Genomic DNA, 115,343 nt, shown 5'->3' on the forward strand with positions numbered 1-115,343 from the left:
CCTGAAACCTTATTTTTAAACTGATAATAATTACCATCTGAATCTGTGACATCAAAAACTAAATAACTAATGTCAATACCAAAATATTTAATATCTTTATTCATAACAAATTATTTTTTTGAAAGGACATACTACGCGAGTTTCAACGACTTAAAATCGAGGTCTAAAAGCCTCACAGAACTGTTCGAAATCTGTGTAGAAAAGAGAGGGGATTTACAATGTTGACGAGATCTGTAGTCTCTCCGTATAAATTAACCTTATTCCTCTCTTTTGTGCTTTCTATTTTATATGTTTAAATTAGTCTTTTTTATTTAAATGCTAACTTAAGCCGTATAAAATTAATTGCTGGTTTTAGACTACTTACGAAAGTCCTCGCGGACTTTCTATCTGTGATTTACTTGCTAACTTTAGTTCTTAAACCACGCAACTAATCTTATACAACAACGTTAGGCACAAGGCAGAAAAAACTACAGAACTAAAAACAAAGTGAAGGAAAAAATTCAAAAATATGATTTCAAAGAAGGACTTCCACAGGAGTTTGAAATTATAGATTTCGACTTTCTTTTTAACGAATTCTCTGAAGAAATCAAAAAACCGCATAGGTCAGAATTCTATCAAATTTTATGGTTTCAAAAAGGCAAGCCAACACATTTGGTCGATTTCAATCCAATAAAAATTAAACAGAACTCATTACTGTTTATTAACAAAAATAGTGTCCAACTTTTCGATTACAAAACAAGATTCAAAGGAAAAGCAATTTTATTTACAGATAATTTTTTTTGCAAGACCACTGCTGATACACAATTTATAAGAAACAGTATTTTGTTTAATGATTTACTTTCTATTTCTCAAATCAATATATCAAATTCAATTATCGAAACAACATTTCAGCAATTAAAAATTGAATCGCAAAACCTGAAAGATAACTACCAATCAGATATTTTACGAAATGACCTAAGAAACCTTTTATTGCATTCCGAAAGAGAAAGAAAAAAACAAGGTTTTATAGAATTAAAAAAAGATAATAATCTTGAACTAGCATTGTTATTTAAAACCTTATTAGATGACAATTTCGTAAACCATAAAAAGGTTAGCTTTTATTGTCAACAAATGCATTTGACACCAAAAAGACTTAATCAAGCTACGTCTAAAGTTTTTGGAAAAACACCTAAAAATATCATTGACAGTAGAGTTCTGTTAGAATCAAAAAGATTATTGGCTCATACAAACGAAAGTATAAAGGAAATTGGGTTTTTATTAGGCTTTGAAGAACCAACTAACTTCATTAAACACTTCAAAAAACAAACTAACAAAACACCTGTTGAATTTAGAGCAGAATTCAATTTGGCGTAAAAGTATCATTCAAAGGACTTTTTTTATCGTTTCTTTTCTTCTACTTGATTGCAACTTTGTAGTATCAATTTAAAACAACTAATAATGAAAAAGATACTATTAAGTGCAACGGTAATTTTGGCAATAGGTTTTACAGCCTGTAATAGTCAAAAAACAATTTCAAACAATAAAAAAGAAGAAAAAATGGAAATTTCAAACAAAGAAAAAGTAATTGCTCTTTTAAAAAGCATTGAGACTGGTGCTCAAGAACCAGCAGGATACATTAACCCAAACAATTACATTCAACATAATCTTGGAGTTGCAGACGGACTTGCAGGATTTGGTGCATTATTGCAACAACTTCCTCCAAACTCAGCTAAAGCAAACACAATTAGAGCTTTCGAAGATGGCGATTTTGTTTTTACTCAAACCGATTATAACTTTTTTGGACCAAAAATCGGTTTCGATATTTTTAGGTTCGAAAATGGACAAATAGTTGAACATTGGGATAATTTGCAAGAAAAGCCTTTAAATCCAAATCCAAGTGGACATACTATGATTGACGGGACAACTGAAATTGAAGGCATTAACAAAACTGAAGAAAATAAAGCATTGGTCAATAATTTCGTGAATGACATCTTAGTAAACGGTAAAATGGAAAAGTTGACTGGTTATTTTGATGGCGACAATTATATCCAACACAATCCTCAAATTGCAGATGGACTTTCAGGACTTGGAAAGGCATTGGAGTACATGGCTTCTCAAGGTATTATAATGAAATATAACAAAGTGCATAGAGTTTTAGGAGAAGGTAATTTTATATTGACTATTAGCGAAGGTACGTTTGGAGATAAACACACCTCGTTTTATGACTTGTTTAGAGTTGAGAATGGAAAAATAGCTGAACATTGGGATGTAATGGAAACTATTCTGCCAAAAGGTGAATGGAAAAATAGTAACGGTAAATTTTAATACAAGAAACTATGGACATTATAAAAACATTAAATTGGAGATATTCTACAAAATCTTTTGATGCTAACAAAAAAATATCATCCTCTGATTTTGCTAAGATAAAAGAGATTTTAAGGATGAGTCCTTCGAGTACCAATCTTCAACCTTGGCATTTTGTAATTGCTGAGACCGAAGAAGGAAAAAAACGAATGGCCAAAGGGACACAGGGCTTTTTTATCTTTAATGAAGCAAAAGTTTTAAATGCCTCTCACGTAGTTTTATTTTGTTCAAGAATAACTGCTGATGAAGAGTATATGCAAAAGCTCCTAGAATCTGAAGACAAAGACGGAAGATATCCAAATGATGAAATAAAACAAAATGTAAATGGAGGTAGAAATGTTTTTGCCGACATCCATAAATACGATTTGAAAGATTTACAACATTGGATGGAAAAACAAGTGTATTTAAATATTGGTAATTTCTTACTAGGTGTTGCTACTCTTGGCATTGATGCTTGCCCTATGGAAGGAATTGACATAAAAGTATTAGATGAAGAATTTGGTTTAAGAGAAAAGGGATTTACAGCTATAACAGCGATTTCAATAGGTTACAGAACTGAAAGTGATTTTAATACAACCGATAAAACTCCAAAATCTAGATTACCCGAAGATGAAATAATTACAGTTTTATAGTTGGAAAGCCCAGTGCCTAACAATGTATAAAAGCAATAGCGGTTCAGGTGCAAACTTGAACCGTTTTTGTGTTTAAATAAGTATCTTGTCATCCCAAGAAGTGCATTTAATCCGCTACTGCTCTTATACTAACCGTTGTGTAACATTTGAAAAATGAACAAAATTTTAACTTTTATATTAATATTTTTGACTTTTAATTGCATTGACAATAAAAAAGAAAAAGAAATTCAACCAGAAGAAGTTGTAAAATCCAAACCAATAAAAACGGAAAAAAATATTTTCGATTTTGTTTTTAGAGATATTAAAGAAATTGAATATTTCAGCAACTTTGAAGTTGGAACTAGTTCTGTAATAAATTTTGAAAAAAGTAAATGGGAATATGCCATTTCTGAAATGCAGAATAAACAAAAACGAATAATTATTTTGGAGAAAATTGTTGAGACTGGAAAACCAGAAAAGAAATTTCAAATTTTAGACACCATTCATATTAATAATTTTAAAACGAATGAATTTATGTCTTTCGGAGTTTGCCAAAATAATGAAAAAGCAGATTCTCGAATTTTTACAGTTATTGAGAGTAGTGAAAATGATTTCGATTTAGAGATTTATACCAACATTAAAAAAGCGTGGAAAGCTAATCTTGAAACAAAAAAGATTGAGGAAATATCAGATATTAGTGGAGTTAACTGTATGAATGAGAGTTACGGAATATAAAAAACGTTACACAACACCATATATAAAAAATTGCTATTTTAGGCTTAATCAAAGTTTGTTGCTTTGTTTGCTAGCTTCTGATTTTCCTTCGGAAAATCCTCGCACACAAACACGCAACGTTCCTTACATATAAACGTTAGCAAACATTAAAAACCAATCTATGAAAGGAGTTTACATAACAATTATATTTTCTATTTTCTTAAGTTGTTCTTCTTCACAAAAAGTTGTTAAGGAAACAAAATGTCCTATAATTTACAAGAATAAGTTTACGGAAATTTTGAATGAAAAATATGTTACTATAAATGGTAAAGACACTACAGAAATTAATGAAATTAGATATGAATGTGTTTTTTCTGCATTTTATACGCACAAAGTGATGTTTGATAAATATGGGGAATGGGATAAGGAAATTTTTCCGAGTAACAGAAATCACCCAATACTAATGTGGAATAATATTGACCTCTTATCAAACGGAAAAAAATATACTGTTCTAACAAACGGTCTTGAGGAATGGAAGCATATTTACGCATCTGTTATGATATTAGATGAAAAAGAGAAAGACGTACTAACGGAACAAAATGAAGAAAAAATTGCGTTGACAAACTTTTTTGGAGAACTGATAAAAAATCATAATCCCGAAAAAAAAGACTTCTACGAGGTTTATTGGAAAATGGTTGACCCGAAACGTTGGGAAGAAATTAAACAATACCAAAAGAATAAATAACGTTTGCTAACTTTAGTGCTTAAACCACGTAGCTTTTCTTACAGAACAACGTTAGCAACAATATTAAAAAAAATGTATAAAACGACAATCATACTTCTTGTGTTGTTTGGAATTAATTCAATATTTGCTCAAGTAGAAAAAAATATATACGAATTAAATTCAATAGAAAACCTTTTAACCGACGATGTTAAGAAAATTATGGATGACAATTTAGTGGATAAAAAAGTTGTGTTTCTTGGAGAATCAAATCATTATTTCGGAGCTGACTTATTGGCTAAAACAGAATTTGTAAAGTATTTAGTTTTAGAACAAGGCTATAAAAATATAGTCTTTGAGAGTGATTTTTTTGGACTTTATTTTGACCATAATAAAAATATCGAAAATAATCTTTATCCCTTTTGGTCTCGTTCAGTTCAAGGTAAAGAATTATTCGAATTTATAGAGAAACATAACGTGACCATTTGGGGTTTAGATAATCAAATGACCTCTTATTATTCGTTAAAAAACTTTACCGAAAAATTGACTGAATTTTTACATGACAATTCCATAGAAGTTAACGCGGATTTTTTAGAATTAACGGAAACTTTTATCAGAAACAGAAATAATGCAGGCAAAGTTGTCGGTAAATCAAATTTAGAAATCTTAAACAAGGAACTTGAAAAACTTTTAGAGAACCAAGATGTAATTCGAAATAAACTTTGGTTTAAATTTATAGAAAGCTACAGAAGTAATATTATTATGAATTCAGCTCTTAATAGCAGCGAACAAGCAATAGTTATAAGAGATAACCAAATGGCAAAAAACTTAGATTTCATTGTTAATAAAATGCCAGAAAAAAAGTTCATTATTTGGTTACATAATGCGCATATGATAAAAGATAATTACGGGACTCGAAGTGGACAAACAATGGGATTTCAATTCGCAGAAAAAAAACTTAATAATTCATATCATATAGCAATTTCTTCTGTAAATATGCCCTTTAGAAAATCTAGATGGATTGAAAAATACAGTAAAGACGAAGAGAACTTATTGCATTTTTTACCTTCAACAGAAAAAAATTACTTGATTGACGCACGTCAAGTTATTAATGAAAATAAGCAATATCAACAAAACGAATATGAAGGAATGTTTGTCGTTGATGAGAAGAAGATAAAAACAAATTGGTTTAATCATTATGATGTCTTAGTCTTCATCTCAAAAGGGGAAGACATAAAGATTGCGGAATAAATACTGTTGCTAACAATGTGTGAAAAGAATCACTCAATTTTAGGTTTAATCAAAAGTCGTTGCAAGTTTACTACGTCTGATTTTCCTTCGGAAAATCCACGAACACAAACATCGCACTATTCTTATACGTAACTTTGGTATTCATGGCTCACTCAGCTCTTTGCATTGTAACATATTAATATTTTGCTCTACTAATACCTTGGATAATAACTTGCAAGAAATGAAAAAGAATAATGGAACGACTTTTATGGTAATAGGATTGATGTTTACAACTCTTGGATTAACAATTTTGAACGAATACAAAATTTTACAATACAGCGCCCTAACTCTTGGAGTTACATTAACAATATATAGTGTGTTTGTATCTGGAAAATGGAAGAAAAACCAAAAAAATATAAAAAATAAAAATTCTTTAAAATATTAAAATAAATACATTAAACGATTCATAATAACTAAAATGAATTTCCTTTAACGATGAGAAAAACCCCAGAGTCACCGCATACCGTTAAGAATGTAAGCGAAACGAAAAGCCTTTGCCTGATTAGAGGAGAAATGAAACAATAATTTCCGCAAAGCGATCTAATTATGCACTCAATCATAAAATAAAAGTAGTAGTAACCCAAGTTATCCAACCCAACCAAGCTCAACTTTAGTATCTTGCCTTAATAAAATATTATTATGAAAATAAACTTATTGTCTTGTGATGCTCAAAGACCAGATAAAAGAGCGATAGCTAAATGTATTGTCGAAATTTCAACAGGCATAGATGGCGGTTTGGCAAATGAACTTACAGATATCCTTTTAGAAGGTGATCCTGTAGATATTGAGTTGGACGATAAAAACACAGGTTCTGCTTTACGTGCTTTGCGAAAGCTTGATATTGACTACGAAATTGTAGAATAATTTTAATAGGTTTTCTAGAGCTGAAAATCTAATGTTTTGTGTTTAATTTGGGTATTAATTGTTTGTTAATCAGGGTTTTGTTAAATTTGGTTAAAAAGGTTAAAACTATTTTAAATAGCATTTCAATCATGAAAAAAAGGTTTGCTTTGTTTCAAATAACAAATAAATTTTTAATTATGAAAAAAGTATTACTAGTTGCTGCGATGGCAGTTTTTGGGTTAACACAAGTGACTGCTCAAGATGTTCGATTTGGTGCTAAATTAGGGTTGAACTTTGCTTCAATCACTGGAGATAACACCGATGGGTTTGATTCGGTAACGTCTTTTAATTACGGACTTGTGGCTGAGGTGCCACTTTCGGAAAAATTCTCCTTTCAACCTGAGGTTTTATATTCTGGTCAGGGTTTTTCTTTGGGATCCGATGAGTCTGATACGGTTCAGTTAGATTATCTAACCGTGCCGTTAATGGGGAAGTATTACTTAACTAAAGGCTTAAGTTTAGAAGCCGGACCGCAAGTAGGTTTTTTAGTTTCTGCTAAGCAAGACGATGTTAATCTAAAAGATAGTTACAAAGGTTTAGATTTAGGTGTCAACTTTGGATTGGGCTATAAATTAGACAACGGGCTTAATTTTTCAGCACGCTATAATGTAGGTTTATCAGATGTTAATGATGTCGATAGCTTTAATGACAAATATAAAAACGGAGTTATGCAAGTGTCTATTGGTTATTTCTTTTTCTAAAACAAACAGCATAAATTAAGATATTTAAAACCGAGGCCTAGTGTTTCGGTTTTTTTTGAGTTTTAGCCGTGTAGTAAATAGCCCCATTTTAAATGCTTGCGCTTGTCTAATCGGGAAAGGATTTTTAAAAATATCATAGCCGTTATTAAGGCATCGCCACTAGCAGTATGTCTATCTACTTTAGGTACGTTAAGTTCTTTGCATAAATCGTCTAGCGAATAATGTTTTTGTAAGGTATCTTGATATATTTTATGTTTAGATTTTTTGAAGAGCACACCAGTGTCGATAAACTTGTTTTTTAGTTTTCCTAAACCATTGCGTAGCATCATTTCATTCATCATGTTTTTATCAAAACCAGCATGGTGAGCAACAAGTACACTGTTTTGAATGTATTCTAAAAAAGCTTTAATAGCTTCTAGTTCGGTTACTTTTTCATAATCTCCGTTTTTCATGAGACCATGTATTTTTACAGTTTCAGATTTAAAAATATCCTGATGTATATAAAGCTCAAAACTGTTACTTACAGGTATGGTTTTATGAACGATAGATACCGCGCCAATAGATAGCACACGATCTTCCTTTTTATCAAAACCTGTAGTTTCCGTATCAAAAGCTACAAAACGCGTATCCTCAATTAGACCTTTAGCTTTCTTTTTAAAACGCTCTAAATAGGCCAAATAAAATTCGGGATAATTGTCTTGTTTCTTTTTAAACCAATTAAATTCCATTTTAGATAAAGTTTTTTAAATCGAAACGTAATTTTAAAGTCTCTTGTATATCGTGTATCGGTTTAAAACAGCGCTTTAATTTTAGTTTTTCTTCCTTAGTTAAAGTTTCTAGTTTTATAAACTTCCCGGAGTTGTTGTGCAGTAAACCTTGTTTGGTTTTAAATTTAGACAAAGCCTTAAAAGCATAAGCGCAAGACTCGTAAAGTTCTTTGTTGTTCGGGTCTATTTCTGCCATTTTTTCGTAGCGCTCGTAAGTGTTGTTTACGTTTTTAATTTGATTGCTTAGCACCAGTAAACGTGCAGCATCAATTAAAGGCATTAAACCACGACTTTTAATATTAAACAAATCTTTTTGTTCACCATTTTGTTCAACTAAAAACTGTTTGAAAATACCAAGAGGCGTAGGGCTTTTAATAGCCTCGCTACCCAGGAATTTGTAGAAAAGGCTCGATCCGCCTAAGGCTTCAAAAATACTTTCCGATAAGGTGTCTACTAATTTTTCATTACCATAAACACCAGAGTAATCAAAGAAAATAGAGGATAGTAAAATAGCCTTATCATCTGGACTTAAAATCCAATTCTGAAATTGTGTTTTCCATTTAGAAATCGATTTACACCATTCCGGGTTAACCGCCATCATATCAGCTTCACAATATTCAAAACCAATTTTATTAAGCGATTTTGTTACATATTTAGCCAGTTGTAAAAAGTAAGCCTGAGTTTCTTCATACTTATCTTCAGGAACATCTTCAAACACCAAAGCATTGTCTTGGTCTGTAAACAATAGTTGTTCTCTTCTGCCTTGGCTACCTAAGGCAAGCCAAGAAAAAGCAACTGGTGGCTCGGTTGGCATTTTCTTTAAAGCAATTTCAATGGCACGAATGGTTACGGCATCATTAATTTCCGAAATAACATTAATAATATGTGTTAACGGAATATTTTGTTCTAAATAACTTTTAAGTAATGTGTTCGCTTTTAAGCGTGCTATACGAAGTTTTTTGGTACGGTTGGCACGTTTTATTTCTTTTAAAATTACCGAAGGTGTGTTTCCTAAAGTCACTAAAACATCATGGTGGGTAAGTACACCAATTAGGCGCGAGTTTACCGTACCATCTTTGGTAATGCATAAATGCCCAATACTGTTTTTTATCATTTTTAGTTGGCCATCGGCAACCGTTAAATCTTTTTTAGCTGTAATTACCGGCGAACTCATAATATTGGTAACTGCTGTGGTAATCGGGAATTTACCCGTTGCAATTTTATTTTTTATATCACTATTGGTAATAATACCAACAGGTTTTTTATTGTCCACAACAATAATACAACCAATTTTATGGGTACACATTAGGCTAGCAGCCTCTTGCAATGTAGATGTTTTAGCACAGGTAATTGGTGTTTTTGTATAGTTTGCCGTTTGGAAATTTACAATGTCTTGCGATGTGTTAGGCAAGTAATCTTTAAAAATGGCATTATTTTCCTCGGTAGTGTAAGAGTCGTACGCATTTGTCGCAAAAGCCGTAATAAGGTATTTGTAAACCTTAGCATTATTCTCTGTAGCACTTTGGAAATTTTTAATAGGCAAGGCGTAAATAATAGTTTCCTCGTTTGCCGTAGCCGTTAATTTGTAATTTTCGCGCGCAATAAGTGGGCGCACGCCAAAAATATCGCCAGTATCATTAATAGTAACCAGCTCTTGCGTGTCGTTTTCTGTATGAAACAAGCTAATAGCACCCGCGCGCACAATATAGAAATACTCGTTTGCTGGTTGGTCTGCCTTAAACAAAGTGTCGCCTTTTTCCAGATACACAATAACAACCTCCTCTGCAATTTCTAAAAGCTTTTTAAACTTTATTAAATCGAAGGGCGGATAAATTTTTAAGAAATCGCAAACACGTTCAGCAATCGAGTTTTTCATAAGTTGTTTTCGGTGTAAAAATTATATTAATTTAAAATCTAAAAGTAGTTCACCTTCAATCGATGCTTGTAAATGGTCACCTTTTACATTTAGTCCAACACCAGCTGCAGGTGTACCTGTAAAAATAATATCACCTTCTTTTAAGGTCATAAAACTCGATACATACGCTATAATTTCAGCAAAATTATAAATCATAAAATCGGTGTTTCCAACTTGTTTTTGTTCACCATTAATAACCAAATCGAAATTAATATTGTTTAAATCTGGGAAGTTAGCAACAGGCTTAAAATCCGAAATAGGTGAGGCACCATCAAAACCTTTAGCTAAAGCCCAAGGACCTTTGTTTTCGCGGCTTGCAGCAAGTACATCTTTGGCAGTGTAATCAATACCAACAGCAATTTCCGAAATGTAACCGTTAGCATCTTCCAAGCTAATGTCTTTACCCGTTTTTCCAATTTTTATTACCAACTCTAGCTCGTAAGCCAATTGGTTTGTAATTGCCGGGAAAACAACATCCGTATTACCCGTTACAACGCTACTATCTGGCTTTGTGAAAATAACCTGTTTACCCGTTTTAATAGCGCTAATTTCAGATTTATCATTCACATAATTTTTTCCAATTCCAATAACTTTCATTTACTTAGTTTTTTAGTTTATCATCAAATTTTAAGAGAAAATAAAAGTAGTAAATAAGCCATTTAAAAAAGTGCTTTTCCTCGAAAATAATTTGGGCGTTACCACAAGGGTCGGGCTTTTCGCAGTCGCTTTTTTGTGTTGCATAGGTGCAACCACACAAAAAGAGCTCCAACAAATGCTTCAATCCCTAACGCGGACTAGTCTGTTAAATTAAAACTTACAGCGAGTTGTAGTGTAAATATGTTAGGTTGTTGTTAAAAAAAGCAAATGAAAATATGTCATAATCTCTACATGTGGTATCTTTATTGACTTGTATTCTCAATATACTAAAATTTCACATGCAACACCTTAAAGAATCCGCATCGCCTAAAGATAAAACAAAACAAAAAGTCACGATGGCTCAAGCCTTTAAAACTATTATTTGGCCACGCCGGAAATTGGTTTTATTAGGTTTGTTGTTAATAGTAATTCGCAGTTTGGCGGGTTTAGTATTGCCATGGCAAAGTAAAGTATTGCTAGACGATGTTGTACCAAGCAAAGATATCTCGATGTTGTACAATTTAATAGGTATCGTTATTGCGGCCATTACAGTACAGGCGGTAACCTCGTTTTTACTAACACAAATTTTAAGCGTACAAGCTCAATATTTAATAAGCGAATTACGAGCTCAGGTACAGAAAAAAGTGCTTTCTCTGCCTATTAGCTTTTTCGATAATACTAAATCTGGTGCTTTAGTATCTCGAATTATGAGCGATGTAGAAGGTGTGCGTAACTTAATCGGTACTGGTTTAGTACAGCTTGTTGGCGGATCGTTTACGGCTATTGTTTCTTTAGTGATTTTAATAGATTTAAACCCATGGATGACACTTTTTGTATTCATCCCTTTGTCTATTTTTGGATATATCGCGCTTAGAGCCTTTAAATATATTCGTCCAATTTTTAGAAAACGCGGAAAAATTAACGCTGAGGTAAAAGGTAGACTTACCGAAACACTTGCTGGCGTACGTGTGATAAAAGCCTTTAATGCTGAGGAACAAGAAAATATTGTTTTTGAAAAAGGCGTTGATAAATTATTTCAGAATGTAAAAAAGAGTTTAACCGCAACGGCTTTAATGACGAGTTCTTCGACCTTTTTAATAGGTGTTGCCACCACTGGTATTATGGGTATTGGTGGTTATTATATGATTTTAGGAGAAATGACCACTGGTGAGTTTCTTTTCTTCACCTTAGTACTTGGTTTTATGATTGCGCCTATTGTGCAAATGAGTAATATTGGTAGCCAACTTACCGAAGCTTTGGCTGGTTTAGATCGTACCGAAGAGCTTATGAATATGACGGCCGAAGAGGATAACGCGGCTCGAACCATAGAACTTAATACGTTAAAAGGTGATATAGAATTTGAGGATGTAACGTTCTCTTACGAGGAAGGAAAAGATGTCTTGCATAATATTAACTTTAAAGCGCCGGCAGGTTCGGTAACAGCTTTAGTTGGGAGTTCAGGATCTGGTAAATCCACTATAGCAGGACTTTCAGCAACGTTTTTAACGCCTCAAAAAGGTAAAGTTACTATTGATAATCAAGATTTATCTAAAGTAAGATTAAGTAGTTATCGCCAGCATTTAGGTGTGGTTCTGCAAGATGAATTTTTGTTCGAAGGCAGCATAAGGCAAAATATTATGTTCCCGAGACCAAATGCTACAGAAGCCGAATTACAAAATGCTGTAAAAGCAGCTTATGTTAATGAGTTTACGGATAGATTTGACGACGGATTGGAAACATTAATAGGGGAGCGTGGCGTGAAACTTTCTGGCGGACAACGTCAACGTTTGGCTATTGCGCGTGCTATTCTTGCAAATCCGAAAGTTATTATTTTAGATGAAGCCACATCGAGTTTAGATACCGAAAGTGAAGCTTTAATTCAGAAGAGTTTATCTGAATTAATAAAAGATAGAACCACTATAGTTATTGCACACCGTTTAAGTACAATTCGTAAAGCCGATCAGATTTTGGTTATTGAAGCTGGCCATGTTGTAGAACGCGGCACGCACGATGAACTTATCGCTTTAGGTGCACGTTATTATGATTTATATACATACCAAGCAAAAATTTAATACATGAAAGTAACCGATTTAAGAACGACCGAGTATCACGAGTATTACGCAGGCTACATAGGTAAGGTGCCAAAAACCTGGACTTTAAAAAAAGGTTTTGATTTAGGGAAAGCCGAAGTCGTTGAGTTTTTTAAGACTGTCCCAAGTGATAAGTTAGAGTATCGTTATGCCGAAAATAAATGGACTGTAAAAGAAGTGTTTCAGCATATTATAGATACCGAGCGTGTTATGGGGTATCGTTGTTTTAGAATGGCTCGTCACGATGCTACGGCTATGGCAGGTTTTGAGCAGGACGATTATATTAAGCCTTCTAAAGCTAATCAAAAATCTATGGATATCTTGGTTGATGAGTATTTAAGCGTTCGCCAAAGTACAAATGCTTTAATACAGAGTTTAAGCGACGAAGATCTAGAATTTGTAGGGAATGCTAACGGAGCGGCGATGTCGTCAAGAGCAGTCGCCTTTATGATCTTAGGACACGAAATCTGGCATATTGATATCATAAAAGCGTTGTATTTGTAATTCAAAATATCAATTTTAAGACACTTTCTTCTTTTTAGTGTTTTGGAGTGTGCATTGTGGAGGTTTAAGTTTGATTTAAAGCCTTTTTTAAGCGATTTAAGACACTTTTTGGAAATTAACAAATGTTAATAATTATTACGTGAAGTCGATAAACTGTATTTAAAATGCCATTTTAATTTGTATATTTGTTTGTATTCAAAAGGATGCTCGATGGCATCTTTTTTTATGCTAATGAAATACTGATTCTTTTTACATGGCGTAAACTAGAATATTAGATTTTCATTAATCCTGTATAAAAAGCAGGGTCTCATATTACTAATAAAATAATATCAATTCATAATTTATGAGCGAAGAAAAAGAAGAGTTTAACAAGCACAATTATTCTGCCGATAGCATTCAAGCTTTAGAAGGTATGGAGCACGTGCGTATGCGTCCGTCGATGTATATTGGCGACGTTGGTGTACGTGGTTTACACCATTTAGTTTACGAGGTTGTCGATAACTCGATTGATGAGGCTTTAGCCGGACATTGTAACAATATTACAGTAATTATCAACGAAGATAACTCGATTACTACTGAAGATGATGGTCGTGGTATTCCTGTAGATTTACACAAAAAAGAAGGCGTTTCGGCTCTAGAAGTTGTAATGACTAAAATTGGTGCTGGTGGTAAATTCGATAAAGATTCTTATAAAGTTTCTGGTGGATTGCACGGTGTTGGTGTAAGTTGTGTAAATGCTCTATCTGCACACTTAAAAGCTACGGTTTATAGAAATGGAGAAGTTTGGGAGCAAGAGTATGAGCGCGGTAAAGCCTTATATCCTGTTAAGAAAATAGGAGAAACTGATAAACGTGGTACTATTGTTACGTTTAGACCAGATGAAACTATTTTTCAACAAACTTTAGAGTATAGTTATGATACTTTAGCAAGTCGTTTACGTGAGTTAGCTTACCTTAATAAAGGTATTACAATTCATTTAGTTGATAGAAGAACTAAAAAAGAAGACGGTGAGTTTGAAGGTGAAACATTTCATTCTGAAGAAGGTTTAAAAGAATTTATCAAGTATTTAGATGCCACTCGTGAGCCTTTAATGAAAGATGTTATTGCTTTTGAAGGAGAAAAAAATGGTGTCCCTGTTGAGGTTGCTATGATTTATAATACATCTTACGCAGAGAATTTACATTCTTACGTAAATAATATTAACACACATGAAGGTGGAACACACCTTTCTGGTTTCCGTCGTGGTTTAACTCATACCCTTAAAAAGTATGCAGATGAATCTGGATTATTAAAAAACTTGAAGTTTGATATTGCTGGTGATGATTTCCGTGAAGGACTTACCGCTATTATTTCTGTAAAAGTACAGGAGCCTCAGTTTGAAGGACAAACTAAAACAAAATTAGGTAACCGTGAGGTTTCTGCATCTGTAAGTCAAGCAGTATCTGAAATGCTTACTGATTACTTAGAAGAGCATCCAGATGATGCTAAAACCATTGTTCAAAAAGTGATTTTAGCAGCACAAGCGCGTCATGCAGCTCAAAAAGCTCGTGATATGGTGCAACGTAAAACGGTAATGAGTATTGGAGGTTTACCTGGTAAACTATCCGATTGTTCAGAGCAAGATCCTGCAAAATGCGAGGTATTCCTTGTAGAGGGAGATTCGGCAGGCGGTACGGCTAAACAAGGTCGTGATAGAGCATTTCAAGCTATTCTTCCACTTCGTGGTAAAATCTTAAATGTTGAGAAAGCCATGACTCACAAGGTTTTTGAAAACGAAGAGATTAAAAATATCTTTACAGCACTTGGTGTAACTATTGGTACTGAAGAAGATAGTAAAGCTTTAAACCTTTCAAAATTACGTTACCATAAAGTAGTGATTATGTGTGATGCCGATATCGATGGTAGTCACATTGCGACTTTAATTTTAACCTTCTTCTTTAGGTACATGAAGGAGCTTATTGAAAACGGACATATTTACATTGCAACACCGCCATTATACTTAGTAAAACGTGGTGCTAAAAAACAATATGCATGGTCTGATGCTGAGCGTGATGCTATTGTTTCTGAGTTTGGAGATGGATCTAAGATACAACGTTATAAAGGTCTTGGAGAGATGAACGCAGAACAACTTTGGGATACAACTATGAATCCTGAATTTAGAACTATGCGTTTAGTTCAAATTGAAAACGGAACAGAAGCCGATAGAGTTTTCTCTATGTTAATGGGGGATGAAGTACCACCTCGTAGAGAGTTTATTGAGAAAAATGCTATTTACGCAAATATTGACGCGTAAAACATATTTATTTTATATACAAAAGCGCCTGTCTAAATTTAGACAGGCGCTTTTTATTTGGCTATTAATGTAGGACTAATTTGGGGCAAAATTTTTATAATATGTTTTTTTAGAATAATCCTAAGCCAACTCTTACGCTTGGCGTACTTACTCTAACTCTCGTGTTGACTGTACTTCTGTTATTATATCTATTATTGTAATAGTTGTTGCTATAACCATAGTAGTAAAAAGAAGCATGATGGTAGTAATAGTCGCTGTGGTGGCAATGGTTGTCACAACGCTCGTAGTGGTTTGCATAAGCATCTTTTTTGCCTTTCATGTATGCGCGGTAAGCTTTTTTATCGTTTTTCTTCAAGTTCTTTTCGTAAGTTTTTTGATCTTCCCAAAAGGTTTCGTCGTCAGCTTTTGTTTCTGCTGAAAATTGTTGTTCGTATTTAGCATCTTCTAATGCTCGTTTTTGGTAATACGATGTTTTGTCAATTTGTTTTTCTTGAGAAACTTCTGCTTCTTGGCTGTATGTTACAAAAGAACTTCCTATGATTACTGCGAATACTAATGTTTTAAATAATGTCATCTCTTTAAAATTTTAATGATTAATTAAGCTTTTAATAAGCCTTCATTAATAAGACACCTTTAAATTAATTTACCCTACGGGATATTTGTTTTTTTATTCGGAATTAGCTTTTTATTACAAATTGAAACCTAAAGAAAACTGCCAAACTCTATTTTGAGGAGATCCTTCATCATAAATATCTCCTAAGCCAAGATGATATCTCACGCCTAAACTTACGCCAGAGTTTGTTTTAAATCCGCCACCAAAATTCATGCCCCAATCAAAGTTGTTAGGTTCAAATTCTTGAGTAGTATCAAATACCCCAAAGCTACTATCAAATTCTTCCTTATGCGAAATAGCTAAGCCTGCTTGCGGTCCTGCTTCTAAATAGAAATTGTTGCTAGGATATATTTTTAATAATAGAGGTACATTGATGTAATCTAGCTTTTGTGTGAATGTGCCGCTATTATCTTGTAATTCATAGCCTTGTTGTGAGTATAAAAATTCAATTTGTAATGCGGCATTATCACTCAAAAAAGATTCACCATATATGCCAGCATGAAAAGCATGCCTTTGTCCTGTTTCGGTTTCGCCATCAAAACTAACAGCTGCTAAATTATAACCGAATTTTATACCTGCGTTTGATGTTTTGTTTTGTGCGTTTATAGTGAGTAAGCTGCTTAAAGTTAATAAGCATGTTATTAGTAATGTTTTCATTTTAGTTGTTTTTTTAATTGAGGTTTATTTACCACCGTTAGCTTGTAAATCGGTAATACACTGTGCATCTAGTTGAGGAGCAGTGCTCATACCTGCCATGTCGCTTAGGTTTGCTGCAGATTCTGATGCCCAATACATTAAGCAGTTTTCTATATCGCAATGTTTTGGGTGTTCTTCATCTTCATGTTCACTTTGTAGTGGTGTGCCTAAATTTGTGAGTCCTAATATATGTCCGAATTCATGGTTAATTACTGTCGTTTCTAGCAATGTTCTGTCCGGTTCAAATGGACTGTTACTAAAGCTTTCTACTGTTTCTTGATAAATAACAAACGAGGTATTCCAGTAAGCTGTTCCTAACACAACGGTGTTGTTTTCTTCGGAATCATTATCAGATTTTCCATCAGAAAAATAAGCCCAAACCGCAATTTGGTTACTTGTGTTGTAGTGTGTTCTGTGTTCTATTTCTATGTCGGCAATATCTTCTAAACTATAAGTGGTTTTTCCTGGAGATGGGATAGCTCTTTTTTCAACAGTAATACCATTTGGTTTATAGGTTCTGTTTTCTAAAAAAGTAGTGAAATTGTTTAAGGCACTTTCGGTAGGTTCAAAACCTTCTACATAAACGACTTCAATAATCATGCTTGTAAAGGTGTTGTCTGATAGTAAATCGCGAGCCGAACTACCTGTGGTTTGTCGGTTTAATACTTTTGATACAGTATTATCTGTATCATTGTCTTCTCCCGATTCGTCTTTAGAACATGCGCTTATTATTAAAAGGAATAGAAAGGAAATTAATATTTTAAACTTCATTGTATTGTATTTTAATTTTGTAAAGCAGCTGCCTATAAATAGACAGTTGCTTTTACCATAACTTACGGAACAAATGCTAAACTAGTTTTTAAATTTGAGTTAAAACTAATGTAATAGCTGAATTTGTTGAGCTTTGCAGAGAGATAGAGCTTTGAGAAAAACTTGTAACTTCCCAAGTATTATTTAATAATTCGAAAGAAGCGTTTCCTGTAAAAGTTAAATTTAAAAATACTTCAAGCTCAGATGCTACGGTATAAGTACCTTCAATATCGCTTATTGTTGTGTTTACTGTGTTTTCTGCAGTACAATTTAAATCGTTAGCAAAATCGATAGTGTAATCGGCATAGTCATTTGCAGTGTTAACGCTAGCAGATATAAAAGATTCTACTTTAAAAACACCATCAACTAAAATGGTTTCTAAGGTGTCAGCGTTTTCCTCTGCGTCTTCCATAGCTTCGTCGTTTTCTAAACAATTTGTAATTGCAGTTTGTAAATCTGCATCACTACTAAGTTCTATTGCGGTATTGCTTTCTCCTGTTAATGTTGCTGTAATGGGGTAGTTAATTGAGAATAAAGCATCGTTATCAAAATTATTCATATAAGTGTACAATTGTTGTTCAGATTCTATAACAACACTTCCGGTTTGTTCTGCGCTTAAATCGTAAGTTAAAATTGTAATTGGGAAATCGATATTAATACAGTTTATAGCATCTTCAGCTTCATTTTCGGCCGCTTCACAAGCATCAATAAGTGCATCGTATTCCGCCTGATTTGCTACTTGTACTTCGATATAGTTACTTAGCTTAACTGTTAATGGGAATTGAAATTCAATGCTGTCATCATCATTTGTAAACTGTCCTAAAATATTTAAAACAAGTTGGTAATCTGCTTGACTAATTAAAGTAATTTCTGTGTCATTAACTGTAGCGGTTAATGGAAATAAAATAGAAGAGCAAGATACACCATCTAAAAAATCATCAAAACTACCATCGTACATAGACGAGCGTTCTAAGTTGTTTGCTGTTGGTGATGTTGCAGAATTTGTATTTGGGTTTTGTCCGTTTTCGTTATCAATTTCATCTTGACAAGATGTGAAACTCAAAATTGATGTTAATAGGATTGCTGTTAATAATTTTAAATTTTTCATGTTTTTAATTTTTAGGGTTTTTATAATTTTCTTTTTCACAGCCGTTTTTTTCGCCGTTCTGTAATTAAGACCCTTAGATATAAGTTTACCCTATGATTTTTTTAAAAATATTTGAAATTAAATATAAGTCACTGTTTATCAGTGTGTATTGCTGTTGATTTTTTTTGTTATATTTTTACCGCATATCAATTTGTATAAACTTTATGAATAGCCCCAAGCATAAACTTTGCGAAGAATCTCATTTTAACACCTTTTACACAGAACATATTCAAGCCGCAAGTAATTTTGCCTTTTATAAGTGTGGAAATAGTGATGCATCTTTAGATTATGTACAAGATGCGTTTGCTAAAATTTGGGAAAATTGTTCTAAAATAGATTTCTCTAAAGCCAAAACATATCTGTTTACCACGGTTAATAATTTATTTTTAAATACTATTCGACACCAAAAGGTGGTGCTAAATTATGCAAAAGAATCGCCATATTTAGATGAAACTAATTTGAATCCAGAATATATAATGGAGGAAGATGAGTTTAAGCAAAAACTTATGTTGGTTATTGAGAACTTAAGCCCAGAACAACGGGAGGTTTTTTTATTGAATAGAATAGAAGATAAAAAATATAGAGAGATAGCCGAATTGTTAGATATATCTCAAAAAACAGTTGAAAAACGAATGTCGGCAGCCTTAAAAATATTAAGAAGTAAAATTGAAGACTTAAAAATTTAATTTTTTAGTAGGGTAAATAAATAATAAGGTGTCTTATAGTTGTATAGCATAAAATATGAATAAAGAAAACGACATATTAAAATGGTTTGAAGGAGAAATGTCTTTGGAGGATATTAAAAACAAATATCCTTTGGAAGATTTTTCGAATCTAGAAAAAATGGGCTTCTATTCTAAGCAGATTGAAGTGCCAAAAATAGATGCAGAACAAGCTCTGGCCGATTTTAAGAAAAGATCATTTAAAAAAGAAGAAACCAAGGTTGTTCCATTAAACTTTAAAACGTTTATGAAGGTTGCAGCTGTATTGGTTGTGTTATTAACATCATCTTACTTTTTGTTTTTTAATCATACCACATCTTATTCAACTGAAATTGCTCAAACCGAAACTCTAAAATTACCCGATAATTCTGAAGTGATACTGAATGCACAGTCGGAGTTAGCCTTCAATAAAAAAGAATGGAACCAAAATAGAAGTTTAACCTTGAAAGGTGAAGCTTTTTTTAAAGTAACAAAAGGTAAAAAGTTTACTGTAGATACCGATGCTGGGAGTATTCAGGTTTTAGGAACGCAATTTAATGTTAAGGAACGCGATAATTATTTTGAGGTACAATGCTACGAAGGCTCGGTTAGTGTTACACATAAAAATAATAAAACCATTTTAACACCAGGAAAATCTGTAAGAGTTGTTAATGGAGAACTTGTAGAGGTTAAGCCTTTTAATGCTGAAAACCCATCATGGTTGGCTAAAGAATCTAGTTTTAGTGAGGTGCCGTTGTGGCAAGTAATAAACGAGCTAGAAGTTCAGTATGATATTGTTATCGATGCGGGTAAAATTGATGCCGAGCAGATGTTTTCTGGAACTTTTACACATAACGATAAAAACATAGCTCTGCAATCTGTAACTATTCCGCTTAAATTGAGTTACGCTATAACGGGGAAAAACGTTGAGTTTTATAACTATGAATCTAACTAAAATTTATTTTGTTTTAATTTTATTCAGTGGTTTCTTTTCTTTCGGATTTCAATCTCAAGATAAGAAGCCGTTAATTGATGTTATTGCAGAAATTGAAACCAAATTTGATGTTAAGTTTTCGTATTCGGTAACAGATGTGGATCAGGTTTTTGTTGAAGCTTTTAAGGATTCAGAATCTCTTCAATTTATAATAGACAAGTTAAATGCAGGCACAAATTTAAATTTTAAATTACTTAACGAGCGGTATATTACCATTTCTACCATCGAAAAAACTATTTCGCTGTGCGGTGTTTTAATAGATAACTTAGAGCAGTTGCCTTTGCTTGGAGCTTCCGTGGTAATTAATAATAGATCTAAAGGTGTTATTACAGATATAGAAGGTCGATTTCAGTTAAGTAATATTCCCATTAATGAAACTATAGAAATTCGTTTTTTAGGGTTTAAATCTCTAACATTTAAAGCTAGTGAGCTGAGGTCTTTAGATGGTTTTTGTAAAACCATAATAATGGAAGAAGAAAGTCAGGCGCTGAATAAAATATTAATATCTAAGTTTTTAACAACAGGCTTGCAGAAACGTATTGATGGAAGTACGGTTTTAAATACGGCTAAATTTGGAGTGTTACCAGGGTTAACAGATCCCGATGTTTTGCAGTCTATACAAGCTTTACCTGGTGTAGAAAGCGTAAATGAAAGTATTGCTAATATTAATGTACGCGGTGGTACAAACGACCAGAACTTAATACTTTGGGACGGTATTAAAATGTATCATTCAGGACACTTTTTTGGTTTAATATCTGCTTACAATCCATATTTAACAAACCAAGTAGTGGTTACTAAAAATGGAACGCCAAGTGAATTTAGTGATGGTGTTTCTAGTACCATTAATATGTCTACTAAAAATGAAGTAAATAATACATTTTCTGGAGGTTTTGGCGCTAATTTAATGCATGCCGATGTGTTTTTAGAAATACCTATTAGTAAAAAAATGGCTTTGCATGTTTCTGGTAGACGCTCGTTTACCGATGTTTTTAATTCACCAACTTATGATAATTATTTTGAACGTAGTTTTCAGGATAGTGAGTTAACAACTAATAGTGATAACATAAGTGAAGGTAACCGAAGTTCAGATTTTTTCTTTTACGATTATACAGCGAAATTATTGTTCGATTTAAATGAAAATCATCAGTTTCGTGCAAACGTAATTGGTATTAATAATAATTTAGATTATACCGAAACATATACAGATAATGACGATAATGTAAATTCTAAAACCAGTAATTTACAGCAAGATAATATTGGTTTTGGTGGAAGCTGGAATGCAACGTGGAATGAGAGATTCACAACAGAAGCCTCTGTTTTTTATTCAAACTACAATGTAGATGCTACAGATAATAGAATTGAAACCAACCAGCAACTAACCCAAGCAAATGAAGTCTTAGAAACCGGTTTTAAGCTTAATACTAAGTTTAAGATAAATGCATATTTACATTTTTTAAACGGTTATCAATTTAGTGAAATTGGTATTTTGAATGAAACTACGGTAAGTGCACCATCTTATGAGAAAACGAAAAAGGATGTTCTTCTAAATCATGCCTTGTTCAGTGAAATTGAATTTAATAAAAACAATACATATTTACGAGTAGGTGTAAGAGGAAATTATTTTCAGAAATTTAATAAACTTGTTATTGAGCCGCGATTAAATTTTAGGCAAAAACTTTCAGAACAAATAGCGTTTAAACTACAAGGCGAATTTAAAAATCAATCGGCAAATCAAATTATTGATTTTCAGGACGATTTTTTAGGTGTTGAAAATAGAAGATGGATTCTAGCAAACGAAAATGATATTCCAATATCTGAAAGTAAACAAGTGTCTTTAGGTTTCGAGTTTAATAAAAATAATTGGTTAATGGATGTTGAAGGCTTCTATAAACAAGTTGATGGAATTACGGCTTCAAACCAAGGGTTTTATAATAATTTTCAGTTTGTTAATGCCACCGGAAATTATACGGCAAAAGGTGCTGAGTTTTTAATTAATAAAACAGCCAATAAGTATAGTACATGGCTTAGTTATACTTACAGTCAAAATAATTACAAATTTCAAAGTTTTAGCCCTTCTGTATTTCCTAATAATGTAGATATACGGCATTCGGTATCATTAGCTGTAAATTATAATGTTTTAAAGCAGTTAGAACTATCCATTGGTGGTATGTGGCGTTCAGGCCAGCCTTACACTAAACCTGTTGAAGGTAATGAGACGGTTAGGGATGGGAATGATGTTTTGGTGAATTATAGTGATCCAAATAGTTCTAACCTTGATGATTTTATAAGATTAGATGCTTCAATAAATTATGCCTTTCAAGTTACCGAAACTGTACATGGGGCTTTAAGAGCAGGGGTATTTAATGTTTTAGGGAAGCAGAACGTTATAAATAGGTATTATGAAGTTAACCCAGAAGACTCTAATACTGCCATTCAAATAGATAATAAATCCCTTGATTTAACTCCAAATTTAAGTCTTAGATTCAATTTTTAATCCGTTTAAAAGTTTTAATTACTCGATTAAATACATTTTTTACCGCTAAAATGTTGTGTAACGTAAAAATAAGTGTATCTTTGCTTTAGCTAAGACGTTGGTTTTTAAAAAATTAGAATGAAAATGTGTTATTCTTGAAAAAAGAAAGAAATTTTGAGTTTAATTGAATTTCAACAGATATAATTTAAGGAATATTTATTTTATCAATTTTAGCCGTAAAGAGTAAATTTTAATTGCGTCAGTTTTGATTTAATTTAAAAAATAATATCACTCATTTATAGATCTTTTTAAAAGGTTTTAAATTGAGTTTAGTGAAAGAAAAGTTTAGTTTTATTTAGTTTAGTTTAGTTAGTTGTTAAAAAAGTGCAGAAATCATTCTGCACTTTTTTTATTTCAAAAAGTGGGGTATTTATATGCGTTCTTGTTAAAGAAATAGAAGATAAATTCGTAAATTTGCTTGACCGGAATTCTGTGTTTTAAGGGTTTTGTCGACTAAATATTATAATAATTTTATTAAAATTAAACTTATGAAAGTAACTGTAGTAGGAGCAGGAGCAGTAGGCGCAAGTTGCGCAGAATATATTGCAATTAAAAATTTCGCATCAGAAGTCGTTTTGTTAGACATCAAAGAAGGCTATGCTGAAGGAAAAGCCATGGATTTAATGCAAACCGCATCATTAAACGGTTTTGATACTAAAATCACTGGAGTAACTAACGATTATAGTAAAACAGCAGATAGTAATATTTGTGTAATTACTTCTGGTATTCCTCGTAAGCCAGGAATGACTCGTGAAGAGTTAATTGGGATTAATGCAGGAATTGTAAAAACAGTATCTTCTAGTTTAATTGAGCACTCTCCAAATACAATTATTATTGTTGTGAGTAACCCAATGGATACTATGACATATTTAGTGCACAAAACAACTAGCTTACCAAAGAATAGAATTATTGGTATGGGTGGTGCTTTAGATTCAGCTCGTTTTAAATACAGATTAGCAGAAGCTTTAGAAGCTCCTATTAGTGATGTTGACGGTATGGTAATTGGTGGCCATAGTGATAAAGGTATGGTGCCATTAACATCTCATGCTACAAGAAATTCTATTAAAGTTTCTGAGTTTTTAAGTGAAGAGCGTTTAGAACAAGTTGTTGCAGATACTAAAGTTGGTGGAGCAACACTTACAGGTTTATTAGGAACGTCTGCTTGGTATGCGCCAGGTGCAGCAGTAAGTGGTTTAGTTCAAGCTATTGCTTGCGATCAAAAGAAAATGTTCCCATGTTCAACTTATTTGGAAGGTGAATACGGATTAAACGATATTTGTATTGGTGTACCTGTAATTTTAGGTAAAAACGGTATCGAGCAAATTATCGATATTCCTTTAAGTGATGCTGAAAAAGCACACATGCAAGCAAGTGCAGAAGGTGTAACAAAAACTAATGGTTTATTAGAATTATAGTCTTATAACCATTAATTTACATAAATATATAGAGGCTGTAGCAATACAGCCTTTATTTTTTTATATTTGTCGCATGCAATTAAAAAGGTACATAGGTGCTATAATTTTTATTTTGAGTTTCTTGGCTGTTATATCTCAGCAGGAATTCAATGTACCTAATCAGGAAATTGTATTAGAGTTTAATCATGTTGAGGTTACTTCAAATGAAGCTCAAACAGCGGTAGCACACGTAAAGCAACAACTACAAGCGCTTGGTGCAAATCAAATAAAAGTACAGCAAACGGCTCAAGGAAAATTAAAAATCACCTACTACAGTGATGCCGATGTTGCTAGTATTAAAAAGACTTTTTCTAAAGATTTAGACAATAAAACTTTTAGTAAAAATAATAGAAAAACAGAATTACCTACCCAAACACCAAATATCGCCTATAATCTCGATGTTTTCGAAATTCAGAATGCAAATACATCTGGTTGGGATCTCGATGGTAAGTGCGTATTAACTACCGATACTAAAAGCGATCGTTTTTCAGATCCAAATATTTTCTTCTTTATAGAAGTTATAAATGTTTCGTTAGAAAATAACACTATTAAAACGGCTTATAAAGTGCGTAGAAATGTTTCAATTTCTACCGAAAATAATCTTCATAAAATACCCGAAGGTAGGGCAGGACCAACTTGCTAAACCAATGGGTTTGTTAGGTTTTAGATGCCTTAGTGCATGTAAAAAGCCTCTCATGTTTCATTAAAAATTTCAAACACAATCAATTTCAACCTAAAAAGTGTCAAATATTGGCCGTAAATAATATATTTGCGCGTCGAAAAAGTTTTGACACACACTAAAATTACAACAATGCAAAATAAAGGATTAGTAAAATTATTTGCGCTTTTGTTTGGTTTGGTAAGTATCTACCAATTATCATTCACGTTTAAAGCGAAACAAATTGAAAACGCAGCCGAAGAGATTGCGATCAGTAAAATTGCCGATACCGAAGAAGGTTACCGTGCAAAACGTAGCGCCGAAGAGACTGCTTATTTAGAGTCTATTGCTACAGATACCGTATTTAACATGGGTATCGCAAAATTCACTTACAATGAAGTGAAACAAAAAGCCATGAATTTAGGTTTAGACTTAAAAGGTGGTATTAGTGCTACACTTCAAATATCTATTAGAGATATCTTGAAAGGATTAGCTAACCATACTAAAGATCCTGTATTTAACAAAGCTTTAGATGATGCTGCTGAAATTCAAAAAAACAGTCAGAATACATATTTAGAAGATTTCTTCATCGCTTTCGATAAAATTAAAGGAGATACTAAATTAGCTTCACCAGATATTTTTTATACAAAAGCATTAGATGGTGAAATTAGTGGAAACATGACAGATGATGAGGTTAAAGCCATCATCTCAACTAAAATTGATGAGTCTGTAGTTTCTGCATTCGAGGTTTTACGTAAACGTATCGATGAGTTTGGTGTAACACAACCAACTATCCAGCGTATCGGAACTTCTGGTCGTATTTTAGTAGAGTTACCAGGTGTAAAAGATAAAGAGCGTGCTATTAAATTATTACAAAGTACAGCACAATTAGAATTTTGGGATGCTTATAAAGGTGAGCAGTTTTTCCCATTTTTAGCGCAAGCTAACGAAGTATTAAAAGATATCGTTTCTCCAAAAACAGAAATAGCAGAGCAAGAGCCACAAGATACTGAAGATGCAGATTCTGCAATCGACGATCTTTTAGGTGAAGCAGAAACAGACTCAACTGCAGTATCTACGGTTAACCCAATATTCGATTTAATTAGAGGTCAAGGTTACCAAGGAGGACCAATTATTGCTCAATTTGAAGCAAAAGATAAAGAAACAATCCAGAATTATTTAAGCATGTCTCAAGTACGTGCTTTACTTCCAGCAGAGCAACGTTACGCAAAATTTGTATTCGGAAAACCTAAAAAAGGAAGTGAGTTATTAGACTTATATGCTTTAAAAGGAAACAGAGAAAACGAACCAGAATTAAGTGGAGCTGTAGTTACAGATGCTAGAAACCAATTTGGAGCAACAGGGAAATCTGAGGTTTCAATGCAAATGAATGCAAAAGGTGCTAAAATTTGGGAAGAAATGACTGGTAATGCATACGCACAAGGTAGTCAAATTGCTATTGTTTTAGATAACGTTGTATATTCTGCTCCTGGTGTAACAACCGGACCAATTGCAGGTGGTAGCTCTTCAATCTCTGGAGATTTTAGCTTAAACGAAGCAATCGATTTAGCAAACGTATTACGTGCTGGTAAATTACCTGCTTCTGCAGATATTATTCAAAGTGAAGTTGTTGGACCATCTTTAGGTCAAGAAGCTATCGATAGCGGTAAAATGTCGTTCATGATTGCTTTAGCATTAGTATTAGTATGGATGGTATTTTACTACGGTAAAGCTGGTGCATTTGCAGATGTTGCGATGGCATTAAACATTCTTTTAATCTTCGGTATCCTTTCAGGATTAGGCGCTGTATTAACATTACCTGGTATTGCCGGTATTGTATTAACAATTGGTATGTCGGTCGATGCAAACGTACTGGTCTTTGAGCGTATTCGAGAAGAACTTTCCAAAGGTAAAGGTCAAAAAGAAGCGATTCAAGATGGATTTAGCAATGCTTTATCTTCAATTCTAGATGCCAACATTACTACAGGTTTAACAGCATTAATCTTATTTATATTTGGTACAGGACCAATTAAAGGTTTCGCAACTACTTTAATCATTGGTATTGGTACATCATTATTTACTGCAATTTTCATCACACGTTTACTAATAGACTGGTATTCTAACCGTGGCGGAAACTTAGCATTCTCTACACCAATCACTAAAAACTTATTCCGTGATATCCGTATCGATTTCTTATCGAAACGTAAAATTGCTTATATCATTTCAGGTGTTTTCATTGTAGTAAGTTTAGGATCTTTATTTACAAACAGTTTAGATCAAGGTGTTGATTTTGTTGGAGGTAGAACGTATCAAGTTCGTTTTAATCACGATGTTAGTGCTTCAGAAATTACAGGTGTACTTTCTAGCCCAGATGTATTTGGTAGTGCAAACGCTAAAATATTTGGAGATGCTAACCAAGTTAAAATTACTACAAAATATTTAGTAGAAGAAACAGGCTCTGAAGTAGATGAGCAAATCCGTAAAACTCTTTATACAGCGTTACAACCGTATTTTGAAGGTCTTACTTACGAGGAGTTCATTAGCGATGCCGATACAAAAACAGTAGGTTTATTAAAAACCGATAAAGTAAGTCCAACTATTGCCGATGATATCAAACAAGAATCATTCTGGGCAGTTTTAGGATCATTAATTGTAGTATTCCTTTATATCTTAATCAGATTTAAAAAATGGCAATACTCTCTTGGTGCAGTAGCAGCCGTATTCCACGATGTATTAATCGTATTAGGTGTATTCTCTTTAACGTACAAATTCATGCCATTCTCAATGGAAATCGATCAAGCGTTTATAGCAGCAATATTAACCGTAATTGGATATTCATTAAATGATACCGTGGTAGTATTCGATAGAGTTCGTGAGTTCTTTAACGAGCACACAGGATGGAAATTCGATCGCGTTGTAAATGCATCATTAAGCAGTACATTAAGCCGTACATTAAATACCTCTTTAACAACATTAGTAGTGTTATTAGCAATCTTTATCTTCGGTGGAGATTCTATTAGAGGTTTCATGTTCGCCTTAATAGTAGGTGTAATAGTAGGTACATACTCGTCGCTTTTTATAGCAACACCAGTAATGTATGATACTGTAAATAAACTAGAAGGAAAAAAGAAAGAAGAAGACTAACTCAAACTCTTTTTTTTAGAAAAGCCCGTCAGCGTAAGTTGGCGGGCTTTTTATATTTTAAAGGTTTTTGGGCGTTACCCGAAAAGGGTCGGGCTTTCACTACTCGCTTTTTTGTGTTGCATAGGTGCAACCACACAAAAAGAGCTCAAACAGGCCGTTCAATCCCTAACGCACCTGTTTGCTAGGGTCATTGGCTTTTATAAACAATATTAACATCTGCCAATTAGCAATACTAGATATGGCACAACGTAAAACGTTTTTTTATTTATATTTGCATTTCAAATTTGGCAATGAGGTTTGCTTGTAACGGTTCTGCTTAGAGCTAATGATATCTACTTTAAAAGGCTTATGTCTCTTTAGAATCATATATTTAAAGCACTATGAAAAAAAACGAAATTAAAGATTTTTTATTCTCATTTGAACAAATTCCATCTTTGCTATATCTCCTAAAATGGGTTTTAATCTGTTTAACACTTGGTGTTTTAGCAGGTAGTGTTTCTGCTTTTTTTCTATTAAGTTTAGAGTGGGCCACAAATTGGCGAGAATCTCACTTATGGGTTATATCCTTATTACCTGTTGGTGGCTTGGTTATTGGTTTATCTTATCATTATTACGGAAGTAGTGTGGTGAAGGGAAATAATTTACTGTTAGAAGAATTTCATTCACCTAAAAAAATAATTCCATTTAGAATGGTGCCTCTCGTATTATTTGGCACTATTATTACGCACTTTTTTGGTGGTTCTGCCGGACGAGAGGGGACAGCTGTACAAATAGGTGGTGCCATTGCCGATAGGTTTACCAAGGTTTTAAAGTTATCTAAACGCGATCGGAAAATTGTTTTAATTGCCGGTATTAGTGCAGGTTTTGCTTCTGTTTTTGGAACACCATTGGCAGGTGGTATTTTTGCATTGGAAGTTTTGGTATTGGGTAGATTGCGATTAGATGCTATTATACCGAGTTTTATGGCAGCTGTTTTTGCAAATTATTTTTGTGAAATTTGGAATGTATCGCACACCCATTATCATATTAATACCGTGGCAGAAATGACGCCTATAAATTTATTATGGTGCTTATTGGCTGGTATTATTTTCGGACTTGTAGCAATGTTGTTTTCTAAATCAACTCATTTTTGGAGTAACCTTTTTGGTAAGTACATAAAGTATCCTCCACTAAGGCCAGTAATGGGCGGTACTATATTGGCTATTGCTATTTATTTTATGGGCACAACAAAATATATAGGTCTTGGTATTCCTACCATTGTAGAGGCTTTTGATGTTAACCTGAATTCTTACGATTTTCTGTTAAAACTTTTATTTACGTCTTTCACACTTGGAGCAGGTTTTAAAGGAGGCGAAGTCACCCCTTTGTTTTTTATAGGTGCAGCCTTAGGAAATGTGCTTATTTGGTTTATTCCGTTACCTATGGCTTTACTTGCCGGTATGGGATTTGTCGCTGTTTTTGCAGGAGCAACCAACACACCAATTGCTTGTACTATTATGGGGATTGAACTTTTTGGAATAGAATCGGGTGTTTTTATAGCCTTGGCTTGTTCTACCGCATATTTGTTTTCGGGGCATTCAGGAGTGTATGCTTCTCAAATTATTGGTAGTCCGAAACACAAATTGTTTAAAGGTGAAAAAGGACTTTCTTTATCTGAAATAAATAAAAAACGAACTAAGAAATGACAGATTTAATTACGATACGTATCTATTTTGAGTATGGTCAGAAAATAAATAATCAGTCGTTTTGGAAAAAAATGTATGCCTCCGATTTTTCAACCGAACTTATAAAACGAGCGAAAACCTTCGGACTGGAACAAGTATTGCACCTTAATGTAAGTAAGGGCTATTTAAATAACCAAAAAGTGAATTGGGGAATAAGTGAAATTCGCCATAGTAAACATCCACACCTTATTGAAATAGTAGATTCTGAAAGTAGAATAAACCAATTTCTAGATGAGCAAAAAGCATTTCTTCAAGACACTAAAGTTTTTGTGGTTAAGAATGAAGTATTAATTAAATAATTCCCTTCATAGTAAAACTTCAAATATTATTTAGCTTTTCAACTTACGTTCATTAGCTAAAATCATACTAACAGCTTGTTTGTATTTAAAAGGATTGGTAGCCTTTTTTATAGCTTTATATGTTTTCTGTTGATTTGAAAAAGATTGCGAAAAGAATTCCCAGAAGCCTAACATTTTCATTTTAATAGGTGTTGGTCCTGAAAGATATTCATCGTACTGGCTATAAATGGTATTGTGGAATTCTTCAAAAATATCCCAACGGTCTTTAGGATATTCCGTAGTATCGTCTTTTATCATTTGAGGTAAAAACGGATCGGCAATTAAGCCACGACCAATCATAAAATGATCTAAACTAGGGAAACGCGTTTGTATACTTTTAAAGGCTTCAACACTAGTAATATCACCATTGTAATAGAGTTTATGTTTAGTGCTTGTAATACAGCGTTCAAAGGCCTTTAAATCTACAGGACCTTTATAGAGTTGCTTTCCAATACGTGCATGAATAGCTATGTTTTTAAGCGGATATTGATCTAAAATAGGAAATACGTCTAGAATTTCTTCAGCATGATCGTAACCCATACGCATTTTCATAGATACCAAAATATCAGTTTCTTTATGTGCGCGTTCTAAAATATTATCAATTTTCTCAGGATTGCAAATTAAACCAGAACCCATTCCAGATTTAGCAACCATAGGGTATGGGCAACCTAAATTCCAATTCAATTCTTTGTAACCTAAGCTTTGTACATATTTGGCAACAAATAGAAACTCTTCGGCATCGTTGGTTATAATTTGCGGAATTACTTCTAAGGTGTTATTGTTCTCTAGAAGCAAATCGTTTTGATAAGAGCTTTTAATTTTAAACTTACCATTTAACCTAATGTATGGTGAATAAAAGGTATCGATACCTCCAAAATAATGATGGAAAGCATTACGAAATCTAAAGTCTGTAAACCCCTGTAATGGAGAGGAAAGTAAAGTAAAAGCCATTTGTATTTTATGAAGCGCAAAGATAGTTATATCTTTTATGGCTTGGTAGAAAGATTTTTAATGATTTTGTTTCAACATATCACAAATAAAAAACGCGTTTGTAAACCATGGTCTATGTGATGCCATAGCGTACAAACGCGTTAGAATTTAATGTTTTATTTTGAAAGCTAAAAAAAGAGCCTATTCGGAAATAGGTGCGTTTTGAGCTTGTAATAATTCGGTTAATACTTGTTTAAAAGTATCTACAGGTTGTGCACCAGTTACGGCACTTTTTCTGTTGAAAACAACAGTAGGAACAGAGTTTACACCCAATTGTTGCCAATAACCTTCTTTGGTTTTTACTTCAGAACGAATATCTTCATTATCTAATTTTGATAAACCTTCTTCAGCATCTAAACCAACATCTAATAAAGCTTGTTTTAAAACATCGCGTTTAGAAACATCTTTATGGTCTGTAAAAAAGGCTTTAGTAAGCGTCATTTTTAATTCGGTTTGTTTACCGAAATATTTTGCATATTCTAATAAAATATGAGCTTCAAAGGTATTAGACATACGCATACCATCGAAATAATCGAAAGTAAAACCAAGCTCTTCGCCAGCTTCTACCATACGTTGTTTCGATTCGTTTTGTTGCTCATCTGTAGAACCATATTTTTCAGCAATATGCTCGTGTAAATCCTGGCCTTCAGCTGGCATGTTCGGGTTTAATTCAAAAGGTTGCCACTCAATCTCTACTTGATCTTCAACCCCTAATTCTTTTATCGCTTTTTCTAAACGTTTGTATCCAATGGTGCACCATGGGCATACAACATCTGATACGATATCTATTTTAAGTTTTTCTTTCATTTTACTATCTAATTTTGTGGTTTATTATTACCAATGTTTAGTTGGGGTTTTTAAACCTATTTATAAGTAACAAGAATATCTGCTACTTGTTTTAAATCGGGTAATTCAATTTCAGATTTTGGAGCAAGCGGAAACGTTTGTTGACCTGGTCTGCTCACAAAAGCAGCGCGCCATCCGGCCCAAAGTGCACCAGCAACATCCCAACCATGTGCTGCAATTAGCATGCAGTCTTCAGGTTTTACGTTTAGTTGGTTTGCTGCCCAAGTATAAGTATCTGTAAAGGGTTTAAATTTACCAGCACCTTCAATACTTAATTGTGCGTCGAAATAACTTGTTAATCCGGCGCTTTCAAATTGCTTAGCCAGGCCTTCTTCCGAAGAATTTGTTAAAGCAACTAAAGTATAGCCGGCTTGTTTTAATGCTAATAAAGCATCTTTTACTTCTGGATGAGCAGGTAAATCGCGTAAACCAGATATAATGGTTTTACGAGCTTCACCTTCAGAAATTTTAATATCATGATTAGCTGCTACCATCTGTAAAGCGGCAGCACCAATGTGTCCAAAAGGTTTGTATTGACCGCTAGCCGAAACAACTAGCGAATATTGTAACATGGTGGTAAACCATAAAGGTAATAAGTCTTCGTTTCCGCCTAAAGCATCTCCAACTAACCGTTTCATTTTAGTAAGATCTAAAAGTGTTTCGTTAACGTCAAAAAATAATACTTTAGGTTTTTGCTTGGTTTCCATTATGATATGTTTTTGTTGAAAAATAAAACTAATAGTTTTTAGCGAGGTTTTACATTAACTTGTTTAATGCAGATACTATTTCTTTCGATTCAGCTCTTTCTTTATAATCGGCATCTAAAAAGGCATACTGAATTACGCCCTTTTTATCAATAACATAAGTCGCAGCTAGAGGTAATTCATTACTATCATCTCCGTTTTTTTGGTTTAAACCAAATCCTTCTTGGTAGATAGAGGCAACTTCTTTAGTAAGTTCGAATACAACCCCATATGTTTTTCCAACGGTGTTACCAATATCACTTAAAACGGTAAATTCTAAATTGTTTTTTTCTGAAGTGTTTAAGGAGTTATCAGGCAATTCGGGAGTTAAAGCTAAAAGCGTTGCGCCGGCTTTTTTAAACTCGGGTAAGTGTTCTTGTAAATGATGTAAAGTGATATTACAGTAAGGACACCAACCACCGCGGTACCAAGTTAAAACTACAGGACCATTTTCTAATGTATTGTATAGGGAAACAGGTTGATTTAAAGCGTTGTTTAATGTAAAATTTGGTGCTTTATCTCCAACATTTAATGCCTTGTCTAGTATTCCAGAGTTTACTACGCTGGTAATATCATCGGCATAAATTTGATTTTTTTCTTTAGTGAATTTTGCGATTCCTGCTTTACGTTGCACGTTTAATAAGGCATCTAATTCTCCTTTGTTTTTATTTGTTTCCATTTCTATACGTATTAACTCTGTTAGTGTAACTTCTTGTTTATTAAGAACAATTAAACCACTTCACTAATTTGAACTTGTGGTTTTACATTTGTAAAATTAGGAAGATCTGCCAAAATCGCTTCTGCATTAGCGCCGAAAGATTGTTGGAACGTTTCCATTGATTTAAATACTAAATTAGCAATAACCACATAAGGAGCGGGTTCATCTGGAGTTGCTCCGGCTAGTCCGAAATTAACATCGGAAGCTATAATGGCATCGCCTAATAAATCAATTAATAATTGACCGTGTTGCTTAATGTAATATGGTTTGTCGAATTTTAAATCGACAGTATTAGGGTACATTACTGTTATTTTAATCATGTCTTGTTTTTTTATTAATAAACCTTCCTCTTTATGGGAGAAAGGCTTACAGCTATTAAATTGTAGTTTTAGGGGACTACATTTTTATTTTTTCCAAGTAAAACTTTTAAAAGCATCATCAACAGGTGTGTTTGCGATGTGATTTGTATAGTTGCTAATTACTTTTTGAGACAGTCCTAAAATGATGTCTAAAACTTGTTGTTCACCATATCCAGCAGCGTAAAAAGCTTCTAGATTTGCTTGAGATACATTACCACGGTTACGAACTATAGATAATGTCATAGTACGAAGTGCTTCTAATTTAGAATCTGCAAGTGGTGTTTCGTTACGTAACGCTTCAGTAATAGAATCGTCAACTTTCATCATTTTTGCAATTCCTGTGTGTGCAGGTACACAGTAGTGACATGCATGCTCTACATTAATGGTTTGCCATACTACAGTTAATTCATTCTCGTTGAAAGACGAGCTAACAAATAACTCATGTAATTGTTGGTATGCTTTAAGAATTTGTGGAGATGCAGCTAATACACCGTGTAAACCAGGAATCATTCCGTAAGCTTTTTGAGAGTTTTCTAATAGTGGTTTGCTTTCTGCAGGTGCACTTTCGATGTTGTGAATTTTTAATGTTGTCATAATGTTTGTTTTCTTTTTAATTTAATAATTGTTTAAAATAACTAAACATTCGTTTAGTTATGGTGTAAAAAAAATGATTAGAGGTTTTTAAACGTCAATTCAATATAATCTTCAATTTCTTTCTTGCTATTTACTCTTGCCGCGGCTGCTAAACCGTGCTTTGCGAGTACTAAATAATTAGCTTGTTTTAATACGGTTTCTTCATCTTTAGAAGGATCCGTTTTAAGCTTTTCTATGAATAATGTTTTTAAATTATCCATAAAAGAAGTCATTTCTTCTTTTATAACTAAGTCTTCGGTTTCCGAAAACTCATTGTATGTATTGGTAACCAAACAACCTTTTTGTTCGTCGGTTTTAAAACTCGAACTAACAGAATCGTAGAAAAATTGTTTTATATCTTCAATACCATTAGAGGCGTTTTTGAAGTTTTCAAACATTTCACGGATTTTGCTTTTGTAGCATTTTATGCTTTCAATAAAAAGTCCATGTTTATTTCCAAAACTAGAATATATCGAGAATTTGTTGATGCCCATTTCTTTCTCAAGCATTTGCATAGATGTAGACTCGTAGCCATTTCGCCAAAATAGACGCATAGCTTTCTCAACCACTTCTTCTTCGTTATATTCTTTTTTTCTTGCCATTATTTCTAAGTACGGCACAAAACTAAACAATTGGTTAGAAATAAAAAAGTGTTTAACAAATTTTTATTAATTCATTAAAACCACATGTTTTATCTCAATATGATAAAAGGCTTCAGGTAATCGCTTTTAAAAAACAAAAATTAATAAAAAAAGTATTATCTTACAAAAGCAATTAACCCTAACAGTTAGGCTTACTTTTATAGGAGTTCGTTTAACACTTGCATTGTAATAAAGAATGAAAGTTTACAAACTATCTTTTGGGAGTGTAATTATACTCGCCCCAAACTTGGCAGAGGTCATTATTAACGAAGGTGTAATAATAGATGAACTAAATGTTGACGAGTATCACGATTTTTTACTTACAAATCTCGATGCACCGTTTTCTTTACTAGTAAATAAAAAGCACTCTTACACTTACACTTTTGAAGCTCAAAAAATTATAGGAAAACTAAAGGGAATAAAGAACACGGCAGTTGTAACTTCTACAACGGGAGCTTTAATGTCTACCGAAATGCTTATGCATATTAATAGCGATGTTCGAGACTCTGTTAAAATTTTTAATAATCGTGAAGAAGCTTTAGCCTATTTGAAAAAGGAGTAGTTTTTTTATTTCCTCAAACGTTTTAGTTGTGAGTGGCTTAAATTATAAGCCTTCTACTTGTCTGTCCGTATATAAAACGTAAATTTGCACCTCCAAAAAATAAACCATGACAGAATTTATAAGGAAAATCATTCCTAATGCTAAAGATGATGTTTTAGCAGGTATAACAACATCACTAGCAATGATTCCCGAAGTTGTAGCTTTCGCTTTTGTGGCGCAAATTAGCCCAATAGTAGCACTATTTGGGGCGTTTGTAATAGGTATTGTTTCTGCCATATTTGGTGGTAGACCTGGGCTTATTTCTGGAGCAGCCGGAGCTGTAGCTGTAATTTTTGTACACATGATTCAGGAAGGGCATGCTAAAGGTCTTTTATTCGATCAGCCCGTAGAAAATATGGGGTACTTTTATTTATTAGCCGCCGTAGTTTTAATGGGCGTTATCCAAATTTTAGCAGGTGTTTTTAAGCTTGGTAAGTTTGTGAGGTTAATTCCGCACCCTGTAATGCTGGGGTTTGTAAACGGTTTAGCTATTGTTATTTTTATGGCCCAACTGGGTATGTTTACTGAAAATACAAAAGATATTTTTGGACAAAACATGCGTAAAACCGAATCTAAAGAATTGGTCTATAATATAAAAGATGTTGCTGTTACAGATTTGGTTTCTAACATCGAGTTGTTTTCCATAAAGGATAAATCGGTTGTAAACGTTAACACAGGAGAAGAGGTATATATCATGTCCGATAATCAGGTTTTCGATTCGAAAACTAAGAAGGTGGTATTTAATATCCAAGATAATGGCTTTTATTCAGTAAAAGATAGTGGTGTTGTAAAATCAAGATTGGAAGGTAATACACTTTACATAATGATTGGTCTTGTGTTGTTAACCATGCTAATTGTTTGGGGGTTACCAAAGTTAACCACTAAAATTCCTGCAGCTTTAACGGCTATTTTAATAGTGACTTTAATCGCTGTTTTTGGTGGTATAGAATCTATAAACGTAGGTGAATTTATTAGAGATGGAGGTGGAGCCGGATTGAATGGTTTTGATGAATTATCTAAAAACCTAAATCTAGTTGAGCTATGGAGTAACTTACCTTTTAATTTAGATACCTTAAAGTTTATTGCGCCTTATGCCTTTTTAGCAGCTTCTGTAGGATTGATTGAAACGTTAATGACGATGAATTTAGTTGATGAATTAACCGAATCTAGAGGTGATGGAAATAAAGAATGTGTAGCACAAGGAACTGGAAACATTCTTAGTGGATTGTTTGGAGGAACTGGTGGTTGCGGTATGATTGGTCAAACCGTTATAAACGTTAATGCAGGTGGTAGAGGACGTTTGTCTGGTATCATGATGGCGTTAACCTTATTAACTTTTATTCTATTTGCAGATAAATATATAGAGCAAGTGCCAATTGCAGCCTTAGTTGGTGTAATGTTCATGATGGTTATTGAAACCTTTGCATGGTCTAGTTTTAGAATCATGAAAAAGATACCAAAGTCTGATGCTTTTGTATTAGTCATTGTTTCTGCGGTAACGGTATTCTTTGATTTAGCAATTGCTGTTTTTGTTGGAGTTATCATTTCTGCATTAGTTTTTGCTTGGGAAAATGCTAAGAAAATTAGAGCTAGAAAACGTGTTTCTGAAGATGGAAAGGTGAAAACCTACGAAATTTGGGGACCATTATTTTTTGGTTCTATACAAGCGTTTAATGATAAGTTTGATGTTAAAACAGACCCAGAACAAGTTGAGATTGATTTTATCGAATCTCGTGTTAGTGATCATTCTGCAATAGAAGCTATTTTTAATTTAGTTGAAAAATATAAAGCTGAAGGAAAATCTATTAAACTGAAACACTTAAGTGATGATTGTAAACTTCTTTTATACAAATCGAATCCTAAGTTTAGAGAGGTTGTAGTTGAAGATATAGACGATCCGCGTTATCATTTAGCGGCAAATCCTGAAGCTTTTCCAAAAGGATTAGGAGAATATAAATTTTAGATTAAGTATTATAAATTAAGCAGCTTTTAGTTTTTTATATTCTAACCGTTTTGGTCTGTCTCTAGAAAATTAAAAGCTGTTTTTTTGTGCCAAATTTTCTGAGATTAATACTTATAAAATAGCCTTCGGAAGAATTTTACGAGTCCAAGTTTTTAAGCGTTTGTAGTTGCTAACTTCAGAATCTGGATTGAAATCTAAAGTTGTTTCCCAAGAGTTTTCGGGTTTAAATTCGATTTCCATACCTTTTAAAACACCTTTAGATATTTTTTCAGAATCAACAATTACAATACATTCTGTATTTAAATTAGCGCTTCTTGGGTCTAGGTTAAACGTACCAATTACAGTAGTTTTATTATCAATAACCATCGATTTAGCGTGCAGACCAAAGGTTGGTTTGTAGTCTAGTTTTTCTTGTAATTCCCCAGTCATTATATTCAATCGTTCTTCTGCATCTGGCCGAAACTCAAAAATACGAACGCCTGTTTCAAGTAATTTTTTTCGATCAGTTTGGTAACTACTAAATGCTTCAACATTATCGGTAGAAGCGAGGCTGTTAGTTAAAATACGAACGCTAACACCACGGTCTACGGCTTTTTTAAACAAACTTCGACTAAGATCGGAAGTGATTAAATACGGCGTTTGTATATCTATAGAGGTTTCTGCTTTTTTTACTAAATCTATTAAAGAATCGGTAGAAAGTCCACCTGCAGATAAGTTATAAGCTTCATCGTTTTTTCCGGGTAAATCGGAAATAAAATGAACATCGTCTAGCCAAACAAAGTCTTTGGAGTTTTTGATGTCGTTAAATGTTTCCGGAAGGTTTTCAATACGTTCGCGCACTTGCGGCCAGAAATTTTCTGGGTTGCAAGCGTATTCGTGTAGTTTATCAAAAGTGGTTTCCGAATATAGTTTTTCAGTATCGCTTTTAATTATTGTAGTTACATCTTGGCTTAGTTCACTATTCCAAAACATTTCAAAAGACGATTTTACATTTTTCGCTTCTTTCCCTAATAAAAGAATATCACGATCTCTAAAATTGTATTCGTGGTCGTAATCAAAATATTCATTGGCTATATTTCTACCGCCAGTAATAACCACTTTATTATCTACAATAAAGGTTTTATTATGCATACGCTGGTTGGCACCTTTAAAATCGATTGATAGTTTTCCTATCTTCTGAAAAATGTTTTTACCTAAATTAATACCTGGATTATAGATTTTAACCGAAATATTCTCATGTGAGTTAAAGGTTAAAATATCTTCAATTTCAGCATCAACCATAATGTCATCTACTAAAATTCGGACTTTAACACCACGATCTGCTGCGCGTACTAAGTAATCGCAGGCAATTAGGCCGATGTTATCGGTAGAGAATATAAAGTATTGTATATCTATTGTTTTTTCGGCATACTCGGTTAACCATGCTCGAGCTACCATAGAACCACTACCATCTTCTAAAACATAAACACCAGTTTTATCCTCCATTAAAGGTGCTACATCTTCAAGAGCAGTAGATAGTGTAAAACTATCGTCACGATGGATATTTGAACAAAAATCTGTGATAATAGTTGCGGTGTTATGGTCTTTACAAGACGCTAAAGTGAAACATATTAAGATACAATAAATTTGGAATTTCAAAGAAAATAGATTTTGTAAAGCGTTATTTAATACGCACTGTGTCGGGAACTAATTTGGTGTAATCACCATTGTTTCTAATAACATCTCGAACAATAGATGAGGCAATGTATGATGTTTTTGCAGCAGTTAATAGGAAAACAGTTTCAATAGGAGCAAGGTCTCTATTGGTATGCGCAATGGCTTTTTCGAATTCGAAATCTGCTGGATTTCTCAGCCCACGTAAAATAAATTCAACACCAATTTCTTGGCAAAAATGTACCGTTAAACCTTCGTAAGTCACCACTTTTACTTTAGGTTCGTCTGCAAAGGTATTTTCAATAAATGCTTTTCTTTCTTCTAGAGTAAACATATATTTTTTGTCGGCATTAACGCCAATAGCCACAATAATTTCATCAAAAAGTGTAACGCCACGTTTAATAATATCGTAGTGTCCTAAAGTTATCGGGTCGAATGATCCTGGAAAAATAGCTCGTTTCATTAAGTTGGTTTTCTTCCTAAGAAATTATAGGAAATGTTTAATTGATTAGTAAAGATACAAATCTAAAATTCAAGTTTTAATTGGGCTTTTATTTCATAGATTTATAAAAGCCCAAATATGTTACGGAGTTTGTTATTTTAGAGCTTCTTCAATAGCGCTATCAAACAAATCACTTAAACTAATTCCGGCTGCAGCTGCTTGCTGTGGCAAAATGCTTTCTCGTGTTAAGCCCGGAATGGTATTCATTTCTAATAAATGGGGTTCACCATCTTTAAAAATATACTCGCTACGGCTAAAACCTTTCATTTTTAAAACCTGATAAACCTTTTTTGCAAGCGCATTTACTTGGTCTTCTTGCTCTTTTGTTAGTCGGGCGGGGGTTATTTCTTGCGATTTACCTAAATATTTAGCTTCATAATCAAAAAAATCATTTTCACTTACAATTTCGGTGATAGGCAATACTTTTACTTCACCTCTATAGGTAATTACTCCAACCGATACTTCTGTGCCATCTAAAAAAGACTCTATAATAATTTCATCATCTTCCTTAAAAGCAACATCTATAGATGGTTGTAAATCGGCTTTGGTATGCGCTTTAGAAACTCCAAAACTACTACCAGCCTTATTGGCTTTTACAAAGCAAGGTAAGCCTACTTTAGCAATAATATCATCTTCATTTATAATATCGCCTTTGTTTACAAAATAAGATTCTGCAGTCTTAATTCCGTACGGTTTCAGTACGCTTAAACAATCTCGTTTATTAAATGTAACACCTGCTTGATACATGTTACAACTGGTCTGTGGCATGTTTAGCAACTCAAAATAACCTTGCATTAAACCATCTTCTCCGGGAGAACCATGTATGGCATTAAACACACAATCGAAAGTAGTTTTACTTCCGTTTACGGTAACCGAAAAATCGTTTTTATCTACAGGGTATTCGTCATTATTAGTATCGACATAAACCCACTTATCTTTGAAAATATGAATTCTAAAAGCGTTGTATTTTGTTTTATCAAGCGATTCAAAAACCACATTTCCGCTGGTTAAAGAAATTTTGTATTCGCTAGAATAGCCTCCCATTATTATGGCAATATTTTTTTTCATTTGTATGTGTTTATGCTTTCCGCGAAAGCGAAAAAATCTTTATTCCGTCTAAAACCAATAATAAAACGTAATTATTGATAGTTATTATTAGTAAAGCTAAAATATCATATAAAATGCAAAAGAAAAAACAGTTCTGTTTTTATATCTTTGCCTAATCATAAAAATTATACATGAGCATTATTAAATTTCTTGTTAGCAAAACATTTTTCAAGCAATTAGCATTGGCTATCGTTGCAATTGTAGTACTTTGTTTCATTATGTTGAAATGGTTAAACGTATCTACAAACCATGGTGAATTTGAAACTGTACCAGATTTAAAAGGAAAGTCTATCAATGTGGCCGAAATTGAGTTGGGAGAGAATAACTTAGTGATGCAAATTCAAGATTCGGCAAACTTTAACCCGAATTATCCAAAGTTTTCGGTAATAGAGCAAGAGCCGCAATCGGGAACACAAGTAAAAGAAAACAGAAAAATATATTTAACATTAAACCCATCGGGATACCGTAAAATAGAGGTTCCAGATTTAAAAGAGCGCACGTACCGCCAAGCCAAACCAACTTTAGAAGCCTTAGGTTTTAAAGTGGGTAAACTAACTTACGAAAACAATATTGCAGAAGATATGGTTTTACGTATGACGTATAAAGGCAAAACCATCGAACCTAGCGATAAGTTAGAGAAAACTTCGGTTATCGATTTGGTTTTAGGTAACGGCAACAGACCTTAATTATGGACGCATACACACCCCAATTACCCGACGAAGATAATCTTTACGAGCACCATGCATTTACTGTAGATAAAGGGCAAACACCACTTAGAATCGATAAGTATTTAATGAACTTTGTTGAGAATGCCACCCGAAATAAAATTCAGGCAGCAGCAAAAAATGGTAGCATTTTTGTTAACGATGTACCTGTTAAATCGAATTATAAAGTAAAACCTTTTGATGCCATTCGTGTACTTTTCACGCACCCACCATTCGAGAATTTATTGGTAGGTGAAGATATTGATATTGATGTGGTTTATGAAGACGACGATTTACTAGTTGTTAATAAAGCACCTGGTATGGTTGTACATCCAGGGCACGGTAATTATTCTGGCACTTTAATAAATGCCTTAATACATCGTTTTGATAATTTACCAAACAACTCTAGTGAACGCCCAGGTTTGGTGCACCGTATAGATAAAGATACAAGCGGACTTTTAGTGGTTGCCAAAACCGAAGAAGCGATGGCACATTTATCACTTCAGTTTGCTAATAAAACCAGCGAGCGCGAGTATGTTGCTATTGTTTGGGGTAATGTAAAAGAAGATAGCGGAACCGTAGAAGGTAATATTGGTAGACACCCTAAAAACCGTTTGCAAAACACGGTGTTCTTTGGTGACGATGAAGATAAAGGTAAACCAGCCGTAACCCATTACAGCGTTTTAGAGCGCCTAGGTTACGTTACTTTACTGTCTTGTAAATTAGAAACTGGACGTACGCATCAAATTCGTGTACACATGAAACATATTGGGCATACCTTGTTTAACGACGAGCGTTATGGCGGCGAAAAAGTACTAAAAGGAACCACTTTTACAAAATATAAGCAGTTTGTAGATAACTGCTTTAAAGTATTACCAAGACAAGCTCTACACGCTAAAACATTAGGATTTGTACACCCAACAACTGGTGAATTTATGAGATTTGATTCTGAGATTCCAGAAGATATGCAACAATGTATCGAAAAATGGAAAGTATATTCTAAACACCAAGAATTATAAAAGTTTTTGCGTTACCCACAAGGGTCGGGCTTTCCGCTATATCTTTTTACAAAGTATAGATAAACTTTTGGAGTAACTACATAATAAAAAAAGCCTAGACCAACCATAGTCTAGGCTTTTTTGTTTTTGTAAAAAGGATGCCGCATCAATCCCTAACGCATTATCCGGTAGGGTTTAGCTTTAACTCTAAGTGTTTACACATTAGCAGAGTTAAGTAATCCCGTTCTATACATCATTATTTGTTCTTTAATTCGAGTTTCTTGAGCCGTGGTTAACTCATTCATCCAATCATCATCTACATAATTCATGTAGTTGTGAATAGGAGCAAAGTCATTAATATTACAAGCATTATGAGGTTTGCCTTCTTCTGGTTTTCCGTAGTTAGCACTGCTATGGGCAGGTGTATCTTGTACGTGGTCGCCAACACCATCGCATCCACCCTGGAAAGTATGGTATAAACCTAACCAATGGCCAACTTCATGCACAGCCGTCATTCCTAAATTGTACGGTTCAGCCGATCCACCAGGTAACGATTCGTCTAGCATAACCACGCCATCGATATCAGGATCTCCCGCCAAATCGTAAGGAAATGTAGCCCAACCCAATAAACCAGCAACTAAACCACCGGTATAAAAATTAAGGTATTTGTGCGGGTCTGCACCAAGTGTAGTTTTCGCCTGGCGTTCACTTGCCGATCCGTGGCCCATGTTGTACCAGTTTACGTTGTCTATAAACTTCACTTCCTGTTCAGAGTAAGTAAACGTTAAGCCCACATTGGAGTATGCTGTGTTTAAAAGCTCAACTTGTCGTTCTCTTTGCGTTCTTGTAATCAGGCCGCGTGCACCATAAGTAATATGATGAAAACGTATTTCTATTGTTAAGTCTAAAAATAACTGACGCCTAGTTTGGTTGGCTTTAATCTCCTCATCAACACGCAGAATATCGATTGGTGTCGGAATTTTTGTAGCACAGCCTCTGCCGTATCTTATAAATTCTTCTTGATCTTTAAATTCTTTATTATTAATAAAAAAAGCCATAGTAATTGCGTGTTATATGTTTGTTATTTTCTAAAAGAAAAGAGCCTAAAAAAGGCTCTAATATGCTGACACTAAGTTAGCCGAAATTTATTACAAAGTCAAGCTTTTATTTTACCATATTTTCAGTTTAAAAAACTTCAATAATGGGGTCTTTCGCTAAAAGTGGCGTTATATTCTTTACGAAATCTAAAAAATGCTCCGATGCATTATGGATTTCAATAGCTTCTGCATTCACGTATTTTTCATGAAATAGGAATTCTGTTTCCTTATCCACTTCATTTAGTAAGCGGTATTGTAAACAACCAGCTTCAGCATTACTTTGGGCTACCATTGTTTTTGCTAGTTTTAAAAAGGCTTCTGTTTTTGATGCTTGAACACTTATTTGTGCTATAATTACTTTTTCCATAGTATAAGTTTTAAGATTTGATGTAAAAAAAAAGCGGAACTTTCAATTGAAAATTCCGCTATAGATTTGTTTTTGTTCTATGGATTTGTAGACCATAAAGCAGCACCTTTAAGCATAGCACGTCTTGGTAATTTTAAACCAGCAACAATTAATTCTGCAAAATCTTCTGGTTGTAGAACGCTGTCTTCCGAGTCTTTAGTAGCGATGCCTAAATCTATAGACATATCAGAAGCTATGGTGCTTGGTGTTAATGTGCAAACACGAATATTGTTTTTACGAACTTCTTTCATTAAAGATTCCGACATACCAATTACAGCAAATTTTGATGCTGAATATGCCGATGTACTTGCATTTCCGCTTAAACCAGCTGTAGACGATACATTAATAATATCACCTTCATTTTTATCAATTAAATATGGTAAAACCTCTTTAGTTACATAATACATACCCATTACATTGGTTTGGATTATTTGACTCCATTGGCTTACTTCCATATCATTAAATGTTCCAAAAGCTGCAATGCCAGCATTGTTTACTAAAATATCAACAGTACCAAGAGTATCAATAATACTTTTGATACCTGTTTTTACTTCTTCGTAATTACCAACATCAAAAACGGCATAAGTTGCTTTAACTCCAATAGTTTCTAATTCTGAAACTGTTTCTTTTAAAGCTTTTTCATTTCTACCTGTGATAGCAACGTCTATACCTTCTTTAGCAAAGGCAATTGCTGTTGCTTTTCCTAATCCACGACTACCGCCTGTTATTATTGCTTTTTTATTTTTCATGTTTTTTTTGAATATTTTATGACTCTATTTTTAGTTGAAATTTGGTACATTAAAATTAAATGATTTTTTTTTTAAAAGCTGTGAAACTTATATTAAAATATGATCATTTTTTTTGAGCTTATAACAAGCCAAAGCATATCATTAAATCAAGAGCTTTCAGTTTTAAAATAAATCTTTTATTGTGTTACATTTCCGTAGTATTTCTTCTTCAACCAAAAAGAAACTTTTACTAATAAAATTAATGCAGGAACTTCTACCAAAGGACCAATAACACCCGCAAATGCTTGTCCAGAATTTAATCCGAAAACAGCAATAGCAACGGCAATGGCTAGTTCAAAATTATTACCAGCCGCTGTAAATGCTACCGAGGCCGTTTTATCGTAAGTAGCGCCTGTTGCCTTCGTCACGAAAAAACCAATAATAAACATAATAGTAAAGTAGATAAGTAATGGTACTGCAATAATTAAAACATCCATTGGTATTTCTACAATAAGCTCGCCTTTTAGAGAAAACATAACCACTATAGTAAATAAAAGCGCGATTAAGGTTAACGGAGAAATAGTTGGTATAAAGGTTTCTGTATACCAAGTTTCACCTTTTAATTTTACTAAAAAGTAACGACTTAAAATGCCTAAAAGAAAAGGTACCCCTAAGTAAATAGCAACACTCTCGGCAATAGTTGCTATAGAAATATCGACAATAGCGCCTTCAAAACCAAAATAGGGAGGCAGTACCGTTATAAATAACCAAGCATAAAAACTATAAGCAAATACCTGAAAAACACTGTTTAGTGCTACTAAACCAGCCCCGTATTCGCTGCTGCCATCGGCTAAATCGTTCCAGACTAAAACCATAGCAATACAGCGTGCCAATCCAATTAAAATAAGGCCTACCATGTATTCGGGGTAGTCGTGTAAAAAAGTTATAGCCAAAACAAACATTAAAACAGGACCAATAATCCAATTTAAAAGCAGAGAAATAGACAACAGTTTTGTATTCTTAAAAACCATTGGTAATAATTTGTAATCTACTTTGGCGAGTGGAGGATACATCATTAAAATTAAACCAATAGCGATAGGAATGTTTGTTGAGCCACTACTCATATTTTCAATTAAGCTCGGGAAGGTTGGTATAAAGTAACCTATACTTACGCCTATAGCCATGGCGACAAAAATCCAAAGTGTTAGATTTTTATCTAGAAAACTTAATTTTTTAGTAGACTTCATCGTTTATTTCGCTATTTGTGAAAACACATAAAATAATTCGGTTGCAATTTGTAAACTGCGTTCCTCGTATTTTTCTATTTGTTGTGGTGTGTTATCGAAAGCTTTTGGATCTTCGAATGTTACAGGAATTCGCTTTTCGGCTCCTGCTATAAACGGACATCCATTATCGGCTTGCGAGCAGGTCATTACTGCTGCAAACAAAGCTTTGGGATTAAAATCGCTATCTAGTTTTTTAGAAAACCCAATAACCGGATGTGAGTTATCAGAATATTTTATGCTATAAATTGGATTATCTGTTTCAGCTATTTTATTAATTTTAAAACCAGAATTTTCTAAAGTTTGTGCTACTACTGGAAAAAGTGCTGTGGCCTCTGTGCCTCCAGAATAACAAAACACATTTTTAATATTGAAATAGTGCGCCATAGTTTGCGCCCATATTTGCGATAAATGGCTTCGCCTTGAGTTGTGCGTACAAATAAAATTAATACGGATATCTTGTTTTGTATTTACTTTTAGTTGAATAAAATCGACTAATGGCTTTAATATTTCTTTTCTGGCATCTGATATATTTTCAACACTTAAGGTTGAAATAATTCTATCAATATCGTTATATACTGTCATAATATGTTTTGAATTTTAAGTTTAGCAACATCCACTTCCTGGTGTACAAGAATTACCTGTTTGAATGTCCGAAAATTGTAATTTTGGTTTTTCAGCTGGCACTCCACATTGATCTGGTGCTAAGCAATCGGTTTGTTTTGTGGTTAATAAAAAGTTGGTGCCATCAAATTCTAACCCGAATTTACCAATGGTTTCTGCTTGATATTCTACTTCTATTTCTAAATCTTCAATACCTAAAGTTTTTTCAGAAAGTTCAATAATATTTAATAGTTTTTCTGGATGTAACCTATGGTCGTAGTCGTTTGCATTCCAAAGTTGGAAGTTTACAACGGTTTCATTTCTAACCGTGCCACCGCAATCGATAAAATGTTTTGTTATTTTTCCAACTTCGGTAACATGAAAATGGTTTGGTACTAATTCGCCGTTTGGCAATTTAAATGCGATTTGATTTAATCGTCTTAACTCGTTTTTTATTTCTGATAGTTTCATAATTCAAATGATTTATTGTGATATTAATATTTTAACAACAATCTGTTTTAGGTAAATCTTGATTCAAAAAAGTATTCATTACAGCTTTCATTTTTGTCCAATTTTCTGGGTGTATGCAGTAACAAACACTTGTACCTTCAACATTACCTTTTATTAAACCCAAAAGTTTTAGTTCTTTTAAATGTTGAGAAATTGTAGGCTGCGCAAGGCCTATTTCATTTACTAAATCTCCGCAAACACAGGTGTTTGTTTTAAATAAATGTTCTAAAATAGCCACACGTGCAGGATGCCCAAATACTTTTGCAAATAATGCTATCTCGTTTTGTGAGTCGGTAAATATTTCTGTTTTAGCTAATCCCATTCTTATTAATTGTTTCATTGCAATATTACGATTAATAAGCGAAACAACAAATTAGTAAGCGTTAATTTTTTAGCTATGATGCTTCTAGATAATAAAAAGAGTAGTAATGAGGTGTATCAACTAGCCTAAATTTACAGGCCTTGTTTCTGCTGTAAACAGTGTTCCATCATCAAGTGTAATAGTGAACTTAAGCGTCATGCCTTCAACTTCAATTCTTTCGTTTTTATCAGCAAATTCAATGTAAGACTTGCTAAAAGGTTTAAGGTGCCTTTTGTCTTCACTACCTGTGTTTAGTAGATTTATCCAATTTTTAATGGAGTATCTAGTATTCATCATATCATCTCTTTCTGTATAATTTTCAGAGAGTAATAAGTTACATTGATATATATTGAAGTTTTTTACGTCTATAGGTTCACCTGGAGCTGTGTTAAATAATTTTACATTTGAAGTTATTGAAAAATCGGAAACAGGAGTGTGTAGTTTATCAAAAGATAAAACACATGCATTTAGTTTTCCATTTGGATTTGGTTTCGTGTCAGGTTCTGGAAACTCTAGTATAGCTCTGTATTCAAAACTCTCCACCGTGGCTTGGGGGGTGTCTAGAGGTTCCAAATAAGCTGCATTTGTTAATTTTAAACTTGTAATGCCTAAGAGGCAGATACCCGAATCGTCTTTACATCCAACAAATGATAATTGTAGTAAGGTTATAGTTAAAAGGATAGCGTATTTTTTCATCGATTTCGTTTCAGTTAATTAACAGAAATAGGTTTTCTATATGTTTAGAAAACCTATTAAACGAAGTTATCAATTTTTTTTAAAACACAGCGACTTCTTCTTTTGTGCTTTTTTCTAAAACGATATCCTTAACAAACTCATCAATTTGGCTTTTGGTAACATTAGGCATACAGATAATATGTGTAATATCGTCATCTGTGGCCAATTGCCATTTTCCTTTAATAGCATCTGATACTTTTGGAAATACTACAGTAATTGAACCCGGATTGGTCCAGGCTTTTATGCCTTGTTTTATAAGTTCATTTTTGCAATATTCAGCAGTTTCTAAACTATGTTGAAAGCGTTTTGCTAAACCTTCTATACCCATTTTTTTAATGGCGTACCATAAAAATAGTGGACTATGGCCGTTTCGTGAGCCGGTGATTGTGGTGTCTAGCGAACCAATGTACGATATGCCTCGAGCAATTCTATCGCGTAACGAACGCTTAGTAATAATTACTCCCGAAGGAAATGGAGAACCTATAAATTTATGTCCGCTTATAGAAATGCTGTCAGCACCATCTTTAAAATCGAAAGGGATTCGTGGTTCTATAAAAGCGCCATAAGATCCAGATAATGCTGCATCGCAATGTATGTAGTGATCTTGAATGGCTAATTTTTTTAAAATCTTTTTTACTTTAGAAACATCATCTTTTGCCTCCATCATGGTTGTGCCAAAAGTGGTTAGTATAATGGCTGGTTTATGGCGATTAAACTGCAAGGTGTTTTCAAGATCTTCATAATCTATTTCTCCATTTTCTTGAGATCTAATCGTGATGCTTGGTATGTTTAGTAAATGAATGTTTTTCTTTACGCTGTAATGTGTAGATTCCGAAAAGTACACCATTGCTTTTGGGTACAATTCTCTGGCAAGGTATAATCCGTAAAGATTACTTTCCGATCCGCCATTGGTAACATAGCCCCAATGATTTTTTGGGTCAGCCCGAAACAGCTCAGCAAAAAACTCAACCACTTCGCATTCCATTTCGTGCGTTTGTACTTTATATGTGTTTTCTTCAAACGGATCTCCAACGTTATTAATTGGGTATTTTAGAAATTCGTTTAAACGCGAATAATCAAAATCTTGAGCAACAGGATAACCTAAAACTTTTTCTTTGTCTTTTACTAGTTGAGTTAAAAGTGAATCGATTATAAGGTCTGGATTTGTATTCATTTTTGTAAATAATTATCTAAAATGTTGGTTTCGTTTGTTCTGTAAAATTATAGTTTATAATTCATTTTTGTTATGAATGTTAAAATATTAGATAATTAAACTTAAATACTTGAAATGACAGTTTAAAATAACTATTTTGAGCTTTGATGGTTTAATAGGAAGAAAAAAAATCTAGTATGGATGATATTGATAGACGAATTTTGATGCAACTTCAAGAAAATTCGAAGCAAAATACTAAGGAAATAGCGAGTAAAGTAGGGTTGAGTGTAACACCAACTTACGAGCGAATTAAAAAGTTAGAACAGCAAGAGGTTGTGAAATCTTATGTGGCTTTGTTGGATAGAACTAAAATTGGGAAAACGCTTATTGCATTCTGCCAAGTTACCTTATTGAAGCATCAAAAAGCATTGGCTGATAATTTTAATAATTCAATGCTTTTACTGCCTGAAATTATGGAATGCCATCGGGTTTCTGGAAATTACGATTACTTGTTAAAAGTTGTAGTAGGCGATATTACCGAGTTTCATGAGTTTATTAATGAAAAATTATCTACAGTAGAAGGGATCTCTACAATACATAGTTCGTTTTTATTGAATTCGGTAAAAGACAATACGGCTTATAACTTGCAGTTATAGTTTTTGGTTATGAGTGTTTGTAGTGTTGATAATATTTGTTTATTTTAAGATAAGTTTTATCATTCTAAACCGGTAGTAAATATCAGTTTACTCAATTATCTTTGAGGTATGAAAATTGAAGAAATCACTTTATTCACTAACCAAATTGAAAAACAAAAGTTGTTTTACCATGAGGTTGTGGACTTCGATTTAGTTTTTGATTCCGAAGAAAAGATAACCTTTAAAACCGGTAAAAGTCTTTTGAGTTTTGAATATAAAGAGACGGTGAATTCGGCACATTTTGCTTTCAATATTCCATCGAACAAAATTGATGAGGCTTTATTATGGTTGCAAAAGCGTGTTGCTATTTTACCAGATGGTGAAAACTTGATTTCTAATTTTGAAAGTTGGAATGCAAAAGCTATTTATTTCTATGATGCCGATAAGAATATTGTAGAGTTTATAGCGAGAAAGGATTTAAATCAAAATTCTGTCGAGCAATTTACAGCAAAAGAAATTATTTCAATAAGTGAAATTGCTATGGTTACTACAAATCTTTCTCCCTTGTATGAAGCGATTTCTAGAATAAAGCCTATTTCTATTTTCGATGGAAATATTAATCGGTTTTGTGCTATAGGTAATCATGATGGCTTGTTTATTTTAATTGATAAAACCGTTAAAACTTGGCATCCAACAGGTGAGTCTGTGCATACGGCAGATTTTATGATTAAAGGCGATTACAACTTTAAGTATATAGCCGGAGAAGTCTTATCAACTTAAAGAAATATTGTAAATTAGAGGTTTAAAAAAATATAATAATTAATAAAAATATCCTCGTGTATTGAGGTTAAATATAAAGACATGAAATTAGTAATATCACCAGCAAAATCGTTGGATCTGGAAACAGAATTACCAACAAAAACATATACAGAAGGGGCGTTTTTAAAGCAAGCAGATCGCTTAAATAAAGTGCTTAAAAAGAAATCTGCAAAAAACTTATCTGAGCTTATGAGTATTTCTGCAACGCTTGGGGAGCTAAACTACGAGCGCAATCAAGATTGGGAATTACCCTTTACCGCAGAAAATGCACGACCAGCCGTATACGCTTTTAATGGTGATGTCTATCGTGGTTTAGATGCTTATAATTTACCAGAAGAAAAAGTAACAACTATGCAAAACACGGTGCGTATACTTTCTGGATTATATGGTGTTTTAAAACCGCTAGACTTAATACAACCTTATCGTTTAGAAATGGGAACTAAATTGCCTGTTGCAAGTCATAAAAATCTTTACGAATTTTGGAAAAAAGATATTGTAAAAGCTTTAAATGAAGAGCTGGAAGATGATGAATTATTTTTAAATTTAGCAAGTAATGAGTATTTTAAGGCTATCGATAAAAAGGCTTTAAAAGTACCTGTGGTTACGGCTAACTTTAAAGAATTTAAAAATGGAGCTTATAAAATTATTTCTTTTTACGCTAAGGAAGCTCGTGGTCTAATGGCGCGCTATGTTATAGATACCAATGCACAAACCGTAGACGATTTAAAAGGGTTTAATTATGGTGGTTACGGTTTTAGTGAAGAGCTATCTAAAGACAACGATTTAATTTTTACTAGGTAAAAGGTAGGTGCGTTAAGCTTTACAAAATTTAGAAACACTAAATTTGAAGACTAAACTTTATGATAAAAATATAAATGTATTACTATCTTATTGTCGCATTTCAGGTGTATTGTATATATCACATGTACAAAAAAGGAAACTCGTTTTATTGGGTGTTTCTTATCTTTTTTGTGCCTTTAATTGGTTGTGTTATCTATTTAATTACACAAGTTTATAATAAGCGCGATGCGGAGAAAATAACAAGTGAAATAACACATATTATAAATCCAACTAAGAAAATTAAAGATTTAGAAAAGCAGTTGGCGTTTTTAGAATCTTATCAAAATCGAGTAAATCTGGCCGATGCTTATTTGGCTAATAAAGATTTTAACAATGCGATGCCTCATTATCTAAAGGCTTTGCAAGATGGTTTTGAAAATGATTTTTATGTGAATAGTAAATTGGTTGAAACTTGTTTTTTAGCTGAAGATTATAATAAAGCTATTTTTTATGCAGATAAAATTAAAGATAAGTTAGAGTACAAGAAATCTAAAACACAGTTTATTTGTGGTTTAGCACATGAAAAGCTAGGCGACTTTGAAGTTGCTGAGCATAATTTACGAGAAATAGATATTCGTTATTCTTTTTATAATGAACGCTTAATTCTAGCCGAATTTTTAATAAGTCGAAATAAAAAGGAAGACGCTAAAAGTATTTTAGAAGATATTAAAAACGAATCGCAACACATGACGCGAACCAACCAAAAGTTGTATCGCGGTACAGTTACTCAAGTTGATAAAATACTAGCACAACTTGATTAAAAGTTATTTAACTTTTGCTTTTTTTGAGATGTCTATTTGAGTTTCAATAGATGGTTTCTTTTTTATACGCGGTCTGCGTGCTCCAAAAGTCCCTCTGTTTATTTTACCTCGTTTTGTTTTTTTATCTCCTCTACCCATGTAATTTTATATTTTTTGTTATTGAAAGAATATACTGAATTTTAGCTTAAAAATCAAGTAAAACGTGTTTAAACATCAGCATCCATACCAACCTTTTATTAATAAAGATACTACAAAGCTGATAGTGGGCACATTACCACCACCACGATTCTCAACGGGTGATCTTTTGGAGAAAGATGTAGACTTCTGTTATGGTAGTTATTACAATTCGCTTTGGTTGTACATTAATAAAATACATAATTTAGGCTTGCGTTTCGATAACTCGGAAGCGGCTATTGAAGAACGAAAGCAATTTTTGATTGCTCATAAAATAGGTGTTTGTGATATTGTAGATTGTTGCGAACGCGACAAGATTGATGCATCGGATTTGGGTATGAAAAACATAGTTTTGCGCGATGTTGTTGGTTATTTAAAAAAGTTTCCGAATATTGATACACTTTTGTTTACTGGTGGAAATAGTAAAAATGGACCCGAATATTTTTTCAGGAAACACATAAGAGATTATGGTTTGAAATTAGAATTGATTTCTAATGAAGTTCCTAGAATTCATAAATTTGAAATGCCTAGTGATCATATTAAATGTAAGCGTGTAGTTAAAACAGTATCGTTAACGTCGTCTTCTGGTTCTGCTAATCGTGCTATTGGGAGTATGGCGTTATACAAACAATTAAAGCAGAGTGATTCGAATTTTAATACTTTTGATTTTCGAGTGATGCAGTATCGCGAGTTTTTTTAATTTGAATGAAATTTTTAAAAGAAGTTTATTTTATAAATGACTGAAAATAGTACAGAACATAAACATTTTGCCATTTACAAACCTTACGGGTTTTTGAGTCAGTTTTACAGTAATTCTACTCAACAAAAACGAAAACGGTTTTTAGGAGAGTTGGATGATTTTCCTGAAGGCATTATGGCTATTGGTCGTTTGGATGAAAAATCGGAAGGTTTATTGTTGCTAACTACCGATGGTAAAATGAGCGATTTTGTGAATAGTCAAAAAGTTGAAAAGGAATATTATGCGCAAGTTGATGGCGATATTACAGAGGAAGCTGTTGCTAAATTACGTGCTGGTGTAGAAATTGGTTTTGATGGTAAAAAGTACCAAACCAAGCCTTGTAAGGCTTTTAAATTAGATACTATTCCAGATGTGCCGGTTGCGCAACAGAAGATAAGGGATGATAGACATGGCCCAACCACTTGGGTATCTATTACTTTAAACGAGGGAAAGTTTAGACAGGTTAGAAAAATGACTTCGGCTGTTGGATTTCCTACGTTACGATTGGTTCGTGTTCGGGTAGGAAACCTTGGTATAAATGCTATGAAAGCTGGCGATGTTATAGAGCATAGTACATTTGCCCTGCGTTAGGGATTGATGCGGCATCCTTTTTTGTGCTAGCCTTAAGCTACATTAAATAAACAATTGTTCTGTTTTGCCAATATATTGTTTAGAAGTTCTACACTTTTTAGCACAAATAAAGATATAGCGGAAAGCCCGACCCTTGGGTAACGCCCAAATATAATTACAGTTCTAACTTTTTTAATTCGGTGTAGTTTCTATTTAAACGTTTTAATAATAGGCCATAAATGAGCTTGTAAAATAACCATATTCCGAAAATAAATAGACTTGTAAATAATATTAAAAAGGCTATTATTGGTAGCATTTTTGAGCTTCCGGATGCAGCGAGTTTATTGGATATGTCTGGGTCGTTATGTATGGCGTAATAGAATCCAACCATGATGGATGTGCCAGCCATAATGAGGTTGTATAGCACGTAGTACTTTATTACTTTTCGCGTTCTGATAATGCTTTCCATTAGTTTTTTTGCACTATCGGTTACCGAAATAGATTTATACGATTTGTAGAGCAAATAGATAAACAGAGCAATAATGGCATAACCAAAAATGGTTATTGCAACTATTACGGCATCGTTTTGATATATGGCTTCTAACTTGGCGTTGTATTCGGCAGAGCAAAAATAGGGAATGGTGTTTATGATAATCCAAAACACGAGTTCGGCTATACTTATGTAAAAAAGAGTCTTTACAATAGAAGACGATTTTTTATGTAACATCGGGTAAATATCATTTACCGTTAGTTTTTTATGGTCAGGTTTGGTGGTGTTCCAATCCTTTTTTAAGATATCTAATTCATCCATAGGGTTACGGATTTAATATAGTTTTAAGTTTTGTTTTTATTCTGTTCATTTTCACTCTGGCATTCACTTCACTTATTCCTAATGTGGTACTTATTTCTCTATAGTCTTTGTCTTCTAAATACAAGAAAACTAACGCTTTTTCAATGTCGTTAAGCTGGTGTACAGCTTTGTAAAGCACTTTTAATTGTTGTTCTTCGGTATCGTCGTAATCTTCGGCTTTTATTTTAAATGCTACACCTTCAAAATCTTGTGTGTTGATGGTGCGTTTAGATTTTCGGTATAAGGTGATAGCCGTGTTTAAAGCCACGCGGTACATCCATGTACTAAATTTTGCATCGCCTCGAAATTTGGGATACGCCCGCCATAACTGGATGGTTATTTCCTGAAATAAATCGTTATGGGCATCATAGTTATTGGTGTACAAACGACAAATTTTGTGCGCAATATTCTGATGCTTTTCTAGCAATTCTACAAAACTATGTTCTAGTTCTTTATTCAAAGTTGTGGGTTAGTTATTTTATAAGTAGTTTGAAATTTAAATTTGTTACAGAAAATTTAAAATATTTTTATCAGTTTATATTTTGTGATTGTAATGTGTTAATTTTTAGTGTTGTGCTTTGGTTGTTTATTGCCCGAAATATAATGTTTTAAAATAAAAACGGCTGTCTAAAATATGTTTTAGACAGCCGTTAAGGTATGTTTTATGTGTTTTACTTAGTTTACCGCAATAAGGGTAACATCAAAAATTAATACAGAACCTGCAGGGATACCGTTGTAATTAAAACTTCCGTAACCTAGGTGAGAAGGTATTAATAGTATACCGCTGCCACCTTCGTTAAAATAGGTGATGCCTTCTGTCCAACCAGGGATTACTTGGCTTAGATTGAAAGAAATCCCGTCTTCATCACTAGCATCGAAAACTGTTCCGTTGGTAAAATAACCTTTGTAGGCTACGGTTACATTATCTGATGATGTTGGTTGAACTCCTGTGCCTTGATTGTCTATAACGTAGTAAAGACCAGAATCGGTTTTTTGTGCTGATAGTTCGTTTGCTTCAATGTAAGCTAAAATTTCGGCATCGTTTTCTTCAGTGTAATCTTTGAAGGTGTTATTGCTAGTGTCATCGTTTCCACAAGATGTAAAAAGGATTAATGCAAATGCAATTAGAAATGTGTTTTTCATTTTTCTGATTTTTTTTAGTAGCAAATATAACGAGAATTATATTGTGTTTTAAAACGAAATTATAAGCGGTTTTAGTACTGTATGTTAAAAATAAAAAGCCACTTTGTTTTCACAAAGTGGCTTTTAGTATTGTTATTTTTCCGCGAAAGCGAAAAGTAATATAGCTTACTTAATCATTTCGTAGCTACGTTTAATAAAGTTTGTTAATTCTTCACCTTTTAATAAACCTTGAGAAAGGCGTGCTAAATCTAAACTTTGCGTAATTAAACGCTCTTGAGTTTCTTTAACTTCGGTTGCTAAAATATCGCTTACTAAATCTGAGTTTGTGTTAACAATAAGGTTGTACATTTCTGGCATATTACCAAACATTTGCATACCTCCGCCACCTGTAGCTTGCATTTCTTTCATTCTACGCATAAATTCTGGTTGCGTAATGGTGAATGGAGATTCGCTACTATCCATAGATTCTAACTGAACGGTGAATTTTTCTGCAGGAATCACTTCTTTTAATAAAGCATCTAGAGTTTTAGTTTGCTCTTCATCTAATTTAGAAATTGTTGTTTCGTCTTTCTTAATTAAATTATTAATATGGTCCCCATCAACACGGGCAAAAGTGATGTTCTCTTTGCTGCTTTCTAGTTTTTGTATTAAGTGAGATACAATTGGAGAATCTAACAATAAAACCTCGTAACCTTTAGCTTTAGCAGATTCGATATAGCTGTGTTGTGCATCTTTATTAGAAGCATAAAGTATAACTAGCTTACCATCTTTATCGGTTTGGTTTGCTTTAATTTTATTGAATAACTCCTCGTAAGTATAGTGTGCGCCATCTACGGTTGGGTATAATGCAAAGGCATCTGCTTTTTCGAAGAATTTATCTTCAGAAAGCATTCCGTATTCAATAACAATTTTAATATCACTCCATTTAGCTTCAAAATCTTCACGGTTTGAATTGAATAAAGATTTTAATTTATCGGCTACTTTTCTAGTAATGTAAGACGAAATCTTTTTTACAGCACCATCGGCTTGTAAGTAAGAACGCGATACGTTTAATGGAATATCTGGAGAATCGATAACACCTCGCAACATGGTTAAAAATTCTGGTACAATACCTTCTACGTTATCGGTAACGTAAACTTGGTTTTGATACAGTTGAATTTTATCTTTTTGCATTTGCATATCGTTCGACATTTTCGGGAAGTATAAAATTCCTGTTAAGTTGAACGGGTAATCTACATTTAGGTGAATGTTGAATAAAGGATCTTCAAATTGAGATGGGTATAACTCACTGTAGAAACTCTTGTAATCGTCTTCTTCTAAATCGGCTGGTTGTTTTGTCCAGGCTGGAGTAGGGTTGTTTATAATGTTATCAACCGTAATTTTTTTGTGAGGTTCGGTAGTTTCTTTACCGTCTTCATCTTTAGTGGTTGCAGGGGTAAACTCTGGGTCGTTTATTTCTTTAGTTCCAAATTTAATTGGCACAGGCATAAACTTGTTGTACTTAGAAAGTAATTCAGAAATTCTGTTTTCTTCTAAAAATTCTGTAGAATCTTCTGCAATATGAAGAATAATTTCTGTTCCACGGTCTGTTTTATCAGCCGTTTCTAGAGTAAATTCTGGAGAACCATCGCAAGTCCAATGTGCTGCAGGATCTTTTTCTCTGTGAGATTTTGTGATAATTTCAACTTTTTCGGCTACCATAAAAGCAGAGTAAAACCCTAAACCAAAATGACCAATAATTCCAGAATCTTTAGCAGAATCTTTATATTTATCTAAAAATTCTTCAGCTCCAGAAAAAGCAACTTGGTTAATGTATTTTTCAACCTCGTCTGCACTCATTCCTAAACCTTGATCGATAATATGAAGTTTTTTCCCTTCTTTATCAATTTTTACTTCAATTTTAGGGCTACCGTACTCAGCTTTAGATTCGCCAATACTCGTTAAGTGTTTTAATTTTAAAGTGGCATCGGTACCGTTACTAATAAGTTCACGTAGAAAAATTTCGTGATCGCTATATAAGAATTTTTTAATAAGCGGAAAGATATTCTCTACCGATACATTAATACTTCCTTTTGTCATGATATATAATTTATTTTTTTCCCTTGAAGAAGAGAAACAGATTAATTTAAATTTTTAACTTCTGTTCTCTAATAGTCAACAAAAATGCCAATTGAAAAAATATGACAAAGTGACACGCTTTTGAGGGTGTTTCATAATTCGTAATTTCTAAGTGTCAAAATAGACTCCTTTTAAATTATTACAAAAAAATAAATTTGAAATTTGAGGAATTAACAGACTTATTGTATTTTGCCTTTCTAATCTGCCAATAACATGTACAACTCAAAAATAATAGGTTTAGGAAAATACCTTCCTGAAAACGTGGTGACAAACGACGATTTGTCAAAAATAATGGAGACCAATGATGCTTGGATTCAGGAACGAACCGGTATAAAAGAACGCCGTTGGATAAAAGATGGCACCGAAGATACCTCGGCCGTTATGGGAGCAAAAGCTGCAAAAATTGCCATAGAACGTTCTGGTCTTACCAAAGACGATATCGATTTTATAGTGTTTGCAACCCTAAGTCCAGATTATTACTTTCCTGGTTGTGGCGTGCAAATACAAGATATGCTAGATATGCCAACCATTGGCGCGCTAGATGTGCGTAACCAATGTTCTGGTTTTGTTTATGCTATTTCTGTAGCCGACCAATTTATAAAAACCGGTATGTACAAAAATATACTAGTTATAGGAGCCGAATATCACAGTAACGGACTCGATAAAACAACACGAGGCCGTAGCGTAAGTGTTATTTTTGGAGATGGAGCTGGAGCCTGTGTATTATCTCGCGAAGAAGATAACAACAAAGGAATTTTATCTACACACCTGCATAGTCAAGGTAAATATGCCGATAAACTTATTGTAGAATCACCAAGTATTGGGCATTGGGTTCCGGAGTTAAAAGAAGCCGGAGACGATGATACCTCGTATTTTCCATACATGGATGGTCAATTTGTTTTTAAAAATGCCGTAGTGCGTTTCAGTGAGGTAATCATGGAAGGTTTGGCAAAAAACAATATGCAAAAAGAAGATATCGATATGTTAATTCCGCATCAAGCCAATTTGCGTATCGCGCAGTTTATTCAGAAAAAATTTGGATTAAACGACGATCAAGTCTTTAATAATATTGAAAAATACGGAAACACAACAGCCGCATCTGTAATTATTGCCCTAACCGAAGCATGGGAAGAAGGTAAAATAAAAGAAGGCGATAATGTTGTTTTAGCTGCTTTCGGTAGTGGCTTTACATGGGCAAGTGCCATCATAAAATGGTAAAAGCCAGTAGAATTTAAATATTTGGGCGTTTCCCTTCGGGTCAGGCTTTACATTACAAGTCCTCGCATCCCGATTTCATCAGAGATGCTGTGGGCTTTTCATTGCAATCCTTAACGCAATATCCGCTAGGGTGGGGGTATGTTAGGTTGGTGTGGTTCTATGTGTTTGGTGTCCAGTCATTTGTTGGTGGGTGGCACTGGTCAGTACATTTAAATACTAGTAAATTTTCCAGAATCAGAAATAAAAAATAAATTTGCGATATGGAAGAAAAACTTCATTTACTAAGACAACATTTTGAAGAGTTATTTGCATTGACAGATGATGAATGGAATTTTGTTCAATCTCATTTTCAGTATAAAAGCCTTAAAAAACACCAATTTTTAATCCAAACAGGGCAACCAGTAGACTTTGAATATTGGATTATCAAAGGTTTGGTAAAAGGGTATTCCATAGATGATAAAGGCAAAGAACACATTCTTCAATTTGCTATGGAAAACTATTGGGTGAGCGACCATTGTGCTTTTCAGCATCAAGAACCTGGGACTATTTTTGTGGATTGTCTTGAAGATTCCGAGTTTTTCTGTTTATCCCTAGAGAACAGAGAAAAAATTTGCTTTGAAGTACCTGCCGTAGCCAACTTCTTCAGAATTAAATCGAACCACGGTTATATAAATTTACAGCAAAGAATCTTGTCTTTGCTTACAATGACCGCAGAAAGCAGATATGAGTATCTTTTAAATAAACTTCCAAAATTAATACAACGCGTTCCTAAAAAATTAATCGCTTCTTATTTAGGCGTATCCAGAGAGACTTTAAGTCGTTTTAATAGCTAATAGTGACCTAAATCACTTTTCAAGATTGATATACATCACAAAAAATCCGTGATGTATGTCCTCGCACACATTTTGGTTTTCATAGAATTTTGTATCGAACAATTAAATACAATGTACTATGAAAACTACAAGAACACTTTTTCTATTATTTACGGTAATTACCATAGGTTTTAGTTCCTATGCGCAAGAAAGCAAAAGACCGTTAATGGGTAATGCTTACGGTATTATTAATATTGATGAATACGTAACGCTACTTCCTAAAAGTCATAATGGTATCATCAAAGACATTAGATTAATAGACCGCGAACACGCAGGTGTAAGAATCTTTAGATTGTATGATGAAGTGCCTATGCATTACCACGCAAAATCTGATGCCTACCTCTACATTTTAAATGGCAAAGCAGAATTTTATGTTGCCGATAAAGGTCCTGTGGTTGCAGGAAAAGGCGACTTATTGTTTTGGGGAAAAGGCACAGCGCACGGAAACGGAAAAATTTTAGAAGGTCCGTTAGACGTGCTCGTTTTTGATGTCATTGCAAGAGACCCAAGCGATGTTATCTGGGTAGACCCTTCAACCCAAAAGAAATTTTTAAGCAACTAATCAAATCATATTCACTTTTTAAAAACAATAACGATGAAAACAGTAACAACTATAAAAACAGTCTTGTTCGCACTTGTAATGAATTTTACACTATTAGCACAAGCACAATTAGAAACGATAGCAACATTTCCAGAATCAAGACCAGGAAATATAACAGTGTCTAACGACGGAAGGATTTTTGTAACAATGAGTGCCTTAAGTGCTTCAAAATATATGGTGAAAGAAATTTTGCCAAATGGAGAAGCTATTCCCTTTGGAGATAAAGAATGGATAGTAAAACCAGAAAGCGGAAGCATAAAAGGGATTAATTCAACTATCGGAATTCAAGCTGATGCTAACGGAATTCTTTGGGTGTTGGATATGGGTAACGTAAAGCAAAATCAGGCTCCAAAATTAGTTGGTTTTGATTTGGTTACCGGTAACGTAACAAAGGTTTTTCCTATTCCAAATACGGTATTGTCAACAAAACCTTTTTTACAGGATTTTGTAATTGATGTAAAAAACAACACTGCTGTAATTGCAGATATGACCGATGCTTTAAATCCGGCAATAGCACCTGCTTTTGTTGTGATTAACTTAGAAACGGGTTACATAAGACGTGTTTTAGAAGGAAATCCTTCATTTTTACCTGCTGATGAACCAGTAAAAATTCACGGAAGATTGGTCTCTCACCAAAGAAAAGACGGTACTACCATTCAACCAAGATATCCTTTAAACCCAATTTCTATAGGTGAGGAAAACAATTTCATCTACTATGGTGCAATGGGAAATACCAAGATTTACCGCATACCGTCTGCTTTATTAGCTAATGAAAGTAAGCAAGATAGCGACCTGAATAAGTACATCGAGTTTTATGCCAACAAGCCAAAATCTGACGGATTTAAAGTAGGTGCAAACGGAAAAGTTTATGTAACCGATGTTGAAAATTCAGCCATTGTAGAAAGTACGCCTGCTGGAATGAAAACCATTGCTCAATCCAAAAAAGACCTGTCTTGGCCTGATGGTGTTGCCATACACGGTAACTACTTATATATAGTAGCTAATCAACTTCACAACCTTCCTTTATTAAATGAAGGAAAAGATGCCAGTAAACCGCCTTACTTGGTGTTAAAGATGAAGATTGAAGAGTAAGTATCTCTAAAAAAACCAAGTGATGTATGAGCATTATTAAATGTGACATACATCACTTTAAAATGGTGATGTACATCCTCGCACACCTCTTGCTTTAATCGGAAATTTGTATAAGAAATTTAAAAACATATTAAAATGAAAACAATAGTAAATACATTAAAAACAATTGCCTTAGCAGCTACACTTTTCACTGCTTTAACTACAAACGCACAACAAGTACCAACGTCACCTTATGGTGCTGACGATGAAATTGGCGCACTAAATCTTTTGAATGAAGAAACAGTTTTGGATGCGGTAAAATTGGTTAAAAAAGGAAGAGTATATCGCTTAGGAATGGTGGTAAATGCACAAACTGCAGCTTTCCGTCACAGATACTTTCACATTGAAACTTTACAACCAGAAACTGCCGCTGCAGGTTCTAATAAATTCACCTACGTAGATGATCAATTGATTGGTTGGACAGGTGTTGGATCTCAAATAAACGGATTGGCACATTACGGTAGAGACAATGTGCATTATAACGGACATAAAGTTGAAGATTTTTTAACCGTTTCTGGTGTAAAAAAATTAGGGCTAGAAAAATTACCTCCAATTGTTACTAGAGGTGTTGTGCTAGATATGCGCTCATACTACAATCAAGATATTGTAAAAGAAGGTACTGTTTTTACAGTTGAAGACATTGAAAAAGTAGCCAAAAAACAAGGCATTGAAATCCGTAAAGGAGATGTGGTTCTGTTTTATACAGGATGGACCAAATTAATGGGTAAAGATGACAAACGTTACCTAGCTGGCGGACCTGGAATTGGTACTGAAGCTGCACATTATTTAGGTAAAAAAGGAATTGTTGCAGCAGGTGCAGACAACTGGTCTTTTGAAGCAGTACCACACGAAAATAGCGCACTGTCTTTCCCTGTAAATCAAATGATGGCAACTGAATACGGTGTACAAGTATTGGAAAATATTCTTGTAGATGAGTTGGTTGAGGATAAAGCTTGGGAATTCCTTTTTGTACTAGGTCATCCTTTATATGAAGGCTCTACGCAAGTACAAATAAATCCTGTTGCCATTAAATAACAATTACAAAAAAACAATTAGAAATTATGGAAACATCAACAATACATAAAGATACTACGGTAGCCAAAAAGAAGAGTCTACCAGCCGCATTATGGGCATTGACCATAAGTGCATTTGCCATAGGAACAACGGAATTTGTAATTGTAGGTTTATTATCTACCGTTGCAAGTGACCTAGGCACCTCATTAACATCAGCAGGACTATTAGTTAGTTTGTATGCCATTGGTGTTGCCATTGGAGCACCCATTTTAACTGCCTTAACAGGTAAAATTCCTAGAAAACAATTATTAATGGGTATTATGTTGCTTTTCATCATTGGTAACGGATTAGCAGCGATCTCACCAAGTTTTGAGTTGTTGCTATTATCAAGAGTGGTAACAGGTTTTGCACACGGTGTATTTTTCTCTATCGGGTCTACCATTGCAGCTAGTTTGGTGCCTAAAGATAAAAGAGCAACTGCAATTTCTATAATGTTTGCAGGTCTAACGGTAGCTATTGTAACTGGTGTGCCTTTAGGAACATATATCGGTCAGAATTTTGGATGGAGAGCAACCTTTATTGGTGTTGCCCTATTAGGATTAGTAGGTGCAATAGCTAGTTTGGCTTTGGTTCCTAAAAACATTAAACAATCAGCGCCATTACGTCTTATAGACCAATTAAAAGTGATTAAGAATCCGTCTATTTTATTGGTGTTAGCCATTACTGCATTTGGTTATGGTGGTACGTTTGTAACCTTTACCTATTTAACTCCTTTGTTGGAGGAAGTAACGGGTTTCTCTTCAAATATGACCAGTATATTCCTTTTAATTTATGGTATTGCCATCGCAATTGGAAATATCATAGGTGGTAAAGTCTCTAACAACAAACCAGGAAAAGCCTTATTGGTAATGTTTGCTTTACAAGCTATAGTGTTGTTTGTATTATACTTCACCGCTTCTAGTCAGATTTTTGCCATTGTAACCCTATTTTTTATGGGAATTCTAGCGTTTTCAAACGTACCGGCATTACAATTATATGTCGTAAAAATGGCTGAAAAATACTTACCAGGAACCGAAGATGTAGCATCTGCCTTAAATATTGCGGCTTTTAACGTCGGTATTGCTATTGGTGCCTATGTAGGCGGAATGGTTGTAGAATCGAGCTTAGGTATTGAAGCGACTCCTTGGGTAGGTGGTATTCTAGTAATTGTGGGATTCTTGTTAACCTTAGTTTTATTCAAAAAAGAAAAAATATAAATAATGACTGCATTAAAATTTAGAAATAACGACGAAATGCCAATTTTAGGTTTAGGAACGTTTCGTTCTGAACCAAATGAAGTGTACAATGCTGTACTTTCGGCTATTAAAATAGGATACAGACATATAGATTGTGCTGCGGCATACGGTAACGAAAAAGAAGTTGGTAATGCCATTGCCGATGCGATAAAACAAGGCTTAGTTACACGTGAAGATTTATGGGTGACTTCCAAATTATGGAATGCTTCTCACGGTGAGGAGAATGTGATTCCTGCACTGAACCAAACTTTAGAAGATTTACAACTAGATTATCTAGACCTGTATCTTATCCATTGGCCTGTCGCTCTTAAAAAAGGAACCGAAATGCCAGAAAAAGCATCCGATTTTGTTCCACTTTCAGAAGTGCCATTAACCAGTACTTGGAAAGGGATGGAAGCTGCTCTGGAACAAGGACTTGCAAAGCATATTGGCGTGAGTAATTTCAATGAAAATCAGTTGAAAGAAATAATGGCGACTGCAGTGCATCAACCAGAGATGAATCAAGTAGAAATGCATCCGTTTTTACAACAGAAAGAATTAAAAGCATTATGCTCTCATTTTGATATGCATATAACAGCATATGCACCATTGGGTTCGCTTGTAGATGAAAATTCCAAACTACGTTTGTTGGAAAATGACACAATAAAAACCATTGCCGAAGCAAGACATATGTCGCCTGCACAAGTAGCATTGGCATATACAATGCAACGAGGCATTGCGGTAATTCCTAAATCTATTAATGAAGCACGATTACTTCAGAATTTAGAGACCTTAAACCATACGCTTACTGAAGAAGATATGGCTTTGCTGAAGGATTTAGATAAAGGACACCGTTTTATAGATGGTAAATTTTGGGAAGTTGACAACGGACCCTACACTGCAGATAGTATCTGGAATGCTTAATCACAATATTCATCAGGTGTCTTAGCGGATACCTGATGAATTTAAAACACACACTATGAATCCATTTGATAAACTATACAAACCAGGTAAAATGACACTGGGTATAGAGTTTCCTTTAGACAATGATTGGTCAACCGAAGGAAATCGCAAACGTTTGGAAGACAACCGACTTTTTGGCGTTCCCGATATTTCTAACCATTTAGCATTGGCACAACAAGTTGATAATGCAGGCTTCGCGGCTTTATGGATGCGAGATGTTCCGGTGTACGACCCTAACTTTGGCGATGGCGCACAATTGTTTGACACCCTACCTTACTTGGGCTATTTAGCTGCAGCTACCAAAAACGTTTTGTTGGGTACGGCTGCCATAGTATTGCCATTACAACAGCCTATAAAATTGGCAAAAGCCGCTGCTACCATAGAAAATTTAAGTGATGGTAGACTTTTGTTAGGTTTGGGATTGGGAGACCGACCTGTGGAGTTCCCAATGTACAATATCGACTATAAAAAGAGACCTGAAATCTTTAGACAAAATCTAGATATCATTAAAGAAGCTTGGAAAACAAACAGTAATTTAAAATCTAAATACGATTTTTTAATTAACGGTATAGAAGTGTATCCTAAACCGAAAAAAAACATTCCGCTTGTAGTCGCTGGTCATTCCGGACAAAGTATTAATTGGATTGCCAAAAATGCACAAGCTTGGTTTAATTATCCAAGACCGGTAGCGGAAACTTTAGAAAACAGAAAATACTGGTGTAATGCTTTGTATGATGAAGACCAAGCAGCCAAACCTTATATTTCTGCCATACATTTAAACTTAGATTCAAATGATAATGCTACTTTTAAACCACAGCGTTTTGGTGGTACGGTAGGTATCAATCATCTTACCGAATATTTAAAAGCATATGAAAACGTCGGTGTCAATCATATGGCAATAAACCTGAGAAAGTCTGAAACTCCCGTAAGTGAGGTTATTGCTAAAATTGAGGAGGTGGTATTACCGGAGTTTGCTACTAATCCTTAAATAATTCATAAAGTAAATAATAATACCTAAATTAAATACGTATTATAATTAATTGCTAGTGTTGGTTAAGTCGATGTGTCTTTCCTACTTTTTATTATATTGTATCGCAAACAATTGTAGCGTACTTGTACGCAACAAACCACAAACAAAAAAACGTTGCAAGGTAAAAAAATGGAAAAATTAAAAAACTGTATTTTAAGTCAAGTAATTGTTGAGAAAAACTCAATGGATAATATTCTTGCAGTTTTTGAACCATTACAAATAACTAAAGGAGAGTTCTTTCTCAAATCAGGAAAAATCTGTCGACAAATGGCATTTATTGAATCTGGATATATGAGAATGTATGACATTGTAGATGGTAAAGAAATAACCTTATGGATTGGTAGTGAAGGTAAATTTATAACTTCACTTTCAAGCTTTGTTTTTGAGACTAGTAATAATTGGAATATTCAAGCAATTACAGACTGTAAAGTTTATATCATCAATCGAGAAAATCATTTTAGACTTAATAAAACAGAACCTAAATGGTTGGAATTTGACAACATATTATTAGCAAACTCTTTTGCTCTATTAGAAAAAAGTATGTTCTCTCAATTGCATACAACAGCAAAACAACGTTATGATAAATTAATTAGTGAAGAGCCCGAGCTTTTTAAAAATATTCCTCTACAATATATAGCTTCCATGTTAGGAATTACACCAGAGTCATTAAGTAGATTAAGAAAAATGAATTAACTATCATTTGTCAAGAGGAATTAAAGCTTGTTTACAGAAATTTGCTTAAATAAAACTTTAGACAAATGAACAAATTACAAAAAGCTTTAAAAATCAATGCTTTATTCTCAAGCATATCAGGTATAATAATGATTTTATTAAATCAACCAATTGCAAAATTATTTGGAACTAGTAATAGTACTGTTTTTTGGATAGTTGGATTGATACTGGTTTACTTTGCAATTACTATCTGGTATGAAATAAATAAACAGAGAAAACTAGCTGTAATTTGGATTATTATTCAAGACTATACTTGGGTTGTAGGAAGTTTAATTTTGGTGATATTTAATCCTTTTAAAATTACATTAACAGGAAATTTAATAATTGGAATAATAGCTTTAATTGTTTTGTATATGGGAATAAATCAAACGATTGGATTGAAAAAACGATAGCCGAAAGGTTGCAGAGTTAGTAGTTCTAGATCTCCTGCTCATAATCGCTATAAAAACGAAAAACCCAAAACATTAAAGTTTTGGGTTTTTCTAGCTATTAATCAACTTCCACTAACACATAAGTGAAGAATCTTAATAACTAAGACGTAGAAAAGTCATTTATATTTCATGAGCGTCTAAAATTTAACAAATTTTAACGTATTGACTATAAGTAACTAAAGCTCGAGTGTAAACCCGAGCTTTTTATTAAATAACAACCAAATTGTTACGGTTTTTGTAATGTGAAGACGACTAACTCTAAATAATTATATTCGTATTTGGTTGTATATCTGTAATATAACGAATTCTATTTAGTTTTATTTTACAAAATTGTATTTTTTTTCGAATAAAATAATGAGGCTTTAAGTTAGTTAAACATATTTTTATCTTTTCATATGAGTAAACTTAATCAGACTGTAAGAATAGCGCGTGTTTTATTAAACGAAAGGAAGTTTTGATAACAACGTCTAAATACATATAACAAACAAATAGAAATGAGTAAGAAAACATTAGTAATAGGTGCATCATTAAAGTCATCTCGATATTCCAATATGGCTATCAATAAACTGGTGACACATAAACACGAAGTAGTAGCTATTGGTTTAAGGGAAGGAACAGTGGCAGGTGTTAATATCGATACGGAATTAGTACCATATGCATTTATAGATACCGTAACGCTATATTTAAACCCTAGCCGACAAGAGTCATATTTTAATTATATACTTAGATTAAATCCAAAGCGTGTTATTTTTAATCCAGGTACAGAGAATCCTGAATTTTATAAACTTTTAGAGCAAAATAACATTGACGTTGAGGTTGCTTGTACTTTGGTGCTTTTGTCTATTAAGCAATATTAAGCTTCGCTTTTTTTAGAGATAAGGAATAATCCAATAAAAGTTAATAAGCCATTTATTATTAAAAGCTCGTAGCCAATAATATAACCGCCAATATTTTCGGCAGGAATGTTTCCTATAATAAAAGATAGTGCTAGGGCTGTTAGTGCAACAACCCAAACCAGTTTATCTTTAATAATTCGTTTGGTGAAAATTCCGAAAGCGAATAAACCTAAAAGTGGCCCATAAGTATAGCCAGCAACTTTTAGCAAGTTGTCTATAACGTTGCTGTCTAGTACGTATTTAAAAATCACGATAACTATTACAAGCAAAACGCTCATTAATATATGTATGCGTTTTCTTAAGCTTTTTTGCGTGTTTACTTCTCGTTTTTCAATACCTAAAAAATCTACACAAAACGATGTGGTTAGTGAGGTTAATGCCGAATCGGCACTACTATAAGCAGCAGCAATTAAACCTAGTAAAAAGAAAATAGCTAAGCTTATACTCAATCCGCCATTAAGTGCTATTTCAGGAAAAAGTAAATCTGTTTTTACTTTACCATCTAGCATAGGTGTGGCAATGTTATGTTTTTCAGCATAAATAAATAATAGTGCACCAAGTAAAAGGAAAACAAAATTTACTACAATTAATACTGAAGCAAAAGACAGCATGTTCTTTTGGGCGTCTTTAAGAGTTTTACAACTCAGGTTTTTTTGCATCATATCTTGGTCTAAACCAGTCATGCAAATAGCGATAAACATACCTCCTAAAAACGATTTTATAAAGTGGTTTTTAGCCAAAATAGAATCGGTAAACATAATTTTGTTGTACTTCGTTAATTCTTCCGAAGCTAAAAAATCTGCAAAACTCCAATTCAACTCATCTGTAATGAGGTACACAGCTACTACTAGCGCAGTAAGCATAAAAAGCGTTTGTAAGGTATCTGTCCATATAATGGTTTTTATACCGCCTTTAAAAGTGTAGAGCCAAATAAGTAATATGGAAATACTTACTGTTACAACAAACGGAATTCCGTAAGCATCAAAAACAAATTTTTGTAAAACAATAGCAATTAAGTATAATCGGAAAGCAGCTCCTAAAACACGAGAAATAAAGAAGAAAAAGGCGCCTGTTTTATAACTCACGGTTCCAAATCTACTTTCTAAATATTGATAAATGGAAATAACATTGAGTCTATAGTAAATGGGCATTAGTACAAATGCGATTACTAAGTAACCAACGAGATAGCCAAAAACGACTTGCATGTAACTAAATTGCGAACCAGCAACCCAGCCAGGAACAGAAATAAAAGTAACTCCGGAGAGCGATGCGCCAATCATTCCAAAGGCTACTAAGTACCAAGGAGCCGATTTGTTAGCTTTAAAAAAGGCATCGTTGCTGTCTTCTTTTCCTGTAAAATAAGAGATTAAAATTAATACGCCAAAGTAAGCAGCGATTAGTAAAAGTATTTGTGTAGCCGTCATTTAAAATTAAATTTCAAGTTTCAAAATACGAATATTAAACATCAAAAAACAAGTGCAAAAGATGTTATTTAAAAGTGTGCGTGAAAATTAGCGAAATTCCGTGCTAAATAGTAAATTCGCAGCCATGGAATTTTCTTCGAAATTATTAGAACGTGCTGTAAATGAGATGTCTCAATTGCCAGGTATTGGTAAGCGTACTGCATTGCGTTTAGTTTTGCATATGTTGAGGCAACCTAAGGAACAAACTATTGGTTTGGCCGAAGCATTAAAGACGATGCGTAATGATATAAAATTTTGTAAGTCTTGCAATAATATTAGCGACGTAGCGTTGTGTGAAATATGTTCTAATCCTGGGCGTAATGAAGCTATGATTTGTGTGGTTGAAGATGTGAGAGATGTAATGGCTATTGAAAATACGAGTTCGTATAAAGGTTTATATCATGTATTAGGTGGGAAAATTTCTCCAATGGATGGTATTGGACCTCATGATTTAAATATAGAGTCTTTGGTTAATAAGGTGAAAGAAGGTAAGGCTAAAGAGCTTATTTTTGCATTAAGCTCTACGATGGAAGGTGATACTACAAACTTTTATATTTATAAGCAAATTCAGGATTACGATGTGTTTACATCTACTATTGCAAGAGGTATTTCGGTTGGCGACGAATTAGAGTATGCCGATGAAATTACACTTGGGCGTAGTATTGTAAATAGAATACCATTTGAATCATCCTTAAAACTATAAACCTTAGTACTTGAAGCTCTCAATAGTTATTTTAAATTATAATGTGCGTTACTTTTTAGAGCTAGCTTTAAAAAGTGTAGAAGCAGCAATTTCTGGTATTGATGCCGAAATAATTGTGGTTGACAATGACTCTAGTGATACGAGTTGTCAAATGGTGAAAACCATATTCCCTAAGGTTAAACTTGTTGAGAATAAAGAGAATTTTGGTTTTTCAAAAGGAAATAATATTGGTGTCGCCACGGCTAAAGGCGAATATATTTGTATTCTAAACCCAGATACTGTTGTAGCAGAAGATACTTTTGTAAAACTTCTAAAGTTTGCAGAAGCTAAATCTAAATTAGGTATTGTTGGGTGTAGGTTAATGAATGGAAGTGGTACTTTTTTACCAGAAAGCAAACGAAATATTCCAACGGTAAAAGTTTCATTAAAAAAGATATTAGGTAACTCTCAAGATTATTATGCTAATCATTTATCTCAAGAAGATCAAGGTGAGGTTAATATATTGGTAGGCGCTTTTATGCTGATTAAAAAAAGTGTTTATAAGGCTGTTGGTGGTTTTGATGAAGATTACTTTATGTACGGTGAAGATATAGATTTGTCATACAAAGTATTAACGGCTGGGTATAAGAATTACTATTATGGCGAGACTACAGTGATTCATTTTAAAGGTGAAAGCACTTTAAAAGATCGTAATTATGCACGCCGATTCTTTGGTGCTATGCAAATTTTTTACGAAAAACACTTTAAGCAAAACCTTGTGTTCGATATGGTTGTTTGGGTTGGCATTAAATTAGCTTTTATTTTTAGAAAAAGAAATAGAAAAACATATAAAGCTATTACAGGATATGTGTTTGTTTCAAATACTGTAAATAAAGCCTTGGAGGCTAAGTTACCTGTGAAATTGAGTTTGCCTAACCAATTATCTTCAATTGAACATAATGCTGAGGTGATTTTCGATGCGAATACAATGGCATATAAAGACATTATTGAATTTATTAAAACCTCTGATAAAGAGTTAACTTATAAAATATTACCAAACCAATCTAATTTTATTTTGGGTAGTAATGATGGATTTAGTCAGGGAGAAGTGATAATTTTATAATAGTATTATGAGATTTATTTAAGGAATTTGTTGATTTTTCATTAATTTTGCAGTCTAAATTTAAAAAACAAGTATTTTATTATTAATATGGCAAAGTTTGAACTAAAGTTACCTAAAATGGGAGAAAGCGTTGCTGAGGCAACAATTACCTCTTGGTTAAAAGAAGTTGGAGATACTATCGAATTAGACGAGGCAGTTCTTGAAATTGCTACCGATAAGGTGGATAGCGAAGTCCCGAGTGAATTTGAAGGTGTTTTAGTAGAAAAGTTTTTCAATGTTGATGATGTTGTTCAAGTAGGAGAGGTTTTAGCTATTATTGAAACTGATGGTGATGTTGAAAGCACTACTAATACCGCAACTGTTGTTACAGAAGTAGACGAAACAGAGGAGCAGGCCGCCGAACAAATAGAACAAACTATAAGTATAGCTAAAGAAACTGTAGCTCCAATAGTTTCTAACGAAACGCGTTTTTATTCGCCGCTAGTTAAAAACATTGCAAAAGCAGAAGGAATCTCTCAGGAAGATTTGGATGCTATTGTGGGTACAGGTAAAGATAACCGAGTTACAAAAGCAGATATACTAAATTATATTGATAATAGAGGCGCAACTCCGGTTGTGAATAATGTTAAAACAGAAACTCCTGTTGCAGCAAAGTCGGAGACTGCTAAGTCAAAAGAAGCAGTTAAGCCTGTTATTTCTAGTGGTGAAGACGAGATTATTGAAATGACTAGAATGGGCAAATTAGTTGCGCACCATATGCAAGCGTCAATTCAAACTTCTGCACATGTACAAAGTTTTATAGAAGCCGATGTTACTAATGTTTGGAATTGGAGAAAGAAAGTTAAAGATGGCTTTATGAAACGTGAGGGTGAAAACTTAACGTTTACACCTATTTTTATGGAAGCTATTGCAAAAGCACTTCGTGATTACCCAATGATGAATATTTCATTACAAGGTGATACTATAATAAAGAAGAAAAATATAAATCTTGGTATGGCAGCTGCTTTACCAGATGGAAATCTAATTGTACCTGTTATTAAAAATGCCGATCAGCTTAATTTAGTTGGCATGACAAAACAGGTAAACGATTTAGCAAACAGAGCTCGATTAAACCAGCTTAAACCAGACGATGTGCAGGGCGGAACTTATACTGTTACTAATGTGGGTACTTTTGGTAGTATTATGGGAACACCTATAATCAACCAACCACAAGTTGGTATATTAGCCTTAGGAGCTATTAGAAAAGTGCCTGCAGTTATCGAAACTCCGGAAGGTGATTTTATTGGTATTCGTTATAAAATGTTTTTATCTCACTCTTACGATCATCGTGTTGTTAATGGCGCTTTGGGAGGTATGTTTGTAAAAGCTGTTAGCGATTACTTAGAAGCTTGGGATATAAATAGAGAAATATAAGTGTCTACTTGTTGTAGTTGTTTATAGTATCTATAAGCGCGGTTTTTGTAGTAATATTGGTGTAGATAGACTCCTTTATTTTAAGTAGAAAAACCGCGTTTTTAATATTGTAATCTGCTTGGCCAGCTTTCTTTAAGAGTTTTTCTAATTTTTGCTGATCTTCTGTAATGTTTTTGGTTTTAAACGCTATTTGGTAAGCGTTAAATAAACTTTTGGCTTCGTTACATAACTCGCAATTTTCAGATTCAAAAATGGTGATGTCTTCGGTTTTTAAAGCCTCGTCTATATTTATTTGGATATCATCAAAATCTTTACGGAAATTTAAGCTTTGGCTAATTTTATTTACAATAAACTGCTCTTTATAGTCACCAGGCTTATCACTAAGTTTTATAAGTGTAATTAAGTGAGTTTCGCTGTTGGCAGAAATAACTTGTAGTACGGGCCTATTGCTGCTTCTTCTGTAATCTTCGGTTTCTATGCGTAAAAAAACGGAATAGCTTACAGAGTCGTTGTTTTTAGCAAAAAACTCTAAACGCTTACCGTTTTGTTTTTTAACAAGTTCTACGTTTTCATTCTTTGTTTGCTGAGCAAAACTGAGGCAAGAAATAAAAAGTAATACAATAAAAGAATATGCTATTTTGTGATTTCTATTCATAGTATGAACAAATTTAAACAAATTTTAAAAGTATATTTGTAAAAATATTTAATTAAAAATGAAGTTAAACCTTACAAAACCCATTTGTTTTTTCGATTTAGAAACTACAGGGATTAATATATCTAAAGACCGCGTAGTCGAAATTTCTATTCTAAAAGTTTACCCTAATGGGAATAAGGAAAGTAGAACTTGGCTAGTGAATCCGGAAATGACCATACCACAAGAGGTTGTTGAAATTCATGGTATTAGTAATGAAAAGGTTGCAAACGAGCCTACTTTTAAAGAGTTGGCTAAGGATATTTATAGTATGATTAAAGATTCTGATTTAGGAGGATTTAATTCTAATAGATTTGATATTCCTTTATTAGCTGAAGAATTGTTACGTGCCGATATCGATTTTGATATGAAAAGCAGCTTGGCTGTAGATGTACAAACTATTTTTCATAAAATGGAACAACGTACTTTAAGCGCTGCTTACAAGTTTTATTGTAATGAAGATTTGGAAGGTGCACATAGTGCCGAAGCAGATACTAATGCGACTTACGAAATTTTAAAAGCACAATTAGATCGATATGACGAGTTAGAAAACAGTACTAAGTTTTTAGCTGAATTTAGCTCTAGAAATAAATTTGCCGATTTTGCAGGTTTTATAAACTATAATAAAGATGGTGTAGAGTGTTTTTCTTTCGGAAAGCATAAAGGAAAATTAGTAACCGATGTTTTAGAGCAGGAGCCAGGTTATTTTGGTTGGTTGTTAAATGCCGATTTTCCGTTGTACACTAAAAAAGTGCTTACCGGAATTAAGTTACGTAGTTTGAATACGAAGCTTTAAAAAAGGAAGGTACTAGAAGTTGGAGTTTAGAAGAGAGACTGAAGTTTATATTGTGAAAAGGTAGAATTGGAAATAATATTTAGGTAATCGAAGGGGGTACCTTTGAGTACTTTATTAAGAATCTTGCTCACGGAAAACTGTGACTTAAAATTGAATTACTGAATACCGCGTTAGGGATTGCAGAGAAAAGCCCACAGCCCTACAAAGGAGGTGTGAGGACTTGTAACGTAAAGCCCGACCCGCTAGGGTAACGCCCAAATTAAAATTTATTAAGCATGAAACTTATTTGCATAGGCCGTAATTACACTGAACATATAGAGGAGTTGAATAATGAAAAGCCAACAGATCCGGTGGTGTTTTTAAAACCAGACACGGCAATTTTATTAAAAAAACAGCCATTTTTTATTCCTGATTTTTCTGATGATGTACATTATGAGGTTGAGGTTTTGGTTAAAATAAACCGTGTAGGGAAGCATATTGATAGAAAATTTGCACACAAGTATTACCAAGAAATTGGATTGGGTATAGATTTTACAGCACGCGATTTACAAGCAAAATTAAAAGCGAAAGGCTTGCCTTGGGAGAAAGCAAAAAGTTTTGATGGTGCGGCTGTTATTGGTGATTGGATTCCGGTTGAAGAGGTTGAAAACGTAGATGACATAAATTTTTCTTTAAAAAAGAACGATTTTATTGTACAAAATGGAAATACGAGCCTTATGTTGTGGAAAATTGATGAATTAATAGAATATGTGTCTAAATATTTTACTTTAAAGATAGGAGATATTATATTTACGGGAACGCCTGCTGGTGTAGGAAAAGTGAATGCAAACGACAAACTAAAAGGATTTATAGAAAATAAAGAATTATTTTCAATAACAGTTAAATAAATGGAACAACACTACAAGTTATTTAGAGTAAGAGAGCTGGCAGACAACGACGAAAGTTTTATTGCGGCGCTTGCCGAAGCATTTTTGGAAGAAGTACCAGAAGATGCAGAACGCTTAAAAAAAGCGGTTGCCGATAAAAATTATCAAGAAGCTTATCAGGCAGCACATAAAATGAAACCAACAATTGATTTATTTGAATTAGGTGTACTAGATACCTTAATTGAAGTGCAAGATTGGGGGAAATTCACTAAAAAAGAACTGGATGTTACCGGACAGCTTAATACCGTGATTACTGCTGTAGATAGTGCCGTAGCTGAAATTAAGGCAGATTTTAATTTATAGCTTATGTTAGCAGAAATTATTACCATTGGAGATGAGCTACTTATTGGGCAAGTAATAGATACTAATTCTGCTTATATTGGCAAGCAACTTAATAAAATTGGAGTTTCGGTGTACCAAATTACATCTATTCAAGATGATAAGACCCATATTCTTCAGGCCTTTAAAGATGCTGAAAGCCGCGTAGATGTTATAATAATTACCGGTGGTTTAGGGCCAACAAAAGACGATATTACCAAAAAAACAATTGCCGAGTATTTTAATGATACTTTAATTAGAGATGATTCGGTAGAGAAAAACATACAAGACCTTTGGCATAAATACGTGCGCCAAACATTATTACAAGTTAATTTAGATCAGGCGTTAGTGCCATCTAAAGCTACAGTTTTAATGAATACTTTGGGTACAGCGCCTGGTATGTGGATGGAGAGAAATAACAAAGTTTTTGTTTCGTTACCTGGTGTACCTTTTGAAATGGAAGGCTTAATAGACCGCGAAGTGTTACCACGCGTTAGAGATAAATTTGATTGTCCTTATATTTTACATCGTACCCTTTTAATTTTTGGTTTAGGTGAAAGCACTTTAGCTGCCAGAATTGAAGATTGGGAAGATGCACTACCTCCTGAAATTAAATTAGCATACTTACCAAGTTTAGGGAATATGCGCTTACGATTATCATCTAAAGGTTTTGATAAGAGTAAAGTAATAAGTGAGGTACAGAAACAAATTGATACCCTTATTCCTTTAATTAAAGAGGAATTTGTAGGTTTTGAGGAAGATGATGCTTCGATTGAAGCTATAATTGGAAAACAACTTACCAAAATAGGTAAAACTGTAGCTACAGCAGAAAGTTGTACAGGAGGTAAGATTGCCGAACGTTTTACGGCAAATTCTGGTGCTTCGGCATATTTTAAAGGAAGTGTAGTGAGCTATGCAACCGAATCTAAAATTAATATTTTAGGCGTTTCTAAAGAGGCTATAGACACCGATTCTGTGGTGAGTGCAAAAGTAGCAGAATCTATGGCGAAACAAGTTTTAGAATTGTTTGACACGGATTTTGCAATTGCTACAACGGGTAATGCAGGACCAACAAAAGGAGATTCTGATGTTGAGGTTGGAACAGTTTTTATTGCAATCGCGACAAAAACCGGAGTTTATTCAGAAAAATTTATGTTAGGTGATTTGAGATTAAAAGTAATAAATAAAGGGGCTAACAAGGCTTTTGAAATGTTATTGAAAGAAATTTTTAAAAATTGATAAAAAATTGATTGTCATACCGTAAAGATTTTATATATTTGCACCTCGATTTTAAGCAACAAAATTAAAGTTATATAGAATGTCAAGAGTTTGTGAACTTACAGGAAAGAAGGCGATGGTTGGAAACAACGTGTCTCATGCATTAAACAGAACTAAACGCAAATTCAATGCGAATTTAGTAAAGAAACGTTTTTACCTTCCAGAAGAAGACAGCTGGATAACTTTAAAGGTTTCAACATCTGCTTTAAAAACAATTAATAAAATAGGTATTTCTGCAGCAATTAAAGATGCAAAATCTAAAGGATTTTTAACGAAGTAATTCGCTGTATTAAAAATATAAAGAAATGGCAAAAAGAGGCAATAGAATACAGGTAATTTTAGAATGTACAGAGCATAAAGAATCTGGTCAAGCGGGAACTTCTCGTTACATTACTACTAAGAATAAAAAGAACACGCCAGATAGAATGGAGATTAAGAAATTTAATCCAATTCTTAAGCGTATGACAGTTCATAAAGAAATTAAATAATTAGGAATTTTATTTATAAAATTTCAAATACCTTAAAAATATATAGGTCATGGCAAAGAAATCCGTAGCATCATTACAAACAGGATCTAAAAGATTAACAAAAGCAATAAAAATGGTAAAGTCTCCTAAAACTGGAGCTTACATGTTTGTTGAATCTATTATGAATCCAGAACAAGTAAGTGACTTTTTAGCTAAAAAGTAATTTACAGTGTTATACAATATTAAAAGCTGCTTTCGTTTTCGAAAGCAGCTTTTTTATTTTTATATTTGAATATGTTAATTTAACTGACACATTAGCAGTAAAAAAATGTGGTAAGGATTTTGACAAGAGTAATTAGGAACGTTCTACAAAAAAGACATTTATGTAAAAGTAACTTTGTTTAATTTATGATAACGAACCTAACAATTAAAGTAGAAATATAAAGAGCATAACCACTCTATAACTAACAACTAACAAGAAAATGAGCTTTTTTAAAAAAATATTTTCGTCGGATAAAAAGGAAACCCTTGATAAAGGATTAGAAAAAACTAAATCTAGTTTTTTTGGAAAACTAAGTAAAGCGGTAGCCGGAAAATCTAAAGTAGACGACGAGGTTTTAGATAACCTTGAAGAAGTTCTTGTGTCTAGTGATGTTGGTGTAAATACCACGCTTAAAGTTATAGAGCGTATTGAAGAACGCGTTGCAAAGGACAAATACCTTGGTACTGATGAGCTTAATAAAATACTTCGAGAAGAAATTGCTGCCTTATTAAGCGAAACAAATTCTGGAGAAGATACAGATTATACCATACCTACTTTACCAAAACAAGAGAATGGTAAAAAAACACCTTATGTGCTAATGGTCGTTGGTGTTAATGGTGTTGGTAAAACAACCACTATTGGTAAGTTGGCTTATCAATTTAAAAAACAAGGTCTAAATGTGGTTTTAGGTGCAGCAGATACTTTCCGTGCGGCAGCTATAGATCAATTACAAGTTTGGGCAGATCGTGTAGATGTACCAATGATTCGTCAGGAAATGGGTAGTGATCCTGCTTCTGTAGCGTTCGACGCATTAAAGTCTGGTGTTAATCAAGATGCTGATGTTATTATTATTGATACAGCGGGACGTCTACACAACAAGATAAACTTAATGAACGAGCTTACCAAAGTAAAGCGTGTTATGCAAAAAGTTGTTGCAGATGCGCCTCACGATGTTCTTTTGGTTTTAGATGGCTCTACAGGGCAAAATGCTTTTGAGCAAGCTAAGCAGTTTACTGCGGCTACAGAGGTTACATCTTTAGCAGTTACCAAACTAGATGGTACGGCAAAAGGAGGAGTTGTTATTGGTATTTCCGATCAATTTAAAATTCCTGTAAAATATATTGGTGTTGGTGAAGGTATCGAAGATTTACAAGTGTTCAATAAATATGAATTTGTAGATTCATTTTTCAAATAGAAATTATCTTTTTAGTGTAAAGTGTCCGGTGTAATTCTTGCCATCGGCACGTGTTACTACAAACCAATAATCTGAAGTAGGCATGTTTCTTCCATTATAACTGCCATTCCATGATGTGTTTTTATCTAAGGTTTTAAGTAGTTTTCCAAATCTATCGTATATTTTTATATCTAAAGTTTCTTCCGTTTCGGAATACTTAATATACCATGTGTCATGAAATCCATCTCCATTAGGCGTAAAGTATTTAGGTGCATTTAATATGTAAACATTTTCTGTAATAGTACCACAACCATTTTTGTCTCTTACGTAAATAGTGTATTCTCCTATTGGTAATCTTGTAAATACATTATTATCTTGGTAGTTGGTGTCATCTAGAGAGAATTCATAATCTCCAAGACTTAAGTCAGATAAATGAACGGTTATTGAATTGTTAGTGTCGGTCCAATCTTCAATTTCAATATTTTGAATAATGGCTTCGTTAGATAATATGACTTCAAAATCTTTAGTTGTAGAGCAGGTGTAGGTGGCATAATCTTTAGTTACTGTTATGGAGTAACTGCCAATATTTGAAGTTAGAATATTTATAGTTTGTGTTGTTTCTCCGGTAGACCATAGGTAACTATCAAAACCATTTCCTGCATCTACCGTTATTTCATTATCGTCTTCACACATACCTATGAAGTCCGGAATATCAATTATTGGTGTCGCTTGTAGCGAAACAGCTATTTCTGCTATTTGATAACAATGATCGGCCGAATCAATTCGAGCGTAAATTGTAGGGGTCTCTATAGACCAATTATAACTAGTCGGTTCAGTCATATGTTGGTCTTCATAATAGTTTTCTGCTCCCGATAGAGATGTGAAGAAATTGAAATTACAATCACTACAGTTGGTTAATAGAGATTCGTAAATTGTAAAATCAATAACTTCATCATCATCATTTAAATTATCACAGATTACAATTGAGATGTTATTTATGTCGAGTGTGGGCGATACTATGTTTGCCAAAACAGCGAATCTATCACCACTTTCACAGCCATTAATAGTTTTTTTTGCTGCGTAATAAGTAACTCCGTTGGTTAAACTTGTTTCATCTGGTAAAATATTTCCTCCTATTTGGGCATCGTACCAAATGGCAGTTGCGCTAACTTCAATATTCGCTATAGTTGGGTTTTGTGTGGTGCAAAATAACTGTTCGGCTTCACCAGTTAGGGCTTGTGGGGTTGCAATAATTTCTACTTCAAAATTATCTGAAGTAATTCTACAAAAAGCAGAGTTTATATTACTGCCGTTGGCAACAGTTAATCTATATAGAAATGATCCAGAGGAGCTTGTGTCCGAAAATTGATAGTTTGGGGTGGTCTCCCCAACAATATCCGTCCAGGTATTACCAGTATCATTAGAAAACTGCCATTGATATTGTGGGGCGGTATATCCGGATGAAACATCAGCTTGAAAAGTATAATTTACACTTTCGTTTTGGCAAATAGATAAAGCTGTTGCAGCGCCGTTATCAATAGAATTGATTATAGTTGGACCACAAGGTCTAAAACTAATATCATCTAATGCAATATCGTTACCCGGATGAGCGCTAGGGGCAGAATTTAAAATACTAATAACAACTTCCGCGTCTGCACCAGATGTAAAAAATAAACCATATTGTAACCATGTTGGTAACGATGTTTGATTGATGTTCCCTGTACTATAAGACCCTAAAATGGTGCCGGAAGTATCACTAATTCTAAACGTTACATTTGGACTATATTGATCCGTAAGTCCTGCGTTGGGGTTTAGTAAATTTATTAACCATGCAGAAAATTCATAAGTAGTATTCGGGCAAAGCCCTGAAATTGTTTTAGTATAAAACACACCTTCACTAGCTATTACGGCGCTATTAATTACCATCATATAACCGTTTGAATTACCGGTATGATCGGTAGTTGCGTGCCAAGCATTCCCTTTTAGGCCACTTGAATAGTTTACTATGCTGTATTCACCTTCGTCTAACTCACCACTAGCTCTATAAGTGAAAGCTGTAATGGCAGAACCTAATGCGCTTCCTCTATTTGAGCCCGATCCGAAGTCGATTTCTACAATAGGGTCGCCTAAGCTGCCTTCACATAATTGCGCGTGAGATTGGATGTAAATACAGAATATTGTAAGTAGAGAGAATAAATGTTTCTTTTGCAAAGTCTTTTCTTTAAACGAGTTTTTCAGCAGGAAATATTAATAACAAAGTTTTACTAATACTTTACTTTTTAATACGCTGATTTAGTAATAACGTTTAGATGTGTTTTAGAAGAAAAACTTGCGTTTAAAGTTTCAATAGAGGCTCATTGATGTTGCTAGTAAGTATTTGTCAATTGTATTAATCAGACTGTTTAGATAAATGACAGTGTTCGTTTTATTTTTAATATGAAGAAGATAGGTAAAGCTTACTCAATTAAAGCATTGATTTTAGCCCATAAATCGTTATCAAAACTAGATAAGGCGAAATTTTCGCTATCGGCAGCGTTACCCATTCTTATAATTACTAGTTTTTTACTTGGTACAATATAAATTTTCTGATCGTTTTTGCCTAAAGCGGCATACATATCATCAGGGGCATTCGGAATTAGTGTTCCATTAAACTCTAATTGACTTTGCGGTAAATGGTAGCTCGATTTTCCGTTAAGCCACCATAAATAGCCGTAAGCCTCATTAATGTTTTGCGAGGTATTAGTCGCTTCATTTAAAAAAGCTTCAGATATAATTTGTGTTTCATCCCATGTTCCGTTGGCATACATTAAAAGTCCAAAGCGTGCCATACTTCGTGTGTTGCTCCAATAAACACTTAAATTATTGAGAGAAATCCATTGACCACTCATACCTATTTTATCCTTAAGGTTTTCACTGAAATAAGTGTCCCAATTTTGGCCAGTTGCTGCGGCGACTACATCTTGTGTTTTTACATAAACATTGTGGTAGGCCCAACGCGAGTTTGCATCCGCTATATATTGTAGGTTTTTTGGAGTTACTTCGTCTCCTAAACTATCGTCCAAACCAGAACTCATAGATAGTAAGTTTTTAGTTGAAATTAGGTTCTCTTTTTCTATTGTAGCACTAGTCCATCCGGTTCCTAAATAGTCGGATACTTTAGCGTTTATATCTAAAAAACTTTGGTCTTGTGCTATTCCTGCGGTTGCTGTGGTCAATGTTTTTCCTGCACTTGCCCAATACCAAGATTTTATACTGTTATGGTCGTTCATGTAGTGCTCAACTACAAGCTTACCATCATGTAAAATGATAAAGCTTTTACTATTTTTTTCTTCTAAGTAATCGAGTAGTGGTTGTAGTTCGTTAGCGTTCCAGTTTAAATCGCTTATGGATTTTGTTTCCCAAACATCAGAGTTTATGGAGGGGAAATAAGTCGATTCGGTATTGTGTTCTTCTTCTGTAATTGGTTTGTTTTCAGAAGAACAACTTAAAAGGAATAGCGCAAAAAACAGGTGTATATAGTATAAAGACTTCATTGTAGTAAATTTAATAATTTAGACTGTAAAACGGACTATTGGTTTAATCTAAATTTCTAATGGTGTTATTCTTCAATCATTCCTAGTAAATCAATCCGCATTGCGTATCTTTGCACACTTAATTTTTGGTATGAGAACAAAGACACTTAAAAAGAACAAAATCAACGTAGTAACACTAGGCTGTAGTAAAAATGTTTACGATAGCGAAGTGCTTATGGGGCAACTTAAGGCCAGCGGAAAAGATGTTGTACATGAAGAAGAAGGTAATATTGTGGTTATAAACACCTGCGGTTTTATCAATAATGCGAAGGAAGAAAGTGTAAATACTATTCTTGAATACGTACAGAAAAAAAACGATGGCGATGTAGATAAAGTCTTTGTTACCGGTTGTTTAAGTGAACGTTATAAGCCGGATTTAATAAAAGAAATCCCTAATGTGGATGAGTATTTTGGAACTACTGAGTTGCCAGGATTACTAAAAGCTTTGGGTGCCGATTATAGACACGAGTTAATTGGTGAGCGTTTAACAACAACACCTAAAAACTATGCTTATTTAAAAATTGCAGAAGGTTGTGATAGGCCATGTTCTTTTTGTGCCATTCCTTTAATGCGCGGGAAACATAAAAGTACACCGATTGAAGATTTAGTTACCGAATCGGAAAAGTTAGCAGCCAAAGGTGTTAAAGAATTGATTTTAATTGCTCAAGATTTAACGTATTATGGTCTTGATATTTATAAAAAACGAAACTTAGCAGAGCTTTTAGAGGCTTTAGTGAAAGTAGAAGGTATCGAATGGATTCGTTTACATTACGCATTTCCAACAGGTTTCCCGTTAGATGTACTTGATGTTATGAAACGCGAACCTAAAGTTTGTAATTATTTAGATATTCCATTGCAGCATATTTCAGATGCTGTTTTAAAAAGTATGCGCCGTGGTACTAATAAAGCCAAAACAACAAAATTAATTAGTCAGTTTAGAGAAGCTGTGCCAGAGATGACTATTAGAACAACTTTAATTGTTGGATATCCTGGAGAGACAGAAGAGAATTTCCAAGAATTGAAACAATGGGTTAGCGATATGCGTTTTGAGCGTTTAGGTTGTTTTACTTATTCTCATGAAGAAAACACACATGCTTACACTCTAGAGGACGATGTGCCAGAAGAGGTTAAAGTTGATAGAGCAAACCAAATCATGGAAATTCAATCTCAAATTTCTTGGGAACTGAATCAGCATAAAATAGGAGAGACGTTTAAAGTGGTTATCGATAGAAAAGAAGGTAATTATTTTGTTGGTCGTACTGAGTTTGATTCTCCAGATGTAGATAACGAAGTATTAATCGATGCCTCTAAATGTTATTTAAAAACAGGCGAATTTGCAACTGTAAAAGTAACAGAAGCAGAAGATTTTGATTTATATGCAGAAGTAGTTCTTTAGTTTCTAAGTATTGGTATGATGAAGGATATCAATTTTTTGAAATTTCTAAGAGATTTATGTGCTGAAAGTATGTCTGTTTTGGATGCTAATATTCCGAAATCTAAATATATACCAATAAGTTTATCTGAATCTAACGACGTCCTAAATGTCATAGATGTATCATCATCTGATGTGTTAGCTGATTTTGTAAACACCCATATTAAAAATCATAATGCTGAAGTAGCTTATGGTGGTTATTTAGAGGTAAGAAACATTTATAAGCGTAGTACGCATTTTAGCAGTCAAGCTGAAGAGGAACGAAATATCCACTTAGGCGTCGATTTGTGGTGTTCTGCTGGAACGTCTATTTTCGCACCGTTTGATTCCGTGGTGCATAGCTTTAATAATAATGAGAACTTTGGTGATTATGGACCAACGATTATTTTAAAGCATCATATTTCGGGTGTAGATTTCTACACGCTCTATGGTCATTTAAGTTTAGCTTCCATAGACAATCTTGAAGTTGGACAGCGTTTCAAGCAAGCTGATAAAATAGCCGAATTGGGTGATGCTTCTATAAATGGTGATTATCCACCGCACTTACATTTTCAAATTATTAAAGATATTCAAGGTTTTAAAGGTGATTACCCGGGAGTTTGTTCTAAAACGGATTTGACGTTTTATGAGCGTAATTGTCCGGATCCAAAGTTGATACTAAACCTATAACCTTCCAAAACATAACTTATTGATTCATAAAGTTCTCACGTAAAAGTGTTGCAACTTCAGGTAGATGTTTAATTAATTCTTCAATCACTTCAGGGTCGGTTAAGTCGGTTCTAAAACCTGGTAGCATACTTAATTCGGCATCATCAAAGTCAACACAGCCCATGGCCCAATTTGTAAAAAGGCGATCTTGTACTGTACTATCGTGAATAATTTTTAAATCTTTATGGCGAGTATCTTTGCGTAAACGAACCAAAAGGTCGTCTATAACCTCAGGATCACCTTCTATTATCTGCAGGAAATAACCGTGTTTATGCATTAAAACACCGCTAATATTATCAATGGCATTAAAACCTCGAGAGTCATGCAGTAGGTCTAGTAACTGGCGTTTTGTAAATTGTTTAACAGCTTGACTAGAGTAGATTAGGCGGCGTAGTGTCATATTTAAATATATATGAAGTTATTAATCTCTAAAGTGCATACGGAATTTCGTTGAGGGCACGTAAACCACAGGTATACAAACGTATGCTTTTTTTCTTACAATGTCAAGGTTCAAATTCATTTTTATATGAGAGGTTTTAAACGGCTAATTTTTTAGTTTTCTTTTAGTTGTATGATTAAATTATATGTTTAAAACAAAAAAAATCCCAACAGTTTTCTGTTGGGATTTTTAATATTATAAGATTCCTTTTTTAAAAGGGTTGAGATTATTCTTCAACAATAACCCATTCACCTTTGGCTAATAAAGGTTCAGCTTGTTTAAATTTTACTGTTTTATTTTCACCGTTCATTACGTTTTTAATAGTAACACGATCGTTTCTACCAATTTTTGGTTGATCACGCACTATCGTTTCTGTAACTTGTTGCTGTTGCGATTGTGTATTTCCGGCAGCTCTGCTTTGTGCAGAACGTTCATCTAAATTAGGAATTTCCTCTTTTTGAGTATTTAAGTTTTCCTGTTTTCTATCGCGAGCTTCTTGAATAGTGTTTTGTGTTTCCTGAGGTAATTCACCTTTAAATAAGAAGGAAATTACATCTTTATTCACTTCATCAATCATAGCTTTAAATAATTCGAAAGCTTCAAATTTGTAAATAAGTAACGGATCTTTTTGCTCGTGTACCGCTAATTGTACCGATTGCTTAAGCTCATCCATTTTGCGTAAATGTGTTTTCCAAGCATCATCAATAATGGCTAAAGTAATGTTCTTTTCAAAATCGGTAATTAATTGTTTACCTTGAGTTTCGTATGCTTTTTCTAGATCGGTAACAACATTTAATGTTTTAATACCATCTGTAAAAGGCACAACAATACGTTTAAATTTATCGCCTTGTGTTTCAAATACATTCTTAATAACAGGGAATGCACTTTCAGCGTTGCGTGTCATTTTTTGTTTGTAATTCTCGAAAGCAGCTTTGTAAATTTTAGCAGTAATATCTTGAGCAGCAAGTTTTCCAAATTCAGCTTCGGTTACTGGAGAGCTCATTGAGAAATAACGAATTAATTCAAATTCAAAATTCTTATAGTCGTTAGCAGCTTTGTTCGTTTCAACAATACCTTCCGATGTATCGAAAATCATATTTGCTAAATCTACACGTAGACGTTCTCCAAATAATGCATGGTGACGACGCTTGTAAACCACCTCACGTTGCGCGTTCATAACATCATCATATTCTAATAAACGCTTACGAACTCCAAATTGATTTTCTTCAACTTTTTTCTGTGCACGCTCAATAGACTTAGAAATCATAGAATGCTGAATGACTTCACCTTCCTGTAATCCCATTTTATCCATCATTTTGGCAATACGTTCACTACCAAACAATCTCATTAAATTATCTTCTAGAGATACGTAAAATTGAGAACTTCCTGGATCTCCTTGACGACCAGCACGACCACGTAACTGTCTATCCACACGACGTGAATCGTGACGTTCTGTACCAACAATAGCTAAACCTCCAGCAGCTTTAACCTCGGCAGATAATTTAATATCGGTACCACGACCAGCCATATTGGTTGCAATAGTTACTTGTCCAGATTTACCAGCCTGATCTACAATATCTGCCTCTTTTTTATGTTGTTTCGCGTTTAATACATTGTGTGGTATTTTACGAATACTAAGCATTTTACCAAGCAATTCACTAATTTCTACCGATGTTGTACCAATTAAAACTGGGCGTCCAGCTTCTGCTAATTTGGTAACATCATCAATAACCGCATTGTATTTTTCACGCTTAGTTTTATAAACTAAATCTTCTTTATCATCACGAGCAATAGGGCGGTTGGTTGGTATTTCTACAACATCCAATTCGTAAATTTCCCAGAACTCACCAGCTTCTGTAACTGCTGTACCCGTCATACCACTTAGTTTGCGGTACATTCTAAAGTAATTTTGTAGTGTTACCGTTGCAAAAGTTTGGGTAGCATCTTCAATTTTTACATTTTCTTTAGCTTCAATGGCTTGGTGTAGTCCATCAGAGTAACGACGGCCATCCATAATACGACCGGTTTGCTCATCTACAATCATTACTTTATTTTCCATCACCACATATTGGGTGTCTTTTTCAAATAAAGCGTAAGCTTTTAAAAGTTGATTAAGAGTGTGTATACGTTCAGATTTTACACCAAAATCTTTATACAATTCTTCTTTTTGTTCAGCCTCGTCTTCTTTAGATAGACCTTGACTTTCAATTTTAGCAATTTCAAGTCCAATTTCTGGTAAGATGAAGAAATCTGGATTATCCTTTCCAGAAATATACTCAACACCTTTATCTGTTAATTCAACTTGGTTATTTTTTTCTTCAATTACATAGTACAATTCCTCATCAACCTTTGGCATTTCACGGTTGTTATCCGCCATAAAATAGTTTTCGGTTTTTTGTAATAATTGTTTAACACCTTCTTCAGATAAAAACTTAATAAGGGCTTTGTTTTTTGGAATACCACGATAAACACGTAGTAATTTTAAGCCACCTTCTTTAGTATCACCATCTTTAATAAGTTTTTTAGCTTCTGCTAAAACACCTGTTAAATACTTACGTTGTACTGTTACAATATCGTCAACTTTTGGCTTAAGCTCTGTAAATTCGTGACGCTCACCTTGTGGTATTGGACCAGAAATAATTAATGGCGTACGCGCATCATCAACTAAAACTGAATCCACCTCATCTACAATGGCATAATGATGTGGGCGCTGTACTAAGTCGTCTGGCGAATGTGCCATGTTATCACGTAAGTAATCGAAACCAAATTCGTTATTAGTCCCATAAGTAATATCTGCATTGTAAGCCGCTTTACGTTCTGGCGAGTTTGGTTTAAAATAATCTATACAAGCAACGCTTAAACCATGGAACTCAAAAATAGGAGCCATCCACGCGCTATCACGTTTTGCTAAGTAATCGTTAACGGTTACTAAATGCACACCTTTACCAGCAAGTGCGTTTAAGTAAACAGGTAAGGTTGCAACTAACGTTTTACCTTCACCCGTTTGCATTTCTGCGATTTTACCTTGGTGCATAGCAATACCACCAATAAGTTGCACATCATAATGCACCATATCCCAAGTAATAGCTTTTCCTGCAGCATCCCAAGAGTTTGCCCAAGTAGCTTGGTCGCCTTCTAGACTAACATAAGCTTTATTGGCAGAAATAGATCTATCAAACTCGTTAGCGGTAACGGTAATTTGTGTGTTTTTCGTAAAACGTTTTGCTGTTTCTTTTACCACAGCAAAAGCTTCTGGTAAAATAGTATTTAAAACATCTTCGGTAATTTTATAAGCTTCGTCTTTCAATTTATCAATTTCTTGATAAATATCTTCACGACGGTCAATATCTTCAGTAGATTCTGCTTCGTTAACTAAGCTCGCAATATTGTCGTTGGTAGCTTGAGTGGCTTCGGCAATTTTAGCTTTAAATTCTGCTGTTTTTGCTCTTAATTGATCGTGCGATAATGCTTCTAAAGCCGCCTCGTATGTAGTAATTTGTTTAACTATAGGTGTAATGGCTTTTACATCTTGTTTCGATTTATCGCCAACAAATACCTTTAGTATAGAATCTAAAAATGTCATGTTATTAATTTTATATAAATATGTTTTCTAGGACAATCCTAGGTGTTTTTTAGTTAAAATATAGTATTAAAATAAGCCATTTTATAGGCTCTTAAAGGCATAGGGTAAGCCATGCTTATATTAATACCAAAGATACCTTTTAGAACAAAAAAAAAGTCTCAATTCGAGACTTTTTAACTATTCTTTATGCTTATATTTTTAATATTCATCTTCATTCCACAGATAATCTTCATCTGTAGGGTAATCCGACCATATTTCCTCAATCGAATCGTACGAATCACCTTCGTCCTCAATCGACTGTAAATTTTCTACAACCTCTAAAGGTGCACCAGTTCTAATGGCGTAATCTATCAATTCGTCTTTGGTTGCAGGCCAAGGCGCATCACTTAAATAAGATGCTAATTCTAAAGTCCAATACATGTGTTAATGCGTTTAATTTTTTGCAAAAATAAATTTTTAGTTTAAACACACAAGTAAAAAATGAATTATTTAATCATTAATTTTAAGAACGTATCCTTTTGTACTCTAAACAGTTGAAATTTATTATTGCATAGTTAATAATTGTAGCAATACTTTTGCTTTATTTTTGTTTTGGGCGTTACCACAAGGGTCGGGTTTTCGGCAGTCGCTTTTTTTGAGAAAAACAAAAGAGAGCTTCAACAAAGCCTCAATCCCTAACGCAGATTTCGCTTCCAAATCAAAATATAGCTTTTTAATTTAAACTTCCAATAAATAATTTAATATTTTTCAGGAATCCATTTAATTTCATTTGCTTGTAAGTCTAAAGACAACTTTCGTGCCAATACAAAAAGATAGTCCGAAAGTCTATTTAAATACTTTAAAGCATTCGCTTCAAAAGGTTCTAAGTCGTTAAGTGCTGTTGCTAAACGCTCGGCTCTACGGCATACACAGCGCGCTATGTGACAAAATGACACGGTTTGATGGCCACCCGGAAGCACAAAATGCGTCATTTCTGGTAAAGCTTCGTTCATACTGTCCATAGCAAGCTCTAGACGCTCAATATCCTTAATCGATATCTTTTCGATATTAAGTCGGTCTTTGCCATTTTTTAAAACAGCTTTTTCTGGATCGGTAGCCAAAATAGCGCCAACCGTAAATAATTTATGCTGAATTTCGGTAAGTAATTCCTTGTAATCTTCATTAACGTCTTGGTCGCGAATTAAACCCAAATGAGAGTTTAACTCATCTACAGTGCCGTAACTTTCTATACGGATATGGTGTTTTGGTACACGAGTACCGCCAAATAATGCCGTGGTACCGTTATCGCCTGTTTTAGTGTAAATTTTCATAGGTTAAAGGTAATTGTTAAAAAAGGAAATTTCAAAAAAGATTACTGTAAATATGGAGATGCGTTTTAGAAGTATTTGAGTTATAGATTTTTAAATAAGCTATTTTATTCTATGAATATTATTTAACAATTCTTTAAGAAATTGGCAGTATTGTTAATAATACTGTTTTAAAAAGGGGGGGATTAAGAGAAACTTTGTAATAATTGCTTGTAAGTTAATTATCACTTATAGATTAAAAGTAAAACTATTATTTTTGCACAAAACAACATAAAAAAACAAAACTTAATTATGAAAAAAATCTCATTAGTAGTATTATTACTTTTAGGTTCCTTCGGTGCTAAGGCGCAGTCTTACGTAGGGTTTCTTACAGATAATTATAGCGGTGTAAATAGCGTTATTGCTAACCCTGCTAATATTACAGATTCTCGTTTTAAAACAGATATTAACATTGTAGGTGTTAGTGCTTTTGCAGGTAACGACTATTATGGTGTTAACCTTTTGGATGCGCTTAAAGACGATTACGATTTTGATTTAGATGCAAAAAAATCGCCATCTACAGATAACAATGCAGCTATTAATTTAGATGTTATGGGGCCAGCATTTATGTTTAATTTAACCGAAACTAGCTCTTTAGCTATTTTTACGAGAGCACGCTCTATGGTTAATGTAACCGAAATTAATGGAGAAACTATTGATAATGTTGATGATGACACTACCGATGATTTTGTTGTAAACGAAGGTGATTTTACAACCTTTGCTCAAGCTTGGGCAGAAGTAGGTGTAACTTATGCTAGAGTTTTAATGAACAAAGAAGAACACTTTTTAAAAGGTGGTCTTACCGTAAAGTATTTACAAGGTGGTGGTACTGCTTATGCTTATGGTAAAAATGTAACTGTAGATTATGATGCCGATGGTACAAATCCAACTACAGGAAGTTTAGATACTACAGGTGAGTTAACTTACGGTTATTATGATAACTTCGATAATGATGATTATGATTACGAACTTCCAGATGCTTCTGGTTTTGGCGCAGATTTAGGTTTTGTTTACGAATGGAGACCAGATTATAGAGATTACCAAACAGAAAGTGTGAACGGACCGGCTTATAATCATAAGGATCAAAATAAATATAAATTGAAAATTGGATTATCTATTACAGATATCGGTCAAATTAATTATAAAGAAGGAACTCAAGAAGTTTTTGATATTAACGGTGCAAACATTAATGAAGACGATTTTGATAATGGTGATGATTTTGCAGATGCTTTAGAAAATATCTACGGTATTGGTACGGTGACTAATGGTTACAAAGTAAAGTTACCAACGGCTGTTCATTTAAATGCAGATTATAGCTTTACTAAGCGTTTCTTTTTAAACTTAAATACTGATTTTTCTCTTATTGCTAAAGGAAAAGAAAAAGCGAGTCGTATTGCAAACATGGTGTCATTAACTCCTCGCTTTGAGAGTAAGTGGTTTAGTTTTTACGTACCAGTTAGTTTAGTGCAGTATAACGGATTTCAAGCCGGAGCAGGATTTAGAGCAGGACCTCTATACATAGGTTCTGGGTCTGTAATTACTGCTTTAGCTAGTGATAATACAAAAGGTGCCGATGTTTATGCAGGTTTAAAAGTGCCAGTGTACCAAGGAAAGCCAAAAGATAGAGATAATGATGGTGTTATCGATAAGTTAGATGGTTGTCCTAGAGAAGCAGGGCCAGCTGAAAACAACGGTTGTCCATGGTTAGATAGTGATGTAGATGGTGTTATGGATAATGAAGATAATTGTCCTGAAGTTGCAGGTCCTAAAGAAAATAAAGGTTGTCCTTGGGGAGATACAGATAACGATGGTGTTTTAGACAATATTGATATTTGTCCTAAAGTTGCAGGTCCTGTAGAAAACAGTGGTTGCCCATGGAAAGATACAGATAACGATGGTGTAGCAGATAAATTTGACGAATGTGTAGACGTTGCTGGTACAGTAGCAAACAAAGGTTGTCCTGAAGTAGTTGTGCCTACAGTAGAGGTGCAAGCGACTTTAAATGCTTACGCTAAAACTATCTTGTTTAACTCTGGAAAATCTTCTATTAAAACAGAATCTAATAAAGTGTTAGCTGAAATTGTTAACATTTTAGGTGAATATCCTGATGCTAAATTTTCTATTGAAGGTCACACAGATAGTTCTGGTGGTGATACTTTAAACCAAAGACTATCAGATGCTAGGGCAAACGCCGTAAAAGCTTATTTAGTAAAAAATGGTGTAGATGAATTTAGATTATCTGCTATTGGTTTTGGTGAAACTAGACCAATTGCGACTAATGCAACATCTGCAGGTAGAGCTGATAACAGAAGAGTAGAAATTAACTTAGTAAAGTAATTTTTACTTAATAATATTTAGATAGTTTTTATTTAAACAAAAGCCTCAGAGTTTAATAACTCTGAGGCTTTTTTTTGTTTTTTGGAATATCGAATAAAGGAGAGAACGTAAAGTGAAATTTTAGTTAAACACGAATTATAAAATCTTCGCGAACTTGCTCTTTCCTAAAGAAAACAAATCCCCAGAAAAAAGTATCTACAGTAACTTTTACTTTTGGATGTTTTTTTATGGTTTCCCATGCTTCGGTCATGTCTTTAGACCAGTAAATATCATCAAATATAAAAACAGAATCGTTGTGAGCTGTTTCTAAAAGCGCTTCAAAATAATCTAAAGTGGCTTGCTTTTTGTGGTTACCATCAAAGAAAATTAAATCGTAACTATTGGTTTTAAGTTGTTCAATTTCATCATTAAAATCACCTGTAATAACCTCAATTTTTTTCAGCTTAAATACTTCAAAATTAGATTTAGAAAAAGCGGAAATATTTGGGCAGCCTTCAATAGTTGTAATGCTAGCTTGGGGATTTCCTAAATGTAAAGCTGCTGTAGCTATGCCTAAAGAGGTGCCTAATTCTAAGCTGTTTTCGGGTTTAAAGTAGTTTGATAATCTATATAGTAGTTTTGCGCGCTTATTGGTGGAACCTGCGTTTTTAGCCATTTTAGAAATGCTGCGTTCTTTTTGTTTCATAACCTGAGAACCTGCGCCTAAATCGATTACTTGTATAAGGTTGTTGTTTTTTAGAAGTGCTGCTTTATAATCAATTATTGTTTTGTAACCTGGGTAGTTTGCTTTATCGTAAAAGCATTTGGTAATTAAATCGTATACAAAAGGGGAGTGCACACCGTGCTCATTGGTCGATTTTAAAAGAAATTTAAAATATTGAATAATTTGATACACGCTTTTATTAACCATTTTAGTTATTTGGCTAAATACATGCCAAAGAATACTGCTAAAAATCCAACCACAAAACTAGCAATAGTATAAATTGCAAAACTGGTGAAATCTCCAGATTTTAAAAACATGTGGTTTTCGTAAGCAAAGGTAGAAAAAGTTGTAAAACCACCGCAGAAACCAGTAGCTAAAAGTAACGTTTGATTTTGTGAAAGCGAATCGTGTTTAGCAGCGAGACCTAAAACAATACCTATAAGCAAGCTTCCTAAAATATTGGCCACAAAAGTACCATAAGGTATTCCGTTTTCTGTGTTGTTTAAAAGTTTACCAATTACATAGCGCAGTACGCTACCAAAACCACCACCCAGAAAAACGAATACAAGTTGTTTCATTTAAAAATTAATCGTCAAGTGGTTTTATGGCAATATATATTTCGGTTAGCCATTTTGCAGGGTTTGGGTTGTTTTCTGCTAAATTGCTATACACTTCTATAGTCGGTCCGTTTTCTAAAGCTTCTAATCCATTTATAGGAATATAATTCATGCCTTTTTCCCATGCTTCTTTTAAGTTGGTGTAATTTCCTTTTAAAACCGTTTTTACAGCTTTAAATGGTAGTAATTGCCCCGTTAATATATCGCTATCATTAGATATTACTTTTTCGGTTGTTGGTACACAACACGAAAACATAACGGCGTTATTCTCTTCATCCCATTGATGGTAATTTACAAAAGGTTTACCTGCGGTTTGTATGTTATTATTTTCAGCGTAAGCTATAACTCTAGGTAGCATATTCTGCATTTTTGTAGAAAGTTCGTTTATTTTACAAGAAGCGGTGTTGTATAAATAGTAGCCACCACCGTGTTGAGTAACTCCAACAACATTGATGCTGTATTTTTTCATGCTAGCAACGGCAACGCTATCTAGTTTAAATAAGCCACGATCAAAATCGGGACCAACAGATTCTTCAATAGGTCCAGAAAAAGCGGTATACATTTTAGTCATAAAATCTTGCTTCCCACTCATGGTCCAAGTTACTTTTGTGCCATTGTTTTTAGGCTCAAAAGACCAACTAATATCCGATTGACTTTCAAAAGGTGTTACAAAATTAATTTGTTGTGCAATAGATTTGTTTTCTTCAACAGCCAAAGTCTTCATGCTGCCTTCTCCTAAAATGTTTCCGTTCCAGGCATAACCTGCATCAATACCACTGGTTTTATCTAAATAAGTAAGTGTTGCTAGTGGTTCTTGTTCAAGCCATGGGGAGAAGTTTGGCCAGTTTTTATAGTCATTCACTTCATTAAAAACCACAGTACTTGGAGCTTCAATTATTCTACTTCTAGAAAACGTATACGTGTTGGGCTGCACCGCAATATATATAGATGCGCCTATAATTGTAATAAGTAAAAGAAATAAAATATACTTAAAAGCTTTCATTGTATATGGTTTAGAGAGAGAATATTTAACTCAAAGATAATCAATTTTAAAATTCGTTTAATAAATTATTACATTTGTTGAATTAATAATAACGTTTTAATAGTGAAATGTTCTTTTTTTTATAAAAATAAGAATAGTAAGTCGCTTTAAAGAGTTGTTTTTGTAAGTTAAAAAATAATAATAATTTAAATTATGAAACTAAAATCAATTGTAGGTGTTGCAATAATAAACTTAATGCTGTTTTCATGTGGTAATGAAAAAGATGATAGTAAGGTTATTGAAGAGGTAAAAGAGGTTGTTGCATTTAATTATAATGTAGATCAATTTGCCGATATTAAAATATTAAAGTATCAAATTCCGGGTTGGGATAAATTAACTTTAAAAGAGCAAAAGTTAGTTTACTATTTAACTCAAGCGGGTTTGTCTGGTCGCGATATTATGTGGGATCAAAATTACCGTTATAATTTAAAAATCAGAAAGGCTTTAGAGCAAGTTTACACAAGCTATTCTGGTGATAAAAATGCTAAAGATTGGGCAAGTTTTGAGAGTTATTTAAAACGTGTTTGGTTTAGTAATGGTATACACCATCACTATTCTACAGATAAATTAACTCCTGAGTTTTCTGCAGATTATTTAAAAGAATTATTGGCTGCAACTAATACAACTTTAGATGCAGATGCTTTTGATGCTATATTTAATGATGCGGATACTAAAAAAGTTAACCAGGCAAAAGGTGTTGATAATGTAGCGCTTTCGGCAGTTAATTTTTACGGACCAAATGTTACTAACGACGATGTTGAAAGTTTCTATAAAGCTAAGCAATCTCCAAATGCTGATAAGCCTTTATCTTTTGGGTTAAACTCCCAATTAGTAAAAGAGGATGGTGTTTTAAAAGAACGTATTTATAAATCGGGTGGACTTTACGGGGAAGCTATAGACGAAATTATTAAATGGTTAGAATTGGCTAAAGGTGTTGCCGAAAATGAAGCTCAAGGTCATGCTTTAGGTCTTTTAATTGAATATTATAAAACGGGAGATTTACAAACTTGGGATGATTATAATGTAGCTTGGACTGGGGCTACTGCCGGAAATATAGATTACATTAATAGTTTTATTGAGGTGTATAATGATCCATTAGGATACCGTGGATCTTACGAGAGTATCATTCAAATTAACGATTTTGATATGTCTCAGAAAATGAAAGTATTATCAGATAATGCACAATGGTTCGAAGACAATTCTCCATTAATGGCAGAGCATAAAAAAGAGAATGTTGTTGGTGTAACTTACAAAGTTGTTAATGTCGCAGGTGAGGCTGGTGATGCATCTCCAAGTACTCCAATTGGTGTTAACTTGCCAAATGCAAACTGGATTCGTGCCGCTGTTGGTAGTAAATCTGTATCCTTAGGGAATATTGTAAATGCATCAAACAATGCAGGAACTACTGGGCGTTTAAAAGAATTTGTTCATGATGAAGAAGAATTACTTTTAGAAGAAGAGTATGGGCAATTAGCCGATAAATTACATACTGCTTTACACGAAGTTATTGGTCATGCTTCCGGAAAGTTAAATCCTGGTGTTGGTGAAACTAAAGAAACGCTTAAAAACTACGCATCTACGTTAGAAGAAGGTCGTGCGGATTTAGTTGGTTTATATTATTTATACAATCCTAAATTACAAGAACTAGGTTTAGTAACCGATTGGGAAAAGATTGGTAAAACAGCTTACGACGGTTACATTAGAAATGGTTTAATGACGCAATTAATCCGTTTAAATTTAGGAGATAACGTTGAAGAGGCTCACATGAGAAACAGACAATGGGTATCGGCTTGGGCTTTTGAAAAAGGAAAAGCAGATAACGTTATTGAAAAAGTAACACGCGACGGAAAAACATATTTTAACATCAATGATTATGCGAAATTACACGGTCTTTTTGGTGAATTATTAAAAGAAACACAACGTATAAAATCTGAAGGTGATTATAAAGCTGTAGAGGCTTTAGTTGAAGGTTATGGTGTAAAAGTAGACCAAGATATTCATGCAAATGTTTTGGAGCGTAACAAACAATTTAGTTCGGCACCTTACACAGGTTATGTTAATCCTATTTTAGTTCCAGAAACTAATGATGCAGGAGAAATAACTAAAGTAAATGTAGAGTATCCGGAGTCTTTCGTAGATCAAATGTTAACATACAGTAAGCATTATAGTTTCCTTCCAGAAGTTAACTAGGTAATAAGTTAATTGTAAATAAAAAAAAACAGAACCTTTATTCAGGGTTCTGTTTTTTTGTTTACACTAAACGTTAATAGAATTAAATTTAATAAGATGAGTACACCGATAATGATAAGTAGTTTCATTTTTAAATTAGTTTAATAGCTGTTAGGTAGATGCACCGTTTTTAAAAAGGTTGCGTTATAAAGTTGTAAATTTTTATAAATACCCCAAATATGCTTGATAAATACTTGAAAGAGAATTAAAAAGCATCTAATTTATAAGTAAGCAGTGCTTATTTTTAATATTATAATTTCCAAAGGAGCATTCCTGATAAGACAGAAAATGTATTCTTTATTGAAGATTGTTATAAAAATGAAAGATTAATCCCGTTTGTAGATTACAGGAAGAGGTAGTTTAAAAAAACGAATTATTTAAAAAAGAATTTAATAGCAACAATAGAAAGTATAAAGCCAATAAACCCAACTAAAACCCAAATACTACCGCTATAGAAACGTTTGTGCAGTTTAAAGTCTTTTCGGTAGGTAAAGCCAATAATAATGGCAAAAACAATAAAAAATATTACTCCGAAAATCATTTGACCATTACTAAACATATCCCTATTTTTATGCAAATTTAATTAATACTTACGAGATTTCTACGGTTGTAGAAGTTTAAAAATATAATTTATGAAGAATAAAATAGAAGCAGTAAAAGCCTTTCATACGGCATATAAAATTGGATACAGAGAAACTCCAAAGGCGGATTTAGGTGATGCGAAAAATACATTGCGTTTCAATCTAATGAAAGAGGAGAATGAAGAGTATCTAGAAGCTGCTAATAATAACGATCTTGTAGAGGTTGCTGATGCTTTAGGCGATATGCTTTATATTTTATGCGGTACTATTATAGAGCATGGTATGCAATATAAAATTGAAGAGGTGTTTGAAGAAATTCAACGTAGTAATATGAGTAAGTTAGGTGAGGATGGAGAGCCTATCTATAGAGAAGATGGCAAGGTATTAAAAGGCCCAAATTATTTTCAACCTAATATTGCAGATATTTTAAAGAAATAACTTTTTTGAATATTTATTATTAAGATTAAACCTTTTGGAAATAAAAAAGTCTAATTAAGATTAAGTTATTTTTTGAATGAAGAAGAAAGGTATATTAGTTAGTTTTATTGTTACTCTATGTTTTTTAGTAAGCTGTATAGACAATAAAAACGAAGCTAGTAAGGTAGATAAAAGTGAAGCTATAATATCTCAAGATATTCCGGTTTACGACTTTGAAGGCTTAGAGCCTTTACTTTATACTCAGAACAATAAAACATATTTAATAAATTTTTGGGCCATGTGGTGTTTACCATGTGTAGAGGAGTTGCCGTATATTCAAGAATATGCTCAAAAAAATCCCGATGTAGAAGTTATTTTAGTTAGTATGGACTTTCCAAAGGACATCGAAACAAAGCTGAAACCCTTCTTAAAGAAAAATAATATAACGACTAAAGTGGTTCTTTTAGACGATCCGGATGCTAATTCTTGGATAAATAAAATAAATCCTGAATGGTCTGGAGCCATACCGTTTACTATTATGTTTAATAGCGAAAAACGTTTCTATTATGAGCGTTCTTTTGGGGGCTTACAAGATATCGAAACTGAAATCAGCAAAAATTTTAATAAATAAATAGAATTCAAAATGAAAAGAATAAGTGTATTAATAGCTACATTAACGTTGTCTCTTGCGGTTTTAGTATCGTGTAAAGATAGTGCTCAAAAAAACAGTGAAGTATCTGCGGAAAATCACCAAAGCGATCATAAAGATCATCCGCACGATGGAGACCGAAAAGGACCTCCTCATGATGGAGATAGACCAGGACCTCCACCACATGGAGGTGATAGAAAAGGGCCACCTAAAGGAGGTTCTCCGGAACAAACTAGGAGTTTAGAAGAAATTGGTGGTTATAAAATAGGAGAACGAGCTACCGACTTCAATCTTAAAAATGTTGATGGTTCTATGGTGTCCCTAGCAAGTTATGATAATGCTAAAGGTTACATTGTAACGTTTACTTGTAATGAGTGTCCGTTTGCAAAAATGTACGAAGATCGTTTAATAGCATTGCATAATGAATATGCGCCTAAAGGTTACCCTGTAATAGCTATTAACCCAAATAGTCCTGAGAATGAAAAAGAAGGTTATGCTGCTATGCAAGCTCGTGCTAAGGAAAAAGGGTTTCCTTTTGCTTACCTTGTAGATGAAGGACAAAAAATATACCCACAATACGGTGCGGTAAGAACACCTCATGTGTTTTTATTAGATGCAGAACGTAAAGTACAATATATAGGTACTATAGATGATAATGCAAAATCTGCTGAAGATGTTAAAGTTAAGTTTCTTGAAAATGCTATCGCGGCTTTAGAGAACGGAACAAAACCAAGCCCAGAAATTACAAAAGCTATTGGATGCCCAATAAAAGCAAGTAGAAGCTAAAATATTAAATTTATTTCATAAAAAAAGAGAGAAATCTAATTTAGATTTCTCTCTTTTTTTTATCTATCATTTTTGATAGGAGGTAAGTAAAATTATTTTACTTCGTATCTCCATGCAAAAGGATCTTCTGTTTTATTCGTTTGAATATCAGTAATACGCTTTTTTAAATAGCTAGCGTATGTGTCTTCCAATTCTGGTAAATCAAAATCTTCATCTTTAAACCCAAATCCAGAAATAGGTGAAATTACCGCAGCAGTTCCTGCTCCAAACATTTCTTTTAGCGATCCGTTCTTAGCCGCTTCAACAACTTCTTTTACTGTAATTTTTCTAACTTCAACAGGTATGTTTTCAGCTTCAGCTAATTGAATAATACTCTTACGAGTAATACCATCTAAAATTCTATCACTCGTTGGGCCTGTAATTAATGTATCGTTTATACGTACAAAAATATTCATAGCGCCAGCTTCTTCAATATATTCGTGGGTGTTATCGTCAGTCCAAATTACTTGTTGGTAACCTTTCTCTATCGCTAATTGTGTTGGGTAAAATTGCCCAGCATAATTACCTCCAGCTTTTGCGAAACCTACACCACCATTAGCAGAACGTGAGTATTTTTCTTCAATTAAAACCTTTACTTTTCCTGAGAAATAAGCTCCCGATGGTGCTGTACAAATTATAAATTTATAAGCATCGGCAGGTGAGGCGTGAAAACCATTTCCTGAAGCAAAAATAAAAGGACGTATATATAAAGAACTTCCTTCATTTTTAGGAATCCAATCGCTATCAACTTCTAAAAGCGTTTTTAAACCTTCCATGAAATAATTTTCAGGTAATTCAGGAATTGCTAAACGTTTTGCAGAAATATTTAATCGATTAAAATTATCTAAAGGACGGAATAACCAGACTTTCTCATCGGCATCTTTATATGCTTTCATTCCCTCGAAAATCGATTGACCGTAATGGAAAATCTTAGCCGATGGGTCTAAAGTAATCGGTTCGTAAGGCGTAACCTTAGGGGCTTGCCACTTACCGTTTTCATAGTTGCACACTAACATGTGGTCTGAAAAAACACTTCCAAACTTTAAATTATCAAAATCTACATCATTAATTTTTGTCGATTTTGCTTTTATAATCTCGATGTTGTTGATTATAGCACTCATATTGTTCTTATTTAGACTGTAAATTTAAGTAAATTCGTTTTTAAAATTTGGGTATATTTACAGAAATTGTATAAAATCTAAACATTCATCAAATGAAATCTCTTTTTCTCACTTTTATTTGCGTTTTTTTTATGATATCATGTAAAAAGAAAGCAGATGTGCAACAGGCGGAACCTACTAAAACAGAAACGGTTAGTTATGCTTCTTTCGGAAATAAAATTATAGCCGATGATGCTATTCCGGCAATCTCTATGGCTTCGCATTATAAATCTATGAATGTGGGCGACAGTATTCCTTCAAAAATAAAAGCAAAAGTTAATAGCGTTTGTCAGGCAAAAGGCTGTTGGATGCGTTTAGATTTGGAAGATGGTAACGAGGTCATGGTGAAATTTAAAGATTATGGTTTTTTTATGCCAAAGGATATCACCGGTCAAGAAGTTATTATTAATGGTAATGCTTTTGTTTCTGAAGTTTCAGTTGATGAGCAACGTCATTATGCCGCAGATGCAGGAAAAACTAAAGGAGAAATAGAGCAAATTATTGCACCTAAAAGAACATTTTCTTTTGAGGCCGATGGTGTACTCTTAAAACAATAAATTTGAAAAGAGAAGTTGTAATTACCGCCGATGGTTCTTCAACCATACATTTACCAGATTGGGACGAGCAATATCATTCTAAACATGGTGCCATACAAGAAGCTTACCATGTGTTTATAAAACATGGTTTGCAATATTTTTATTCTGAAAACATAAAATCGGAAGATGAAGAAGTGGCCATTCTTGAAATTGGTTTTGGTACAGGCTTAAATGCTTTTGTCACTTTTTTGGAAGCCGATAAATTAAAGTTGAAAATAGATTATGTTGGAGTAGAAGCGTACCCCGTTTCCACGGAAGAAATACGTTTATTAAACTACGCTAAGGAGCTTAAAGCTGAAAATAATGAATCTGTTTTTAAAGCACTCCATGACGTTGCTTGGAACGAAAAACATGCTTTAACGCCTAGCTTCTCAATTGAAAAACAAAAGAAGTTTTTTGCAGAAATTGAAGACGAGCAAGCTTTTAATATCATCTACTTTGATGCTTTTGGTGCGCGCGTTCAGCCGGAATTATGGACAGAGTCTGTTTTTAAAACCATGTATAAAGCTTTAAAAACCAGTGGCGTTTTGGTAACCTACGCAGCAAAAGGTAGTGTGCGTCGTGCTATGCAAACCGTTGGGTTTACTGTGGAGCGTTTAGAGGGGCCTCCTGGAAAGCGCGAAATGTTACGAGGTACTAAATAGTAAAGATACTTACTAGTTCACTCATTATAATATATCAATAGGTTTAGAGCGTTATTCTTCATTTTATTAAAAATGAAGAGAGATTAAGCGCATAATTAATATTGTGTTAAACCTTCCCTAAAAGAGTAGCAAATAAAGTGGCTATTTTGTAACTTTAAATAAAAAGTAGATGCGAGTTTTAATAACAGGAGCTACGGGATTAATTGGACAAGAAATTGTTAGTCGCTGTCATGCTCAAAATATTCAGGTTAACTATTTAACTACAAGTAAATCTAAACTTGAAAACACCGAAAACTATCAAGGTTTTTATTGGCAACCCAAAACTAAAGAGATAGATTTAGATTGTTTTAAAAATGTAGATGCTATTATTAACTTGGCAGGTGCTACTATTTCAAAACGTTGGACGACTTCATATAAAAAAACAATATTATCGAGTCGAGAAGATACAGCTCATTTACTTTTTGAGAGTCTTAAAAAAATAGAGCATCAGGTAACGCAAATGGTATCGGCTAGCGCAATTGGTTTGTATCCCGATTCTTTAACAAACTATTACACCGAAGATTTTAAAATAAGTAGTTGCGATTCTTTTTTAAGTGAAGTTGTAAATGTTTGGGAGGCTGCTGTAGATCGTTTTTCAGAATTAAATATAGAAGTCGCTAAAATTAGAATTGGTTTAGTTTTAGCTGAAGATGGCGGTGCATTAACCGAAATGGTAAAACCTGTAAAATTAGGTTTAGGGTCTGCTTTTGGTAGTGGTAAACAATGGCAATCTTGGATTCATATAGAAGATTTGTCCCAGATTTTTATGCTCGCATTACAAGAAAAACTAAGTGGTGTTTATAACGCCGTTGCTCCAAACCCAACAACTAATTACGAGTTAACTAAAACGATAGCCACAACTTTAGACCGTCCCTTTTTTATGCCTAATGTACCAAAGTTTGTCATGAAATTGGTGCTTGGCGAAATGCATCTTTTGTTGTTTGAAAGTCAGCGTGTAAGTTCTAAAAAAATAGAAGATGCTGGCTACGATTTTAAATTTCATCATTTACAACCGGCTTTAGATAATTTACTAGGTTAAGCGGTTCTGCAAAAAAAAAGTGACTCCTAAATTAAGAGCCACTTTTCAGAATATTTTATTTTTTAAAATCAGCTTTCGTTAAACCGTTATTAAATTTTATATCGGTCCAGTTTACAAGTATCCAAGGTTCTTCGGTTACTTCTGCGTCCCAATTAGATTTTTTGTATTTACGTTTTGTAGGTATTAGTAAATCTTCAACTTGTTCATATTCCATTATCATTAACATAGGTTCGGTTCTACCGAAATCCATAACGGTAAATAAAAACTGATCGACCAATTTAGTTTCTTTATTAATATACAATTGATAAATATCTGATGGTTTGCTGGTGTTAAAAGAAACCTTAATAACATCATAGGTGGTATTGTTAATAGTTTGTTCCTTTAGGTATTCATATTGTAAACCCGGATCAAGCAATTTTTGCATCATGGCAAACCAATAAAAATTTGTAGGTCTGTTAAAAGCAACTTTCTTTAATGCTGCCGCATCGTTTAATGGTGCTCCGTTAAGTTTTATCCAAAATTCATTACCATCGTAACCTTGTTCAATTAAACCTTCTAAATCAGGAAGTGTGCGCTCGTGTTTTTGATAAGCTCCGTAAGATAGTTCACCGTTAAAAATATACTTTTCCGTAATAATATCGGTTTTACCATCTGGTATACGGTAGGTGTAAGTATAGACTACATCTTTTTTGCTGGCGAGTTTACTGTAATCACCAACTTTTTGTGTCATTTGGTACACTAACTCGTGAGCCTGATTTTGAAATTTTTGCTTTTGTTCTACAACCTTATCAATAGGTGTTTCTGCTTTGTTTTCTTTCGCTTCATTTTTACAAGATGTTAAAGCAAAAATAGTAAAAGCGCTAAGGATTAAATTAGTTTTTATTTTCATAGTTTTTTTACAAAGTTAAGTTTTAAGATGTGTTTTACAATGGCTAACCTTTAGTGTTTACGTGCTTTTATAAAATAAAAAAAACCACCAAGTTTTCACGTGGTGGCTTTTCGGTAAAAGGTATATTATAATTAAGACTTCGCAGCTTTAACTGTGATTTTTAATTCAATATCATCATTGATAAATTTATCACCTAAATTATCAAAAATAGATTTAGATCCGTATTGTACGTTCCATTTTGTTCTATCAATAGAAAAAGCTTCACTAATAATAGTAATAGCGCCACCTTCGTTAGCGATAGTCACAGGGAAAGTTACATTGTTTTTTACCTCTTTAAGTGTTAAATTACCAGAAAGCATAGTTTTACCTTCTGCATCAGTAACCTCTGTAATAGTAAAAACAGCACTTGGGTATTTCTCTACATCAAAAAAGTCAGCATTTGTTAAGTGACCTACTAATTTAGCATTTCCTTTATCATCAGCAGGAATATCTAAAACAGTTATCGATGCCATATCAATAATAAAAGATCCACCAACAACTTTTCCATTAGCAACATTAAGCGCTCCACTTTCTAAACCAATAGTTCCGTTATGTGAACCTGTTGGCTTAAAACCTGTCCATGCAATAGTAGAACTAGCTTTGTCTACAGTGTAAATTTCGGTATTAACAGCTTCAGTTACAGCAGGAGTTTCAGCTTCTGTAGTTGTTGCTTCTTTTGCTTTGTCTTTACAGCTAAATACAGAAAGGCTTAAAGCCGTAATGAATAAAATATTTACAAATTTTGTTTTCATTGTTATAGTTTTTTTAAGGTTTATCGTGTAAAATTACACAAAAGTGAATGCAATATAAAGGAATTTAGTACAAAATAAATTAATGACATTATGGCATTTTAATAATATTGGCAGTACTTTTGCCAACTAATTTTAAGAATTGCAAAATTGAAATTACAATGAGTGATAAAGATAACAAAGATATAGAGAACGAGCAAGTTGAAGCAAACCAAGCAGAAAACGTTGCAGTAGAAGAGCAAGAGGTTGAAGAACTGACGGTTGAAGAAAAATTACAAGCTGAAGTAAAGCAAGAAAAAGACAAGTTTTTAAGACTTTTCGCAGAGTTTGAAAACTACAAAAAACGTACCTCTAGAGAGCGTATTGAATTGTTTTCTACGGCTAGTGAAGATGTAATGAAAACATTACTGCCAATTTTGGACGATTTTGAACGTGCTTTAAGTCATATTGAAGATGATAAAGAAGCTGAAGAATTACGTAAAGGTGTACTTTTAATTTACCAAAAATTGGTAAACACACTAGAACAAAAAGGTTTAAAAGCAGTTGTGGTAGAACAAGGTGAAGTTTTTAACGCCGATAATCACGAAGCGATTACTCAAATTCCTGCGCCAACAGATGATATGAAAGGAAAAATTATTGATGTAATTGAAAAAGGCTATAAACTTGGTGAAAAAGTAATTCGTTTCCCGAAAGTAGTTATCGGACAATAAGAAGGTATTATTAATTAAAACAAATGCTTCCTTTTCGGAAGGGTTTACACAGCAATGGCAAAGAGAGATTATTACGAAATATTAGGCATTAGCAAAGGAGCAACGGCAGCCGAAATTAAAAAAGCTTACCGAAAAAAGGCAATTGAGTTTCATCCAGATAAAAATCCAGATGATAAAAGTGCCGAAGGTAAATTTAAAGAAGCAGCCGAAGCATATGAAATTTTAAGCGACGAGAATAAAAAAGCACGTTACGATCAGTTTGGTCATCAAGCCTTTGAAAACGGCGGCGGTGGCGGCGGTTTTGGCGGCGGCGGCATGAATATGGACGACATATTCAGTCAGTTCGGAGACATCTTCGGTGGCGGCGGTGGCGGCTTCGGAGGTGGCGGGTTTTCTGGTTTTGGTGGTGGCGGAGGCCAACGCCGTGTTAAAGGAAGCAACCTACGTATTCGCGTAAAATTAACCTTAGAAGAAATTGCTAACGGTGTAGAAAAGAAAATAAAAGTAAAACGTAAAGTACAAGCCGATGGTACTACGTATAAAACTTGTTCTACTTGTAATGGTAGCGGGCAAGTAACACGTATCGCTAACACTATTTTAGGTCGTATGCAAACCTCTGCACCATGTAATGTTTGTGGTGGAGCGGGACAAACTATTGATAAAAAGCCAGCTGATGCTGATGCACAAGGTTTAAAAGTATCTGAAGAAACAGTTACTATTAAAATCCCTGCAGGAGTAGTAGATGGTATGCAACTTAAAGTATCTGGAAAAGGTAACGAAGCACCAGGTAATGGCGTTTCGGGAGATTTACTAGTTGCTATTGAAGAAGCAGAACACGATACATTACAACGTGAAGGCGATAATTTACATTACGATATGTACATTAGCTTGCCAGATGCAGTATTGGGTACATCTAAAGAAATAGATACCGTAACAGGTAAAGTACGTATTAAAGTAGAAGCAGGAGTTCAATCTGGTAAAATTTTACGCTTACGCGGAAAGGGAATCCCGAGTATCAATGGGTACGGAACCGGAGATTTATTAGTACACGTAAATGTTTGGACACCAAAAACGTTAAACAAGCAACAAAAAGAATTTTTTGAAGCTATGAGAGACGATGATCATTTCTCTCCAAAACCAGAGAAATCTGATAAATCTTTTTTTGAAAAAGTAAAGGATATGTTCTCATAACCAAAAATATAGGTCAAAATAAAAAATCCGCTTTTTAGCGGATTTTTTTTGTTTACGCTCGAATAAACTTAATGGATATGTTAATAATTGTTAAAAAAAAGTTATATTTGATGTATCACTAATTTATTTTAGTGATAATTTTTCTTTTTCATAGCAATTTTTTTCCCATCCTTAATTTTTTAAGGGTGGGTTTTGTTTTTAGAGCATTATAGGGTACGTAAAAACGCTATCAGTTTGTTTAAAACAATAGAATTAGAAGCAAATAATGTATAGGGTTTACAACTATTAAAACATCTTAATTTTGAGCGAAAAGATTAAAACTAATTTTTTAAGAAAGCATCCGTTCAACTTAAGCTAGCAACTAAACATTTAATATCTTTACGGCAAACAAGTCAACTAAAAAATTAATGAGTAATTTATTAGAAGTTAACGAAGTTTCTAAAAATTTCGGCAACTTTACCGCACTAAACAAAGTGTCTCTGTCAGTGCCTAAAGGCAGCATTTTTGGACTTTTAGGACCTAATGGAGCAGGGAAAACAACCTTAATTCGAGTTATTAATCAAATAACAATGCCCGATTCGGGATCTGTTATTTTAGATGGCGAAGCCTTGCGCGAAAATCATATTAGAGATATTGGTTATTTGCCAGAAGAGCGTGGTTTGTATAAAACCATGAAAGTGGGCGAGCAGGCTCTTTATTTAGCTCAATTAAAAGGCTTAAGTAAAACTGAAGCTAAAGCACGTTTAAAATATTGGTTCGATCGTTTGGATATTGGCGATTGGTGGAATAAAAAAATCCAGGAGCTTTCTAAAGGAATGGCGCAAAAAATTCAGTTTGTTGTAACGGTTTTACACGAACCTAAACTATTAATTTTTGATGAGCCATTTTCAGGATTCGATCCTATAAATGCTGATATTATTAAAGATGAAATTTTACATTTAAGAGATCAAGGTGCTACCATTATTTTTTCTACACATAGAATGGAATCTGTAGAGGAATTATGTGATGATATTGCATTAATTCATAAATCGAATAAAATATTAGAAGGGAAATTGGTTGATGTAAAACGTCAATTTAAATCAAATACTTTTGAAGTTGGAATTCGATCAAATAATCAACCGGAATTAAAACAAGAATTAGCTCAAAAATTCGATGTGTCCGATGCTTATTTTAAAACTTTAGAAAACGAATTAAAATTAAATATTAAACTTCAAGACTCTCAAAAATCTAACGATTTATTGGGCTTCTTGGCAAGTAAAGGCGAAGTTTCTCATTTTGTAGAATTAATACCAAGCGTTAACGATATTTTTATTCAAACAGTAAAGAATAATTAATTTTTATGAACCATTTACCACTTATTATAAAACGAGAATATCTAAATAAAGTTAGAAATAAATCGTTTATAATTATGACGTTTTTAAGTCCCATTATTTTTATGGCGCTTATTGGTGTTGTTGCATACTTAACACAATTAAACAACGATAAAATTCGTTTAATATCTGTATTGGACGAATCTGGATTAGTAAAAGATACTTTTAAAGATTCAGAGCATACCACATATCATGTTTTGGAAGATATGTCTTTAGACGATGCTAAAGATTTATCTAAAGAAACGGAAGCTTACGGTTTATTGCATGTAGATAAAATACAAGATTTAAAAAACTTATCTAAGCATATCACATTTTATTCTGAAGAATCTCCATCGATAAATACTATTTCAGATTTAGAAAATCAGATAGAAGCTAAGTTAACTAATATGAAACTTCTGCAAAATGGAGTAGATGTAGATATGATTAATGCTTCTAAAATTAGCGTTGAAATAGCACAAGAAAGTTTTGATGGACAGAAAACATCAAAAATAGACAGTGTTATCAAAATTGCTTTTGGTGGCGCTTTAGGATATTTGCTTTTTATGTTCATCATTATTTATGGAAACATGATTATGCGAAGTGTGATAGAAGAAAAAACAAGCCGAATTATAGAGGTTATTATTTCTTCTGTAAAGCCTGTACAACTTATGTTGGGTAAAATTTTTGGAACTTCTCTAGCAGGAATAACACAGTTTTTAATTTGGACTATTTTAGGTTTTATTTTAATGTTTGTGCTTTCGGCGGTGTTTGGGATAGATTTGGCACAAGTGCAAACGCCGCAGCAACAAATGGTGCAACAAGCCATGGAAAACCCTGAGCTTAACATGCGAATTCAAGATGTTTTAACAGCATTTTACAATTTGCCTTTATTGAATTTAGTGTTGGCGTTTATACTGTTTTTTATTGGTGGTTATTTGCTTTACAGTTCGTTTTACGCGGCTATTGGTGCAGCTGTAGATAACGAAACAGATACGCAACAATTTATGATGCCTATTATAATGCCTCTAGTTTTAGCCGTTTATATTGGTATATTTACAGTGGTAGAAGATCCACACGGAACCGTATCGACAGTTTTTTCGTTTATACCTTTAACGTCGCCTGTGGTTATGCTTATGCGTATTCCGTTTGGGGTTCCAATTTGGCAGCAAGTATTGTCGTTTTCTATTTTAGTAGGCACATTTATGCTTACGGTTTGGTTTGCTGCAAAAATATACCGCGTTGGTATTTTAATGTATGGCAAAAAACCAACATACAAAGAGTTAATTAAATGGATTAAATATTAAAATGCAAGACAAGGTTATAGATCAAATAGAAGACACTATCGAGAATAGTTCCATTTGGGAACAGTTCATGGGGTTTTTAAATTATAATGTTTATACCTATACCATTAAAGATGGGAGTGGCATAGAAACAGGCGTACTAAAAGTAAAGTCTGTTTTGCTGGTGCTTATCATTTTAATATTAACTACCTATTTTTTACGCTTTGCACGAAATATAATGACGCGTAAAATGTCGGATGATGATAAAAGTAAATTCTTTACAGTTTTTTCATTTGCTCGTTGGTTAATATATTTAGTTGTATTGCTTATTGCCATGGATTCTATTGGTATTAATGTTACGGCTATATTTGCCGCTTCAGCAGCCTTATTGATAGGTGTTGGTTTGGCGCTTCAAACCTTATTCCAAGATATTATTTCTGGAATTTTTATATTAATTGATCAATCGGTACATGTTGGAGATATTATTGAAATAGAAGGTAAAGTTGGGCGCGTAGAAGAAATAAAACTCCGCACAACGCGAGCTGTAACTATAGATAATAGAGTGTTAATAATACCTAACCATTTATATTTAGCGAATAGTTTGTATAACTGGACGCAAAACGGATCGTCTACCAGAGAAGCTGTTGAGGTTGGTGTAGCATATGGCAGTGATGTGCAACTTGTAAAAAAAATATTGTTAGAAGCAGCAGCAAATCATGAGTCGGTAATGCAACATCCAGAGCCCTATGTGTTTTTTACAAATTTTGGAGATAGTGCTTTAGAGTTTAAATTAGTATTCACTATAAACGATAGTTTTCAAGGAGCAATTCCTAAAAGTGAAATTCGTTTTGAAATAGATCGTTTATTTAGAGAGAATAAAATTTCAATCCCTTTTCCTCAAAGAGATATTCATATTATTAAACAATAGATACTGACTAAATTGTGATAGAAAAACTGGAATTTAAAAAGGTGTTAATGTTATTGTTTATGACCAGTTTTTATATGGCGCATGCACAATTAACAGATTTGGCACGCTTAGAATACTCATTTATTCCAAAGAGTAATTCCGAAGATCAATATACACGATTAAGGGCCTTATTAAATTATCCTATAGAACTTAAAAACGATTCTTATTTTATTGTTGGTGGCGAGTATAACCGAATTCTATTAAACTTAGAAGATGAGTATGATTTTGAAACTTCGGGTTTAAATAAAATCCACATTATAGATTTAAACTTGGCTTATACGTTTAAGTGGAATGAAAAATGGCGTTTTGGAGTTAAATTTAATCCAAGAATAGCATCAACACTTACGCATAAATTAAATTCAGATGATTTTTTTATGAATGGTGGCGTGTTTTTTATTAATAAAAGAACTGCAGGTGAAGAGATAAAAAAAGACAGTCGATTAATTTTAGGTTTAACTTATAATGCTACAACCGGTTTGCCTTTTCCGTTACCGTTTGTTAGTTATTATAGAAAAATTGATGATAATTGGAGTTATACAGCCGGAATTCCTAAATCGAATTTAAAGTATCATTTTAATCCTAAAAATAATTTACAAGTATTTACAGGTCTCGATGGTTACTTGGCGCATTTACAAAAACCTTTAGTAATTAATGAAAAAGAGGCTGAGCATATATCATTATCTGTTGCCGTTAGCGGATTGGGGTATGAATATTGCTTTACAAAACATCTAGCTGCATATTTGTACACTGGTTATACTGTGAGATTAAATAATGTAATTAGAAGTAAAAATAGAGATGAAATTTTTAAATTAGACGATATTAATGCGTTCTATTTAAGAAGTGGACTAAAATTTAAAATATAAAGATGCCAAAAATACTAGTAATAGAAGATGAAGCAGCCATTAGACGTGTGCTTATAAAAATCCTTTCGGAAGAAAATGATACCTATCAAGTTGAAGAAGCGGAAGATGGATTAATTGGTATTGAAAAGATAAAAAACGAAGATTACGATTTAGTGCTTTGTGATATTAAAATGCCTAAAATGGATGGTGTTGAAGTCTTAGAAGCTACTAAAAAAATAAAACCAGAGATCCCTATGGTTATGATTTCTGGTCATGGAGACTTGGATACGGCTGTAAACACCATGCGCTTAGGGGCTTTTGATTATATTTCTAAACCGCCAGATTTAAATCGTTTATTAAACACGGTTCGTAATGCTTTAGACAGAAAAGAGTTGTTTGTAGAAAACAAAATTCTGAAGAAAAAAGTAAGTAAGAAATACGAAATGATAGGTGAGAGCGACGAAATCTCTCAAATAAAAGATATTATAGATAAGGTAGCTCCAACCGATGCGCGTGTGTTGATTACAGGGCCAAATGGGACAGGAAAAGAACTTGTTGCTCATTGGTTACACGAAAAGAGTGATCGAGCAAAAGGAAATTTAATTGAAGTGAATTGTGCTGCCATACCTAGCGAATTAATAGAAAGTGAATTATTCGGACACGTAAAAGGTGCTTTTACAAGTGCGAATAAAGATCGTGCAGGTAAATTTGAAGCGGCTAATGGTGGAACCATTTTCTTAGATGAAATTGGAGATATGAGTCTTTCGGCGCAAGCCAAAGTATTACGTGCTTTACAAGAAAGCAGAATTCAACGTGTAGGAAGTGATAAGGATATTAAAGTTAATGTACGTGTAGTTGCAGCAACTAATAAAAACCTTAAGAAAGAGATTGAAGATGGACGTTTTAGAGAAGATTTGTACCATAGGTTAGCGGTAATTTTAATTAAAGTACCAGCCTTAAATGAAAGACGTGGAGATATTCCGTTATTGATAAAACATTTTTCATCAAAAATATCTGGTGAACAAGGTACAAACGAAAAGAAGTTTACCGAAAAAGCGGTTAAATTATTACAAGAGTACGACTGGACGGGTAATATTCGTGAACTGCGTAATGTAGTCGAGCGCCTTATTATTCTTGGTGGTGCTGAGGTTAGCGAGCAGGATGTTAAGCTATTTGCGAGTAAATAAAAGCGTGAAATGTATAAAACAAAAAAAGAGCCTATTAAGGCTCTTTTTTTTTGTTTTATACTGAATTTTTAATATTTGTGTACGCTATTAGTACCAACGTTTTTTCTTCTTTTTAGAAGCTTCACTTTTTCTACCTTTTTTATGCTTGCTGCCTCCTGTTTTTTGAGACTTATGCACTATTGGCTTTGCTTTTGGATCTAAAGGGTAAGGGTGATCGTCTATAACATCAAGTTGCATTTGTATAAGTTGTTGTATAGCGAGTACATAACTTTTTTCATCGGCAGAACATAAAGAATATGCCATACCTGCTTTTCCTGCTCTAGCTGTTCTACCAATACGGTGTACGTAAGTTTCAGGTATATTTGGTAAATCGAAATTTACAACAGCATCTAAATCGCTAATATCAATACCACGGGCAGCAACATCTGTAGCAATTAAAATATTTACTTCGCCTTTCTTAAAACGTAATAAGGCATCTTGTCGAGCAGTTTGACTTTTATCACCATGAAGACTTTCTACTTTATAACCATTTTTAGATAAGGTTTGTTCAAGTTTTTCTACACCAAATTTAGTACGTCTAAAAATGATGATGTTTCCTTTAATAGTATTGCGTAGTAGGTGTAAACCTAATTCTATTTTATTTTGTTTTGGTACAAAATAGAGTAGTTGGTTTACGTTTTTTGAAGTAGAAGAGTTTTGTGCAACTTCTACACGTTCTGGCTCGTTTAATATCGTGTTTGCCAATTGCTCTACCTTATAAGGGATAGTTGCAGAAAACAATAAAATTTGTTTTTCGCTGGTGCAAAGGCGGGCTACTTTTTTAACATCGTCAATAAAGCCCATGTCTAGCATTAAATCGGCTTCATCTAAAACAAGTGTTTCTACATAATCTAAATTTAAAGCATCTTGTTTATGTAAATCTAATAAACGTCCAGGTGTAGCAATTAGAATGTCTATACCTTTTTTTAACACGTCCTTTTGAGGTTCGATAGGTGCACCGCCAAAAATAACAGAGGTTGTTAAGTTTGTATATGTGCTATAGGTTTTAAAGTTATTCTCTATTTGAATAGCCAACTCGCGAGTAGGACTAATAATTAAAGCCTTAATTTTTTTACCTTTTTTAGGAGCTTCTTGGTTATTAAATAAGCGCTGTAAAATAGGAAGCGCAAACGCAGCCGTTTTTCCTGTTCCTGTTTGTGCAGAAACAATAACGTCTTTTCCTTCTAAAACCAAAGGGATGGTTTTTTCTTGTACCAAGGTTGGATTGTCGTAACCTGCTTCGGCAACGGCTCTTAAAATTGGGCGATTTAATTGTAAGTCTTTAAATGACATGTATTAATAATTTGCTACAAAGATACTATAAACCGCTTCAGCTTATTTTAAATATGCAGCTAATTTGTTTCTTTTTTTCTCCGGAAGGGCATCATTTTCTATAGCGCGTTTCAGTAAATCTTGGTCTTTTTCTTTAGCGTATAGCAATTGATACATTTGGGCTATGGTTAAGGAGTTTTTAGCTTCTTCTTGTAAAACCATATGGTCTCCTACTTTTACAAAACCTTCTTTTAGTATTCTAATATAAGAGCCTGGGAACCCATAATCTATAAATGCCTTAAGTATATTTTGGTCATTAAATTTTACACCCAATTTAAAACAAGGTTCACGAGGTTGAGTTATTTGTACTAAAGCGTCTCCTATTTTATATATATTGCCTACATAAATTTCCGATTCATCGAAATTAGAAACGGTTAAGTTTTCTCCAAACATGCCCCAATTCCATTCTAAATCGGGATAGCGTTTTTTCCAATAATCATAATGTTTTTCAGAAAAAAGGTAACAAGCTTTAAATAGGCCACCATGATATTTTCTATCGGTTACTTCATCATTATCCACATCGGTTTTGCCAAGAAAAATAGGCGAGGCTGTTGGTGTTTTATAAATACCAGTAACGACTTCCTTTTTGTTCCAAATTATTGTTGTTGGTTTGGCAAGGTTGTTGGCAATAATTTTCATAATTAATAAAACGAATTTATGTTTTGTTAGTAGATGCGTTACGAATTTACTCTAATTTTAATAAGCTTACAAATTAGGTGCGATTTATGTAATTAAGACAAAATAATCATGGGTTTGCTGAGTATTACCAAAATCAAATGTTAAATTTGTTCGAATAACTTTACATGTATATTTATGAGTCAAGTAATCACCTTTGGAGAAGTTTTAATGCGTATTTCACCTCGTGGACACAAAAAATTTATTCAATCTAACATGGTTGAATTTTATTTTGGAGGCACCGAATTAAATGTTGGAATTTCAATTGCTAATTTTGGAGGTAATGTGAGACATATTAGTGCGGTATCTGACGATTTTATTGGAGAAACGGCATTATCTTATATTAATAAATTTGGTGTAGATACCTCGTCTATAAGTTTATCTAAACGTCCGTTAGGTGTTTATTTCTTTGAAGTAGGGGCTGTAATGCGCCCAAGTAATATTTCGTATAATCGTTCGCACTCTTCGTTTTCAGAGATTTTACCTTCTATGGTGAATTGGGAACGTGCTTTAGACGATGGGAAATGGTTTCATTGGACGGGAATTACACCTGCATTAACCCAAGGTAGTTTTGATACTTTAAAACAAGGGTTAATTTTAGCAAAAGAAAAAGGACTTACTATTTCTGCCGACCCTACATATAGAAGCGGATTATGGAAATATGATAAGGATCCAAAAGAAGCTTTAACAGAATTACTTCATTATTCTACCATTTTTATAGGTGGTATAAATGAAATAAATGAAGTTTTAGGTACTGAATACAATTACTCTAACGAGGCTTTTATTGAAGCAAGTAAGCAATTGATAAAAGAATTTCCTTCCATAGAAAAAGTTTTTGATAAAATTAGAACTTCTGTAAACGCATCTTGGCATAAAATACGTGCTAGAATGTGGAATGGTGTTGAATTTAGAGAAACTGAAGATTTAGATATTACACACGTTGTAGATAGAATAGGTACAGGAGATGCTTTTGCAGCTGGACTTATTTATGGTTTACAAAAACTGGACGATGATTATAAAGCCATAGAGTTTGCAAGTGCAGCCTGTGCTTTAAAACATACATATGAAGGTGATGTAAATTTAGCAACAGTAAAAGAG

At 33.6% G+C, this 115,343-nt stretch carries 117 protein-coding genes and 1 pseudogene (1 of these 118 running past the window's edge); 70 read left to right on the top strand and 48 right to left on the bottom strand.

Annotated elements, in window-relative coordinates:
* Positions 1–104 (bottom strand): annotated as a pseudogene (locus tag BM246_RS20275) (IS110 family transposase); the annotation flags it as partial.
* Positions 105–486: 382 nt separating this feature from the next.
* On the opposite strand from BM246_RS20275, the gene BM246_RS18040 reads away from it, so the two are divergent.
* From BM246_RS18040 to BM246_RS18080, 9 genes are all read left to right on the top strand, one after another.
* Positions 487–1,353, top strand: a complete 867-nt coding sequence (locus tag BM246_RS18040) for a helix-turn-helix domain-containing protein (protein WP_042506278.1) — start codon at positions 487–489, stop codon at positions 1,351–1,353.
* Positions 1,354–1,437: 84 nt separating this feature from the next.
* Complete coding sequence (locus tag BM246_RS18045; protein ID WP_139221928.1) at positions 1,438–2,304, top strand: nuclear transport factor 2 family protein; 867 nt, start codon at positions 1,438–1,440, stop codon at positions 2,302–2,304.
* 11 nt (positions 2,305–2,315) lie between these two features.
* Positions 2,316–2,975: an oxygen-insensitive NAD(P)H nitroreductase gene (gene nfsB / locus BM246_RS18050; RefSeq protein ID WP_074939995.1), complete on the top strand. Its 660-nt coding sequence runs from the start codon at positions 2,316–2,318 to the stop codon at positions 2,973–2,975.
* 153 nt (positions 2,976–3,128) lie between these two features.
* Positions 3,129–3,689, top strand: coding sequence for a hypothetical protein (locus BM246_RS18055; RefSeq protein WP_042506280.1), 561 nt, complete (start codon positions 3,129–3,131; stop codon positions 3,687–3,689).
* 160 nt (positions 3,690–3,849) lie between these two features.
* Positions 3,850–4,413 (top strand): hypothetical protein, encoded by a 564-nt coding sequence (locus tag BM246_RS18060; protein ID WP_074939999.1) that lies wholly within the window; start codon positions 3,850–3,852, stop codon positions 4,411–4,413.
* 72 nt (positions 4,414–4,485) lie between these two features.
* Positions 4,486–5,640 (top strand): erythromycin esterase family protein, encoded by a 1,155-nt coding sequence (locus BM246_RS18065; RefSeq protein WP_042506282.1) that lies wholly within the window; start codon positions 4,486–4,488, stop codon positions 5,638–5,640.
* A gap of 220 nt (positions 5,641–5,860) precedes the next feature.
* Positions 5,861–6,064, top strand: a complete 204-nt coding sequence (locus BM246_RS18070) for a hypothetical protein (protein ID WP_139221929.1) — start codon at positions 5,861–5,863, stop codon at positions 6,062–6,064.
* A gap of 254 nt (positions 6,065–6,318) precedes the next feature.
* The gene (locus tag BM246_RS18075) at positions 6,319–6,543 is read left to right on the top strand and encodes a hypothetical protein (RefSeq protein WP_074940006.1); all 225 of its coding nucleotides are present in this window, start codon (positions 6,319–6,321) and stop codon (positions 6,541–6,543) included.
* A gap of 176 nt (positions 6,544–6,719) precedes the next feature.
* Positions 6,720–7,283 (top strand): porin family protein, encoded by a 564-nt coding sequence (locus BM246_RS18080; RefSeq protein WP_074940263.1) that lies wholly within the window; start codon positions 6,720–6,722, stop codon positions 7,281–7,283.
* A 62-nt stretch (positions 7,284–7,345) separates the two neighbouring features.
* On the opposite strand, the gene BM246_RS18085 is transcribed toward BM246_RS18080, so the two are convergent.
* From BM246_RS18085 to BM246_RS18095, 3 genes are read right to left on the bottom strand one after another with little or no spacing between them, the layout of a single operon-like run.
* Positions 7,346–8,011, bottom strand: coding sequence for a 3'-5' exonuclease (locus BM246_RS18085; protein ID WP_074940008.1), 666 nt, complete (start codon positions 8,009–8,011; stop codon positions 7,346–7,348).
* Position 8,012: 1 nt separating this feature from the next.
* Positions 8,013–9,926 carry a DUF294 nucleotidyltransferase-like domain-containing protein gene (locus tag BM246_RS18090; protein ID WP_074940011.1) on the bottom strand — a complete coding sequence of 638 codons (1,914 nt, stop codon included), beginning with the start codon at positions 9,924–9,926 and terminating at the stop codon, positions 8,013–8,015.
* Positions 9,927–9,947: 21 nt separating this feature from the next.
* Positions 9,948–10,562, bottom strand: a complete 615-nt coding sequence (locus BM246_RS18095; RefSeq protein ID WP_074940013.1) for a fumarylacetoacetate hydrolase family protein — start codon at positions 10,560–10,562, stop codon at positions 9,948–9,950.
* A gap of 338 nt (positions 10,563–10,900) precedes the next feature.
* On the opposite strand from BM246_RS18095, the gene BM246_RS18100 reads away from it, so the two are divergent.
* From BM246_RS18100 to gyrB, 3 genes are all read left to right on the top strand, one after another.
* Positions 10,901–12,673, top strand: coding sequence for an ABC transporter ATP-binding protein (locus tag BM246_RS18100; protein WP_074940016.1), 1,773 nt, complete (start codon positions 10,901–10,903; stop codon positions 12,671–12,673).
* Positions 12,674–12,676: 3 nt separating this feature from the next.
* Positions 12,677–13,195, top strand: a complete 519-nt coding sequence (locus tag BM246_RS18105; RefSeq protein ID WP_074940020.1) for a DinB family protein — start codon at positions 12,677–12,679, stop codon at positions 13,193–13,195.
* 343 nt (positions 13,196–13,538) lie between these two features.
* The gene (gene gyrB / locus BM246_RS18110) at positions 13,539–15,488 is read left to right on the top strand and encodes a DNA topoisomerase (ATP-hydrolyzing) subunit B (RefSeq protein ID WP_042499930.1); all 1,950 of its coding nucleotides are present in this window, start codon (positions 13,539–13,541) and stop codon (positions 15,486–15,488) included.
* A 109-nt stretch (positions 15,489–15,597) separates the two neighbouring features.
* Here gyrB and BM246_RS18115 read toward each other — a convergent pair whose 3' ends face one another.
* The 4 genes from BM246_RS18115 to BM246_RS18130 form a co-directional block, all read right to left on the bottom strand.
* Entirely contained in the window at positions 15,598–16,062 is a 465-nt protein-coding gene (locus BM246_RS18115) for a hypothetical protein (protein WP_074940023.1), read from the bottom strand.
* Between the two features lie 114 nt (positions 16,063–16,176).
* Positions 16,177–16,758, bottom strand: a complete 582-nt coding sequence (locus tag BM246_RS18120) for a porin family protein (protein WP_042506291.1) — start codon at positions 16,756–16,758, stop codon at positions 16,177–16,179.
* Between the two features lie 24 nt (positions 16,759–16,782).
* Positions 16,783–17,568, bottom strand: a complete 786-nt coding sequence (locus BM246_RS18125; protein ID WP_074940027.1) for a membrane metalloprotease — start codon at positions 17,566–17,568, stop codon at positions 16,783–16,785.
* A gap of 88 nt (positions 17,569–17,656) precedes the next feature.
* The gene (locus BM246_RS18130; protein WP_074940030.1) at positions 17,657–18,715 is read right to left on the bottom strand and encodes a hypothetical protein; all 1,059 of its coding nucleotides are present in this window, start codon (positions 18,713–18,715) and stop codon (positions 17,657–17,659) included.
* Between the two features lie 203 nt (positions 18,716–18,918).
* On the opposite strand from BM246_RS18130, the gene BM246_RS18135 reads away from it, so the two are divergent.
* The 8 genes from BM246_RS18135 (at position 18,919) to BM246_RS18170 (ending at position 30,261) form a co-directional block, all read left to right on the top strand.
* Entirely contained in the window at positions 18,919–19,440 is a 522-nt protein-coding gene (locus BM246_RS18135; protein WP_042506293.1) for an RNA polymerase sigma factor, read from the top strand.
* A gap of 55 nt (positions 19,441–19,495) precedes the next feature.
* Positions 19,496–20,410, top strand: coding sequence for a FecR family protein (locus BM246_RS18140; RefSeq protein WP_074940035.1), 915 nt, complete (start codon positions 19,496–19,498; stop codon positions 20,408–20,410).
* On the top strand, positions 20,397–22,943 hold the full coding sequence (locus BM246_RS18145) for a TonB-dependent receptor plug domain-containing protein (RefSeq protein WP_074940040.1): 2,547 nt from the start codon (positions 20,397–20,399) through the stop codon (positions 22,941–22,943). The genes BM246_RS18140 and BM246_RS18145 overlap by 14 nt, the downstream gene beginning before the upstream one ends.
* 527 nt (positions 22,944–23,470) lie before the next feature.
* Entirely contained in the window at positions 23,471–24,397 is a 927-nt protein-coding gene (gene mdh, locus BM246_RS18150; protein ID WP_074940044.1) for a malate dehydrogenase, read from the top strand.
* A gap of 73 nt (positions 24,398–24,470) precedes the next feature.
* Positions 24,471–25,079, top strand: coding sequence for a hypothetical protein (locus BM246_RS18155; protein WP_042506295.1), 609 nt, complete (start codon positions 24,471–24,473; stop codon positions 25,077–25,079).
* A 168-nt stretch (positions 25,080–25,247) separates the two neighbouring features.
* Complete coding sequence (gene secDF, locus BM246_RS18160) at positions 25,248–28,238, top strand: protein translocase subunit SecDF (RefSeq protein WP_042499945.1); 2,991 nt, start codon at positions 25,248–25,250, stop codon at positions 28,236–28,238.
* 380 nt (positions 28,239–28,618) lie between these two features.
* A complete protein-coding gene (locus tag BM246_RS18165; protein ID WP_074940047.1) occupies positions 28,619–29,923 on the top strand; it encodes a voltage-gated chloride channel family protein in 1,305 nt (434 codons plus the stop codon).
* Positions 29,920–30,261 carry a DUF190 domain-containing protein gene (locus tag BM246_RS18170; protein ID WP_042506297.1) on the top strand — a complete coding sequence of 114 codons (342 nt, stop codon included), beginning with the start codon at positions 29,920–29,922 and terminating at the stop codon, positions 30,259–30,261. Before BM246_RS18165 ends, BM246_RS18170 begins: the two co-directional genes overlap by 4 nt.
* A 30-nt stretch (positions 30,262–30,291) precedes the next feature.
* On the opposite strand, the gene BM246_RS18175 is transcribed toward BM246_RS18170, so the two are convergent.
* From BM246_RS18175 to BM246_RS18205, 7 genes are all read right to left on the bottom strand, one after another.
* Positions 30,292–31,251, bottom strand: a complete 960-nt coding sequence (locus BM246_RS18175; protein WP_074940051.1) for a tRNA dihydrouridine synthase — start codon at positions 31,249–31,251, stop codon at positions 30,292–30,294.
* Between the two features lie 180 nt (positions 31,252–31,431).
* Positions 31,432–32,097, bottom strand: coding sequence for a DsbA family oxidoreductase (locus BM246_RS18180; RefSeq protein WP_074940054.1), 666 nt, complete (start codon positions 32,095–32,097; stop codon positions 31,432–31,434).
* Between the two features lie 56 nt (positions 32,098–32,153).
* Positions 32,154–32,843, bottom strand: coding sequence for a haloacid dehalogenase type II (locus tag BM246_RS18185; RefSeq protein WP_042499948.1), 690 nt, complete (start codon positions 32,841–32,843; stop codon positions 32,154–32,156).
* A 49-nt stretch (positions 32,844–32,892) separates the two neighbouring features.
* Complete coding sequence (locus BM246_RS18190) at positions 32,893–33,558, bottom strand: peroxiredoxin-like family protein (protein ID WP_074940057.1); 666 nt, start codon at positions 33,556–33,558, stop codon at positions 32,893–32,895.
* Positions 33,559–33,608: 50 nt separating this feature from the next.
* The gene (locus BM246_RS18195; protein WP_074940060.1) at positions 33,609–33,917 is read right to left on the bottom strand and encodes an EthD family reductase; all 309 of its coding nucleotides are present in this window, start codon (positions 33,915–33,917) and stop codon (positions 33,609–33,611) included.
* Positions 33,918–34,001: 84 nt separating this feature from the next.
* On the bottom strand, positions 34,002–34,550 hold the full coding sequence (locus BM246_RS18200; RefSeq protein ID WP_074940064.1) for a carboxymuconolactone decarboxylase family protein: 549 nt from the start codon (positions 34,548–34,550) through the stop codon (positions 34,002–34,004).
* 77 nt (positions 34,551–34,627) lie between these two features.
* Complete coding sequence (locus tag BM246_RS18205; protein ID WP_042499951.1) at positions 34,628–35,191, bottom strand: TetR/AcrR family transcriptional regulator; 564 nt, start codon at positions 35,189–35,191, stop codon at positions 34,628–34,630.
* Positions 35,192–35,426: 235 nt separating this feature from the next.
* Between BM246_RS18205 and BM246_RS18210 the strand changes: the two genes are divergently transcribed.
* Both BM246_RS18210 and BM246_RS18215 read left to right on the top strand, forming a co-directional pair.
* Positions 35,427–35,792 carry a hypothetical protein gene (locus tag BM246_RS18210; RefSeq protein ID WP_042506304.1) on the top strand — a complete coding sequence of 122 codons (366 nt, stop codon included), beginning with the start codon at positions 35,427–35,429 and terminating at the stop codon, positions 35,790–35,792.
* 106 nt (positions 35,793–35,898) lie between these two features.
* Complete coding sequence (locus tag BM246_RS18215; protein WP_074940068.1) at positions 35,899–37,794, top strand: SulP family inorganic anion transporter; 1,896 nt, start codon at positions 35,899–35,901, stop codon at positions 37,792–37,794.
* Between the two features lie 111 nt (positions 37,795–37,905).
* Here the strand turns inward: BM246_RS18215 and BM246_RS18220 are convergent, their stop codons facing one another.
* From BM246_RS18220 to BM246_RS18230, 3 genes are all read right to left on the bottom strand, one after another.
* Positions 37,906–39,432, bottom strand: coding sequence for a phospholipase D-like domain-containing protein (locus BM246_RS18220; protein ID WP_074940073.1), 1,527 nt, complete (start codon positions 39,430–39,432; stop codon positions 37,906–37,908).
* A 22-nt stretch (positions 39,433–39,454) separates the two neighbouring features.
* Positions 39,455–39,910, bottom strand: a complete 456-nt coding sequence (coaD, locus tag BM246_RS18225; RefSeq protein ID WP_042499954.1) for a pantetheine-phosphate adenylyltransferase — start codon at positions 39,908–39,910, stop codon at positions 39,455–39,457.
* A gap of 132 nt (positions 39,911–40,042) precedes the next feature.
* A complete protein-coding gene (locus BM246_RS18230) occupies positions 40,043–41,017 on the bottom strand; it encodes a D-alanine--D-alanine ligase (RefSeq protein ID WP_074940078.1) in 975 nt (324 codons plus the stop codon).
* A gap of 170 nt (positions 41,018–41,187) precedes the next feature.
* Between BM246_RS18230 and BM246_RS18235 the strand changes: the two genes are divergently transcribed.
* Complete coding sequence (locus BM246_RS18235; RefSeq protein ID WP_042499956.1) at positions 41,188–41,742, top strand: PASTA domain-containing protein; 555 nt, start codon at positions 41,188–41,190, stop codon at positions 41,740–41,742.
* Between the two features lie 2 nt (positions 41,743–41,744).
* A complete protein-coding gene (locus BM246_RS18240; protein WP_042506308.1) occupies positions 41,745–42,779 on the top strand; it encodes an RluA family pseudouridine synthase in 1,035 nt (344 codons plus the stop codon).
* A gap of 194 nt (positions 42,780–42,973) precedes the next feature.
* Here BM246_RS18240 and BM246_RS18245 read toward each other — a convergent pair whose 3' ends face one another.
* The 9 genes from BM246_RS18245 to BM246_RS18285 form a co-directional block, all read right to left on the bottom strand.
* Complete coding sequence (locus BM246_RS18245; RefSeq protein ID WP_052415515.1) at positions 42,974–43,816, bottom strand: zinc metalloprotease; 843 nt, start codon at positions 43,814–43,816, stop codon at positions 42,974–42,976.
* Between the two features lie 127 nt (positions 43,817–43,943).
* Positions 43,944–44,222 (bottom strand): putative quinol monooxygenase, encoded by a 279-nt coding sequence (locus tag BM246_RS18250; protein WP_074940082.1) that lies wholly within the window; start codon positions 44,220–44,222, stop codon positions 43,944–43,946.
* 77 nt (positions 44,223–44,299) lie between these two features.
* Complete coding sequence (locus tag BM246_RS18255) at positions 44,300–45,010, bottom strand: 3-ketoacyl-ACP reductase (RefSeq protein ID WP_042499960.1); 711 nt, start codon at positions 45,008–45,010, stop codon at positions 44,300–44,302.
* A gap of 176 nt (positions 45,011–45,186) precedes the next feature.
* Entirely contained in the window at positions 45,187–46,236 is a 1,050-nt protein-coding gene (gene arsB, locus BM246_RS18260; RefSeq protein ID WP_074940088.1) for an ACR3 family arsenite efflux transporter, read from the bottom strand.
* Between the two features lie 3 nt (positions 46,237–46,239).
* Positions 46,240–46,857 (bottom strand): arsenate-mycothiol transferase ArsC, encoded by a 618-nt coding sequence (locus tag BM246_RS18265; RefSeq protein ID WP_042506310.1) that lies wholly within the window; start codon positions 46,855–46,857, stop codon positions 46,240–46,242.
* Between the two features lie 21 nt (positions 46,858–46,878).
* Positions 46,879–47,346 (bottom strand): DUF6428 family protein, encoded by a 468-nt coding sequence (locus tag BM246_RS18270; protein ID WP_042499964.1) that lies wholly within the window; start codon positions 47,344–47,346, stop codon positions 46,879–46,881.
* Positions 47,347–47,377: 31 nt separating this feature from the next.
* Positions 47,378–47,707, bottom strand: coding sequence for an ArsR/SmtB family transcription factor (locus tag BM246_RS18275; protein ID WP_042506311.1), 330 nt, complete (start codon positions 47,705–47,707; stop codon positions 47,378–47,380).
* A 120-nt stretch (positions 47,708–47,827) separates the two neighbouring features.
* Positions 47,828–48,442 carry a hypothetical protein gene (locus BM246_RS18280; protein WP_074940092.1) on the bottom strand — a complete coding sequence of 205 codons (615 nt, stop codon included), beginning with the start codon at positions 48,440–48,442 and terminating at the stop codon, positions 47,828–47,830.
* A 79-nt stretch (positions 48,443–48,521) separates the two neighbouring features.
* Positions 48,522–49,655 (bottom strand): histidine decarboxylase, encoded by a 1,134-nt coding sequence (locus tag BM246_RS18285; protein WP_042506313.1) that lies wholly within the window; start codon positions 49,653–49,655, stop codon positions 48,522–48,524.
* 176 nt (positions 49,656–49,831) lie between these two features.
* Between BM246_RS18285 and BM246_RS18290 the strand changes: the two genes are divergently transcribed.
* From BM246_RS18290 to BM246_RS18305, 4 genes are all read left to right on the top strand, one after another.
* Complete coding sequence (locus BM246_RS18290) at positions 49,832–50,290, top strand: Lrp/AsnC family transcriptional regulator (RefSeq protein ID WP_042499976.1); 459 nt, start codon at positions 49,832–49,834, stop codon at positions 50,288–50,290.
* Positions 50,291–50,398: 108 nt separating this feature from the next.
* Positions 50,399–51,049, top strand: a complete 651-nt coding sequence (locus tag BM246_RS18295) for a VOC family protein (protein WP_074940096.1) — start codon at positions 50,399–50,401, stop codon at positions 51,047–51,049.
* A gap of 81 nt (positions 51,050–51,130) precedes the next feature.
* Complete coding sequence (yaaA, locus tag BM246_RS18300; protein WP_042506314.1) at positions 51,131–51,889, top strand: peroxide stress protein YaaA; 759 nt, start codon at positions 51,131–51,133, stop codon at positions 51,887–51,889.
* Between the two features lie 122 nt (positions 51,890–52,011).
* Complete coding sequence (locus tag BM246_RS18305; protein ID WP_074940101.1) at positions 52,012–52,689, top strand: hypothetical protein; 678 nt, start codon at positions 52,012–52,014, stop codon at positions 52,687–52,689.
* Positions 52,690–52,692: 3 nt separating this feature from the next.
* Here the strand turns inward: BM246_RS18305 and BM246_RS18310 are convergent, their stop codons facing one another.
* Entirely contained in the window at positions 52,693–52,827 is a 135-nt protein-coding gene (locus tag BM246_RS18310; RefSeq protein ID WP_074940106.1) for a 30S ribosomal protein THX, read from the bottom strand.
* Positions 52,828–52,891: 64 nt separating this feature from the next.
* Between BM246_RS18310 and BM246_RS18315 the strand changes: the two genes are divergently transcribed.
* Together BM246_RS18315 and BM246_RS18320 are read left to right on the top strand one after the other, a co-directional pair.
* A complete protein-coding gene (locus BM246_RS18315; RefSeq protein ID WP_042506317.1) occupies positions 52,892–53,563 on the top strand; it encodes a uracil-DNA glycosylase family protein in 672 nt (223 codons plus the stop codon).
* Positions 53,564–53,599: 36 nt separating this feature from the next.
* Positions 53,600–54,193, top strand: coding sequence for a pseudouridine synthase (locus tag BM246_RS18320; protein WP_074940110.1), 594 nt, complete (start codon positions 53,600–53,602; stop codon positions 54,191–54,193).
* 154 nt (positions 54,194–54,347) lie between these two features.
* On the opposite strand, the gene BM246_RS18325 is transcribed toward BM246_RS18320, so the two are convergent.
* From BM246_RS18325 to htpG, 4 genes are all read right to left on the bottom strand, one after another.
* Positions 54,348–54,983: a hypothetical protein gene (locus tag BM246_RS18325; protein WP_042499984.1), complete on the bottom strand. Its 636-nt coding sequence runs from the start codon at positions 54,981–54,983 to the stop codon at positions 54,348–54,350.
* Positions 54,984–54,987: 4 nt separating this feature from the next.
* A complete protein-coding gene (locus tag BM246_RS18330) occupies positions 54,988–55,482 on the bottom strand; it encodes an RNA polymerase sigma factor (RefSeq protein ID WP_042506320.1) in 495 nt (164 codons plus the stop codon).
* A 215-nt stretch (positions 55,483–55,697) separates the two neighbouring features.
* Positions 55,698–56,165, bottom strand: coding sequence for an FKBP-type peptidyl-prolyl cis-trans isomerase (locus BM246_RS18335; RefSeq protein WP_074940115.1), 468 nt, complete (start codon positions 56,163–56,165; stop codon positions 55,698–55,700).
* A gap of 165 nt (positions 56,166–56,330) precedes the next feature.
* Positions 56,331–58,244 (bottom strand): molecular chaperone HtpG, encoded by a 1,914-nt coding sequence (htpG, locus tag BM246_RS18340; RefSeq protein ID WP_074940118.1) that lies wholly within the window; start codon positions 58,242–58,244, stop codon positions 56,331–56,333.
* Positions 58,245–58,496: 252 nt separating this feature from the next.
* Here htpG and BM246_RS18345 point away from each other — a divergent pair, with 252 nt between their 5' ends.
* The 11 genes from BM246_RS18345 to BM246_RS18395 all read left to right on the top strand — a co-directional run bounded on the left by BM246_RS18345 (position 58,497) and on the right by BM246_RS18395 (position 68,406).
* A complete protein-coding gene (locus BM246_RS18345) occupies positions 58,497–59,501 on the top strand; it encodes a 3-oxoacyl-ACP synthase III family protein (RefSeq protein WP_042506324.1) in 1,005 nt (334 codons plus the stop codon).
* 260 nt (positions 59,502–59,761) lie between these two features.
* Positions 59,762–60,334, top strand: a complete 573-nt coding sequence (locus tag BM246_RS18350; RefSeq protein ID WP_074940121.1) for a Crp/Fnr family transcriptional regulator — start codon at positions 59,762–59,764, stop codon at positions 60,332–60,334.
* Between the two features lie 118 nt (positions 60,335–60,452).
* On the top strand, positions 60,453–60,935 hold the full coding sequence (locus tag BM246_RS18355) for a cupin domain-containing protein (RefSeq protein ID WP_083415855.1): 483 nt from the start codon (positions 60,453–60,455) through the stop codon (positions 60,933–60,935).
* Positions 60,936–60,968: 33 nt separating this feature from the next.
* A complete protein-coding gene (locus BM246_RS18360; RefSeq protein ID WP_083415856.1) occupies positions 60,969–62,066 on the top strand; it encodes an L-dopachrome tautomerase-related protein in 1,098 nt (365 codons plus the stop codon).
* A 135-nt stretch (positions 62,067–62,201) separates the two neighbouring features.
* On the top strand, positions 62,202–63,140 hold the full coding sequence (locus BM246_RS18365; RefSeq protein WP_074940125.1) for a cyclase family protein: 939 nt from the start codon (positions 62,202–62,204) through the stop codon (positions 63,138–63,140).
* Between the two features lie 26 nt (positions 63,141–63,166).
* Entirely contained in the window at positions 63,167–64,375 is a 1,209-nt protein-coding gene (locus tag BM246_RS18370) for an MFS transporter (protein ID WP_074940129.1), read from the top strand.
* Positions 64,376–64,378: 3 nt separating this feature from the next.
* Positions 64,379–65,317 carry an aldo/keto reductase gene (locus BM246_RS18375; protein WP_074940132.1) on the top strand — a complete coding sequence of 313 codons (939 nt, stop codon included), beginning with the start codon at positions 64,379–64,381 and terminating at the stop codon, positions 65,315–65,317.
* A 55-nt stretch (positions 65,318–65,372) separates the two neighbouring features.
* Complete coding sequence (locus BM246_RS18380; protein ID WP_074940136.1) at positions 65,373–66,344, top strand: TIGR03571 family LLM class oxidoreductase; 972 nt, start codon at positions 65,373–65,375, stop codon at positions 66,342–66,344.
* A 171-nt stretch (positions 66,345–66,515) separates the two neighbouring features.
* Positions 66,516–67,079, top strand: coding sequence for a Crp/Fnr family transcriptional regulator (locus tag BM246_RS18385; RefSeq protein WP_074940141.1), 564 nt, complete (start codon positions 66,516–66,518; stop codon positions 67,077–67,079).
* Positions 67,080–67,144: 65 nt separating this feature from the next.
* The gene (locus BM246_RS18390) at positions 67,145–67,510 is read left to right on the top strand and encodes a hypothetical protein (RefSeq protein ID WP_074940146.1); all 366 of its coding nucleotides are present in this window, start codon (positions 67,145–67,147) and stop codon (positions 67,508–67,510) included.
* A gap of 533 nt (positions 67,511–68,043) precedes the next feature.
* A complete protein-coding gene (locus BM246_RS18395) occupies positions 68,044–68,406 on the top strand; it encodes a CoA-binding protein (protein WP_074940150.1) in 363 nt (120 codons plus the stop codon).
* Here the strand turns inward: BM246_RS18395 and BM246_RS18400 are convergent.
* A complete protein-coding gene (locus BM246_RS18400; RefSeq protein WP_042500003.1) occupies positions 68,403–69,869 on the bottom strand; it encodes a sodium:solute symporter in 1,467 nt (488 codons plus the stop codon). The two genes, BM246_RS18395 and BM246_RS18400, sit on opposite strands and share 4 nt — an antisense overlap.
* 124 nt (positions 69,870–69,993) lie before the next feature.
* Between BM246_RS18400 and recR the strand changes: the two genes are divergently transcribed.
* From recR to BM246_RS18415, 3 genes are all read left to right on the top strand, one after another.
* A complete protein-coding gene (recR, locus tag BM246_RS18405) occupies positions 69,994–70,611 on the top strand; it encodes a recombination mediator RecR (protein WP_042500083.1) in 618 nt (205 codons plus the stop codon).
* 10 nt (positions 70,612–70,621) lie between these two features.
* On the top strand, positions 70,622–71,713 hold the full coding sequence (locus tag BM246_RS18410; protein WP_074940155.1) for a glycosyltransferase family 2 protein: 1,092 nt from the start codon (positions 70,622–70,624) through the stop codon (positions 71,711–71,713).
* Between the two features lie 87 nt (positions 71,714–71,800).
* Positions 71,801–73,126 (top strand): dihydrolipoamide acetyltransferase family protein, encoded by a 1,326-nt coding sequence (locus BM246_RS18415; RefSeq protein WP_042506332.1) that lies wholly within the window; start codon positions 71,801–71,803, stop codon positions 73,124–73,126.
* Positions 73,127–73,130: 4 nt separating this feature from the next.
* On the opposite strand, the gene BM246_RS18420 is transcribed toward BM246_RS18415, so the two are convergent.
* On the bottom strand, positions 73,131–73,781 hold the full coding sequence (locus BM246_RS18420) for a glutaredoxin domain-containing protein (RefSeq protein ID WP_074940159.1): 651 nt from the start codon (positions 73,779–73,781) through the stop codon (positions 73,131–73,133).
* A 58-nt stretch (positions 73,782–73,839) separates the two neighbouring features.
* On the opposite strand from BM246_RS18420, the gene BM246_RS18425 reads away from it, so the two are divergent.
* The 8 genes from BM246_RS18425 (at position 73,840) to ftsY (ending at position 79,059) form a co-directional block, all read left to right on the top strand.
* Positions 73,840–74,613, top strand: coding sequence for a 3'-5' exonuclease (locus BM246_RS18425; protein ID WP_042500010.1), 774 nt, complete (start codon positions 73,840–73,842; stop codon positions 74,611–74,613).
* Positions 74,614–74,888: 275 nt separating this feature from the next.
* On the top strand, positions 74,889–75,500 hold the full coding sequence (locus BM246_RS18430; RefSeq protein WP_042500013.1) for a fumarylacetoacetate hydrolase family protein: 612 nt from the start codon (positions 74,889–74,891) through the stop codon (positions 75,498–75,500).
* Complete coding sequence (locus BM246_RS18435) at positions 75,501–75,842, top strand: Hpt domain-containing protein (RefSeq protein ID WP_042506336.1); 342 nt, start codon at positions 75,501–75,503, stop codon at positions 75,840–75,842.
* Positions 75,843–75,845: 3 nt separating this feature from the next.
* The gene (locus BM246_RS18440; RefSeq protein WP_074940162.1) at positions 75,846–77,096 is read left to right on the top strand and encodes a CinA family nicotinamide mononucleotide deamidase-related protein; all 1,251 of its coding nucleotides are present in this window, start codon (positions 75,846–75,848) and stop codon (positions 77,094–77,096) included.
* Between the two features lie 79 nt (positions 77,097–77,175).
* The gene (gene rpmB, locus BM246_RS18445) at positions 77,176–77,415 is read left to right on the top strand and encodes a 50S ribosomal protein L28 (protein ID WP_042500017.1); all 240 of its coding nucleotides are present in this window, start codon (positions 77,176–77,178) and stop codon (positions 77,413–77,415) included.
* Between the two features lie 25 nt (positions 77,416–77,440).
* Positions 77,441–77,623 (top strand): 50S ribosomal protein L33, encoded by a 183-nt coding sequence (gene rpmG / locus BM246_RS18450; protein WP_042500020.1) that lies wholly within the window; start codon positions 77,441–77,443, stop codon positions 77,621–77,623.
* A 49-nt stretch (positions 77,624–77,672) separates the two neighbouring features.
* Entirely contained in the window at positions 77,673–77,825 is a 153-nt protein-coding gene (locus tag BM246_RS18455) for a DUF4295 domain-containing protein (RefSeq protein WP_074940165.1), read from the top strand.
* Between the two features lie 259 nt (positions 77,826–78,084).
* Positions 78,085–79,059 carry a signal recognition particle-docking protein FtsY gene (gene ftsY / locus BM246_RS18460; RefSeq protein ID WP_042500022.1) on the top strand — a complete coding sequence of 325 codons (975 nt, stop codon included), beginning with the start codon at positions 78,085–78,087 and terminating at the stop codon, positions 79,057–79,059.
* A 3-nt stretch (positions 79,060–79,062) separates the two neighbouring features.
* On the opposite strand, the gene BM246_RS18465 is transcribed toward ftsY, so the two are convergent.
* Together BM246_RS18465 and BM246_RS18470 are read right to left on the bottom strand one after the other, a co-directional pair.
* Positions 79,063–81,249, bottom strand: coding sequence for a T9SS type B sorting domain-containing protein (locus BM246_RS18465; RefSeq protein WP_074940168.1), 2,187 nt, complete (start codon positions 81,247–81,249; stop codon positions 79,063–79,065).
* A 245-nt stretch (positions 81,250–81,494) separates the two neighbouring features.
* Positions 81,495–82,571, bottom strand: coding sequence for a serine hydrolase domain-containing protein (locus BM246_RS18470; protein ID WP_074940171.1), 1,077 nt, complete (start codon positions 82,569–82,571; stop codon positions 81,495–81,497).
* Positions 82,572–82,701: 130 nt separating this feature from the next.
* Between BM246_RS18470 and rimO the strand changes: the two genes are divergently transcribed.
* The gene (gene rimO / locus BM246_RS18475; protein WP_042506342.1) at positions 82,702–84,006 is read left to right on the top strand and encodes a 30S ribosomal protein S12 methylthiotransferase RimO; all 1,305 of its coding nucleotides are present in this window, start codon (positions 82,702–82,704) and stop codon (positions 84,004–84,006) included.
* A 15-nt stretch (positions 84,007–84,021) separates the two neighbouring features.
* Entirely contained in the window at positions 84,022–84,711 is a 690-nt protein-coding gene (locus BM246_RS18480; RefSeq protein ID WP_317042995.1) for a peptidoglycan DD-metalloendopeptidase family protein, read from the top strand.
* A gap of 16 nt (positions 84,712–84,727) precedes the next feature.
* On the opposite strand, the gene BM246_RS18485 is transcribed toward BM246_RS18480, so the two are convergent.
* From BM246_RS18485 to BM246_RS18500, 4 genes are all read right to left on the bottom strand, one after another.
* The gene (locus BM246_RS18485) at positions 84,728–85,150 is read right to left on the bottom strand and encodes a BLUF domain-containing protein (RefSeq protein ID WP_042500035.1); all 423 of its coding nucleotides are present in this window, start codon (positions 85,148–85,150) and stop codon (positions 84,728–84,730) included.
* 265 nt (positions 85,151–85,415) lie between these two features.
* A complete protein-coding gene (gene secA, locus BM246_RS18490; RefSeq protein ID WP_074940174.1) occupies positions 85,416–88,772 on the bottom strand; it encodes a preprotein translocase subunit SecA in 3,357 nt (1,118 codons plus the stop codon).
* A gap of 198 nt (positions 88,773–88,970) precedes the next feature.
* Positions 88,971–89,192, bottom strand: a complete 222-nt coding sequence (locus tag BM246_RS18495) for a DUF2795 domain-containing protein (RefSeq protein WP_019387375.1) — start codon at positions 89,190–89,192, stop codon at positions 88,971–88,973.
* 317 nt (positions 89,193–89,509) lie between these two features.
* Positions 89,510–90,082 (bottom strand): cob(I)yrinic acid a,c-diamide adenosyltransferase, encoded by a 573-nt coding sequence (locus tag BM246_RS18500; protein WP_042500041.1) that lies wholly within the window; start codon positions 90,080–90,082, stop codon positions 89,510–89,512.
* A 288-nt stretch (positions 90,083–90,370) separates the two neighbouring features.
* Between BM246_RS18500 and BM246_RS18505 the strand changes: the two genes are divergently transcribed.
* Positions 90,371–92,455, top strand: a complete 2,085-nt coding sequence (locus tag BM246_RS18505) for a DUF5723 family protein (protein ID WP_042506344.1) — start codon at positions 90,371–90,373, stop codon at positions 92,453–92,455.
* Positions 92,456–92,579: 124 nt separating this feature from the next.
* On the opposite strand, the gene BM246_RS18510 is transcribed toward BM246_RS18505, so the two are convergent.
* Genes BM246_RS18510 through BM246_RS18520 form a run of 3 tightly spaced genes read right to left on the bottom strand, consistent with a single transcriptional unit; the run spans position 92,580 to position 94,778 of the window.
* Positions 92,580–93,365 (bottom strand): O-methyltransferase, encoded by a 786-nt coding sequence (locus BM246_RS18510; RefSeq protein ID WP_074940177.1) that lies wholly within the window; start codon positions 93,363–93,365, stop codon positions 92,580–92,582.
* Between the two features lie 5 nt (positions 93,366–93,370).
* On the bottom strand, positions 93,371–93,736 hold the full coding sequence (crcB, locus tag BM246_RS18515) for a fluoride efflux transporter CrcB (protein WP_042506346.1): 366 nt from the start codon (positions 93,734–93,736) through the stop codon (positions 93,371–93,373).
* 7 nt (positions 93,737–93,743) lie between these two features.
* Positions 93,744–94,778, bottom strand: coding sequence for an SRPBCC family protein (locus tag BM246_RS18520; protein ID WP_074940181.1), 1,035 nt, complete (start codon positions 94,776–94,778; stop codon positions 93,744–93,746).
* A 192-nt stretch (positions 94,779–94,970) separates the two neighbouring features.
* On the opposite strand from BM246_RS18520, the gene BM246_RS18525 reads away from it, so the two are divergent.
* The 4 genes from BM246_RS18525 (at position 94,971) to BM246_RS18545 (ending at position 99,479) form a co-directional block, all read left to right on the top strand.
* Positions 94,971–97,007 carry a dipeptidyl-peptidase 3 family protein gene (locus tag BM246_RS18525; RefSeq protein WP_074940186.1) on the top strand — a complete coding sequence of 679 codons (2,037 nt, stop codon included), beginning with the start codon at positions 94,971–94,973 and terminating at the stop codon, positions 97,005–97,007.
* Positions 97,008–97,678: 671 nt separating this feature from the next.
* Positions 97,679–98,065, top strand: coding sequence for a pyrophosphohydrolase domain-containing protein (locus tag BM246_RS18535; protein WP_042506352.1), 387 nt, complete (start codon positions 97,679–97,681; stop codon positions 98,063–98,065).
* 76 nt (positions 98,066–98,141) lie between these two features.
* Positions 98,142–98,675, top strand: a complete 534-nt coding sequence (locus BM246_RS18540; RefSeq protein WP_074940190.1) for a TlpA family protein disulfide reductase — start codon at positions 98,142–98,144, stop codon at positions 98,673–98,675.
* Positions 98,676–98,687: 12 nt separating this feature from the next.
* Positions 98,688–99,479 carry a redoxin domain-containing protein gene (locus BM246_RS18545; protein WP_074940195.1) on the top strand — a complete coding sequence of 264 codons (792 nt, stop codon included), beginning with the start codon at positions 98,688–98,690 and terminating at the stop codon, positions 99,477–99,479.
* Between the two features lie 92 nt (positions 99,480–99,571).
* Here BM246_RS18545 and BM246_RS18550 read toward each other — a convergent pair whose 3' ends face one another.
* On the bottom strand, positions 99,572–100,639 hold the full coding sequence (locus tag BM246_RS18550; protein WP_074940200.1) for a branched-chain amino acid aminotransferase: 1,068 nt from the start codon (positions 100,637–100,639) through the stop codon (positions 99,572–99,574).
* Positions 100,640–100,731: 92 nt separating this feature from the next.
* Between BM246_RS18550 and BM246_RS18555 the strand changes: the two genes are divergently transcribed.
* From BM246_RS18555 to BM246_RS18565, 3 genes are all read left to right on the top strand, one after another.
* Positions 100,732–101,235: a DUF4920 domain-containing protein gene (locus tag BM246_RS18555; RefSeq protein ID WP_074940205.1), complete on the top strand. Its 504-nt coding sequence runs from the start codon at positions 100,732–100,734 to the stop codon at positions 101,233–101,235.
* 2 nt (positions 101,236–101,237) lie between these two features.
* Positions 101,238–101,918: a tRNA (5-methylaminomethyl-2-thiouridine)(34)-methyltransferase MnmC2 gene (gene mnmD / locus BM246_RS18560; RefSeq protein ID WP_074940209.1), complete on the top strand. Its 681-nt coding sequence runs from the start codon at positions 101,238–101,240 to the stop codon at positions 101,916–101,918.
* 169 nt (positions 101,919–102,087) lie between these two features.
* Positions 102,088–102,996: a TIGR01777 family oxidoreductase gene (locus BM246_RS18565; protein ID WP_042500060.1), complete on the top strand. Its 909-nt coding sequence runs from the start codon at positions 102,088–102,090 to the stop codon at positions 102,994–102,996.
* Positions 102,997–103,051: 55 nt separating this feature from the next.
* Here the strand turns inward: BM246_RS18565 and BM246_RS18570 are convergent, their stop codons facing one another.
* Both BM246_RS18570 and BM246_RS18575 read right to left on the bottom strand, forming a co-directional pair.
* Positions 103,052–103,885: a DUF6503 family protein gene (locus BM246_RS18570; protein ID WP_074940214.1), complete on the bottom strand. Its 834-nt coding sequence runs from the start codon at positions 103,883–103,885 to the stop codon at positions 103,052–103,054.
* A gap of 131 nt (positions 103,886–104,016) precedes the next feature.
* Entirely contained in the window at positions 104,017–104,676 is a 660-nt protein-coding gene (locus BM246_RS18575; protein ID WP_042500064.1) for a YceI family protein, read from the bottom strand.
* A 158-nt stretch (positions 104,677–104,834) separates the two neighbouring features.
* Between BM246_RS18575 and BM246_RS18580 the strand changes: the two genes are divergently transcribed.
* From BM246_RS18580 to BM246_RS18610, 7 genes are all read left to right on the top strand, one after another.
* Positions 104,835–105,383: a nucleotide exchange factor GrpE gene (locus BM246_RS18580; RefSeq protein WP_042506362.1), complete on the top strand. Its 549-nt coding sequence runs from the start codon at positions 104,835–104,837 to the stop codon at positions 105,381–105,383.
* A gap of 54 nt (positions 105,384–105,437) precedes the next feature.
* Positions 105,438–106,574 carry a molecular chaperone DnaJ gene (dnaJ, locus tag BM246_RS18585; RefSeq protein WP_042500070.1) on the top strand — a complete coding sequence of 379 codons (1,137 nt, stop codon included), beginning with the start codon at positions 105,438–105,440 and terminating at the stop codon, positions 106,572–106,574.
* A 407-nt stretch (positions 106,575–106,981) separates the two neighbouring features.
* Positions 106,982–107,908 carry an ABC transporter ATP-binding protein gene (locus tag BM246_RS18590; RefSeq protein WP_042506724.1) on the top strand — a complete coding sequence of 309 codons (927 nt, stop codon included), beginning with the start codon at positions 106,982–106,984 and terminating at the stop codon, positions 107,906–107,908.
* A gap of 5 nt (positions 107,909–107,913) precedes the next feature.
* Positions 107,914–109,227 carry an ABC transporter permease gene (locus tag BM246_RS18595; RefSeq protein ID WP_074940218.1) on the top strand — a complete coding sequence of 438 codons (1,314 nt, stop codon included), beginning with the start codon at positions 107,914–107,916 and terminating at the stop codon, positions 109,225–109,227.
* A gap of 1 nt (position 109,228) precedes the next feature.
* Entirely contained in the window at positions 109,229–110,131 is a 903-nt protein-coding gene (locus tag BM246_RS18600; protein WP_042506728.1) for a mechanosensitive ion channel family protein, read from the top strand.
* A gap of 59 nt (positions 110,132–110,190) precedes the next feature.
* Complete coding sequence (locus tag BM246_RS18605) at positions 110,191–111,033, top strand: DUF6268 family outer membrane beta-barrel protein (protein ID WP_083415857.1); 843 nt, start codon at positions 110,191–110,193, stop codon at positions 111,031–111,033.
* 2 nt (positions 111,034–111,035) lie between these two features.
* Complete coding sequence (locus BM246_RS18610) at positions 111,036–112,199, top strand: sigma-54-dependent transcriptional regulator (protein ID WP_074940225.1); 1,164 nt, start codon at positions 111,036–111,038, stop codon at positions 112,197–112,199.
* An 87-nt stretch (positions 112,200–112,286) separates the two neighbouring features.
* Here BM246_RS18610 and BM246_RS18615 read toward each other — a convergent pair whose 3' ends face one another.
* Complete coding sequence (locus BM246_RS18615; protein WP_042501562.1) at positions 112,287–113,531, bottom strand: DEAD/DEAH box helicase; 1,245 nt, start codon at positions 113,529–113,531, stop codon at positions 112,287–112,289.
* 42 nt (positions 113,532–113,573) lie between these two features.
* Entirely contained in the window at positions 113,574–114,209 is a 636-nt protein-coding gene (locus BM246_RS18620) for an MOSC domain-containing protein (protein ID WP_074940228.1), read from the bottom strand.
* A 174-nt stretch (positions 114,210–114,383) separates the two neighbouring features.
* Here BM246_RS18620 and BM246_RS18625 point away from each other — a divergent pair, with 174 nt between their 5' ends.
* On the top strand, positions 114,384–115,343 hold the 5' portion of the coding sequence (locus BM246_RS18625; RefSeq protein WP_042501566.1) for a sugar kinase. Its footprint extends 48 nt past the window's final position; 960 of the gene's 1,008 nt are visible here — the first part of the coding sequence; the start codon lies at positions 114,384–114,386; the stop codon falls past the right edge of the window.

The organism is Algibacter lectus, assembly GCF_900112395.1.
In the GTDB taxonomy this organism is placed as follows: domain Bacteria; phylum Bacteroidota; class Bacteroidia; order Flavobacteriales; family Flavobacteriaceae; genus Algibacter; species Algibacter lectus.

Bases quoted from the DNA above. Each gene is read 5' to 3' on its own strand.
- BM246_RS18045 (WP_139221928.1), top strand. From the start codon at position 1,438: ATGAAAAAGATACTATTAAGTGCAACGGTAATTTTGGCAATAGGTTTT.
- nfsB (WP_074939995.1), top strand. From the start codon at position 2,316: ATGGACATTATAAAAACATTAAATTGGAGATATTCTACAAAATCTTTT.
- BM246_RS18055 (WP_042506280.1), top strand. From the start codon at position 3,129: ATGAACAAAATTTTAACTTTTATATTAATATTTTTGACTTTTAATTGC.
- BM246_RS18060 (WP_074939999.1), top strand. From the start codon at position 3,850: ATGAAAGGAGTTTACATAACAATTATATTTTCTATTTTCTTAAGTTGT.
- BM246_RS18065 (WP_042506282.1), top strand. From the start codon at position 4,486: ATGTATAAAACGACAATCATACTTCTTGTGTTGTTTGGAATTAATTCA.
- BM246_RS18070 (WP_139221929.1), top strand. From the start codon at position 5,861: ATGAAAAAGAATAATGGAACGACTTTTATGGTAATAGGATTGATGTTT.
- BM246_RS18075 (WP_074940006.1), top strand. From the start codon at position 6,319: ATGAAAATAAACTTATTGTCTTGTGATGCTCAAAGACCAGATAAAAGA.
- BM246_RS18080 (WP_074940263.1), top strand. From the start codon at position 6,720: ATGAAAAAAGTATTACTAGTTGCTGCGATGGCAGTTTTTGGGTTAACA.
- BM246_RS18085 (WP_074940008.1), bottom strand. From the start codon at position 8,011: ATGGAATTTAATTGGTTTAAAAAGAAACAAGACAATTATCCCGAATTT.
- BM246_RS18090 (WP_074940011.1), bottom strand. From the start codon at position 9,926: ATGAAAAACTCGATTGCTGAACGTGTTTGCGATTTCTTAAAAATTTAT.
- BM246_RS18095 (WP_074940013.1), bottom strand. From the start codon at position 10,562: ATGAAAGTTATTGGAATTGGAAAAAATTATGTGAATGATAAATCTGAA.
- BM246_RS18100 (WP_074940016.1), top strand. From the start codon at position 10,901: ATGCAACACCTTAAAGAATCCGCATCGCCTAAAGATAAAACAAAACAA.
- BM246_RS18105 (WP_074940020.1), top strand. From the start codon at position 12,677: ATGAAAGTAACCGATTTAAGAACGACCGAGTATCACGAGTATTACGCA.
- gyrB (WP_042499930.1), top strand. From the start codon at position 13,539: ATGAGCGAAGAAAAAGAAGAGTTTAACAAGCACAATTATTCTGCCGAT.
- BM246_RS18115 (WP_074940023.1), bottom strand. From the start codon at position 16,062: ATGACATTATTTAAAACATTAGTATTCGCAGTAATCATAGGAAGTTCT.
- BM246_RS18120 (WP_042506291.1), bottom strand. From the start codon at position 16,758: ATGAAAACATTACTAATAACATGCTTATTAACTTTAAGCAGCTTACTC.
- BM246_RS18125 (WP_074940027.1), bottom strand. From the start codon at position 17,568: ATGAAGTTTAAAATATTAATTTCCTTTCTATTCCTTTTAATAATAAGC.
- BM246_RS18130 (WP_074940030.1), bottom strand. From the start codon at position 18,715: ATGAAAAATTTAAAATTATTAACAGCAATCCTATTAACATCAATTTTG.
- BM246_RS18135 (WP_042506293.1), top strand. From the start codon at position 18,919: ATGAATAGCCCCAAGCATAAACTTTGCGAAGAATCTCATTTTAACACC.
- BM246_RS18140 (WP_074940035.1), top strand. From the start codon at position 19,496: ATGAATAAAGAAAACGACATATTAAAATGGTTTGAAGGAGAAATGTCT.
- BM246_RS18145 (WP_074940040.1), top strand. From the start codon at position 20,397: ATGAATCTAACTAAAATTTATTTTGTTTTAATTTTATTCAGTGGTTTC.
- mdh (WP_074940044.1), top strand. From the start codon at position 23,471: ATGAAAGTAACTGTAGTAGGAGCAGGAGCAGTAGGCGCAAGTTGCGCA.
- BM246_RS18155 (WP_042506295.1), top strand. From the start codon at position 24,471: ATGCAATTAAAAAGGTACATAGGTGCTATAATTTTTATTTTGAGTTTC.
- secDF (WP_042499945.1), top strand. From the start codon at position 25,248: ATGCAAAATAAAGGATTAGTAAAATTATTTGCGCTTTTGTTTGGTTTG.
- BM246_RS18165 (WP_074940047.1), top strand. From the start codon at position 28,619: ATGAAAAAAAACGAAATTAAAGATTTTTTATTCTCATTTGAACAAATT.
- BM246_RS18170 (WP_042506297.1), top strand. From the start codon at position 29,920: ATGACAGATTTAATTACGATACGTATCTATTTTGAGTATGGTCAGAAA.
- BM246_RS18175 (WP_074940051.1), bottom strand. From the start codon at position 31,251: ATGGCTTTTACTTTACTTTCCTCTCCATTACAGGGGTTTACAGACTTT.
- BM246_RS18180 (WP_074940054.1), bottom strand. From the start codon at position 32,097: ATGAAAGAAAAACTTAAAATAGATATCGTATCAGATGTTGTATGCCCA.
- BM246_RS18185 (WP_042499948.1), bottom strand. From the start codon at position 32,843: ATGGAAACCAAGCAAAAACCTAAAGTATTATTTTTTGACGTTAACGAA.
- BM246_RS18190 (WP_074940057.1), bottom strand. From the start codon at position 33,558: ATGGAAACAAATAAAAACAAAGGAGAATTAGATGCCTTATTAAACGTG.
- BM246_RS18195 (WP_074940060.1), bottom strand. From the start codon at position 33,917: ATGATTAAAATAACAGTAATGTACCCTAATACTGTCGATTTAAAATTC.
- BM246_RS18200 (WP_074940064.1), bottom strand. From the start codon at position 34,550: ATGACAACATTAAAAATTCACAACATCGAAAGTGCACCTGCAGAAAGC.
- BM246_RS18205 (WP_042499951.1), bottom strand. From the start codon at position 35,191: ATGGCAAGAAAAAAAGAATATAACGAAGAAGAAGTGGTTGAGAAAGCT.
- BM246_RS18210 (WP_042506304.1), top strand. From the start codon at position 35,427: ATGAAAGTTTACAAACTATCTTTTGGGAGTGTAATTATACTCGCCCCA.
- BM246_RS18215 (WP_074940068.1), top strand. From the start codon at position 35,899: ATGACAGAATTTATAAGGAAAATCATTCCTAATGCTAAAGATGATGTT.
- coaD (WP_042499954.1), bottom strand. From the start codon at position 39,910: ATGAAACGAGCTATTTTTCCAGGATCATTCGACCCGATAACTTTAGGA.
- BM246_RS18230 (WP_074940078.1), bottom strand. From the start codon at position 41,017: ATGAAAAAAAATATTGCCATAATAATGGGAGGCTATTCTAGCGAATAC.
- BM246_RS18235 (WP_042499956.1), top strand. From the start codon at position 41,188: ATGAGCATTATTAAATTTCTTGTTAGCAAAACATTTTTCAAGCAATTA.
- BM246_RS18240 (WP_042506308.1), top strand. From the start codon at position 41,745: ATGGACGCATACACACCCCAATTACCCGACGAAGATAATCTTTACGAG.
- BM246_RS18245 (WP_052415515.1), bottom strand. From the start codon at position 43,816: ATGGCTTTTTTTATTAATAATAAAGAATTTAAAGATCAAGAAGAATTT.
- BM246_RS18250 (WP_074940082.1), bottom strand. From the start codon at position 44,222: ATGGAAAAAGTAATTATAGCACAAATAAGTGTTCAAGCATCAAAAACA.
- BM246_RS18255 (WP_042499960.1), bottom strand. From the start codon at position 45,010: ATGAAAAATAAAAAAGCAATAATAACAGGCGGTAGTCGTGGATTAGGA.
- arsB (WP_074940088.1), bottom strand. From the start codon at position 46,236: ATGAAGTCTACTAAAAAATTAAGTTTTCTAGATAAAAATCTAACACTT.
- BM246_RS18265 (WP_042506310.1), bottom strand. From the start codon at position 46,857: ATGACAGTATATAACGATATTGATAGAATTATTTCAACCTTAAGTGTT.
- BM246_RS18270 (WP_042499964.1), bottom strand. From the start codon at position 47,346: ATGAAACTATCAGAAATAAAAAACGAGTTAAGACGATTAAATCAAATC.
- BM246_RS18275 (WP_042506311.1), bottom strand. From the start codon at position 47,707: ATGGGATTAGCTAAAACAGAAATATTTACCGACTCACAAAACGAGATA.
- BM246_RS18280 (WP_074940092.1), bottom strand. From the start codon at position 48,442: ATGAAAAAATACGCTATCCTTTTAACTATAACCTTACTACAATTATCA.
- BM246_RS18285 (WP_042506313.1), bottom strand. From the start codon at position 49,655: ATGAATACAAATCCAGACCTTATAATCGATTCACTTTTAACTCAACTA.
- BM246_RS18290 (WP_042499976.1), top strand. From the start codon at position 49,832: ATGGATGATATTGATAGACGAATTTTGATGCAACTTCAAGAAAATTCG.
- BM246_RS18295 (WP_074940096.1), top strand. From the start codon at position 50,399: ATGAAAATTGAAGAAATCACTTTATTCACTAACCAAATTGAAAAACAA.
- yaaA (WP_042506314.1), top strand. From the start codon at position 51,131: ATGAAATTAGTAATATCACCAGCAAAATCGTTGGATCTGGAAACAGAA.
- BM246_RS18305 (WP_074940101.1), top strand. From the start codon at position 52,012: ATGTACAAAAAAGGAAACTCGTTTTATTGGGTGTTTCTTATCTTTTTT.
- BM246_RS18310 (WP_074940106.1), bottom strand. From the start codon at position 52,827: ATGGGTAGAGGAGATAAAAAAACAAAACGAGGTAAAATAAACAGAGGG.
- BM246_RS18320 (WP_074940110.1), top strand. From the start codon at position 53,600: ATGACTGAAAATAGTACAGAACATAAACATTTTGCCATTTACAAACCT.
- BM246_RS18325 (WP_042499984.1), bottom strand. From the start codon at position 54,983: ATGGATGAATTAGATATCTTAAAAAAGGATTGGAACACCACCAAACCT.
- BM246_RS18335 (WP_074940115.1), bottom strand. From the start codon at position 56,165: ATGAAAAACACATTTCTAATTGCATTTGCATTAATCCTTTTTACATCT.
- htpG (WP_074940118.1), bottom strand. From the start codon at position 58,244: ATGACAAAAGGAAGTATTAATGTATCGGTAGAGAATATCTTTCCGCTT.
- BM246_RS18345 (WP_042506324.1), top strand. From the start codon at position 58,497: ATGTACAACTCAAAAATAATAGGTTTAGGAAAATACCTTCCTGAAAAC.
- BM246_RS18350 (WP_074940121.1), top strand. From the start codon at position 59,762: ATGGAAGAAAAACTTCATTTACTAAGACAACATTTTGAAGAGTTATTT.
- BM246_RS18355 (WP_083415855.1), top strand. From the start codon at position 60,453: ATGAAAACTACAAGAACACTTTTTCTATTATTTACGGTAATTACCATA.
- BM246_RS18360 (WP_083415856.1), top strand. From the start codon at position 60,969: ATGAAAACAGTAACAACTATAAAAACAGTCTTGTTCGCACTTGTAATG.
- BM246_RS18365 (WP_074940125.1), top strand. From the start codon at position 62,202: ATGAAAACAATAGTAAATACATTAAAAACAATTGCCTTAGCAGCTACA.
- BM246_RS18370 (WP_074940129.1), top strand. From the start codon at position 63,167: ATGGAAACATCAACAATACATAAAGATACTACGGTAGCCAAAAAGAAG.
- BM246_RS18375 (WP_074940132.1), top strand. From the start codon at position 64,379: ATGACTGCATTAAAATTTAGAAATAACGACGAAATGCCAATTTTAGGT.
- BM246_RS18380 (WP_074940136.1), top strand. From the start codon at position 65,373: ATGAATCCATTTGATAAACTATACAAACCAGGTAAAATGACACTGGGT.
- BM246_RS18385 (WP_074940141.1), top strand. From the start codon at position 66,516: ATGGAAAAATTAAAAAACTGTATTTTAAGTCAAGTAATTGTTGAGAAA.
- BM246_RS18390 (WP_074940146.1), top strand. From the start codon at position 67,145: ATGAACAAATTACAAAAAGCTTTAAAAATCAATGCTTTATTCTCAAGC.
- BM246_RS18395 (WP_074940150.1), top strand. From the start codon at position 68,044: ATGAGTAAGAAAACATTAGTAATAGGTGCATCATTAAAGTCATCTCGA.
- BM246_RS18400 (WP_042500003.1), bottom strand. From the start codon at position 69,869: ATGACGGCTACACAAATACTTTTACTAATCGCTGCTTACTTTGGCGTA.
- recR (WP_042500083.1), top strand. From the start codon at position 69,994: ATGGAATTTTCTTCGAAATTATTAGAACGTGCTGTAAATGAGATGTCT.
- BM246_RS18415 (WP_042506332.1), top strand. From the start codon at position 71,801: ATGGCAAAGTTTGAACTAAAGTTACCTAAAATGGGAGAAAGCGTTGCT.
- BM246_RS18420 (WP_074940159.1), bottom strand. From the start codon at position 73,781: ATGAATAGAAATCACAAAATAGCATATTCTTTTATTGTATTACTTTTT.
- BM246_RS18425 (WP_042500010.1), top strand. From the start codon at position 73,840: ATGAAGTTAAACCTTACAAAACCCATTTGTTTTTTCGATTTAGAAACT.
- BM246_RS18430 (WP_042500013.1), top strand. From the start codon at position 74,889: ATGAAACTTATTTGCATAGGCCGTAATTACACTGAACATATAGAGGAG.
- BM246_RS18435 (WP_042506336.1), top strand. From the start codon at position 75,501: ATGGAACAACACTACAAGTTATTTAGAGTAAGAGAGCTGGCAGACAAC.
- BM246_RS18440 (WP_074940162.1), top strand. From the start codon at position 75,846: ATGTTAGCAGAAATTATTACCATTGGAGATGAGCTACTTATTGGGCAA.
- rpmB (WP_042500017.1), top strand. From the start codon at position 77,176: ATGTCAAGAGTTTGTGAACTTACAGGAAAGAAGGCGATGGTTGGAAAC.
- rpmG (WP_042500020.1), top strand. From the start codon at position 77,441: ATGGCAAAAAGAGGCAATAGAATACAGGTAATTTTAGAATGTACAGAG.
- BM246_RS18455 (WP_074940165.1), top strand. From the start codon at position 77,673: ATGGCAAAGAAATCCGTAGCATCATTACAAACAGGATCTAAAAGATTA.
- ftsY (WP_042500022.1), top strand. From the start codon at position 78,085: ATGAGCTTTTTTAAAAAAATATTTTCGTCGGATAAAAAGGAAACCCTT.
- BM246_RS18470 (WP_074940171.1), bottom strand. From the start codon at position 82,571: ATGAAGTCTTTATACTATATACACCTGTTTTTTGCGCTATTCCTTTTA.
- rimO (WP_042506342.1), top strand. From the start codon at position 82,702: ATGAGAACAAAGACACTTAAAAAGAACAAAATCAACGTAGTAACACTA.
- BM246_RS18480 (WP_317042995.1), top strand. From the start codon at position 84,022: ATGATGAAGGATATCAATTTTTTGAAATTTCTAAGAGATTTATGTGCT.
- BM246_RS18485 (WP_042500035.1), bottom strand. From the start codon at position 85,150: ATGACACTACGCCGCCTAATCTACTCTAGTCAAGCTGTTAAACAATTT.
- secA (WP_074940174.1), bottom strand. From the start codon at position 88,772: ATGACATTTTTAGATTCTATACTAAAGGTATTTGTTGGCGATAAATCG.
- BM246_RS18495 (WP_019387375.1), bottom strand. From the start codon at position 89,192: ATGTATTGGACTTTAGAATTAGCATCTTATTTAAGTGATGCGCCTTGG.
- BM246_RS18500 (WP_042500041.1), bottom strand. From the start codon at position 90,082: ATGAAAATTTACACTAAAACAGGCGATAACGGTACCACGGCATTATTT.
- BM246_RS18505 (WP_042506344.1), top strand. From the start codon at position 90,371: ATGAAAAAAATCTCATTAGTAGTATTATTACTTTTAGGTTCCTTCGGT.
- BM246_RS18510 (WP_074940177.1), bottom strand. From the start codon at position 93,365: ATGGTTAATAAAAGCGTGTATCAAATTATTCAATATTTTAAATTTCTT.
- crcB (WP_042506346.1), bottom strand. From the start codon at position 93,736: ATGAAACAACTTGTATTCGTTTTTCTGGGTGGTGGTTTTGGTAGCGTA.
- BM246_RS18520 (WP_074940181.1), bottom strand. From the start codon at position 94,778: ATGAAAGCTTTTAAGTATATTTTATTTCTTTTACTTATTACAATTATA.
- BM246_RS18525 (WP_074940186.1), top strand. From the start codon at position 94,971: ATGAAACTAAAATCAATTGTAGGTGTTGCAATAATAAACTTAATGCTG.
- BM246_RS18535 (WP_042506352.1), top strand. From the start codon at position 97,679: ATGAAGAATAAAATAGAAGCAGTAAAAGCCTTTCATACGGCATATAAA.
- BM246_RS18540 (WP_074940190.1), top strand. From the start codon at position 98,142: ATGAAGAAGAAAGGTATATTAGTTAGTTTTATTGTTACTCTATGTTTT.
- BM246_RS18545 (WP_074940195.1), top strand. From the start codon at position 98,688: ATGAAAAGAATAAGTGTATTAATAGCTACATTAACGTTGTCTCTTGCG.
- BM246_RS18550 (WP_074940200.1), bottom strand. From the start codon at position 100,639: ATGAGTGCTATAATCAACAACATCGAGATTATAAAAGCAAAATCGACA.
- BM246_RS18555 (WP_074940205.1), top strand. From the start codon at position 100,732: ATGAAATCTCTTTTTCTCACTTTTATTTGCGTTTTTTTTATGATATCA.
- BM246_RS18565 (WP_042500060.1), top strand. From the start codon at position 102,088: ATGCGAGTTTTAATAACAGGAGCTACGGGATTAATTGGACAAGAAATT.
- BM246_RS18570 (WP_074940214.1), bottom strand. From the start codon at position 103,885: ATGAAAATAAAAACTAATTTAATCCTTAGCGCTTTTACTATTTTTGCT.
- BM246_RS18575 (WP_042500064.1), bottom strand. From the start codon at position 104,676: ATGAAAACAAAATTTGTAAATATTTTATTCATTACGGCTTTAAGCCTT.
- BM246_RS18580 (WP_042506362.1), top strand. From the start codon at position 104,835: ATGAGTGATAAAGATAACAAAGATATAGAGAACGAGCAAGTTGAAGCA.
- dnaJ (WP_042500070.1), top strand. From the start codon at position 105,438: ATGGCAAAGAGAGATTATTACGAAATATTAGGCATTAGCAAAGGAGCA.
- BM246_RS18590 (WP_042506724.1), top strand. From the start codon at position 106,982: ATGAGTAATTTATTAGAAGTTAACGAAGTTTCTAAAAATTTCGGCAAC.
- BM246_RS18595 (WP_074940218.1), top strand. From the start codon at position 107,914: ATGAACCATTTACCACTTATTATAAAACGAGAATATCTAAATAAAGTT.
- BM246_RS18600 (WP_042506728.1), top strand. From the start codon at position 109,229: ATGCAAGACAAGGTTATAGATCAAATAGAAGACACTATCGAGAATAGT.
- BM246_RS18605 (WP_083415857.1), top strand. From the start codon at position 110,191: ATGACCAGTTTTTATATGGCGCATGCACAATTAACAGATTTGGCACGC.
- BM246_RS18610 (WP_074940225.1), top strand. From the start codon at position 111,036: ATGCCAAAAATACTAGTAATAGAAGATGAAGCAGCCATTAGACGTGTG.
- BM246_RS18615 (WP_042501562.1), bottom strand. From the start codon at position 113,531: ATGTCATTTAAAGACTTACAATTAAATCGCCCAATTTTAAGAGCCGTT.
- BM246_RS18620 (WP_074940228.1), bottom strand. From the start codon at position 114,209: ATGAAAATTATTGCCAACAACCTTGCCAAACCAACAACAATAATTTGG.